Source organism: Nocardioides ferulae, assembly GCF_003660455.1.
Classification (GTDB): domain Bacteria; phylum Actinomycetota; class Actinomycetes; order Propionibacteriales; family Nocardioidaceae; genus Nocardioides; species Nocardioides ferulae.
Map to the genome: position 1 here is coordinate 1 of NZ_QZVR01000019.1, position 110439 is coordinate 110439.

The following is a 110439-nucleotide window of genomic DNA, read 5'->3' on the forward strand; positions in this document are numbered from 1 at the left end:
AGGAAGAGCTGGCGGGAGGCCTCGAGGATGGCGTTGCGGGTCCGGAGCGCGCGCTCGCCAAGGACCTCCTCGTCCGTTCCGAACGGGGTCTGCTTCACATCCAGTTGCAGGGACAACGCTGGTCTCCTCAGTCTCACGGCCCCGAGGAGCCCGGCCGCCAATGACCCTACTTGACACAAGCGTCGAACGGGAGCCACTTGGGGGATCGAATCGCCAAAACCACATGATGGAAACCTGGGTTGACGCTTTCGTCAACTACTCTCTAAGATGGCTACAGATATCACCGTCAGAGGAGGCAGGTCGTCACATGGAGCAGTTCACCGAGGTCCCGATCTTCGACGCGGACTCGCATATGTACGAGACGCCGGATGCGTTGACCAAGTACCTGCCCGAGAAGTACAGGTCCGCGGTCCAGTTCGTGCAGGTCGGCCGTCAGACGCGGATCTCCATCCTCGGCCAGATCCGCGACTACATCCCGAACCCCACCTTCGACCGCGTCGCTGCCCCGGGGGCGTGGGAGAAGTTCTTCGCCGCCGAGAACCACGAGGGACGCACCCTCAGCGAGATGGCGCGCGAGCAGATCATGGAGTCGATCCCATCGTTCCGTGAGCCCGGCCCGCGGCTGGAGGCTCTCGATCGTCAGGGCGTCGACGCGGCGATGATCTATCCGACGCTGGCGAACCTCGTCGAGCACTCCGCGTCGGCGGACCCGGAGCTCTGTGCGGCGATGATCCACGCGCTCAACCAGTGGATGCTGAAGACCTGGGGCTTCACCCACGAGAACCGACTGTTCATGACCCCGGTGATCAACCTCGGCATCCTCGAGGAGGCGATGAAGGAGCTGGAGTTCGTCGTCGCGAACGGCGCGAAGGTCATCCTGATCAAGCCCGCCCCGGTGCGGAACTGGAAGGGATGGCGGTCTCCTGCGCTCCCCGAGTTCGATCCCTTCTGGCGCGAGGTCGAGTCGCTGGGCCTGCCCGTGGTGCTCCACGCCAGCCAGCCCCCGCTCGACTCCTACATCAACATGTGGGAGCCGCCGGAGACCAAGGTGTTCACGGAGATGAGCTCGTTCCGCTGGATCGCGCTGGGGCACCGTGAGATCACGGACATGATCACCAGCCTGATCTGCCACGGGACGCTGACGCGGTTCCCGGGCCTGCGGATCGCGAGTGTGGAGAACGGGTCGGCCTGGCTGCACCCCCTGTTCCACGACTACGAGGACTTCTACAAGAAGATGCCGCAGGCGTTCCCCGAGCACCCGATCGACGTGTTCCGGCGCAACATCTGGATCAGCCCCTTCTGGGAGGGCTCCGTGGCCGACGTCGTCGAGACGGTCGGATGGGACCGCGTCATGTTTGGCTCGGACTTCCCGCATCCCGAGGGCCTGCCGGAGCCCAAGGGCTTCTGGAAGTACGCCGAGGGCATGGACCGCAAGCGCACCTACGACTTCATGGGCGACAACGCGCGGCGCTTCCTCGGCCTCCAGGTCCGCAATCCCGATGAGCAGCTCCTCCCTGCCTGAGGGCGGGCAGGGGACCCCGGACCGCCTGCAGCTCCTGGAGGACAAGCTTGACCTCCAGGAGCTGTGCGTCCGGTACGGCAGGCTCCTCGACGCAGGCCGGCTGGAGGAATGGGCGTCCCTCTTCACCGAGGACGGCGTCCTCGACCTCGGTCCGTTCGGGCGGCCCGAGGGTCGCGCCGCCCTGGTCGCGACGATGCGGACGATCCTCGCCGCTGCTCCCGCGACGACCCACGTGATCGGTGCCCCCACGGTCCGCGTGGACGTCGATGAGGCGACGGGGGAGTGCAACTGGGTCGCGCTCCAACCCGGTTCCGAGGGCCCCGTGGTCGCGAGGGCCGGTCGGCACCGCGACCGCTACCGGCGTACTGCCGACGGCTGGCGGATCGTCGAGCGCCGCGGGTTCCAGGACCTGCCGCTCGCCGGCGGCTAGCGCCATCGGTCGAGGCACCACAAGCAACGGGCGGGGGAGTACGGCGGCGCCGTACTCCACCGCCCGTGGTCATGTCCGGTGCTAGGAGATCCTCAGAAGCCGAGGTCGCGGCCGATGATCTCCTTCATGATCTGCGTCGTCCCGCCGAGGATGGTCGAGATGCGCACGTCTTGGTAGTCCCTGGCCACGGGGTACTCGAGCATGTAGCCGTAGCCGCCGTGCAGCTGCAGGCACTGGTCGACGACCTTCTTGTGCAGCTCCGTGCACCACCACTTCGCCTTGGAGGCGTCGACGGCACTGAAGGTGCCGTCCAGGACCCGGCTGATGCAGTTGTCGATGTAGACCTGCGCGATGTCCAGCTCAGTGGCCATTTCCGCCAGCGTGAAGCGGTTGGCCTGGAAGGAGCCGATCGATTGCCCGAAGGCCTGGCGGTCCTTCGCGTACTGCACTGTCTGCTCGAAGGTACGACGCGCGCCCGCAATGCCGCTGATCGCGATCGACAGCCGCTCCGAGGGGAGGTTCTCCATGAGGTGCATGAACCCGCGGCCCTCGGTCCCGAGCAGGTTCCCCGCTGGCACCCGGCAGTCGGCGAAGTACAGCTCAGCAGTGTCCTGCGTCTTCAGCCCGATCTTGTCGAGCTTGCGCCCGCGCTCGAAGCCAGGCGCGCCGTCCTCGACGACGATGAGGCTGAAGCCCTTGTGGCCGGCCTCCGGGTCGGTGCGGCACACGACGACGACGGCGTCGGAGAGGATGCCGTTGGAGATGAAGGTCTTCTGGCCGTTGATCACCCAGTCGTCGCCGTCGCGGCGGGCGGACGTGCGGATCCCGGCCAGGTCCGACCCGGCGCCGGGCTCGCTCATCGCGATCGCGAAGGTCATGTCGCCGCTCGCGAGCGGCACCAGCCAGCGCTGCTTCTGCTCCTCGGTCGTGAGCCGAAGGAGGTACGGCGCGAGGATGTCGTTGATCAGCGTCAGTGCGAGGCCGTTGGCCACGCCGCCGGCGATGGCGAGCTCCTCGGCCACGATCGCGTTGTAGCGGAAGTCGTCGATCCCCAGGCCGCCGTACTCCTCGGGCACGGAGAAGCCGAGCACGCCCGCCGAAGCCGCGGCCTTGTAGACCTGCTTGTCCATAATGCCCGCCTGCTCCCAGGCCTCGGCGTTGGGCAGGACCTCGCGCGCGAGGAACTCCCGGACCAGGGCGCGAAACTCATGGTGCTCCGCACCGAAGACTGGTCGATTCGTCAGATCGGGCATGGGAGGTCCTTCCGTAGACGGCTAGTTGACGAAACTGTAAACTGTGCGATCCAATGCATCAACTTGCGCAGCTGAGTGCAACCCGCGGGTCGTCGGAAGCGAAGGATTGAACAAAGTGTCAACTGAGGTTGAAACCAAGGCCGGCACCCCGGTCCTCGTCGAGCGCCGCGACGGCGTTCTGGTGATCACGCTGAACCGGCCCGAGGCCCGGAACGCGCTCGACGGCGCTCTGGCGCAGGGGCTCGCGGCAGCGCTGGACCTGCTCGAGTCCGACGACGAGCTGCGCGTGGGCGTGCTGACGGGTGCCGGTGGGACCTTCTGCTCCGGCATGGACCTCAAGGCGTTCCTCCGCGGCGAGACGCCCGTCGTCGGGGACCGCGGACTCGGCGGACTGACGATGGCGCCGCCACGTAAGCCGCTCATCGCCGCCGTGGAGGGCCACGCAGTGGCGGGAGGGTTCGAGCTCGTCCTGGCCTGCGACATGGTCGTCGCCGCGGAGGACGCTCGACTCGGCGTGCCGGAGGTGAAGCGTGCGTTGGTGCCCGGTGGGGGCGGTGCACTCCTCCTCGGGCAGCGGATCCCGCGCGCCATCGCTCTGGAGCTCCTCCTCACCGGCGACCCGATCACTGCCGGCCGGGCTGCGGAGCTCGGGCTGGTCAACCGGGTCACGGCGTCCGGCGGTGCGCTCGACGGAGCTCTCGAGCTCGCCGGCGTGATCGCGGCCAACGGACCGCTCGCTGTTGCGGTCACCAAGGAGATCGCCGTGGCGGCCGCTGACTGGAGCTGGGCAGAGGGCTGGCGCCTCCAGGACGAGCTGATGATGCCGGTCTTCGAGTCCGAAGACGCTCGCGAGGGCGCCGCGGCCTTCGCCGAGAAGCGCGAGCCGGTCTGGCGCGGTCGGTAAACCCAACACACTCGAAGCTAGGAGACAGACATGGAACTGCGTCCGGGACTGGCGCTGGACAGCGCCGTAGACCAGGTCAGCGTCATCGTGACCAAGGCGCCCGCTGGCGACGTCGACCTCAGGTGCGGCGGCAAGCCGCTGGTGCCCAAGGGCACCGGCGGAGCGTCGGGGGAGGCGGACGCCGCCCACGCGATGGGCACCCTCATCGGCAAGCGGTACGTCGACGAGACGGGAGCGCTCGAGGTCCTCTGCACGAAGCCTGGCGGCAGCTCGCTCTCGCTGGGAGACGCGCCCCTGACCGTCGCCAGCGCCAAAGCGCTGCCTTCGTCGGACTGATCGGGAGTCAGCGTCATGCATCTGACCATGCTCCTGGACATGGCCGCCGACGGCTTCGGCGATCGCGTCGTCCTCGGCCCGACCAAGCCGGGCATCACCGGCGAAGGCCTGCGGCGTCGCTCACTCAGCGGTGCGGACATCGTCCGATCGCACGACGCGGACGCCGTCGTCTATCTGGCGGTCAACGGCGCGGCGTTCCCGATCGCGCTCTTCGCTGCGGCGTGCGCCGGTGTTCCGCTCGTCCCGCTCAACTACAGGTTGGGTCGCGAGCAGCTCGCCGGCATGTTGCGCCGCCACCCGGGTGCCCTCGTGCTGACCGAGGACGGTGGTCACCCCGTGGTGGACGAGCTGGGTATGCCCTCGATGAGCACGGCCGAATGGCTCTCTGCGACAGGTCTGCGCACGCCCGAGCCGGCCGCCACCCCGGACGATGCCGTGCCCGCTGTCGTCATCTACACGAGCGGCACGACGTCGGAGCCCAAGGGCGTGTTGCTCCGTCACGCGAACCTCGTCTCCTATGTTCTTGGCTCGGTGGAGTACGCGAGCGCGGCGGAGACCGATGCTGCGCTGGTCAGCGTGCCGCCGTACCACATCGCCGCCGTGGCGAACGCGATCACGAGCCTCTATGCAGGCAGGCGCGTGGTCACGCTGGAGCAGTTCGACGCGAGCCAGTGGATCGAGACGGTGCGTCGCGAGCAGATCACCAACGCGCTCGTGGTGCCGACGATGCTGGCCCGCATCCTCGACGCGCCAGGTGACCTCTCCGTCCCGACGCTCCGCTCCCTCGCCTACGGAGGGGCACCCATGCCGGCACGCGTGGTGCGCAAGGCCCTCGAGACCTGGCCGCAGCTGGACCTCGTCAACGCCTATGGCCTGACGGAGACCAGCTCCACCATCACCGTCCTCACGCCGGAGGACCACCGGACCGCGGTGGCGAGCGAGGACCCCTTCGCGCGCCTGCGGCTGGGATCCGTCGGCCGTGCCCTGCCCGGCGTGGAGATCGAGATCCGCGACGAGCTCGGGCAGCCGGTCCCGGCAGGCTTCAGGGGCCGGATCCATGTCCGCGGCGACCAGGTCTCCGCCGAGTACGCCGGCATCGGTCGGCTGGTCGACGACGACGGGTGGTTCGACACCCGCGACGAGGGCTTCCTCGACGAGGAGGGCTATCTCTTCATCGGTGGGCGCACGGACGACACCATCATCCGCGGCGGCGAGAACATTGCTCCGGCGGAGATCGAGACCGTGCTCCTGCGACACCCCGACGTCGCCGACGTCGCCGTCGTCGGCGTCCCCGACGAGGAGTGGGGCCAGCGGCTGGTGGCGGCGGTCGTGCCTCGTGCAGGAGAGGAGCTCGACGTCGAGGACGTCCGCTCGTTCGCGCGAGGCATCCTGCGCGGCAGCAAGACGCCCGAGGAGATCGTTGCCTGGTCCGAGTTGCCTCGCACCGAGACCGGAAAGCTCCTTCGACGCGAGGTCGTCCGTGGCTTCGAAGCCGGGGCGCCCCTTCCGGCGTGATCCACCTCGTCCCACGCACCGATCATCCACGTCACCAGAGAACGGACCACTGTGCAGCTAACGAACGTCTCGGCCATCGTCACGGGCGCAGCCTCGGGCCTGGGCCAGGCAACGGCCAGAACGCTCAGTGACCGGGGTGCACGGGTGATCGGGGTGGACCTCGACGTCTCCGACGCTCCGGCCATCGACAACGTCACCTACGTCCGCGCCGATGTCACGCAGGAAGACGACGTTCGGAACGCCGTTGCGGTCGCGGCCGAGAGTGGACCGCTCCGCGTCGTCGTCAACTGCGCCGGGATCGGTCCGTCGGAGCGGGTCGTGGGGCGCAAGGGCGTGCACGACCTGGCGCTGTACCGCCGGGTCGTCATGATCAACCTGGTCGGCACCTTCACGGTCATGGCCATCTCCGCCGAGGAGATCGCCCGCACCGAACCCCTCGAGGACGGCCAGCGCGGAGTGATCGTCAACACCGCCTCCATCGCCGCGTACGAGGGCCAGGTGGGTCAGGTCGCCTACGCGTCGTCCAAGGGTGGCGTGGTCGGGATGAACCTCCCGGCGGCGCGCGATCTGGCGCAGTACGGCGTCCGCGTCAACACCATCGCGCCCGGCATCGTCGAGACGCCGATGCTGGCCACGGTGAGCGCGGAGTTCCGGGCGAACCTCGCGTCGGGCGTCCCCTTCCCGCAGCGTCTGGCTCGCCCCTCGGAGTACGCCGACCTGGTCGCCTTCATCGTCGAGCACGACTACCTCAATGGTGAGGTCATCCGGATGGATGGCGCGCTGCGTATGGCCCCCCGCTGACATGCCTGCGAATCGCGTCATGCCCGACGACGTGGCGGCCGACCTGATCGCACTGGTCCGCTCGATCGCAGCTGAGGAGCTGCGCCCGCGCGCAGAGGCTGCCGAGAGGGACGAGACCTTCCCCCGGGAGGCGTTCGCCATCCTCGGGCACAGCGGCGTCCTGGGTCTCCCGTATCCCGAGGAGTACGGAGGCGGGGGCCAGCCCTACGAGGTCTACCTCCAGGTGGTGGAGGAGATCGCCCACGCCTGGGCCAGTGTCGGCGTGGGCACGAGCGTCCACGTCCTCAGCTGCTTCGGGCTGGCGACAGCAGGGACCGATGTGCAGCGGAAGGAGTGGCTGCCGGCGATGATCGGCGGTGAGCTGCTCGGCGCCTACTGCCTCTCCGAGCCCCAGGCAGGATCGGATCCGGCCGCGATGACGACCCGAGCAGAGCGCGTGGGGGACGAGTACGTCCTCCGCGGCGCCAAGGCGTGGACCACGCACGGCGGGCATGCCGACTTCTACAAGGTCATGGCCCGTACGTCGGGCGACCGCAACGGCATCTCCTGCTTCTTGGTGCCCGCGGATACCCCTGGCCTCAGCGCCGATCCGCCGGAACGGAAGATGGGGCTCACCGGCTCGGCCACGGCCACCATGCGCTTCGACGGCGTCCGGGTGCCGGTCGAGCGCCGGCTCGGGGACGAGGGGGACGGCCTCAAGATCGCTCTCGCCGGCCTGGACGCCGGCAGACTGGGGATCGCGGCCGTGGCGACGGGGCTGGCGCAGGCCGCGCTCGACGCAGCCACGGCTTACGCCCTGGAGCGCGAGACCTTCGGCAAGCGGATCATCGACCACCAGGGCCTGGGCTTCCTCCTGGCCGACATGGCGGCAGCGGTGGAGTCCGCACGTGCCACCTATCTGAGTGCTGCGCGACGCAAGGACGCCGGACTTTCCTACACACGCGAGGCCTCGGTGGCCAAGCTCATCGCGACCGACAACGCGATGAAGGTGACCACCGACGCGGTCCAGGTGCTGGGCGGCTACGGCTACACGCGGGACTTCCCGGTCGAGCGCTACATGCGCGAGGCCAAGGTCATGCAGATCTTCGAGGGCACCAACCAGATCCAGCGGCTGGTGATCAGCCGGCAGCTGGCCACCGCCAACCACGGCTCGGTCAGTCACCTGGCGTGATGATGTCCCACGACGAACGAACGCCAGCGGGCCCAGCGCCCGCGCCGCCCCCTCCCGGACCGGACGCAGCTGCCCCGGACGACGAGAGCTGGGTCGATGCGTGGGCGGAGAATTACGCCGCCGGCCTGTCCTCGCAGCCCGTCGACATTCCTCTTCATGGCTAAGGTCCAGCGTCCGGCCTGGCGTCGGTCATGAAGTCCGCTGCGAACCTGCGCAGCGTCTCCTCGGCGGCCACAGGGTCGTCGCCGATCACGTTGACCATGAGCCAGGTCGCGCCGAGGTCCGCGATGCGCCCGATGGCGTCGCGAATCCGCTCGACCTCCCACGGACGTCGTACGTCGAGAAGCGGGATCGCGCCCGTGACGACGATGTCGAAGGGGTTCGCAGCCCCGACGCGCGCCCGGGCCTCGCGGACACGGTCGACCCTGGCGGCGAGCGCAGTGAGGTCGGGGATGGGGCTCGTCCGGATGGTTCGGGTCATCGCATCCGTCGTCAGGACCCCGATCCAGCCGTCTGCGCGGGCAGCGCGCGCGGTGCCCCACGGACTGTTGCCGTGCACCCAGACCGGCGGGTGTGGCGCCTGCGTCGGCGGTGGCTGCACGATGTTCCCGGGCGCGGTCCATCCGAGGCCGTCACCCTCGGTCGTGTCACGCCAGACGGTGGGCAGGAGGTCGAGCAGCTCGTCGAGTGCTGCTCGACGTCGATTGAAGTCGGCACCCGCGGCGCGGAACTCTCCGCGTAGGTAGCCCGTGCCGACACCGAGGGTGAGCCGGCCCGCGCTGAGGTGGTCGAGGGTGCTGATCTGGTGCGCGGTGAAGAAGGGGTTGCGGTAGCCCGCGACGAGCACCCAGGTCAGGAGTCGGATCCGCGTGGTCACCGCCGCACAGAAGGCGAGTGAGGAGAACGGATCCGCCGACCCTTCGCCTCCGTGGTGCGCCCACTTCACGGACGGCACCGGATGGTCGGTGAACCCGATGGCGTCGTACCCGAGCTCCTCCGCAGCGCGGGCGAACGAGGTCATCGCCTCGGGCGTCAGGATCGCCGGTGACCAGTTCGGGTCGGCGATGGCGTGCTGGACGCCGATCTTCATGGCGGTGGTCCTCCCGTGCGGGATCGAAGGGGGTGCGTGGTCAGTAGATGTTGGAGGTCCCGCCACCGTCGACGTGGAGGTTGAGCCCGTTGAGGAAGTCGGCACGGGGGCTCGCGAGCCAGGCGACGGCGTACGCAACGTCCTCGACTGTCCCGATCCGTGCGACCGTCTGGCCGGTGCCCTTGAGGATGTAGTCGGCGGCCTTCTGGATGTCGGTGCCCCACCCTCGTCGCTCGGCGAAGCCCCGCAGGAACTCGTCGAGGCCGGGAGTCCGGATCATTCCGGGGGACACGCTGTTCACCGTCACCCCGGTGCCGGTGAGCGCCTTGGACAGGCCGAGCGACATGTTCAGCAGCGCGGCCTTGGCGGGTCCGTAGTCGGGCTGGGCCGAGGTAGGGAGCGTCGCGGCGGCGGTCGAGATCTGGATGACGCGGCCCCAGGCACGCTCCCTCATCGGCGGCACCAGGCGGTGCACGAGGCGTCCCGCGGCCGTCACGTTGCGCTCGTAGCTCTTGAGCCACTCGTCGATCGGAACGGCGAACCAGGACTTGTCGTCGAGCTCGGACGCTCCGCCAGCGTTGTTGACGAGAATGTCGATGCCGCCGAACGCCGCGCACGCGGCGTCGGCGACGGCCTGTGCGCCCTCATCGGTCGCGAGGTCGCCCGTGGCAACGGCGGCGCTCCCGCCGGAGTCGACGATCGCGGCGGCCACCTTCTCGGCTCGGTCGACGTCGCGCCCGTGGACGACAACAGCTGCGCCCTCGGCTGCGAGGGAGCGGGCGATCCCGCTCCCGATGCCCGAGCTGCTCCCGGTGACGAGGGCGCGCTTTCCTGCAAGCTGGAGATCCACAATTTGACGATATCGTCAACTGGCTTCGTGGGCTAGTGCCTGGCCTCGCGTCGGCCTCGTGAGGCCCGGTGGTTCAGGAAGGCCGCCGCGAGCTCTCCGGTCAGGGCGGCCCACTGCTGGCGGGCGGCCGTGCCGTTGCGCTGCTCGGCCAGCTCGATCAGGTGGCGGTGCGCGTCCATCAGCGAGCTCCGCGGCCCGTCGTGGTCAGGGTCGAGCAGCATCTCCAGGTAGGGCCCGACGACCATCCGGTCCAGGACCTCGGTCAGGACCTCGAGGGCGACGGAACCACTGAGCTCGGCGACCAGGCCCTGGAACCCGACGGCGGCGCGGGCGAAGCCGGGGAGGTCGCCTGTGTGCCGCATGCGCTCCTCCCGCGCCGCTGCTGAGCGGAGCCGCCTGATCCCGTCGTCATCGATCGAGTCGACCATGCTCTCGACGACGAGCGGTTGGGTCGCCCGGCGTGCCACGGCGTAGTCGTGGATGTCGACCCCGCGTGGGCCCAGCAGCAGGATCAGGTAGCGCGCCGCCTGTTGCGCCGTGGGCCGGGTGACCTCGACGCCGCCGCGTGCTCCCCGGATCACCTTGAGCAGGCCCTCGCTCTCGAGGAGCCGGATCGCGGATCGCATCGTCACCCGGCTGACGCCGCTGCTCGTGTGGAGGTCGGTCGGGAGGCGGGTCCCCGGCGCGAGGTCGCCGTCCACGATCGAGGCGCGCAGCTCGTCGGCGATGGCGGCCGCCTCGCCCGAGGCGCCGGCGACGCTGGGGCCGTCAACCGAGCCTCGCCGCACCAGGTCCACGACGGTGGCACCGGCCAGCGTTTCGTCGTACGGCGTACCGCAGCGGGCCAGGTGGTCGCGGAACGCGCGATCTGCACCGTCGACGTCCCCGGCGTCGAGATTGCTCAGCAGCGCCTGCAGATCGGCCTGCGCGTCGCCACCGGTCCGGTGGTGGGCGGAGCGCACGGGGGAGCCGACGCGGAGCTCCTGCTGCCGCAGGATGGACGAGGTGAGATCGGCGGCGAGCGTCAAGGTCCGGTTGCCGCAGACCGCGACGAAGGTCTCGTGCAGGCACGTCGGCTCCGTCGCTGCGTCGGGCTCGGTCCCCGAGGGGGGCAGGGCCTGCTGGGTGACCTCCGCGACCCGTGCCCGGCGCGACTCCGGCGCCTGCTCGGCGAGGGTCCGGACGGCGGCGAGATCGATCAGGTCGCGGGCGGCCCGCACGTCGGCGAGGGTGGCGCCGCGCGACGCGAGGAGCAGGCTCAGGTGCTGTGCCGCGATGTCGATCGACGGCGCCTTCACGCGTGCCTTCCGGGTGCCTGCGGTCAGTTCGAGGAGGTGCTCCGCGGCGAGGACGCGCAGTGCCTCGCGGAGGGTCGGCCGGGAGATCCCGTAGCGCGCCATCAGGGTCGTGCCGGCGTCGAGCTCGGCATCGTCCTCGAGGAGCCCCGCGGCGATGAGCCGCCGCAGGTCGTCGGCGACCAGGTCCGCCGCCGTCGGCAGGGCGACCAGGGCTGCGCCGAAGTCCCGCCCGGGCCGTTGGTCCACAGGCCTACTCCTACACGGTGGCTGACTCGTCCTCGTCGATCGGAAGCCCAAGATACGCCGAGCGGACTCGCGGGTCGGCGGAGACGTCGCCGGGTGCGCCTTCGAAGATCACGCGTCCCGACTCGAGCACCACGACGCGGTCCGAGGTGTTCAGCACGAGGTCCACGTCGTGCTCGATCAGGAGTACGGCGATCCTCCACTCGTCCGCGAGCCGCCGGATGAGGTGACCGAGCTCCGCCGACTCGTGCTCGTCGAGACCCGCGCAGGGCTCGTCGAGCAGCAGGACGGCCGGACGGGTCGCCACTGCACGGGCGATGGCGACGAGTCGCTGCTGACCGTAGGAGAGCTCGCGCGGGCGGCGGTCGAGCGTCTCGGCGAGCTCGAGCTCGTCCACCGCCGCTGCGGCCGTGCCGGTGAGCCGACTGCGGCCCGGCCACACCAGGTCGGTCAGGTAGGCCAGCAGGTCCCGGCGATCCGATGCCGCCATCAGGTTCTCGCTCACGGTGAGGTCGTCGAAGAGCTCGAGCGCCTGGAAGGTCCGCCCGAGACCGGCGCGGGAGCGCTTGGTGGCCGACCAGCTGGTGATGTCGGTGCCCCCGAGGCAGACGGTGCCCGAGGACGGCTGCGCATAGCCGGTCACCACGTCGACCAGCGAGGTCTTGCCCGCGCCGTTGGGGCCGAGGAGGCCGACGACGGTGCCCGGCTGGACGTCGAGGGAGACGTCCTCGAGCGCGACGACGCCACCGAAGCGGAGGGTGACGCCGGAGACCGACAGCGGCAGGCGCTCCGTCGTACCCACGTCGTTCGACGGGCGCGAAGCGTCGGCAGCGGGCCGACGCCGGAGGCGCAGGGGTGCGAAGACGCGCTTCGGCGGGATCCGGCGCGCGGCCTCGTCCATGACCGCGGCCATGCCGTTCTGGTGGGCGATGAGCAGGACGATCAGGACGACGCCACTGATCAGGGGGAGGTAGTCCTCCAGGCTCGGGAACAGCGCATCGGTAACGAGCACTCCGACGCCGCCCGCAGCCAGTCCGCAACCGACGATCGGGCCCATCACCCAGCCGACACCGCCGATGACCGCGATCATCAGGACGTCGATGGAGGAGAACGGTCCGAACAGCTGGTTGTAGGGGATCGTCTGGTAGGCGAAGCCGTAGAGCACACCGCCGAGGCCGGCGATCGCGGAGGCCAGGGTGAAGGCGTAGAGCTTCGCGCCCAGGACGCTGATCCCGATCGAGGCGGCGGCGCGCTCGTTGACGCGTACGGCGAGAAGGCGGCGCCCGGCGCGGCCGCGGCGGAGGTTGGCCACGATCAGGCACACGATCACCAGCGCGACCAGGCACACGGTCGCGTAGTTGTGCTTGCCGAAGAGGGGGTCGATCTCGAGCCCGAAGAGCTTCTGCGGCGGGATGCGCGTCTGTTCCGTTCCTCCGGTCAGCTCGGTGCTGCTGAACACGATCGCGTAGACGGCGAAGCCCAGGCCGAAGGTGACGACGGTGAGGTTCACCCCTCGCGTCCGCAGCGCAGGTAGCCCGAGCACACAACCGGCGGCCGCGGCGACGGCGACGCCGGCGAGGAGGGCCGGGAGGAAGGACCACTCGTTCGCCGCGACGAGCCGGCCCGCGGCGAAGGCGCCGATCCCGGCGAGGCCCATCTGCGCCAGGCTGAGCTGGCCCGCGAAGCCGGTCAGGACCACGACCGAGACGGCCACGATCGCGAAGCAGAGGGACACGATGATCGGCTGCAGGCGCTCCTGGCGCACCAGGAAGCCGAGGTCCTGCGTGCTCTGGAGGTAGGCGATCCCGATCGCGGCCAGGCCGAGGACGACGACCGGCCGGACCCGGCCGGTGCCGACGGTCGGCAGCCGGTCCGCGACGGTGCCGCGAACGGGAAGGCCGCGGCCGCGGACGACGAGGATGAGCACGATGGCGAGGAACGGGATCGCCTCGGCCAGGCCGGTGACGTTGATGTACTGCGTCGCCTCGCTCTGGGCGATCGCGATGAGCCAGCCTGCCAGGAGCGCCACGGTGAAGGAGCGGAACTGCGCCAGCAGGGCGCACGCCAGCGCCCCGACGACCAGGAGCGACAGGGAGGACTGGTTGAAGTAGCCGCCGGTCGTGGAGAAGACGAGGCTGCCCGCCAGCCCGGCGAGGGCCCCACCCAGGGACCAGGTGGCGACCGCGAGGAGCTGGGGGGACCAGCCGAGCGAGCTCGCTGCGCGGGGGTTCTCCGCAGCAGCGGAGAGGGCCAGGCCCCACCGCCCCCGTGAGGCGAGGACGAGGGCGGCGATGACGACGAGGGCGATGCCCGAGAGGTAGAGGTTCTGCTGCCCGACGACGATGTCGCCGAGCTCGGCCGAGTCGCTCGGCAGCAGCGGCTCGGTGCGCTGATGCTCGGCGCCGTACCGCAGGTCGACCACCGCGTTGATGGTGGCCAGCACGCCGAGTGTCGCGATCACGCGGGTGATCGGGCTCGCCGACCGCAGCGGCACCATGACGAGCAGGTGGACGGCCGCGCCGAGGAGGGCACCGAGGAGCACCACGAGGACGAGCACCAGCAGCGTGGGCAGGCCCTGCCGGTCCCGCAGGTCGACGAACAGGTAGGCCGCGAGCACCGCGAAGTGCCCGTGCGCCAGGTTGATCGTTCCGGAGCCGCGGTAGATCAGGACGAGGCCGGCGGCGAGCAGGGCGTAGATGGACCCGATCCCGAGGCCGAGCAGGGCGAACTGGAAGACGTCGGTCATCGGGACTGCTCCAGGTAGAGGTCAGCGATCAGCGAAGGGTTGGCGCGGAGCTCGGCCGCCGTTCCCGCGTAGGCGATCCGTCCGCGCCGCATCAGGTAGACGCGGTCGGCGATCTCCAGCGCGAGGTGGACGTGCTGCTCGACGAGGAGTACGGCGAGGCCGTCGTCGGCCGCCTGCCGGACCGCGGCCAGGAGCCGCTTGACGACGAGCGGTGCCAGGCCGAGCGAGAGCTCGTCGGCCAGGAGGATCCGCGGCCTGCCAGCGAGGATTCGGCCGAGCGCGAGCATCTGCTGCTGTCCGCCCGAGAGCAGGCCGGCCTGGCGGTCCATGTGCTCTGACAGCTCGGGGAAGTGGGCCAACGCGTCGGCCGGCTTGCCGCGCCCGAGGACGAGGTTTTCCCGCACTGTCAGGTGCCCGAAGATGCAGCGGTCCTCCGTGAGGAGAGCCAGGCCCTCGCGGGCCCGGCGGTGTAGGGGAGCGGTGGTCGCTCGGCCGTCGATCCGGACGGTGCCTGACGCCGCGTCCTTCGCTCCGGCGAGGGCGAGCAGTGTCGACGTCTTGCCGGCACCGTTCGCGCCGAGGAGTGCGACGACCTCGCCGGATCCGACCTCCAGGCTGACGCCCGAGACCGCGGCGTTGCCCGCGCCATACGTGATGACCAGGTCGTCGGCGACCAGGGCTGGGTGCTCTGCACGCGGCTCGGGCGCGGTCTGGACATGCAGGACGTCAGCCATCGTTCGCCTCCTCAGGCGTTGGTCGGTCGGGCTCTGGGGGTCGATTGGGGGGGCGTGCGACGGGGTCCCGGAAGGCGGAGACCCCGTCGCAGTCCGGGTGTCAGCCGCCGGCGCCGGCGCGGATCGCCTCGCCCAGGTCGATCGGCTCGCCCTGCTGGACGAGCTTCCCGTCGGTCGCAGCGAAGTTCACAGCCTCGGTGTTGAAGAGGCGTGCGAGGTCAGGCATGGGCAGCGGCTCGGTGAAGTTGAGCGTGGGGGTCAGCCCGCCGGTCTCGACCGCCGCTGATCCGTCGAGTGCCTCCTTCAGCGTTGCGGCGGTGACGTCTCCGTCGATCGACGACGCCACTGCGTCGAAGACCAGCATCGAGACCCACGAGTTCTGCAGGACGGCGCCGCTCATGTCCAGGTCGGAGGGGATGACCGCGACGGCGTCCGCCCACGCCGGGTCGTCGATGTGCGGGTAGTAGCCGCTGACGACGGAGCCCTCGAGAGTCTCCGGGAACTCGCCGACGACGGTGTTGTCAAACACCGCCGCGGTGGTGAGCAGTCGCGTACGCACCTTGAGCTGGTCCATCGCCGAGGCCAGCGGGGCGTACATGCTGGTCGGCAGCGCCACGAGTGCGCAGTCCGAGCCCTTGAGGCTCTGGGCGACACTGGTGAAGTCGACCGTCGTCTGGGCGACCTTCACCGGCTCGTTGAACTCTTTGCCGGCCTGCTGCATCGCCGCATCCGCGAAGCTGACGATGCTGGCCGCCGAGGCCGTGTCCTGCAGTACGGGAGTGGTCACGTCGCAGGTCTGGGCTGCGGTACCGCCCAGCGCACCGAACGCAAGCGGGCCGGACCAGACGGGGTAGGAGAACTCGCTCGTCAGGGAGTCGGCGCTGTTGGCCAAGGTGCCGATCCACGGGATCGACGCCTGGTCGAGGATCTTGATGACGTCGCCCTCGAAGCCCGAGAACCCGCCGACGACGGCGGTGACCTGCTCGTCCACCGCCTGGGCGGCGCAGTTGGTGGCCTCGTTGGCGTCGTACTTGTCGTTGCAGACGATGAGCTCCACGTCCATGCCGCCGAGGCCGCCGGACTCGTTGAGCTGGTCGATGTAGGCCTGGATCACCTTCGCGGTCTCGAAGTTCGTCGACTGCGTGCCGGTCGGAGCGATCGACATGATCCGGATCGTGTCGCCGCCGGCGCCGCCTCCGCTGTCGTCTCCGCCGCAGCCTGTGGCGGTGGCCGCCAACAGCAGCGCCGCACCTGTGGCGGCGTACTTCCTGGTGTGCTTCACGTTCTCTACCTCCGGGGTCGGGTGTCGACGGAGCGTAGGAGCGTCGAGTGACCGCTGTCACTAGTAGTGAAAAAGATTTTCACTATCTTTTGACGCAGGTGTCAATCGTGCGCGGGAGATCGCGGTGATTGTTGACGTTCACGGGCTCGTTCCCGTTGGCAGTTGACGAAGGCGTCAAGTCGTGGTCCGATGAGCAGAGCCGCCCATGTTGCTGTGGTCGCTGGGCACGGTGCGCGAATCGTGGCGCTTTCGTCAGAAGGGACGTGAATGGAACCCGTGATGGGCACCGAGGGCGGGCTCTCGGTCTGTCTCGACCTGCCGGTGCGCGCGTTCGCCCGGTGGGAGGACTGGCTCGACGGCCACGCCATCTCCGAGCTGGGCGCCGCCCTGGACTCCAGCGGGATCGGCGCGGTCAGTGTGAGCGATCATCCTGTGCCGCCGGACTCGTGGCTCGGCGTCGGGGGCCACCAGTCAATGGATCCGTTCGCCTTCCTCTCGCACCTGGCTGCTTGCAGCTCGCGGGTCCGGTTGCTCACCAACCTGATCGTTGCCGGATATCGGAGCCCCTTTGTGACGGCCAAGGCAGCAGCGACCGTCGACGTCCTCAGCCAGGGCCGGCTCATCCTCGGCATGGGCGCGGGCTACGTCGCGGACGAGTTCGGTGCGGTGGGTGCGGACTTCGGTCGCCGGGGGAGGGAGTTCGACGCCGCCATTGGTGGCATCCGTGCCTCTTGGACAGGCGAGTCCTTCGCCCCCTCCGCCGGAGGACCGACCCACACCGTGCTCCCGCGGCCGCGGCAGGTGCCCGGCCCTCCGATCTGGATCGGGGGCAATTCGGCGGCAGCCCGACGGAGGGCCGCTCGGCTCGGTGACGGCTGGATCCCCTTCCTCCAGAGCCCCGAGCAGGCCGCTGTCACGGGCACCGACGCGTTGCAGTCGCTTGACGAGGTTGCCGACCGCGTGGGCCACCTCAACGAGATGGCCCGGGAGGCCGGCAGAACCGCTCCACTGGACGTCTGCCTGTCCGCGACTCGTGGAGACACCGCCGACGCGTTCGCCGACTACGTCACGGCCTCGGGACCGGAGTGCGTCGAGGCCGGCGTGACCTGGCTCCTCTGGCAGCCGTACGCGAAGACGTTCAAGTCCCTGATCGACCAGGTCTACGTGCTCGGACAATCGCTGGGCGTGACGAGCGACCGGCGATGAACCGACGACTCCAACCCCTCGACGACCCCACACTGGGACTGGGGGAGGGCTCGGCGCCGGGGATCCCGGCTGTCGACACGTGGGTGGGGGACTTCGGTAGTTCGGAGATTGACGACGGCTACGACGAGCTGATGCGCGCCGTACGGCGCTTCCTCGACCACGTAGCCGCTGCCAAGCCTGAGGCGGGAACGATCCAGGCACTGACTTCGGACCTGGATGCGTGGTCGGACCGGCTCGGCAGGGATGCCGTTCCCGAGCGTGAGCAGTACTTCTCCCGGCGCTTCGATCTGCCCAACCGCGGCCAGTCACTCGTGCCGACGTTCCGACCCCTGGAGGCTGACCGGGACCACGTCGTCGGCGTGACGCGCTTCGGGCGTTACTACCTCGGCGGCAACGGCGCAGCGCACGGCGGGGCGATCCCGTTGTTGTTCGACGAGGTCTTGGGATGGCTGGCGGGCACGGGTGGGCGGGCGCCCTGCCGTACTGCCTACCTCCACGTCGACTTCCGATCGGTCACGCCCATCGGCCGTGACTTGCGGGTCGAGGCGCACTTCGTCAAGGAGGAGGGGCGCAAGCGCATCTTGCGCGGGCTGCTTCTCGACGGTGAGCGCGTCTGCGCTGAGGCAGACGGACTATTCGTCGAGCTGCTGCCCGGCCAACCCTGACCGAGCTCAGCCGTGTCGCAACCGGAAACGACGTTCCCGCAGGACCAGTGAGGAATTCATGGCAAGTACCGAGACTCCGACGGATGTGGTGAGTGATCTGCCCGCAGAGGCGCAGGATGACCGACCGCCCCTCGACGACCTGTGGCGACTCGTCGCCTGGCGAGCGGCACGGACCCCAGACGCCTTGTTCATCCTCGACGACTACGGGCGCAGCCCGACGTTTGGTGAGTTCGCCCGGGACGCCGAAGAAGTCGCCGCGGGATTGACGAGCCTCGGCGTCTCGCAGGGATCACGGGTCATGTGGCAGTTGCCGACGACGCTTGAGGCAGCAGATGCACGGGCGCCGCTATCGCCAACTGACAGTCCGTGAGCTCGGCCCACCTCGCTAGCCGCGCCGCACTAGAGCTGGCCGGCCTGAAAAGCGCCGACCTGCCCACCCTGGCTTGTGCTGATGATGTCGACCCGACCCGCGCGAACGTGGTCAAGTTCGAGTCCTGACATCTCCGTAGAGGATCGGCTTACGGAACAGAAGGCTGGATGGCCGGGGGGCCGCGCCTCAGTTCCGCGCCATGCCACGTAAGGTGAGAGTGAGCAACTGGAGCTCGCTCAACTGAACACTGGCTGGTGCACCCCTGGGGTGCACGCCCCCGAGGTAACGGGAGGAAACCGGAGGCAACGGGAGCCGGGTTTTACGCTCACGACCGATGGTTGACGCGGGATCGAGCGTGGTGGTCCTACGGTTCAACTCCCCCCTCGCGCACGTGTGACAAGGCCCCGGGTCATCGGATCCGGGGCCTTCGTCCATTTCCGGGCCCGCCTCGCGGACGAGGTCTCACAGCGGCCGGTCACGGTCCTCTCGAGCCGAGTGCCGTCTGCGCGGACGGCGGTGGCGCGACAGCCCAGCGTCCGGGGGTGATCCCGGCCAAGGCCCTGAACTCGCGTGTGAGGTGGCTCTGATCGGCGTAGCCGGTGCTGGCGGCGACATCGGCGATGGCTCGACCGGTGCCGATGGCGCGTGCTGCATGCTCGAAGCGGAGCATGCGGGCGGTGGCCTTGGGCGGCAGACCGATCTCGGCCACGAATCGTGCCGCCGCGGCTCTCGCGCTCAGGCTCGTGCCTGTGAGCACCTCGTCGATGCGAGTCGTGCCGTGGCTGCCTGCCAGGCTGCGCCACATGCCCTGGACCGTGGCGTCGACATCGCTGGATGAATCGGCCAGGGCGAGCAGGGCCCGGTCCACGAGAGCCAGTCGGGCTGACCACGTGCTCGTTTCCGCCAAGCGGCTCGAGAGGCGGGCCAGTGATGGGGCGACGTCGCCCAACGAACACACCCGGTTGGCGAGCTCGCGCCCGGGAACTCCGAGAATCCTGGTGGCGCCGAGTGGGGTCAGATAGACCTGCACGCTCCCCTGCTCACCACGGAAGCGCGTGCGCGTCGGCCCGGGCCGAAGGCCGGCGGCGAAGGAGCCGTGGAGTCCGGTGCCGATGCCGCCGAGGGTCTCGGTGACGTGCTGATGGTCGCCCCACGAGATCACCACCGGCACCAGGGTGCTCGCCGGAAGGGTGCGGGTGACGCCGTGCACGGCCTGCTCGGCGTTGCCACAGCGCCCTGCGACCAGTCCGGCCAGTCGCGGTGGGATGGGGGCACGTGCGAACTCGATCCACCCAGACGCCGTAGGCGTCCGGACGACCGACGGGGCGAGCATCCGCTCAGTATGACCCGCCCGGGTCCCAGGCGGTTTGCCGATTTGTTCAAGCCGACACTCGACGGTGTGCAGGAGGGTGCTGCAACCGGCCCGGGAAGCACCGGGTTGCTGGAGCAGGTACACGAGGAGTCGCAAGTGCGCAGACTGGTCGCCATTGAGTTCGTCACGCTCGACGGCGTGATGCAGGGCCTGGGATCACCCGACGAGGACCGTGACGGAGGTTTCGAGCACGGTGGGTGGGGCGCACCGTACATGGACGAGACCCAGATGCAGTCGGCCGGAGAAGGGTTGGCTCAGACCACGGCCTACCTGTTCGGTCGCAGGACCTACCAGAAGATGCTCGCGTTCTGGCCCCACCAGCCGGACAGCAACCCCATGGCGGCGCACCTCAATGCGACGCCGAAGTACGTCGTCACGCGCACGCTCGACCAGTTCTCGTGGGCCGGAGCCCGACGGCTCGGCGACGACCTCGGCAGTGGCGTACGTGCGCTCAAGGACGAAGGCGAGGGCGTCATCGCCATCCTGGGCAGCGGCATCGTGGTCCACGAGTTGATGCAGCAGCGCCTCATCGACGAGTACCGGATCTTCCTGCACCCGCTGCTACTCGGCACCGGCAAACGACTGTTCCGCGACTTACCACAACCACAGCGGTTGCAGCTCGCCGGTGCCACACCCACCTCGACCGGGGTGGTGATGCTCGAATACCGAGTCGACGGCTGAACCTCCTCCTGCCGCCCGTCGCCACGAGCCTCTTCGCGAGCGCACCGAGCCGGCACTTCTCGCCCTCGACCAACCGGGCCGGGCGGCAAGCCCTGACTGCTCCTCACGCTCGCGCATCGTCGCGGTCGTCAACGAACCGCCGATCTCCCTCAGGAAGGACCCTTCTGTGCCGCCGTTCTCCATCGCTCTACCCATCGCGGACCGGCTTCGCGCGTTTGCCTTCTATGGCGCTATGGGCTTCGACCGACCAGGGGAGCCGCAGGCAGACGGCGTCCCCGAGCCGTTGCACGTGGCGATTCGCGATGGCGTCCGACTCACCCTCGTGCCTACCGGAGGCTTCGACTGGGTGCTCGGCGACCACCGGACGCCAGCCGACAGCTCGTCGGCGAGCGAGTGCATCCTCAACCTGGAGGTCGCGACCAGCTCGGAGGTCGACGGCTGGCTCGAGCGAGCCCTCCAGGCCGGAGGGATGGTTCACGCGGAAGCCGAGCGGCGACCGTGGGGATACACGGGGATGTTCGCCGACCCGGACGGACATCTCTGGCAGGTGCAGGCACCCTGACCTGCTCCATGACCGCACCGGACGCCGACCTGTCGGCGACCACGGCGGCCCCCGGCCTTGGCGGCCTCCCGGGACGCGGCGCGCGTCTCCGGTCGAGGGAGACGGGTGCCTGCGCGTGCCGGTTGCCGAGCAGCCCGTCCGCTTCCGGCCGGTCGGGCTCGCGGTGTCACCGGTCCCTCCTGCGTTCTGCACGGTCTCCGGGTGACACCGACCCTCTTACGGCGAGGACCATGAGCGACCTGGTCGGCCCCAGCCCGGCGCTGTCACGAGCACGCCTCCTCACCGTGGTCTGGCTCGTGTCAGCGGTGCTCAGCGTGGTGCTCCTGCCGCTGGTGGGCGTGGCCCGTGAGCCATCCGTGCTGTTCAGGACCACCGGACTGGCCGGCGTGGGTCTTCTGTTCTCCACCCAGCTGTTGGTCATGTGGTCGGCGGTGACGCCCTGGGCATCGGTCAGCACGCATCACCGTGCCCAGACTCTGTTCGTCCTCGCAGCGATCCTCAGCGTCCCTTCGGTCGCGCCGGTGGCCGTGGAGGAGTGGGCCACCTGGGCATGGCTGGGCGCCAGCGTGCTCGGTACCGCCCCCCTGCTCTGGCGATGGCCGACCGTGGCCATGGTCGCTGTGGCCACGACCTCGACGAGCCTGGCGGTGGCGCTGGTGTTCGACGGCGACGTGCTGACCTACGGCGCCGTCACCCTTGGCATCGGCGCTGGGCTCGCGACGATCAACTGGGCACCGTTCTGGATGTGGGAGCTGCTGGTCAGAGCCGACGCGACCCGCCAGGCCGGAGCCCGCGCGGCCGCGGCGCTCGAACGCAACCGATTCGGACGCGACGTGCACGACGTCCTGGGACATGCTCTGACCGTGATCGCACTCAAGGCCGAGCTGGCTGCCCGCACCGCTGCCTCCGACCCGGTGTCGTCTGCCCGAGAGTCCGAGGAAGTGCGAGCTCTTGCCGAGACGACGTTGGGCAGGCTGCGCAGCTCGCTGGCCCTCGGCCGTGAGGTCGACCTCCGGGCCGAGCTGGCTGCGATGGAGCGGGTCCTCGCTGCGGCCGCCGTGCGATGTGACCTGGCCGTGCAACCGATCGAAGTATCACCACAGGTCGCAGGCGCCCTGTCGATGCTGCTCAAGGAGGCGACCACCAACGTGCTGCGCCACAGCGATGCACAGTGGTGTCGGGTGGAGTTGGGGCAGGAGGCGGACCGGGTGCAGCTCTCGGTGACCAACGATCGCCCGCTCACGACCCGGGCGGCGACCGGCTCCGGGCTCGTCGGGCTACGTGCACGCTTGGGTGCTGTCGGCGGAGATCTCTCCGTCCATCACGATGACGGCTCGTTCCGGATCAGCGCCACCGTCCCGGCCGGTCATGGCTGAGCAGGTTCGGGTCCTGATCGCCGACGACGAGGGCACCATCAGGGCCGCTCTCGCCGCGCTGCTGGAGCTGGAGGCCGACCTCGACGTCATCGCCCAGGCTGCGAACGGGCGTGAGGCGGTCGAGCTGGCTCGCCGACACCGGCCCGACGTGGCCGTTCTCGACCTGGAGATGCCCGACCTCGACGGGATCGCAGTCGTGGCCGAGCTGCACCGAGCAGCTCCTGGCTGTGTGACGGTGGTGCTCAGCGGACGCGGGCGACCCGCGCACCTGCGAGAAGCGCTCGAGGCAGGCGCGCAGGCCTTCGTGGCCAAGGGAGCGCCGGCCGGAACCCTGGCCGACGTCATCCGCGGCGCCCAGCGCGGCGAGCGGTACGTCGACCCGACGCTCGCCGCCGAGGCGCTCACCGCCCCGGCCAACCCGCTCACCGAGCGTGAGCTCGAGGTGCTCCGGCTCGCTGCGCTGGACCTGCCCACGGCCGTCATCGCACGGCGTACGCACCTCGCGACAGGCACCGTGCGCAACTACGTCGCCGCCGCGACGGCCAAGCTCGGCGCCGAGTCCAAAGGGCAGGCCGTCGCCATCGCGCGGGCGCAAGGTTGGATCAGGTGAGTGCGAGGACCAGCGCGGCGGCCCCGAGCGGGACGTCGAGCAGGAAGCAGCACTCGGCCATCGATCTCGAGACGACGTCGTTGCGACGCCAGTGCCGGTAGTCCCACACCGCGTGGCTTGCCAGCACGAGGCCGGCCAGGGCGAGACCCACTCGAGGTGAGATGAACATGGCGAGCACGGCGAGGCCACCGAAGCCGAGCATGGCCAGGCTCTGTTCGGACAGCACTCGCGCCCCGGCCGGTCGACCCAGCCCGACCAGCACGAGGAGGACTGCATAGCCCGTCAGGCCCGCCCACCAGGGGAGCCCCGCCATCTCGGTGAGTACCACCACCAGGCTGCTGGTGATGACGCCGACCCAGGCGATCCAGGGCCGGCCCAGTGCCGCGGCGGCGAGATAGCAGGACGCCGCGGCGGCGACGGTGATAGCGGTGCCTTCGGTGCTGGTTCCGGCGACGACCTGGGAGGTGGCCACGGCCAGTCCGAGCATGGCCGGCCAGAGCCTCCACAGCGGGAGGCGTACGCATTCAGCGGCGGAACCGGGATGGGTGGGTGTGTGGGTCAGCATGCATCGAGGCTGCGGCCGTTCGACGCACGTTCCTCCCATGGGATCGCCACTCATCGACCGTGCGTTCTGTCAACGGCGGACGAGAGCTGACCCCGACGGCATCGCCACCGAGCCGGTGACGTTCCCGCCCGACGACGCGAGTGGCTCGGCGAGCGCAGCCAGCGCCAGCGAGGCCTTCTACGGCGCGGCCGAGCCGGTCGCCCACCGCGTCGACCCACGCGAGGTCGGCGTGCCCCGCATCGGCCAGCACGGGTCCGGGGCGCCGGCCGGGGCGGTCAGACTCCCGACCGGTTCGGCGCCCCGCGACTGACGGCCCGAGCGGCGGAGCGGCTCGCGACGACCGCCGGGACGACGCCGAGGAGCGCGACGCCGGCGAACCCGCCGAGCAGGTACTGCGCGGAGCTGACGATCGACGGCTCGCCCACCCTGACCAGCACGCCGGCGAGGGCGGAGCTGAAGGCACTCGCGATCAGGAACACCGTGTTGATGCCGGCGGAGGCCTTGGCCGCCTCCTCGGGATCGGCCACGCTGCCGAAGGCGGCGACGGCGAGGTGCGGGAACGCCAGCCCGATACCCGCCCCGGCGATGAAGAGCGTGAGGAACCACAGCGCCGCCACTGCGGTCGCCGGGCCTTCCTGCTGCAGCAGCGCCGTGACTCCGAGCCCGGCCGCCAGGAGCCCCGGCCCGGCGACGGTCACGGTCCGGACGGTGGTAGCCGTGCGTGCGTTGGCGCTGACGACCTGGGTGACCGACCAGCCGAAGGACAGGGCCGCGCCGAGGAAGCCCGCGACCAGCGGCGTCATGCCGCCCAACTCCTGGCCGAAGAACGGGATGAAGGCCTCGGTTCCGATGCCGAAGGCCAGCACGCCGACCGCGACGTAGATCCACTTCAGCGGAGCAGACCGCCGGAAGGTCACCGACGGCAGGACCGCCGCCGCCGTCCGGCGTTCGTGGTGGACGAACCAGCCGCCGAGCGCGACCCCGGACAGCAGCAGGAGGACCGTCCACCCTCCGACAGGGACGATGCTGGCGACGCTGAAGCCTGCGACGGCCGCCGTCATCAGGGCGAGGGAGCCCCGCGGCACCGGGCTGCTCGACGGGCCGCGCTCGGTCCGCGGCAGCGCACGGTGGGCCACGAGCATCATCAGGACCGTCAGGCCGGCGAGGAGGCCGAAGGCCGTGCGCCAGGCGCCGAGCTCGCCGAACAGGCCGCGTCGTCCGTCAGTGGTGCACGTGGGCGCGCTGGCCGTCCCGGTCGAAGACCATGATCAGTTCCGCCGGCTCCTCCAGTGCCGTGATCGCGTGCGGCACCATCGTCGCGAACTCGGCGGCCTCGCCGGCGGCGACGTCGATCTGCCGCTCGCCCAGCCACAAGCGCACGCGCCCCTCGAGCACGAGGAACCAGTCGTGGCCCGCGTGCACGCGTTGCTCGGGCCGGGAGGTGGAGGGTTCGAAGCGCATCTTCATCGCGACCGTGCGCCCGTCGGGACGGCTCAGCGGCCACGTCGTCCGGCCGCCGTCGTGGTGCGCCACCGGGCGGATGACGACGTCGTCGTCGTCGGGCACCTCCAACAGCACGTCGAGGCTGACCTGGAGGGCGGCCGCGAGCGGCACCAGCACGTCGAGGCCCAGCGTGCGCTTGCCGGTCTCGATGCGGCTGATCGTCGAGGCGCTCAGGTGCGTGCGCTCGGCCAGCTCCTCGAGCGAGTAGCCCAGGGTGGTCCGCAGGCTGCGCAGGCGCGTGCGCGCCAGCGACTCGACATCGGCGATCTCGCTCATAGGCCCATCCTCGCACCTCTTGCGAATCCCGCAAGACCCTTTGCGGGAACAGGTCGAGCCCTTACCGTCGAGAGCATGAGCGAACACAGCCCCCACAGCCACCGCCCGGCCCCGCACGCCGGGCACCACGAACCCTCCGGCGAGGCGGGACCGCCTTCGGTGGAGCGCGTCTGCGACGTCGCCGTGATCGGCGGCTCGGCCGCCGGTCTGGCCGGCGCCTTGCAGCTGGCCCGCCAGCGGCGCAGCGTCGTCGTCGTCGACGACGGCACCCCGCGCAACGCCCCGGCCGCCCACATGCACGGCTACCTCGGGCACGAGGGCGTGGCCCCCGGCGACCTGCGCGCCGCCGGGCGCGAGGAGGTCCGCAGCCACGGCGGCGAGGTGCTGTCAGGGCGGGTCCTGGGCGTTCGCCGTGGCGAGGACAACCGGTTCCGGCTCGACCTCACCGGCGGCCACGCGCTGCTGGCCCGGAGGGTGCTCGTCGCGATCGGCCTCGAAGACGAGCTCCCCGACATCGACGGCCTGGCCGAGCAGTGGGGACGCGGCGCCGTGCACTGCCCGTTCTGCCACGGCTTCGAGGTGCGCGACCAGCGGCTGGTGCAGATCGTGACCCACCCCCTCGGTCTCCACCCCACCCCCCTCTTCCGCCACCTCACCGACCGGCTCACCCTGGTGCTGCACGACGAGACCGGCCTCGACGAGGACGCCGTCGCCGCCCTCGCCGCCTCGGGTGTCGGTGTGGAGCGCAGCCGGGTCGGCCGGGTGGTCGCCGGCCCCGACGGTCAGGTCACCGGCGTCGAGCTCGCGGACGGCCGGCTCCTCGAGGCGGACGCCGTCGTGGTCGGGTCGCGCTTCCGGGCCCGGGTCGAGGTCCTGGCCGGCCTCGGGCTCACCGCCACCCCGCACCCGACCGGCGCCGGCGACGTCCTCGCCGTCGACCCGCGCGGGGAGACCGCCGTCCCCGGCGTGTATGCGGCCGGCAACGTCACCGACCCCTCCCTCCAGGTGCTGCCCGCGGCCGCCCAGGGCAGTCAGGTGGGCGCGATGGTCGCCTTCAGCCTCGCCGAGGAGGACCTGCACGCCGCCGCCCGCACCCGTGGCGAGCAGGCCGACTGGGACCACCGCTACGGCGGTGCGGAGCCGACGTGGAGCCGGAACCCCAACGGCACCTTCGTCCGCGAGGTGGCCGACCTCCCACCGGGGAGGGCGCTCGACATCGGGGCCGGTGAGGGTGCCGACGCGCTGTGGCTGGCCGAACAGGGGTGGCGGGTCACCGCCAACGACATCTCCGGGAACGCGCTGGCCAGGGTGGACGCCGAGGCCGAGCGGCGCGGACTGCACATCGACCTCGTCCGCAGCGACGTGGCCGCCCTGGACCCCTTCGGTGCCGAGCCGTTCGACCTGGTCTCGCTGCAGTACGGCTCGTTCAAGCGCTCACCCGACCAACGGGGCCTGCGCAACCTGCTCGCCGCGGTCGCCCCGGGCGGCACGCTGCTGGTGGTCCACCACGACCTCTCGTCGCTGCGCGAGCCCGTGGACGTCGCCACCCAGACCCGGATGTACGACCCCGAGGCGTTCGTCGGGATCGACGAGGTCGCCGCCGCCCTCGCCGCCGACCCCGAGACCTGGCAGGTCGAGATCCACGAGACCCGGCCCCGGCCGGCAGGGGCCGCCAGCACCCACCACGTCGACGACGTCGTACTGCGCGCGACCCGGCGCAGGGCGTGACGTCCGTCGGCGTACCAGCCACCCGACGGCCGGCGTCCCCGGGCGGCTGGTAGGAACGAGGCATGAGGACACGCAGCATCGGCAACGACACCGTCGGCCGCACCGAGGTCGGTGCCATCGGGCTCGGCCTGATGACCTTCGACCAGACCGGCACCCAGCCCCGCGAGCAGCTGCTCGACACGATCCGGGCGGCGCTCGACGCGGGGGTGACGCTCTTCGACACCGCCGACGCCTACGGGCCCGGCGAGGAGAAGGGGGCCGCCGCCCAGGGTGAGAACGAGCTGCTCATCGCCTCGCTGCTCGACGAGCTCGGCGTCCGCGACCGGGTGCTCCTGGCCACCAAGGGCGGCCACGTGCGCACCGAGGGCGGCGGCTGGGGCACCGACAGCAGTGCGGGCCACCTCAAGCAGGCCGTCGACGACAGCCTGCGCCGGCTCGGCGTCGAGCAGATCGCGCTGTGGCAGCACCACCGGCCGAGCAGCAAGACCCCCTACGACGAGGTGATCGCGACGATGGCCGAGATCGCCGCCTCCGGCAAGGTGCGCATGCTCGGCCTCTCCAACGCCAACCCCGAGCAGATCCGGGCCGCGCATGCGGTGCTGGGAGACTCGCTGGTGAGCGTGCAGAACCAGTACTCGCCGGCCTTCCGCTCCAGCCGCCCCGAGATCGACGTGTGCGCAGAGCTCGGGCTGGCCTTCCTGCCGTGGAGCCCGCTCGGCGGGCTCGGCGACGCCAAGTCGCTGGCCGACAAGCACCCGGCGTTCGCCGAGATCGCCGAGGCCCGCGGGGTCAGCGCGCAGCAGGTCGCGCTCGCGTGGGAGCTGGCCCAGTCTCCCGTCGTGATCCCGATCCCCGGCGCCAAGCGGCCCCAGTCGATCCGCGACTCCGCGGCCGCCGCGGAGCTGGAGCTCACCGACGAGGAGCTGCGCGCTCTCGACGCCTGACCCCCGCGGCAGCGGCTCAGGTCTCGGCGCGGACCGCCTGCTCCACCTCGGCCACCTCGTCGGGAGCGAGCAGACCGAGCTCGGCCGCGTGCCGGGCGACCGCGGCGGAGTCGGCGGCCAGCACGAACGGGACCTCGTGGTCCCAGGCGTCGGTGACCGCCTCGACGCGGCCGTCGCCCGGGTCGAGGCGGACCTCGCGGATGTAGACCGCCAGCACCCGCCCCGGGTGCCGGCGCACGACGTCGGCGTAGATCTCGGGGTCGTGCTCGCCCGAGTCGCCCACGAGCACGAACGGGAGCTCGGGGTGGAGGGCGAGGATCTCCTCGATCCGCTGCCGCTTGTGCTGGTGCGTGCCGCTGCGGCCGTCGCCGACCAGGTCGCGCAGCAGCAGCGGCCCGGCCGGGAAGCCCCGGTGCTCGAGGAAGCCCAGCAGGAACTCGTGCAGGTTCCACGGGCTCGACGAGACGTAGAAGAACGGGTTGCCCGCACTGCCCTCCAGGTGGCGGTAGAGCTCGGCGGCCCCCGCGAACGGGGTGCGGGTCAGCGCGGATCCGGTGAACGTCTGCAGGAGCATCGACCAGGTGCGCTGCACCCCGGTCTGCAGGACCGTGTCGTCGACGTCGGAGATCACGCCGTACGCCGCGCCGGCCGCCGGCACCCGCACCAGCGCCTCGGCGGTGGCGCCCGGGTCGCCTGGGTGCACCCCGCGGTGAGGCTCGGCCAGTGTGACGCGCGCGGTGGTCCAGGGCGCGACGAGCGCCACGGGCTCCGCCGCGGAGCCGACCTCGACGTCGAAGTAGCCCTCGCCGTCGGTGGTGGTGGCGACCCGCACGCCACCGACCTCGACGTGGAGCGGCACCCCCGGCAGCTCGACGGTGAGGAAGCCGCTCACGGTGCGCCCGGCCGCGGCCCAGGCGCTCTCGCCGGCCGTCACCGGCGATGGCTCGCGGTTGTCGAGGACCCGACCGCGCACCAGCGCCCGCCCGGCCGAGCCGTGGCCGAGATAGGCGACGACGCGCAGGTGCTCGGCCGGCCGGTCGATCCGGCGGCGCAGCCGGGCCGCGTCGAGGGCGTGCTCGAGCCGAGCCACCGCCCGCTTGCCGCGTCCGCTCATCGGAAGGCCGGCTTCTCCTTGGCCAGGAACGCGCGCACGCCCTCGGCGAAGTCGGGCCCGGTGTAGACCTCGCGCAGCCGCGCCTCGTCGTCGCGCGGGGACGCCTCGGCCACACGGGCCCGGTCGAGCAGCTGCGCCTTGGTGGTGCGCAGCGTGACTCCCGACGCGACGCGCAGCCCGTCGAGCACCGAGGCGACCTCGGTGTCCAGGTCGGCGGTGACCGCCAGCAACGCGCCGACCGAGTAGGCGCGGTCGGCGTCGACCAGCCGGGAGGTCAGCAGCATCTCGCGGGTGAGCGACTCGCCGAACACCGCGGCACAGCGATAGACGATCGAGGCCGAGAGCGCGTTGCCCAGCGTGCGGGCGATCGGGTAGCCGAAGCGCGACCCCGGCGTCGCGATCCGCAGGTCGCAGTGGGTGGCCACCGCCAGGCCGCCGCCCACGCAGACCCCGTCGACGGCCGCGATCGTGACCTGGGGCAGCGCGAACAGCGCCTCCAGCAGCTCGCGGATCCAGTTCTCGTAGCCGACCGCGTCGGTGTCGACGAAGTCGGAGATCTCGTTGCCGGCGGCGAACGCCTTGCCGCCCGCGCCGCGCAGCACCAGCGCCCGGACCCCCTCGTCGTGCTGCAGGTCCGCGCACAGCTCGCGCAGCTCGGCGTACATCGCCCGGGTGAAGGCGTTGCGCCGCTCGGGTCGGTTGAAGGTCACCTCGACGACCCCGTCGCCCCGGGTGACGATCAGGTCCTGGCTCAGCTCCTCGCTCACGAGGAGGCAGCGTACGGCGTACCGGGACGTCGCTGGTGAAAGGCCGGGGGGGCGTCCGGACGGTGGGAGGATGGCCCACGACACCGCAGCCCACCGCGTTCACCGGGAGGCAGACCATGGTGGCCAGAGCCGCCGACCCGACCACACCGCGGCCGGAGCGCCGCCGCTCGCCGCTGCACGGGCTGTTCCCGCCCCAGCACGGCGCCTGGGCGTTCCTGGCGCTGCCGCTGGTCCTCGGCGGCAGCCGGGCCGGCGCCTCGTGGCTGCTGATGCCGCTCGCTGTGGCCTGGGTCGCGGCGTATCCGTTCTCGTGGGCAGCCACGGGGCTGCTCTCTGCCAAGAGGACGCAGCGGTTCGTGCGGCCGGCGGTGGTGTGGGGCGCGCTCGTGCTGCCGCTGGCGTTGCTGCTCGTGCTGCTGCGCCCCTGGCTGGTGTGGGTGGGCCTGGCCTACGCGGCGCTCTTCGCGGTGAACGTCCGCTACGCGCGGCGCCACGACGAGCGGGCGCTGGCCAACGACCTGGTGCTGATCGCGGAGGCCTGCCTGATGGTGCCGCTGGTGGTGGCCGTGGTCGGCGGCGAACAGACGTGGACGCCGCCGTGGGACGCCGTCGACAGCGCTCCGGTGGTGGCCCTGACCGCGGTCTGTGCGATGACCCTGCTGGGCTCCACCCTGCACGTGAAGTCGCTGATCCGGGAGCGCCGCAACCCCCGGTTCACCCGGCTGTCGCAGGCCTTCTCGGTGCTCTGCGTGCCGGGCGCGGCGGTCGCGGTCCTGGCCGGTGAGGGTGAGCTTGTCGGCTCGGCCGGTGCCGGCGCGGTGCTGCTCGCCGTGGTCTTCGCCGCGGTCGCGGCGCGGACGTTCCTGATGCCGGGCCGCACCTGGCGTCCCGGCCGGATCGGGATGATCGAGCTGGCCTGCTTCGTGGCGGTCGCGGTCGCCGCGCTCGCGGCCCTCGGCTGACCTTCGCCCGACACGCCGGCTGTAACGCGGTGTCCAGGTAGGTGGTGCGGTGTCCGGACACCGCGGTAGATACCCGGACACCGCGTTACATGCGTCCAGCGGGGCGAAGCGACGGCGGTCAGGACGCCCCGGGGATACTGGCAGCCATGTCCTCCCACGCCCCGATGCCTGCCGCCGAGCGGCTGGCGGAGCCGATGCGGTCGCGCTGGAGCCCCAGCGTCTTCGACGCCCGGCACCGGCTGACCGCCGACCAGCTCGGCGACGTGATCGAGGCGGCGCGCTGGGCGCCGAGCTGGGGCAACATCCAGCCCTGGGCGTTCCTGGTGCTGGAGCGCGACGGCGCCGGCCACGACGTGCTCCTCGACCACCTCAGCCGGGGCAACCGGTCGTGGGTGCCGCAGGCCTCCGCGGTCGTGCTGGCCGCGGCCAAGGTCGCGGCGGACCCCGACGACGCCACCGACAAGGGGGTCAAGGGTGAGGCCGAGTCCTGCTACGACCTCGGCCAGGCCGCCGCCCACCTCACCCTGCAGGCCACCGCGCTCGGCCTGGCCGTGCACCAGTTCGGCGGCTTCGACAAGGACGCCGTGGCGACCGCCCTCGGCGTGCCGAGCCACTACCGGCTGCTGACCGGCATCGCGCTCGGCCGGCACGGCGACCCCGACCGGGCCGACGACGACACCGCCGCGCGCGAGCAGCGTGAACGCCGCCGCCGACCGGCCGAGACCTTCGTCCACGCCGGCGCCTGGGGAAGGGCCTGGAGCCCGGCGACGACCGGGAGCACTCGATGAGGGGCACCCGCACCGCGTCGCTGCTCGTGCTCGCGGTGCTGGCCGCGTTGCTGGTCAACCTGCCGCTGGTGCACAGCGCCTGGCGCGACTGGACCGTCGAGCGCAACGGGGTCGACGTCACCGCCCGCGCCGAGGGCCTCGGCGTCGCCGACGACGGCGAGGAGCCGACGTACCGCGTGCAGTTCACGCTCACCGACGACGAGACCGCCGGGGGATCGGTCTGGCCGGTCGTCGTCGACGAGTCGACCTACGACGAGGTCCAGCGCACCGGCACCGTGCGGGTGCGGGTGGTCGAGGACGAGCCGGGCCTGCACACCGTCGACGGGGAGGTACGCGGCCGCGGGATGCTCGTGCTGACCGTGGTGGCCGACCTCGTGCTGCTGCTGATGGTCGTGCTGGCCTGGCGGCACCGCGGCCGGCTGCGCCCCCAGCTGCGGCTGCTCGCCACCGAGGACGTCCGCCGTTGCCCGCCGGGTGCCGAGCTGGAGCGCCTCGAGGGCGAGCGCTACGTGGTCTCCGGCGACGTGCTCGAGATCGAGGACGACGCATTGCTGCTCGATCTGGGGGACCGCACCGTCAAGGTGCTGCTCGACGGGCACCACAACCCGGTGGGCTACCAGCAGCCGGCCCGCGTCACCGGGGTCCTGATCGGGTAGGTCTCGGCAGGGCTCGGCCGCCGGAGCCTCAGGCAGCGACCTCCTGCGCGAGCGCCACAGGCTCGGCCGCGCGGACCCGCAGCGGAGCGGCCTGGGCCACCCGACGGGCGCGGCCCGGGGCCGCGTAGACCAGCACGGCGACCATGGCGGCCGGAACCACCAGCACGAACACGGTCAACGCCACCACCAAGGCGGTTGCGAAAGCCATCGGGAACTTCCTCTCGTAGGTCGAGAGAAGGGTTCTCACTTCGGGCCCTCCGCAAACGTGTCGCTTCTCGCACCGGGTCGCAGCGGGAGAAGCGCCGACCGCCCGGCCACCGGTGGGACCGGGGCCGGGCGGTCGGGTCGACAGCGCGGGTCAGGCGCGGGCGGGGGCGTCCTCGCCGGCGGTCTCGGGCCGGGCCTCCCACTCGTCGACGTCGTCGATCGGCTCGAGGTTCTCCTCGTCGGCGAGCGAGCGCTGGCCCGGTCGCAGGTGCGGCCGGTCGAGCTGCTCACCCTCCACGTCGACGTTCGGCATCAGCTTGTCGAGCCAGCGCGGGATCCACCAGGCCTTCTCGCCGAGCAGGTACATCAGCGCGGGGATCAGTGCCATCCGCACGACGAACGCGTCGAAGAGGACGGCGACCGCCAGCGCGAAGCCCATCGACTTGATGATCGGCTCGTCGATCAGCATGAAGGCGGCGAAGACCGAGATCATGATCACCGCGGCGGCGGCGACCACGCGGGCGCTGTTGCGGAATCCGTCGACCACCGCGTCGCGGGTGGACATGCCGTGCACGTGCGCCTCGCGCATCCGGGTCACGAGGAACACCTGGTAGTCCATCGCCAGGCCGAACACCAGACCGATCAGGAAGATCGGCATGAAGCTGACGATCGGCTGACCCTCCATGATCCCGAACGCGCCCTCCTGGAAGACCGCGACGGTGGCGCCCAGCGTGGCCAGCACCGACAGCACGAACCCGAGGGTCGCGGTCAGCGGCACCAGCAGGGATCGGAAGACCAGCGTCAGCAGGATGAACGCCAGGCCCACGACGACCAGCAGATAGATCGGCAGCGCGTCGGCGAGCCGCTCCGACACGTCGACGGTGATCGCGGTGAGGCCGGTGACGCCGATCGTCGTGCCGGTCTCGGCCTCGGTCGCCGCCTCGCTGTCGCGCAGGTCGGCGAGCAGGTCCTCGGTGGCGGTGTCGTCGGCACCGGTCTCGGGGGTGATCATCACCTGGGCGCCGGTGGCCGGCTCGGTGACGTTGCCGTCCTTGTCCGTGACCGCGTTGGACATCACGACCTGGGCGTTCTCGACGCCCTCCTGCGACGCGGCCCACTGGGCCACCGCGCCGAACGCGGCGCCGCGCTCCTCGGGGTCGTCGATCTCGCGGGCGTCGACGACCACCAGCATCCGCGCGTCGCGACCCGGGCCGAACGCCTCGGCGATCACGTCGGACGCCTTGCGCTGGGTGGTGTCGGAGGACGCCGTGGAGTCGGTGGGGAACGCCAGGTGCAGGTCCTTGAGCGGGATGGCGAGCGACCCGAGGACGACGACCACGAGCAGCACCACCGCGATCGGGGCGCGGCCCACGAGACGGGCCCAGCGGACGCCGTTGTTGACGATGTGGCCGTCCGCCTCGCGCTTGGGCGCGTAGTGGCGCACCCGGCCGCCGAAGGCCTTGGACTTCAAGATGCCCAGGCCGGCCGGCAGCAGGGTGAGCGCCACCAGCACCGCGATGAACACGGTGGCCGCGGCGGCCAGACCCATCGTGGTCAGGAACGGGATGCGCACGACCGAGAGCGCGGCCAGCGCGATGAGCACGGTGAGGCCGGCGAAGACCACCGCGGAGCCGGCGGTGCCGACCGCGATGCCGACCGCCTCCTCGCGGTCGTCGGTGTGGTGCAGCTCGGTTCGGTAGCGCGCCAGGATGAACAGCGCGTAGTCGATGCCGACCGCCAGGCCGATCATCGTGGCCAGCATGGGGGTCGTGGAGCCGATGTCGGTGAACGCGGTCATCGCGGTGATGCCGGTGATGCCGAGGCCCACGCCGACCATGGCGGTGACGACGGGGCCGCCCGCGGCGACCAAGGAGCCGAAGGTGAGCACCAGGATCACCAGGGCGACGGCGATGCCGATCAGCTCGGCCTTGCCGTCCAGCTCGGTCATGCCGGTCACGCCGCTGCCGTTGGCCTCGACGGTGAAGTCGGAGGTGCGGTGCTCGTCGAGGGTGTCGTGCAGCGCCTCGACGGTGGAGGGCTCGAGGTCGGCGAAGGACTCGACGTCGAAGTCGAAGGTGATCAGGCCGACCCGGCCGCCTTCGGCGAGCGGGGAGAGGGCCTGGGCGTTGGCCTCGGCCTGCTCATGGGTGGCACCGGACGCCGTCTGGGCGGCGACGATCTGCTCGGTCTGCGCGGCCGCGGCCTCGACCGGGTCTGCGGGCAGCGGGTTCGTCGGGTCAGAGCCGTCGGGCATCTGGGGGAGCGCCGCCAGATCCTCGACCAGGGCGTCGACGCGGTCGGCGTACTCCGGGTCGTCCAGCGTGCTGCCCTCGGGTGCGGCCACGACGACGTTGACCGTGGCCTGGTCGAAGGCGTCCACACTGCCCGGGAACAGCTCGGACTGCAGGTCCGCGGCCTCCTCGGACGGGATGCCGGGGATCGAGAAGGCGTCGGTCATCGGCTTGGACATGGTGGCCGCGACGCCGCCGACGGCGACGAACGCGAGCACCCACGCCGCGAGGAACAGCGGCCACCGCCGGTAGGCGGCCTTGCCGAGTCGGTAGAGCAGGGTGGCCATGGGGTCTCCTGGCTGGGGGATCGGTGAGGGTGGGAGGGAAGGGTGGTGTGGCGGCCCTGGCGGTCAGCCGAGCAGCCGTCGTGCGGCGTGCAGGGTGTCGGCGTAGAGCTCCGCGAAGCTGCGGCCCGGCGGCTCGGCCAGGTAGCGCTCGAGCACGTTGTCGTAGAGCGCGACCAGCATCCGCAGGAGCAGTCGGGCGTCGTTCTCGGAGATGTCGGCCGTCGACCGGGTGCGCAGCAGCGCCGCGAACTCGTCGGTGCTCGCCTCGAACCGCTGGTGGGCGGCCACGAGCAGGCGGGGGGTGCCCTTGAGGAGCCGGCGGCCCAGCTCGAGGGACTCACGGTCCTCGGCGTCGACCTGCAGCACGCACTGGATCACGACGCCGATGTCCTCGAGGAGGTCGCCGGTTGGCCCCCCCGCCTGGAAGGTGGCGAGCAGGTCGTCGGGGACCTGCGGTGGCTCCCCCAGCACGGCGTCGATCTTGCCCGGGAAGTAGTTGAACAGGGTCCGCCGGGAGACATCGGCCGCCGCGGCGAGCTCGTCCATCGTCCAGCCGTCGAGGCCGTGGGCGTCGGTGAGCCGGCGAGCCTCGGCGCTGATCCGGAATGAGGTCTCGTGGCGGCGCCTCTCCCGGAGGGATGCACTTTGACTCACATAGTGCAGTGTTGCACTCAGGATCAAGCAGTGCAAAGAACTGGGGGGTGGTGGTGCTCACATCCGGTGCGGTAGAACGCGGCGGGAGGCCGCCGCACCGGCGGCCCTCTCGGGAGGAGCACCAAGCCATGGCCATGTCGAACCCGTCCGGTCCGTCCCCGTCGTCGAACCGCCGCAGCGCCGGCAGCGGACAACCCGGCAGGGGCCGTCCGCCGGGAGCGCGCGGGACCGACCCCAAGCAGGCGGCGCTCTGGGTGGTCGTCGCCCTCGTCGGGGCGACCTGCTGGAGCGTGCTCGCCCTCGCCAGGGGCGAGGAGATCTCGGTGTTGTGGATCCTGTTCGCCGCGCTGTGCTCCTACGCGATCGCCTACCGCTTCTACTCCAAGTTCATCGCCTACCGGGTCCTCGGCGTGGACGACACCCGGGCCACCCCGGCCGAGCGGTTGCGCAACGGTCACGACTTCGAGCCGACCGATAAGCGGGTGCTGTTCGGACACCACTTCGCCGCCGTCGCCGGCGCCGGCCCACTGGTCGGCCCGGTGCTCGCGGCGCAGATGGGCTACCTGCCCGGCACCATCTGGATCGTCGTCGGTGTGATCCTCGCCGGCGCCGTCCAGGACATGGTGGTGCTCTTCTTCTCGCTGCGCCGCGACGGCCGCTCACTGGGGCAGATGGTGCGCGACGAGATCGGCGTCGTCGGGGGCTACGCCGCGATGATCGGGGTCTTCTCGATCATGATCATCCTGCTGGCCGTGCTGGCGCTGGTCGTGGTCAACGCCCTCGCCGAGTCCCCATGGGGCGTGTTCTCGATCGGGCTGACCATCCCGATCGCCCTGTTCATGGGCTGGTACCTCCGCTACCTGCGGCCCGGCCGCGTGCTCGAGGTCACGGGCATCGGCGTGGCCCTGCTGCTGCTGTCGATCGCCGGCGGCTCCTACGTCGAGGAGATGGGCATCGAGTCCGCCCTCACGCTCAGCCCGGAGACCTTGACCTTCCTGCTGATCGGCTACGGCTTCTTCGCCTCGGTGCTCCCGGTGTGGATGCTGCTCACCCCACGTGACTACCTGTCGACGTTCATGAAGGTCGGTGTCATCGTGCTGCTGGCGGTGGGGCTGCTGCTCGCGGCCCCGACCCTGTCGGCGCCGGCCGTCTCCGACTTCGCCACCTCCGGCACCGGCCCTGTCTTCGCCGGCAAGCTGTTCCCGTTCGTGTTCATCACGATCGCCTGCGGTGCCCTCTCCGGCTTCCACGCGCTGATCTCGTCGGGCACCACGCCCAAGATGATCGAGAAGGAGAGCCACATCCGCGCCATCGGCTACGGCGGGATGCTGATGGAGTCGTTCGTCGCGATCTCGGCGCTGATGGCCGCCTGCGTGATCGATCAGGGCCTCTACTTCGCGATGAACTCGCCGGCCGGCGCCACCGGCGGGACCCCCGAGGCCGCGGCGGAGTTCGTCCGCACGCTGGGCTTCACGATCAGTCCCGCTGACCTCACCGCCGCCGCGGCCTCGATCGAGGAGAGCTCGCTGATCTCCCGCACCGGCGGCGCGCCCACCCTCGCGTTCGGGATGTCGCTGATCTTCACCGAGGCGTTCGGCGGCGGTCTGGCCGCCTTCTGGTACCACTTCGCGATCATGTTCGAGGCGCTGTTCATCCTCACCGCCGTCGACGCCGGCACCCGGGTGGGCAGGTTCATGCTCCAAGACAGCGTCGGCAACGTGTGGCGGCGCTACGGCGACACCTCCTGGAAGCCGGCCTCGTGGTCGGCCAGCGCCGTGGTGGTGGGCCTGTGGGGCGGCATGCTGTACGTCGGCGTCACCGACCCGCTCGGCGGGATCAACCAGCTCTTCCCGCTGTTCGGCATCGCCAACCAGCTGCTCGCCGCGATCGCGCTGACCCTGTGCACCACGCTGCTGGTCAAGCACGGCAAGGCGCGGTGGGCCTGGGTGCCCGGCATCGGCCTGGCCTGGGACCTCGTCGTCACCCTCACCGCCAGCTGGCAGAAGGTGTTCAGCGACGACCCCAAGATCGGCTACTTCCAGCAGGCCCAGGTCTTCCGCGACGCCCGCGACGCCGGCGAGGTGCTCGCCCCCGCGACCGACGCCGCCCAGATGGACCAGGTGATCACCAACTCCATGCTCAACGGCACCCTCCAGGCGACCTTCGCGATCCTCGTCGTCCTCGTGGTGCTCAACGCCGCGTGGGTGTGCGTGCGCACGCTGCGCAACGGCGGCACGGCGCCCACCACCGAGGTGCCCAAGGTCGAGTCGCAGCTGGTGCTCACCGGCGGCCGGTCGTGAGCGGGCCCGAGCCGGGAGGACGGCTCCTCGGCGGCGTGCACGGGTACCTGCGCTGGTACCTGCGCGAGATCTCCGGGGCGGGCCGCTACCAGCGCTACCTCGACTCCTGCCGCGCCGAGGGCCGCACCCCGCTGTCGCGGGCGGCGTACGAGCGGGCCCGCGTGGACCACCGCGAGCGGCACCCCCAGGGGCGCTGCTGCTGAAACGCAGGTTGCGCAAACGCAGCCTGGCTGCAACGGCGGTCTTACACCGGCGCAACACGGCCCGCCCAGCATGTCCGCATGCGCCCGCAACTCCGCTCCCTCCGGCCCGCCGCGGCCGCCCTCCTGCTCGCCCTGGGCACCGCCCTCACCGCCTGCACCTCCACCGGCGGCGACACCGCTGAGGAGCCCGCCGGTGCGGGCGGCGGCACCGTCAAGATCGGCACCCTGCGCGGCCAGCCGCACTTCTACGCGCCCTACCTGTACGCCGACCACGCCGAGGAGGCCGGCGCCGGCGACCTCGAGTTCGAGGTGGTCGCCCTGGAGACCGCGCCGGCCCTCAACGACGCCCTGGCCAGCGGCACCGTCGACTTCGTCGTCGGCAGCATCACCGCGACCGTCGCGGGCGCCGCGACCGGACGCGACGTGCGCATCGTCGCCGCGGCCGCCGACGGCGGCAGCGGCATCATCGGCGGCCCGGGCATCGACTCCGTCGCCGACCTGGCCGGCCGCAAGGTCGGCTACCTGGAGTCCAGCTCCCAGCTGGTGGCGCTGCGGCTGATCCTCGAGCGCGAGGGGGTCGACGTCGACGACCTGGACCTGGTGTCGCTCTCGGCGCCGGAGTTCTTCAACGCCTTCGACACCGGGCAGATCGACGCGTTCGCCGCCCCCGAGATCGGGGTCTCGCTGGCCAAGGCGGCCGGTGGGCACGAGATCGCCGACCCGTACTCCACCGAGATCGGGCGCCTCAACATCGCCCTGCTGACCACGGCCACGACCATCGAGGACGACCCCGAGCTGGTGCAGGCCGTCGTCGACACCCATGCCGCGGCCACCGACTACATGGCCGGGCACATCGACGAGTGGCTGCCCGAGATGGTCGCCGAGTACGGCGGCGACGAGGCCGTCTTCGAGACGGCCCTGGAGAACTTCTGGCTGCGCGCCGACCTCTCGCCGACCTACGAGGAGCAGATCGGCAACCTCGCCGCCCAGATGGCCCGGCTGGGCATGATCGACCAGGCCCCGCCGCTGACCGACCTGGTCGACACCGGCTTCGCCTCCCGCGACGAGCCGACCGGGTCCTGACGTGGCGGGCGAGACAGAGGCCGCTCCCTGGGTGGAGCGCGGGCTGCGAGCCGCCCTGGGCACCGGCGTGCTCGGCCTGATCGTGCTGCTGTGGGACCTGGGCGTCCGGGGCCAGTGGGTGCTCGTCTTCGACATCAAGATGGGCTACCTGCCGCCGCCCCTCGACGTCGCGCGGCTCACCTGGGACTTCGCCTTCGGCGGCGTCTACGACGACGCGTTCAGCGGCACCCTGTGGGAGCACCTGTGGGCCAGCACCCGCCGCGTGCTCGGGGGCTTCGCGCTCGCGACCGCGCTCGGCGTACCCCTGGGCGTGCTGATGGGGCGGTTCCGCTGGGTGCACGCCGCGCTCGACCCGGCGGTCAACCTGTTCCGTCCGGTCCCGGCGACCGCGTGGGTGCCGCTGGTGCTGCTCATCATCGGCTTCGGCGGCCAGGCGACGATCTTCCTGATCACGCTCTCGGCGTTCTTCCCGATCCTGCTCAACACGGTCGCGGCGGTGCGCGAGGTGCCGCCGCGGCTGGTCGAGGCGGCCCGGATGCTCGGCACCCGTCCGGCCGGCGTCCTGCTGGGCGTGGTGGTGCCCGCCGCGACCTCGGGCATCGTCAGCGGCCTGCGGATCGGGCTCGGCCTGGCCTGGGTGATCCTGGTGCTCGGGGAGGCCAACGGCATCGACACCGGCCTGGGCAGCATGATCACGCTGGCCCGCGAGCAGGTGCGCACCGACCGGGTCGTGGTCGGGATGATCGTCATCGGGATGGCCGGATTCCTCTCCGACCGGGCGCTGGTGCACGGGCTGCGGCTGCTGTTCGGCCGGCGACCGCTGGTGAGGGAGGCGTGAGCGCCCCTCGGCCCGGGGCGGCCACACCCCCCGCGACCGGGCCCGCCCCGTCGTTGTCGCGGCTGACCCGGCACGCGGACGCCGGGCGGGTGCTGCTCGAGGGGGTGACGAAGCGGTACGCCGCTCGCGGCGCCGCCGGCGTGGACGCGGTGGCCGGCGTCGACTTGGAGGTGGCGGCCGGCGAGTTCGTCGCGGTGGTGGGCGCCAGCGGCTGCGGCAAGAGCACGCTGCTGCGGATCCTCGCCGGGTTCGAGCCCGCGACCCGCGGCCGCGTCGAGGTGGGCGGCCGGCCGGTGACCCGGCCCGGGCCCGACCGCGGTGTGGTCTTCCAGGACTACGGGCTGTTCCCGTGGCTGACCGTGGCCGAGAACGTCCGGTTCGGGCTGCGCCAGCGCCGGCTGCCGCGCGGGCAGCGGCACCGGATCGCCGAGGAGTTCATCGAGGTGGTGGGTCTGACCCGCTTCGCCGATCGGTTCCCCGGCGAGCTGTCGGGCGGGATGCAGCAGCGGGTGGCGATCGCGCGGGTGCTGGCCAACGACCCGGCCGTGCTGCTGATGGACGAGCCGTTCGGTGCGCTGGACGCCCTCACCCGCACCACCATGCAGCACGAGCTGCGCCGGCTGCACCGCGAGACCGGCACGACCGTGCTGCTGGTGACGCACTCGATCGAGGAGGCGGTCTACCTCGCCGACCGGGTGGTGGTGATGTCCGGTGGCGCGGCGCACGGCGTACCCGGTGGCATCGCCGAGATCGTGCCGGTGACGCTCGGTGAGCACCGCGACGTCAACGCCGCGGACTTCAACGAGCTGGAGCGGCGGCTGTCCGAGCTCGTGCACGCCGGACACCGCCCCGAGTGACGAGGCAGCACCGGCGGGCCGGCGCAGACGGGTGATCCGCTGTCTCCCAGCGGCAGCGAGTCGCACCGCTGCGTGGTCGGTCGCTCATCGGGGCGGCCACGCGATCTTCGGGCGGTGTCGTCCCACACGCGTCACACTGGGCGTACGAAACTCCCGCTGGGAGACCAAGTTTCGCCTCCCAGCGGGAGATTCACCGCCTGAGCGGTGGTTCTCCCGCCGGGCGCGGCCGGCCTCACCGCACCCCGGCTCCCTCCGGGTCGGCGCCGCGGGGGCGGGAGAGGCGGCCGGGCCACCAGAAGCGGTCGCCGAGGAGCAGGGCGAGGGCGGGCACGAGCACGGTGCGCACGACCAGGGTGTCGAGGAGCACGCCGATGCAGACGATGACGCCGAGCTGGGCGAGCACGACCAAGGGCAGCACGCCGAGCACCAGGAACACCGCGGCGAGCAGGATGCCGGCGCTGGTGATGACGCCGCCGGTGGCCGACAGGCCGCGCAGCATGCCGGTGCGGGTGCCGTGGGCGGCGCTCTCCTCCCGGGCGCGGGTGACCAGGAAGATGTTGTAGTCGACGCCGAGGGCGACCAGGAACAGGAACGCCATCAGCGGCGCACCGGAGTCGAGCGCCTCGAAGCCGAGGGGCCCCGTGAAGATCCACCACGACACCCCCAGGCTCGCGGCGTAGGTGGCGAGCACGGTCAGCACCAGGAGCACCGGGGCGACCACCGCGCGGAGCAGGAGCAGCAGCGCGCCCAGCACCAGCGCCAGGATCAGCGGCAGGATCACCGTCCGGTCGCGGGAAGCGGCGTCGGCCTCGTCGAGCGCCTCGGCCTCGGTGCCGGTGACATGGGTGTCGTCGAAGTCCGACAGCGCGTCGCGCAGCCCGCCGATCGTGTCCTGCGCGCTCGAGGAGCCCGGCTCGGCGTCGATCACCGCGTCGATCTGGGCGACCCCCTCGCCCTCGTTGCTGATCCGGGCCGACGTGACGCCGTCGACGTCCTTCACGACGCCGAGGACCTGCTGGGCGTCGGCGGCGGTGATGATCTGCGTGGGGTCGGAGAAGCCGACGGGGAAGGACTTCTCGAGGCGCTGCGAGGCGGTGATCGCCTCCGGCTCGTCGAGGAACTGGTCGTCGGTGTCGAGGCCGGTGTCGATGCGGAACACGCCGATCGCGAGCACGGCCAGCGCGACCAGGGTGCCGGCGACGAACGCTCCCGGGCGCTTGGCCACCCAGCCGCCGACCCGGTGCCAGAGCGTGTCGGAGTCGACCAGGGCGGTCTCGCCGACGTGCGGCACCCGCGGCCAGAAGACCCACCGGCCGAAGAGCACCAGCGCCGCCGGCAGCACGAGCAGCACGAACGCCGCCGCGACCACGATGCCGATCGCCGAGGCGACGCCCAGCCCGCGAGTGGACGGGGTGAGCGAGAGCAGTAGCGTCAGGACGCCGAGCACCACGGTGGTCGCGCTGGCGAGGACGGCCTCGGCGGTACGCCGCAGCGCGGTCGCCATCGCGAGGTGCCGCGACTCGGTGGTGCGCAGCTCGTCGCGGTAGCGCGAGATCAGCAGCAGCGCGTAGTCGGTGCCCGCGCCGAAGACCAGCACCGACAGGATGCCGACCGTCGACTCGTCCCAGGCGACGTCGAGCAGCGCCATCACCTGGGTGGCGGCGACCGCGGCGAAGCGGTCGGCGATGCCGACGACGGTGAGCGGCACGATCCACAGCACGGGGGAGCGGTAGGTCAGCACCAGCAGCAGCGCGACCACCGACGCCGTGACCAGCAGCAGGGTCAGGTCGGCGCCCTGGAAGACCTCGGCGAGGTCCGCCTGGATCGCGGCCGGTCCGGTGACCTGCCCGGTCACGCCGTCCGGGACCGCGTCGTCGACCCGGTCGCGCAGCTCGGTCACCGCGTCGGCCGTCGCGCTGGAGGTGCTGGCGTCGACCGGCACGATCGCGATCGCGGCGGTGCCGTCCTCTGCCGGGGTCAGCAGCGGCGGCCCGCCCGCGGCCTCACCCGACGGCGACCCCGAGCCCTGACCCGTGTCCTGACCGGCCGAGCCCGAGCCACCGGTCGTCGAGCCGGACTCGTCGCCCGCGGCCACGGCGCCGACGTCCCCGGCGACCTGCTCCAGCTCGCCCAGGGCCTCCTCGGAGAGCTCGCCCTCGTCGGCGGTGAAGAGCACGACGGCGACCTGGCTGTCGCTCTCGGGGAGCCGCTCGCGCAGCTCGGTGCCCTGGGTGCTGTCCAGGCCGGCCGGCAGCTGGTCGGTGCTGAGCCGGTCGCGTTCGCCCTCCCCGAGGGCGCCCATGGCGAGCACGGCGAGCACCAGCGGGATCAGCGCGAAGAGCCAGGCGGTACGCCGACCGGTCACCGCGCCGACCAGCCGACCGGGTCGCTCGTGGTGCGGGCCGGGGGCCGGCGGGGTCTCCTGGGTCGGGCTCATGGCGCTCGCCTCCCGTGGACGGTAGAATTCGCTAGGTAGCCTAGTCACTAAGCAGGTGAAACAAAATGCCCACCTCTCCGGTCCCCCGGGGCTCACCCACCATGCGGGCGCTGCGCGCGGTGGTCGAGACCGGTGCCCGCGCCCGCCAGGCCGTCGCGCGGCGCGCCGGCCTGGGCGAGAGCGAGATGCGCCTGCTCGACCGCCTCGGCCCGGGAGCGGCGCCCGGGCCCGCCGAGCTCGCGCGGGCGCTGGAGCTCACCACCCCCGCGGTGACCGGCGTCGTCGACCGGCTGGCCGCTCGTGGTCACGTCGAGCGGCGGGCGCACCCCGCCGACCGCCGACGGGTCGAGGTGCACCTGACCGACTCGGGGCGCGCGGAGGTGCTCGGCCACCTCGCCCCGATGCTGGAGGCGATGCGCCGGCTCGAGGACGACTTCGACGAGGCCGAGCTCGCCGTGGTGGAGCGCTACCTGCGCGGCGCCGTGGCGGCCTTCGAGGAGCTGGCCGGCGATCAGCCCTCGCAGGCGTAGAGCGCGGCGCCCACGACGCCGGCCTTGTTGCGCAGCGACGCCGGCACGATCTCGGTGTCGAGGTCGAGCAGGGGCAGGAACTCGTCGCTGCGCTTGCTCACGCCTCCCCCGACCACGAACAGGTCGGGGGAGAACAGCTTCTCCAGCGTGCGGTAGTAGGTCGTCAGCCGCTCGGCCCACGCCGCCATCGAGAGGTCCTCGCGCTCGCGGGCGCTGTTGGCCGCCCACGTCTCGGCGTCCCGGCCGCCGATCTCGAGGTGGCCGAGCTCGGCGTTCGGCACCAGCACCCCGTCGAACACCAGTGCCGCGCCGATCCCGGTGCCGAGCGTGGTGACGATGACGAGTCCCTCCCGGCCGCGGGCGGCGCCGTAGCGGACCTCGGCCAGGCCGGCCGCGTCGGCGTCGTTGACCACGTGCACCTCCCGACCGGTGGCCTCGGTGATCAGCCGATCCGCGTCGGTGCCCACCCAGGAGCCGTCGATGTTCGCGGCCGAATGGACGACGCCGTGCCGGACGATGCCGGGCACCGTCACCCCGACCGGGCCGGTCGCGTCGGGGAAGTGCGCGAGGAGCTCGCTGAAGACCGCGGCGACGGCCTCCGGGGTGGCCGGCTGGGGGGTGCGGACGCGCACCCGCTCCTGCGCGAAGTCGCCCAGCTCGAGGTCGACCGGGGCGCCCTTGATCCCGGTGCCGCCGAAGTCGATGCCGAGCGGGTGCGCGGACGGGCTCAGGCGGTGAGAAGGCCGGTGCGTCGACGGGGTCGGCTGGGTCGTCATCCCCTCAGGGTTCCCAACCTCGGCGCGTCCCACAACTTCGAGGGCCGTCAGGCCCCGACCTGGCCCGGAGTCGGGTCGAGCCGCACCTGGGTCGGACCTGAGCCGGAGCTGGGCCGGATCGGGGTCGAGCCTGAGCCGCCGCCGCGCTGGACGGCGTACGCATGGCCGGCCTTGAGCCTCTGTTGAGCCAGGGGCGCTGGCTTGAGCAACCCCTGAGCCGCCGGAGAGCTGCCTCGTCCTGAGCAACCACGTGAGGGGAGTCTTGAGGGGCTCCTTGAGTCGTCGACCCGAGGTCGACCCCATGCCCGGCCCGTCGCCGGACCGGTCGTCCGAGACGCCGGGAGAACTTGACATCTGTCAGACCCTTGTCAATCTCGGTTTACAAACCTTACAGTCCTGTAAACCACGCCGAGCCGGTGCCCAAGAGACCGGTCGGCACGGCCGACGACAGGAAGGTTCGAGGGCATGGGGTCCGAACCGAGCAAGACCACCGAGCGTCCCGGCGGCGAGAGCATCCCGAACAGCACGGTGCCCGCTGGGTCCACGAGTGAGTGGAAGGACAAGAAGCGCTACCTGTGGCTGATCGGCCTGGTCGTGCCCTCGCTGGCGTTCATCGCCTACGCCGCCTGGGCGGTGACCGGCTGGGGCGGCTTCTTCTGGATCGGGCCGTTCGTGATCCTCGTGGTGGTGCCCGCGATCGACCTCACGATCGGGCTGGACCGCTCCAACCCGCCCGACGACGTCATCGAGGCGCTGGAGCAGGACCGCTACTACCGGTGGATCACCTACCTCTTCCTGCCGATCCAGTACGCCGGGTTCGTCGGCGCCTTCTGGCTGATCGCCCAGGGCGACCCGCTCGGCCACGGTGACCTGGGCGTCTGGGACAAGCTCGGCCTGGCCATCTCGATCGGCTGCATCGGCGGCATCGGCATCAACACCGCCCACGAGCTCGGCCACAAGAAGGAGAGCCACGAGCGCTGGCTGTCGAAGATCGCGCTGGCCCAGAGCTTCTACGGCCACTTCTACATCGAGCACAACCGCGGCCACCACGTGCGGGTCGCGACGCCGGAGGACCCCGCGAGCAGCCGGATCGGCGAGAGCTTCTACGCGTTCTGGCCCCGCACCGTCACCGGCTCGCTCAAGAGCGCCTGGAACCTCGAGAAGCGACGCTACGCACGGCGCAAGCAGCACCCCTTCCGGCTCGGCAACGACGTGCTCAACGCGTGGCTGATGTCGGCCGTGCTCTGGGGCGGGCTGGTCGCGTGGCTCGGCATCGGGATCCTGCCGTTCCTGCTCGTGCAGGCGGTGGTCGGGTTTTCGCTGCTCGAGGTGGTCAACTACATGGAGCACTACGGGATGCTGCGCCAGCGCGTCGGCGCCGGAGAGAGGCAGCGCTACGAACGCGTCGACCCCTCCCACTCGTGGAACTCGAACAACATCGCGACCAACGTGCTGCTCTACCACCTGCAGCGGCACAGCGACCACCACGCCAACCCCACCCGCCGCTACCAGACGCTGCGCGACTTCGAGGAGTCGCCGGTGCTGCCCACCGGCTACGCCGGGATGATCGTGCTGGCGCTGTTCCCGCCGCTGTGGCGCCGGGTGATGGACCCACGCGTGGCGGCCCACTTCGACGGCGACCTGCGACGCGCGAACATCCAGCCCCGCAAGCGCGACAAGGTGCTGGGCGCCTTCCCGCCGCCGGCAGACCCGGTGGGGACCGCCGCCGCGATGGACACGACCCCGGGCGCGGTGCCGGAGGTGCTCGCCGCACGGTGCCCCAACTGCGACTACGTCTACGACGTCGAGGCCGGGGACGAGCACGAGGGGTTCGCCGCCGGCACCGCCTGGGCCGAGATCCCCGCCGACTGGTGCTGCCCCGACTGTGGGGTGCGCGAGAAGGTCGACTTCGTGCCGCTGGACCGAGCGGACTCGTCGCGATGAGCGCCCGCATCGTCGTCGACCGCGACCGCTGCGAGGGGCTGGGCATGTGCGAGGCCATGGCGCCGGACTACTTCGAGCTCGACGACGACGAGCAGATGTCGGTGCTGCGCGAGGCCCCCTCGCCCGAGCACGGGGGGCGGGTGGCCGCGGCGGTGGCCTCCTGTCCGGTGCAGGCGCTCAGCCTGGCGGGCTGACCCCGGGGGTGCGGCCGACGCCCACCGTCGGGGTGAGATTTTACCCCGTCGGGCTGGGATGCCCTCGGGAGGATGCCGATCTGAGGGGCATGACGACTCGTGTGCTGCGCCGTGCCTCCTGGCAGCTGCGCCACCGACTGGTGGCCCTGGGTGCCGGGAGCGTCGTGATCACCGCATCCATCCTGGTGTGGGTCGGTGCCTGGCAGACCAACCAGTTCACCGCCGAGGCCGACCACCGCGTCGATGACCTCGTCGCCTCCGACATCGAGCATGTGACCGCAGGCGTGTCGAGCCTGGTCGGTGCGGTGGGGTCGTCGGTCCAGGCCTCCCAGGACCGCAGCGTCCAGGTCGCCAACGCCGCCATCGCCAGCACCGGCGGGGTGCGGCAGGACCCGACCGGCTCCGTCGCCTGGCGCGCCGTGGACCAGGTCAGCGGGGAGGCGAGGTCCATCCGGCTGCCGCGGCTGTCGAACGCAGGCACCTGGCTGGGCCAGAACACCGACCCGAAGCGCCCGACCCCGGTCGTGGACGAGCTGAGCCGGATGCTCGGGGCGAGCGTGACGATCTTCCAGCGGATGAACCCCCGCGGCGACCTGCTCCGGGTCGCGACCACCGTGCGCACTGCGGAAGGGGAGCGTGCGATCGGCACCTACATCCCGGCCGAGAACGCGGACGGGAGCGCCAACGCGGTGGCCGCCGCGATCGCGGACGGCGCGTCGTACCGGGGCATCGCCTTGGTCGTCGACACCTGGAACGTCACTGCCTACGACCCGCTGCGTGACGACGCCGGCCGGGTGATCGGTGCCGTCTTCGTCGGTGTCCCGATGGACGCGGCGATCGCTCCGCTGGCCGAGGCGCTGGCCGAGACCACCGTCGGCGAGCACGGCACGGTCTCGCTGGTCAGCACCGGGGACGCCGACTTCGGCCGGGTCCTCGCCTCGAGCCAGGAGAGCCGCATCGGTGAGGTGCTCGGCGACCGGGACGCCGAGGGCAGCCCCTGGGTCGAGGAGGTGCTCACTCGCGCCAAGGAGCTCGGCGTCGGCGAGCTGTCCGCGCAGACCTACCGGCTGCCCGGCGCCGGCGACGCACCGGTCGCCGACACCTCGGTGCACAGTGCCTTCTACCCCGAGTACGGGTGGGCCGTCGTGGTCGAGGCCTACGGCCCCGACTTCGCCGCCGCGGCGGAGGCGCTGGCCGAGGGCCGCTCCGCCATGCTGCGCGACTTCATCGTGGCCGCGGTGCTCCTGGTGCTGGTCGGTGCCCTGGTCGCGTGGCTCGTCGCCCGGCGGATGTCGTCGCGGATGGCGACGCTCACGGCCGCGATGACCTCGCTCGCCGACCGCGACCTCACGGTGCGCGTCGACGACGCCGGTGGCGACGAGATCGGCACGATGAGCCGCGAGCTGAACCGGGCCGTCGACCAGCTGCACGACCTGGTGGCCGAGATCGGCGGCGAGGCCGGGCGCGTGGACGAGGCCACCCGCCGGCTCGGCGGGGTCGGCCAGGACCTGCGCGGCTCCGCGGACGCCGCGACCCGGCTCTCCAGCCAGGCCGCCGGGTCGGCCGCCGAGATCACCGAGAACGTGCAGACGCTCAGCGTCGGCTCGGAGGAGATGAGCGCCTCGATCGCCGAGATCTCCAGCAACGCCCACGAGGCGGCCGACGTGGCCCGGCAGAGCGTGGCGCTGACCGCGGACGTCGAAGGCGTGATGCGCACGCTGAGCTCGTCGTCGGTGCGGATCGCCGAGGTCGTCGACGTGATCACCGCGATCGCCGCCCAGACCAACCTGCTGGCCCTGAACGCGACCATCGAGGCGGCCCGCGCCGGCGAGGCGGGCAAGGGGTTCGCGGTGGTGGCCGGCGAGGTCAAGGAGCTCGCCCGGCAGACCGCCCAGGCCACCGAGGAGGTCGCCGCCCGGGTGGGCGAGATCAAGGGCGACACCGACAGCGCCGTGCAGGCGATCGCCGCGGTCACCGGCACCATCGGCCGCGTCGACGACTACCAGACCGCGATCGCGGCGGCGGTCGAGGAGCAGACCGCGACGACCAACGAGATGTCGCGCAACGTCTCCGCGGCCGCAACTGGCACCGGGCAGATCTCCGGGGCGCTGCGCGAGGTCGAGGAGACCATGGAGCGCACCCGCAGCGCGGTCGAGGAGTCGGCCCAGGCCACCGAGGAGCTCGGGCGCACCGTCTCCCGGCTGACCGACCTGTCCCGATCGTTCCGGGTCTAGCACAGAACTGCGACCGAGGTGTTGTCGCCGACCCGTCACCGATTCCCGCGGACACGCCGTGTCAGCGTGAAGAAGTGACGGGTCGGCTCAGCCGTCGGCCTTGGCCAGCAGCACCCGACGCTGCGGCTCGTTGCGGGCCAGGCTCGCCGCGAGGAGGTACGCCGTGCGGGCCTCCTCGCGCCGACCGAGCCGGCCCAACAGCTCGGCGCGCACGCTCGGCAACAGGTGCGACTCCGGCAGCGCGCCGGACGCGGCGAGCTCCTCGACCAGCTCCAGCCCGGCGGCCGGGCCGTCCAGCATGGACACCGCCACGGCACGGTTCAGCTCGACCACGGGGTTCGGCGCCACCCGTCCCAGCGCGTCGTAGAGAGTGACGATCTGGGCCCAGTCGGTCTCCGCCACGCTCGGGGCGACCGCGTGGCACCGGGCGATCGCCGCCTGCAGGGCGTAGGGCCCGCGGCCCCGACCCACCCCGTCGGCGCGATCGAGCGCGGCGCGGCCGCGCTCGATCTGGGCGCGGTCCCACCTGCTGCGGTCCTGGTCGGCCAGGAGCACCGGCGTGCCGTCGGGGCCGACCCGCGCCCGGAACCGGCTGGCCTGCAGCTCCATCAGCGCCAGCAGGGCGTGCACCTCCGGCTCGCGCGGCAGCAGCCCGGCCAGCACCCGCCCCAGCCGGAGCGCCTCGTCGGCGAGCTCGGTGCGGATCCAGCGGTCGCCGGACGTCGCGGCGTACCCCTCGGTGAAGACCAGGTAGACCACGCCCAGGACCGAGCCGAGACGCGGCGCCCACTCGTGCGGCTCCGGGGTCTCGAACGGCACCCGCGCCGCGGACAGGGTGCGCTTGGCCCGCACGATGCGCTGCTGCACGGTGCCGACCGGGAGCAGGAACAGCCGGGCGATCTCCTCCGAGCCGAGCCCGCCCACGACTCGGAGGGTGAGCGCCACCCGGGCCTCCCTGGAGAGCACCGGGCGGCAGGCGGTGAACACGAGCCGCAGGACGTCGTCGTCGATCGGCTCCCACTCCTCGATCCGTCCCTCGGCGGCCTCGCGGTCGAGGTCCAGGGCGAGCAGCCGGTGGCGGGCGTCGAGTCGCTCCCGGCGTCGCCACCGGTCGATCGCCCGGCGCTTGGCCACCGCCGTCAACCACGCGCCCGGGTTGCCGGGCACCCCCTTCTGAGGCCATCGGGCGAGCGCCTCGACCACCGCCTCCTGGGCGAGCTCCTCGGCCAGGTCCAGGTCGCCGACGTAGCGGGTGAGCGTGGCGACGATCCGGGCGCCCTCGATGCGCCACAGGGCGTCGACCCGGGCCCGCAGGGCGGGCGCCGCATCGTCAGGTGCCTGCCGGGCACTCATGACCTGCTCGTCCTCGTGCGCGCGGCTCAGACGGTGCCCAGCTCCTCGCGCCAGCTCTTCTCCTTCACGACGTACTCGTTGTCGGCGTAGTCGGCGAAGTCCTCGTCGCCGGCGACCCGGCGCACCTCGAGCTTCGAGCCGGGACCGAGCGGCGCGCGCGACGCCCACTCGGCAGCCTCCTCGCGGGAGGAGACCTGGATCAACCAGAAGCCGTTGAACAGCTCGTGCACCTCCCCGTAGGGACCGTCGGTGACGACCGGCGTCTCCGCGTCGAAGTCGACGACGAAGCCCTCCGCGGGGTCGGTCAGGCCCTCGCCGCCGAGGAGCACACCCGCCTTCATCATCGACTCGTTGTAGGCGCCCATCTGGTTGATGATCTCCTCGAAGTCCATCTCGGCCGAGGCCTCGAGGGCCGCCGCGGTGGCACGCATGATCAGCATGTACTTCATCGCCTGTCTCCTCTGGTCGGTGAGCCGGTCGGCTCGCTGGTCGGGAGGGCCGGATCGGCCTTCCAACTATGGCGTCGAACGGGCGGCGGCGACATCGACAACCGGATCGGAGAATTCTCGCGACACTAGACTCTGGCCCGTGCCTGCCGCCCGCTCCGCTGCCCCGTCGCCGGCCGTGCCCTCCGCGCGATCCACGCGGGAGCGCATCGTCGACGCGGCGGTCCGGATGACCACCGAGCAGGGGTGGGCCCAGGTCACCATGGCCCGGGTCGCCGACGAGGCCCGGGTGAGCCGGCAGACCGTCTACAACGAGATGGGCACCAAGCCCGGCCTGGCCGCCGCCATGGTCGGCGCCGAGCTGCAGCAGTTCCTCGCCGTCGTCTCCGACGCCTTCGACCGGCACCCGGCCGACCTGGTCGCGGCGATCCGCGACGCTACCCGGGCGGTGCTCGAGCACGCCCAGGGCAACTCGCTGCTGCACGCGGTCGTCTCGGCCACTCACGGCGCCGACACCGAGCTGCTGCCGCTGCTGACCACCAACGCCGGGTCGCTGCTCGAGACCGCGAAGGCCGTGGTCCGCGAGCGGCTCGACGGGTACGACGTGGGGCTGGGCGGGGCGGAGCTGGACGCCGCGATCGACATGGTCGTGCGGGTGGTGCTCAGCCACGTCATGCAGCCCTCCGGTGCGCCGGCCGACACCGCCGCCGACGTGGCTTGGGTGGCCGAACGGGTGCTGCGCTCGCCGCGGTGAGGCCCGCGGCGTCGATGCCGCGACCACGATCCGGTGACGACGCCCCGCCGGGTCGCAGGTCTCCGTACCCTGGCGGTGAGGAGGGCACATGGGGAGCTCACGTCGGTGGGGCGCGGCGGCACTGGCCGCCGCCCTGATGCTGCCCTCGGCCTGTGCGACCTCCGACGGGGAGGCCGAGGCCGACCCGCCCGCCTCCACTCCCGCGTCCGGGTCGCCCGGCGGCGGCAACGGGGCGGGTGAGGGCGCCACCGCGCGCCCCGCCGCCGACCCCGCCCACGCGGTGGAGCCGCCCGGCCCCCGCGAGGGGTCGATCGCGCCGGCCGACATCCTGGTCACCGCCGGCGAGACGATCAGCGACGGCACGGTCGAGGCGATCCGTGGGCTCGAGGGGGTCCTCGACGTCGAGGTGCTCTCGATCGCGCAGGTGACCATCGAGAACGAGGCCATCCAGGTGGCCGCCGTCGACCCGGCCACCTACCGCAACTTCACGCCGTACCCCACACCCGACGCGCAGGACGTCTGGGATCGGGTCGCGGGAGGTGAGCTGGCGCTGCGCCCGGCGCTCGAGAAGAAGCTGCCGCTGGACGATGCCGACTTCCTGCGGCTCGGTGTGGCCGAGGACGCCAGCGAGATCCACGTCGGTGCCTGGGCCCAGCAGGCGGTCGACGTCGACGCGGTGGTCAACCGCCGCTGGGGAGACACCCTCGGCATGACGCCCGGCAACGCGCTGCTCGTGCGCACCGGCGCCACCGTCGCGCCGCAGCCGCTGCGCAAGCCGATCCAGCGGCTCGTCGCCGGGGAGGCGTCGGTGCAGATGGTCGATGTGATGGCGCGTGAGGGCCTCGACCCCGACGCCCGGCAGATCGCGGTCACCGTCGGCTCGGTCGCCGAGGCGGTCGGGGTCTTCCGCTACACGGTGATCGGCGGCGGCCGGATCGCCCCCGACCCCGCCTGGGTGCGGGCCCACATCGCCACTGAGGAGGTGCCGATCCTCGGCACGGTCACCTGCAACAAGGCGCTCTTCCCGCAACTGCGCGCGGCGCTCACCGAGGTGGTCAGTCGCGGGCTCGCCGACGAGATCCACCCCGACGAGTACGCCGGGTGCTACTACCCGCGGTTCATCGCCGGCAGCACCACGCTGTCGAACCACTCGTTCGGGTTGGCGCTCGACCTCAACGTGCCCGGCAACGGTCGCGGCACCGTCGGCGAGATCGACCGCGACGTGGTGGCGATCTTCAAGTCGTGGGGCTTCGCGTGGGGCGGCGACTGGCGCTGGACCGACCCGATGCACTTCGAGATGGACCGGATCGTCGAGCCCTCCGGGCCGTGAGACCGACGGGGTTCTCGCCGACCCGTCACAGATTCCCGCCTTTCGGCGGCGTGTCGAGGAACGATCGACGGCTCGGTGGTGGGGCGCCGCGCACCAACGGCACTGGGCGCCGCAACCACGGCCCCAGTCGGTAGCCTCCCGACCCATGCGCGCAGTCCAGGTCCTCACGCCCACCGGCCCCGCCGACGTCGCCGTCCGCGAGGTCCCCGACCCCACCCCCGGCCCGGACGACGTGCTCGTCGAGGTGCACCGGGTCGGTGTCTCCTTCCCCGACCTGCTGCTCAGCCGCGGCGAGTACCAGCTCAAGCCCGAGCCACCGTTCACCCTCGGCGTCGACTTCGCCGGCGTCGTGGTCAGCGGCCCCGGCTTCGAGCCCGGCCAGCGGGTGGCCGGCGTCAACGCCTACGGCGGCGCCGCCGAGCTGGTCGCCAACCCGGCGCCGTTCACGTTCGCGCTGCCCGACGGCGTCTCCTTCGATGAGGGCGCCGCGCTGCCGATGAACTACCTCACCGCCCAGTTCGCGCTGCGCCAGCGCGGCGACCTGCGCGAGGGCGAGACCGTGCTCGTGCACGGGGCCGCCGGAGGTGTCGGCACCGCCTCCATCCAGGTCGCCAAGGGCTACGGCGCTCGCACCATCGCGGTGGTCTCGACCGAGGAGAAGGCCGCGGTCGCCAAGGCCGCCGGCGCCGACGAGGCGGTGCTGCTCGACGGCTTCCGCGACGCCGTGCAGCAGCTCACCGGCGGCGCCGGGGTCGACGTCGTCGTCGACGTGGTCGGCGGCGATGCCTTCACCGACTCGCTGCGGCTGCTCGCTCCGCTGGGGCGGCTGCTCGTGGTCGGCTTCGCCGCCGGCCAGGGCATCCCCCAGGTCAAGGTCAACCGGCTGCTGCTCAACAACGTCGACGTCCGCGGCGTCGGCTGGGGCGCCTTCACCATGCTCCGCCCCGACGTGATGCAGCAGCAGTGGGCCGAGCTGGTGCCGATGATGGCCTCGGGCGTGGTCAAGCCACCGATCGGGTCGACGTACGACCTCGAGGAGTTCGGCACCGCCCTGACCGACATGGACGCCCGGCGCACGCTCGGCAAGTCGGTGGTCCGGGTCCGCTGACGGTGCGCTGACCCGATCGGTCGGGAGGACGGCGCCACCGACACCACCGCGTCGTCACCCCGCCGGTTATCGTCGTCCCCGTGACGATCCTCGAGGACGCCCGACCGGGCATGAACCCCGACATCCGCCCGCAGGACGACCTGTTCGGCCACGTCAACGGCCGCTGGCTCGACGAGACCGAGATCCCCTCGGACCGCTCCAGCTGGGGGCCGTTCGTGCAGCTGGCCGACGTCGCCGAGCAGCAGGTGCACGCGATCGTCGAGGAGCTGGCCGCGGCCGAGCGCGACACCCTCGACGACGACTCGCGCAAGATCGCCGACCTCTACGCCTCGTTCATGGACACCGAGGCGATCGCCGCCCGCGGTCTCGCCCCTGCCCGGCCGCTGATCGACGCGGTCGCCGGCCTGCGCGACGTCCGCGACCTGGCCGCGTTCCTCGGCGAGTTCGAGCGGATCGGCGGGCACGGTCTCTTCGGCTCCTACGTCGACACCGACGACCGCAACTCCGACCGCTACCTGTTCCACCTCGTCCAGGGTGGTCTGGGCCTGCCCGACGAGTCCTACTACCGCGACGACAAGTTCGCCGAGGTGCGGGAGAAGTACGTCGCCTACCTGGAGCGCCTGCTGTCGCTGGCCGACGTGCCCGACGCGGCCGACCAGGCGCGCACCGTGCTCGACGTCGACACCCGGCTGGCCCAGGGCCACTGGGAGCGCGCCGAGACCCGCGACGTGCAGAAGACCTACAACCTCACCACGCTGGCCGAGCTGAAGGCGCTCTGCCCGGCCTTCGACTGGGACGCCTACGTGACCAACCTCGGCGGCAGCGACGAGACGCTGGCCGAGAGCTGCGTGCGGCAGCCGTCCTACCTGGCCCACCTCTCCACGGTGCTCGACGAGGTGCCGCTCGAGCACTGGCAGGCCTGGCTGCTCACCCACGTGCTGCGCGCGGTCGCGGCGTACCTGCCCGACGAGTTCGTCGAGACCAACTTCGACTTCTACGGCCGCACCCTCAACGGCACCCCCGAGCTGCGCGCCCGCTGGAAGCGCGGGGTGGCGTTCGTCGAGGGCGCGATCGGCGAGGCGCTCGGCAAGGAGTACGTCGCGCGCCACTTCCCGCCGACGTCCAAGGCGCTGATGGACGACCTGGTCGCCAACCTGCTCGCCGCCTACCGCCAGTCGATCTCGCAGCTGGACTGGATGACCGAGGCGACCAAGCAGCGGGCCTACGAGAAGCTCGACACGTTCCGTCCGAAGATCGGCTACCCCGAGAAGTTCCGCGACTACTCCGCGTTGCAGGTGCGGCCCGACGACCTGCTCGGCAACGTCGCGGCGGCGGCCGCGTTCGAGACCGACCGCGAGCTGGGCAAGCTCGGCGGGCCCGTCGACCGCGACGAGTGGTTCATGCTGCCGCAGACCGTGAACGCCTACTACAACCCCGGCACCAACGAGATCTGCTTCCCCGCCGGCATCCTGCAGAAGCCGTTCTTCAGCCCCGACGCGCACCCGGCCGAGAACTACGGCGGCATCGGCGCGGTGATCGGCCACGAGATCGGGCACGGCTTCGACGACCAGGGCGCGCAGTACGACGGCCTCGGCAACCTCAACGACTGGTGGACCGCCGACGACAAGGCCGCCTTCGAGGTGAAGAGCAAGACCCTGATCGAGCAGTACGACGGCTTCGAGCCGCGGGCGCTGCCCGGCGAGCGGGTCAACGGCGCGCTGACCGTCGGCGAGAACATCGGCGACCTCGGTGGTCTCACCATCGCCCACAAGGCCTACCTGATCAGCGAGGGCGGCTCGGCCGACGAGGAGTCGCGGCGCAAGCTCTTCCTCAACTGGGCGTTCGTGTGGCGCACCAAGCGCCGCCGCGAGCAGGAGCAGCAGTACCTCACCATCGACCCGCACAGCCCGCCGGAGTTCCGCGCCAACATCGTGCGCAACCTCGACGAGTTCCACGAGGTGTTCGGCACCGCCCCGGGCGACGGCCTCTGGCTCGACCCCGAGCAGCGGGTGCGCATCTGGTGAGCGGGGGCCACCCCGAGCACGGCCAGCCCGACTTCGACGTCCGCTTCGAGTGGGGGCTGACCGGCGCCCTCGCCTGCGCCGCGCCGGTCACCGTCGTGGTCGACGTGCTCTCGTTCACCACCACGCTGTCGGTGGCGCTCGACCGGGGCATCGAGGTGTTCCCGTTCCGCTGGGGCGACGTGCGCGCCACCACCTATGCCGAGACCCGCGACGCGACGCTGGCGGTCGGCCGACGGCAGGCCGCGCCGGGCCAGGTCAGCCTGTCGCCGGTGACCGTGCGCGCCGCCGAGGGGGTACGCCGCCTGGTGCTGCCGAGCCCGAACGGCTCGGCGATCTGCTTCGGGCTCGCCGAGACCGGCACCGAGGTGTACGCCGCCTCCCTGCGCAACGCGCGCGCCGTGGCGGCGGCGCTGGCGCCGCGGTTGGGGGCCGGTGACGACGTGACGGTGGTGGCGGCGGGCGAGCGTTGGCCGGACGGCTCGCTGCGCCCCGCCGTGGAGGACCTGTGGGGCGCCGGTGCGGTGCTCGCCGGGTTGGCGGACCTCGGGGTGGGCCGGCCGAGCCCGGAGGCGCGCGTCGCCGAGGCGGCGTACCGCGCGGTGGCGGCGGACCTCCCGGCGGCACTGCACGGCTGCGCGAGCGGTCGCGAGCTGGTCGCGGGCGGCTTCGCGGCCGACGTCGACGTGGCCGCCGAGGTGGACTCCTCGAGCGTCGTCCCGCTGCTGTGCGGCGAGGCCTTCCTGCCGGCCTGAGCCGTCCCTGGCCGGGTGGCCGACCCGTCGATCGTCCCCGACACGCCGCGCAATCGCGGGAATCGGTGACGGGCCGGCGACGGGGAGGGGGTTCTCCACAGGCTGGGGCCGGCCGGTTTCGCCGCCCGCCCGGCTCGGGCAGAGTCGCAACACGCGACCGGGCCCGTCCTCGGGCCGAGCAACCAGGGGGCAGCATGAGCATGAGCAGGATCGAGGCCGTGCTCGCCACGATCGGCGAGCAGGCGGCCCGGGCCGAGGAGCGACTGGCCGCGGCCGAGCGGTTCGCCGGTGCGACCGAGCGGCTGCGGGTTCCGGGGCGGTCGGCGGACGACGCGGTGCAGGTCACCGTCGACGGGGTCGGCCAGCTGGTCGACGTCGACTTCCGCGGCCGACTGGAGGCCAGCACGCCGGGGTCGCTGCGCCGGTCGGTGCTCCAGGCGCACAGGCGGGCCAGGCAGGCCCTGACGGCCGAGGTGAGCCGGCTCGCCCGGGACGCCTACGGCTCCGACTCCCCGAGCGCCGAGACGATCACCGCCGCCTACGCCCGGGCCCACGGCGGCGCCGGTGGCTCGTGGGGGGAGGAGTCGTGAGCGAGCTGGTCGTCGACGCCGAGCGGATGCACACTCACGCGACGGAGGTCCGGGGGCTGGGCGGGCGCGCCGACGCGGCCGCCGACACGGCGCGACAGGTCGCCTTCGAGCCCGACACGTTCGGCGCGATCGGGGCACGCCTGGTGCACCCGTTCCTGGTGCCGCTCGAGCTGGCCGGCGTGCTGGCCGCCCGCGCCTCGTCCGCGTCGTACGACGCGACCGCGGCCGCGCTCGACGCGGTCGCGGACGGGTTCGAGCTGGTCGACCAGGGCACCTCCGCCCGGTTCGGTCAGTTGCTCGGGAGCCTGCTGTGAGCGGCGTGGTGGCGCTCGGCTCGGCGCCGGAGGCCGGCAACGGCCTCGCGGTCGTCGACGGCGGGGTCGACGCCGCCGACGCCCTGGCCCGCGGCGACTGGGTCGAGGCCGGGGTCGACGGCCTGCGAGCCGGGCTCGACCTGGCCGGCGCCGTGCTCGACCCGATCGGCACGATCGGGTCCAGCGTCGCCGGGTGGCTGATCGAGCACCTCGGTCCGGTCCAGGGCTGGCTCGACGATCTGTGCGGCAACCCCGCGACGATCGCCGCAGCCAGTGCCACCTGGCACGCCGTCGCCGAGCAGCTCACCGACGTCGGCGCCGACTACCAGGCCTCGGTGCGCCGCGACTTCGCCGGGCAGCTGGGGCTGACCGCGGTCAACTACCAGCAGTACTCCGCCCTGCACGCGCACGCCACCGCCCGACTGGCCGCGATCACAGCCGGGACCGGGGCCGGGGTGGCCGCCGCGGGTGCCCTGCTGGCCGGGGTGCGCGACTTCATCTCCGGGCTGCTCGCCGACGCGGTCGGCCAGGTGGTGAAGCTGGTGGCCGAGTCGGCGGCGACCCTGGGGGTGGCGGCGCCCCACGCCTTCGCCACGGCCGCGGCGAAGTGCCGTGAGGTGGTCGCCGAGGCGCGCCGCCTGGTCGAGAGCCTGGCCCGGTCGCTGGACCGGATGGCCGAGCTGTTGCGCCGGGTCGACGAGGCGCTCGAAGCCGGGGCCACCCTGCTCACCCGGGTCTCGTCCCGCTCGGAGCTGCTCGGCGGCCACGCCCGCAGCCAGGCGCTCGACCTGGTCGTCGCGATCGCCGACCGGGCCGGTCAGATCGACGACACGACGCCGTACGCCGTCGTCTGATCGGGGCTGAGGGAAGACGGGTTGGGGTGACATGTGTCCGGCCAGCCTCCAGAGCGGGAGGCCCTGGCAACGCGGGCCAGCCGGCGACGCGCGGGACAGACCCGACTCCCCCGCCGCCGGGACGGTGCAGGGCTGTGGATGGCCACCGCGGATGGTCGCCGCCGGCTGGTAGACAGGCGGCGTGACAGCCACCCCAGCCACGACCCCGGCCACCGGCGATGCTCCCGACGTGCGCGAGCGCGCCGAGGCCCACCTGCGAGCCCTGGTCGGTCCGCGGGAGGGGGTGCCCGAGGCCCGGCTGCGCGAGGACCAGTGGACCGCGATCGAGGCGCTGGCGGTGCACCGGCGCCGGGCGCTCGTGGTGCAGCGAACCGGCTGGGGCAAGTCGGCGGTCTACTTCGTGGCGACGCTGCTGCTGCGCGAGGAGGGTGCCGGGCCCACCGTCATCGTGTCGCCGCTGCTGGCGCTGATGCGCAACCAGATCGCCGCGGCCGAGCGGGCCGGCATCCGCGCGGTGACGATCAACTCCACCAACGTCGACGACTGGGAGCCGATCCACGAGTCGATCCAGGCCGGCGAGGTCGACGTGCTGCTGGTCAGCCCCGAGAGGCTGAACAACCCCGGCTTCCGCGACGCCGTGCTGCCCCGGCTCGCGGCCACCTGCGGGCTGCTGGTGGTCGATGAGGCGCACTGCATCTCCGACTGGGGCCACGACTTCCGGCCCGACTACCGCCGCATCCGCACGCTGCTGGGCGACCTCCCCGACGGCATCCCGGTGCTGGCCACCACCGCCACCGCCAACGCGCGGGTCACCGCCGACGTCGCCGAGCAGCTGGGGGTCTCGGCCGGCTCGACCACCGCAACCGGTTCGACCAGCGCCGAGCACGCTCCCGCCGCCGGCGAGGGCGTGCTGGTGCTGCGCGGCTCCCTCGACCGCGAGTCGCTGCGGCTGGGCGTGGTCCGGCTGCGCACCCCCGAGCAACGCCTGGCCTGGCTCGCCGACCACCTGGCCGAGCAGCCCGGCTCCGGCATCGTCTACTGCCTCACCGTGGCCGCCACCCAGGAGATCGCCGACTACCTGCGCTCGCGCGGCCACGCCGTCGCCGCCTACTCCGGCCAGACCGAGACCACCGAGCGGCACGCGCTGGAGCAGGACCTCATCGCCGGCCGCGCGAAGGCGCTGATCGCCACCAGCGCGCTGGGCATGGGCTTCGACGCCAGCCTCGGCTTCGTGGTCAACATGGGCGCCCCCTCCTCGCCGGTGGCCTACTACCAGCAGGTCGGCCGCGCCGGACGTGGCAGCGACCTTCCGCCCGAGGGCGCGAGCGTGGTGCTGCTGCCCGCGCCCGAGGACCGCGACATCTGGGCCTACTTCGGCTCGCTCGCCTTCCCCCGCGAGGACGTCGTGCGCCGGGTGCTGCAGGTGCTCACCGACGAGGGGCGCCCGTTGAGCACCGCGGCGTTGGAGACCTACGTCGAGCTCAACCGCAACCGGCTCGAGACCATGCTCAAGGTGCTCGACGTGGACGGCGCGGTGCAACGGGTCCGCGGTGGCTGGCAGGCGACCGGCCGCGAATGGGCCTACGACGAGGAGCGCTACCGCCGGGTCGCCGAGGCGCGGGCGCGCGAGCAGCAGGCGATGCTCGACTACCTGGCCACCGACCAGTGCCGCATGCGGTTCCTGCGCGAGCAGCTCGACGATCCCGAGGCGGTCGACTGCGGGCGGTGTGACAACTGCGGCGGCCTGGCCCTGTCGGCGGAGGTGTCGGCGGGTTCGGTCGAGGAGGCCGGAGCGCGGCTGGCCCGCCCGGGGGTGCCGGTCGAGCCGCGCAAGATGTGGCCCACGGCGCTGACCAACCTCGGGCTCGACCTCAAGGGCAAGGTCGGCGACGTCGCCGAGGAGGGGCGGGCCGTGGCCCGGCTGACCGACCTGGGCCACGGGCAGGCGCTGCGCGAGCTGTTCCGGCCCGGCACCCCCGACGGCCAGGTGCCGGTGCCGCTGGTCAAGGCGGTGATCGGCGTGCTCGACGACTGGCGGCCGCGGGTCGACGGCATCGTCGTGGTCGAGTCCGCGTCGCGGCCCGCGCTGGTGGCCGACCTCGCCGACGGGCTCTCGCGCTACCTGCGGGTCCCGGTCGTGGGCCGCTGGGCGATCGCCGACCCCGGCGTCGTCCCGGGCCAGGGGGCGGTGAACTCCGCCCAGCGGGTCGCCGCGGTGACCCGGCGCTACCGCCTCGCCGGCAAGGTTCCCGCCGGCGGCTCGCTGCTGTTGGTCGACGACCTCGTGGTCACCGGCTGGACCCTCACCGTCGCCGCCCGGGCGCTGCGCCAGGCCGGTGCCGGGGCGGTGCTGCCGCTCACGCTGGCCGTCCAGTCCTGACGCCGCCGGCGGCAGCCCACCCCCAGGGGTGGAAGTGCCGGCCCACGCGGGGGAAGGCTCAGCACTCGGGCGTCGGCGCCGATGAGCGGCACCGGGGGGGTGTGACATCCGTCTTCACTCCGAGAGGAACCACCATGCGCCGGTCTCCGACCCGCTCCATCCTCATCACCACCACTGCCGCGGCCCTGCTGCTCTCCGGCTCCGCCGCCTTCGCGGGCGTCGGCCAGGTCGTCGACCCGGTCGCTGACGCCCCGGCCGAGGGCGACCTGACCCTGGTCACCGTCGACAACGGCGTCGACCTGCTGCAGGTCAAGGCCAAGGTGGCCCGGCTCACCGTCGGGCGCACCCACCTGGTCGCCACGCTGACCCCGGTCACCGCCACCGACCCGGCCACGGACCCGGTCGACGAGCCGGAGACCGACCCCGTCGAGGACCCGACGGACCCGGCCGCGGAGCCGGTCGACGCGCCGGAGACCGACCCCATTGACGCGCCGGAGGTCGACGCCCCGGCGGCGTACGTCGTCCGCTCGGTCGTCCTCCCCGCCACGAGCAAGGGGAAGGGCAAGCCGGCCAAGCCGGGGAAGATCGGCGCCGTGCTCGAGTCGGTCGACGCGGCCGGCGAGGTCACCGCGGTCGTCTGCAAGAACGTCAAGGCCACGCTGGCGAAGGGCCGCAACGGCCAGTCGCAGCTGCGGGTGCCTCAGGTCTGCCTCGGCGGGCTCGCCGGCACGATGAGCGTCGTGGTCACCACCGTCGACGCCGATGGTGAGGTCGTCGACGAGGCCGACCCGGTCGAGGTCACCCTCGACTAGTCTCCGAGGAGAGCTCCAAGCGCCGACGGCCCGGCACCACCATCGTGGTGCCGGGCCGTCGTCATGCCTGCCGGCCTGCGTCAGTGACCCACCAGCACGGTCGGGTCCACGCTCTTCTCGCTCTTGCGGCGGGGCAGGAAGAACGCCGGCACCAGCACCAGGGCCACGAGCACCGTCGCCAGCGTGAACGTGCCGCTGAAGACGCCGGCCAGGTCGTCGAGGGTCTGCTGGACCAGGCCCGGCACGGCCTCCGGCGGGATCCCGGACTGCTGGAGGAACCCGGCCAGCTCCTCCTCGTCCTCGGCGACCGAGGCCAGCGCCAGCCCGGTGGGGTCGACGTCGTCCTTGAGCCCGTTGGTGAGCAGCACGGTGAACACCGCCGTGCCGATCGACGCGGCGACCTGCTGCACGATGTTCATCAGCGTCGAGCCGCGGGCGATCGTGTGCTCGCGCAGCGTGGCCAGCGCGGCCGACATGATCGGCATCATCGTGCCGCCCATGCCCAGCCCCATCACGAACAGCGCGCCGAGCAGGTACCAGTACGACGTGGTGGCGTCGAGCTGCGAGAACAGGCCCATGCCGATCGCCACCACCGAGACGCCGGTGAGCACCACCTTGCCGGGACCGATCCGGTCGGCGAGCACACCGGCCACGGGCATCGTCATCATCGCGCCCAGGCCCTGGGGGGCGAGCACGAGCCCGGCGCCGAGGGCGTCCTCGCCACGGACCTGCTGGAAGTAGAGCGGGAACAGCACGCTGGCGCCGAAGAAGGCGATCGCGAAGAACGACATCGCGAGCACCGCCGCGGTGAGGTTGCGGTTCTCGAACAGCCGGACGTCGACCAGCGGGTGCAGGTTCTTGCGGTTCAGCGCCCACGGCACGAACGCGGCCACCAGCACCAGGCCGGCGATGGCCGGAGCCAGCACCTCGGTGTCGGCGATGGTGCCGGTCTCGGGGACCATCGAGACGCCGTAGAGGAACGCCGCGAGGCCCGGCGAGAGCAGCAGCATGCCCAGCCAGTCGAAGGTCTCCGACGGCTCGACGTGGTCGGGGGGCAGCACCTTCGCGGCATAGACCAGCGCGCCCGCGCCGATCGGCAGGTTGATCAGGAAGATCCAGTGCCAGCTGGCGTAGTCGATGAGCGCGCCGCCGACGATCGGGCCGAAGATCGGCCCCAGCAGCATCGGGATGCCGAGCACGGCCATCACCCGGCCGACCCGCTCGGGGCCCGCGGCGCGGGTCAGGATCGTCATGCCGAGCGGCATCAGCATGCCGCCGCCCAGGCCCTGGACCACCCGGAAGGCGACCAGCATCGGCAGGCTCGTGGCCACGGCGCACAGCACCGACCCGAGCGTGAACAGCAGCACGGCCAGCAGGTAGAGGCGCTTGGTGCCGAACCGGTCGGCCGCCCAGCCGGTGAGCGGGATGACCGTGGCCAGTGCCAGCGTGTAGCCGGTCATCGTCCAGGCCACCTGTGCGGAGGTGGCGTCGAACTCCCGCTGGAAGGTCTGCAGCGCCACCGAGACCACCGTGATGTCGAGGATCGACATGATCGCGCCCAGCACGACGACTCCGGCGATGACGAGCGTGCGGCGGTCCAGGCCCATGCCCGGGTCGGGCAGGTGGTGTGGATGGTGGGAGTCGGTGTCCGGCGAGGTCGGGCCGGCAGGGGGATCCATGGTCACCGGACGAGGCTAGGGAAGCCTCACCTTCGGCACCAACCGACTTTGGTCGCCGGCGAGGGTGGCGTTCGTCACCACCGGGAGCGCAAGTCGGCTGCGGCTCGGTGGTCGCGGCGACGTATGACGTCCCGAGGCGGCCGCGGCGGCCGCGGCGGACACGAGCGGCTCAGCCGGCCGGCGGCTCGCGGAAGCGGCTCGGGGTGGTGCCGTGCCAGCGCCGGAACGCCCGGGTGAACGCGGTCTCGTCGGAGTAGCCGAGCCGGGTGGCGATGTCGGTGACCCGGAGCCCCTGCTGCAGCCAGCGGGCGGTGAGCTCCTGCAGGGCCCGCTCGCGCACCGCGCGGAAGGTCAGTCCCTGCTCGGCGAGCAGCCGGTTGAGGTGACGGGTGCTCACCGCCAGGTGCTCGGCCACCCGGTCGCGACCCCAGTCGGGATGCTCGCCGATCAGCCGCCGCACCCGCACAGCGATGCCCTGGTCGTCGAGGCCGGCCAGGGTGCGGTCGGCCAGCTCGCGCAGGTGGTCGCGGAGCGCTCCGTTGGCCTGGGCCAACGGCAGCTCGAGCTGGTCGGGAGTGAAGCCGAGGCTGGTGTGCGTGGCGGAGAAGTGCGTGGCGCAGCCGAGGACGTCGCCGTAGTCGGCGACCGGCGCCAGCGGAGGATGGGTGAACCACACCCCGGCGGGACGGAACCGCTCACCGGTGGCCCACCGGGCCAGGTGCAGCAGCGTGGCGAGGGCGGCCTCGCTGCGCTCCACCGGCCGCACCACGAACCGGTGGGTGAACTGCACGTGCGCCAGCGCGCCGTCGTGGCGCAGGGTGAACGACCCGCCCTCGCCGATCACCGGCGCGTAGGCGGAGAGCTCGTCGAACGCCTCGCCGAGCGTCTCGCAGGTCACCAACAGCATCCCGACGCTGTCGAGGTGGCCCACCTGCACCCGGGCACCGAGCCGCAACCCGGCGAGCGGGTCCGGCGACGCGCTGCAGAACGCCTCCCACAGCTCGTCCTGCTGGGTCAGCGGGATCCGGTCGGCCGCCCGGATGCGCGCGACCAGCTCGGCGGGCAGGGCGATGCCGCCGGCCTCCGCCGCCTGGAGCAGGGCGAGCGCGTAGTGCACGGTCACCCCCGGTCCCGGCTGCGCGTCCATGGCCCGGATTGTCCCCTGTCCCGTCTCGTTCGGCTGATCCCGAGCGGACCAGCGGTGCCTAGTGTGTCCCGGGTCACTGTCGCAGTAGGTAAAGGGAGCACCTCACATGTCATCGCACAGGTACGCCGTCATCGGTGCCGGACCCATGGGGCTGGCCTGTGCCCGCAACCTGCAGCGCGCCGGGATCGACTTCGTCGGCTTCGACCTGCACACCGACGTCGGCGGGCTGTGGGACATCGACAACCCGCACAGCACGATGTACGAGTCCGCGCACCTGATCTCCTCCAAGCGGATGACCGAGTTCGCCGAGTTCCCGATGCGCGACGAGGTGGCGGCCTATCCCAGCCACCGCGAGGTGCGCGACTACCTGCGCGACTACGCCGACCACTTCGACCTGCGCCGCCACTACGAGCTCGGCACCCGCGTGCTCGAGGCGACCCCGGTCGACGGCGGCGGCTGGCAGCTGGTCACCGAGCGCGACGGCGTCCGCGAGACCCGCACCTTCGCCGGCCTGCTGGTCGCCAACGGCACCCTGCACACGCCGTACACCCCGCAGCTGCCCGGCGAGTTCGCCGGCGAGCTGCTGCACTCCTCGGACTACCGCAGCGCCGAGGTCTTCGAGGGCAAGCGGGTGCTGGTCGTCGGCTGCGGCAACTCCGGTGCCGACATCGCCGTCGACGCGGTGCACCACGCCGCGTCGGTCGATCTGAGCGTGCGGCGCGGCTACCACTTCCTGCCGAAGTTCGTCGCCGGGCGGCCGGTCGACACCCTCGGCGGCAAGGTCGGGCTGCCCCGGGCGGTCAAGCAGCGCGTGGACGGCGCGCTGATCCGGGCGCTGGTCGGCAAGCCGTCCGACTACGGGCTGCCGGACCCCGCCTACCGGCTCTACGAGTCCCACCCGGTGGTGAACTCGCTGGTGCTGCACCACCTCGGCCACGGCGACATCACCGCGCGGCGCGACCTGGCCGCGGTCGAGGGCCACACGGTGCGCTTCGCCGACGGAGAGTCGGCCGACTACGACCTGGTGCTGCTGGCCACCGGCTACCAGCTCGACTGGCCGTTCCTGGACCGCTCGCTGCTCAACTGGCCCGACGACGCCCAGGCGCCGCAGCTCTACCTCAACGCCTTCCACCCCGAGCGCGACGACCTGTTCGTGATGGGCATGGTCGAGGCGACCGGGCTGGGCTGGGAGGGCCGCAACCAGCAGGCGAGGCTGGTGGCCGGCTACCTGCGGCACAAGCTCGCCGGCACCGAGGCCGCCGCCCAGTTCGACCGGGTACGCCGCGAGCGCGCCGCCGAGCGCGTCGACGGCGGCTACCGCTACCTGCGGCTGGCCCGGATGGCCTACTACGTCAACAAGGACGCCTACCTGGCGGCGCTGCGCGGCCACCTGGCCCGGCTCGACCCGGACGCCGCGCCGGCGCTGCTCCCGCGCCGCGACGACCCGACCCCGGTGCCGGCGTCAGCATCGGAGGTCTCGGGATGAACGTCGACATGGAGCTCCCCGACCTCACGATCCTCAACGTCCTGCTGGCGTTCATGATGTTCGGGGTCTCGCTGACCCTGCGGCCCTCCGACTTCCGGCGCATCCTCAAGGCGCCGGTCGCGCCGGCGGCGGGTCTGGTGGCCCAGTTCCTGCTGTTGCCCGCCGGCACCTGCCTGGTGACCTGGTGGCTCCCGATCGACCCCGAGCTCGCGCTGGGCATGATGCTGGTCGCCGCCTGCCCGGGCGGCAGCTTCTCCAACATCCTCACCTGGCTGGCGCGCGGCAACGTCGCGGTGTCGGTGAGCATGACCGCGGTCTCGAGCCTGGCCGCGACCGTGCTCACCCCGCTGAACTTCGCGCTCTACGGCACGCTCAACCCCCGCACCCGCGACCTGATGACCGACATCGCCGTCGACCGCGGCGACCTGCTGCTGCTGGTGCTGCTGGTGCTGGCGGTCCCGATGGTGGTCGGCATGCTCGCCGGCACCCGCTTCCCGCGGTTCGCCCGGCGCAGCGAGAAGACCCTGCGGATCGTCTCGATGCTGGTCTTCCTGCTGTTCGTCGCGGTCGCGTTCGGCAACAACATGGGGCTCTTCCTCGACCAGTTCCACACGTTCTTCTGGCTGGTCGTCGGCCACAATGTGATCGCGCTCAGCCTGGGCTACCTGGCCGGCCGGGCGATGCGGGTGCCGGTCAGCGACCGGCGCGCGATCACCCTCGAGGTGGGCATCCAGAACTCCGGGCTCGGCCTGGTCATCGGCTTCACGTTCTTCCCCGACCTCGGCGGCATCCTGCTGATCGCCGCGTTCTGGGGCGTGTGGCACCTCGTCTCGGGGCTGACCGTCGCCCAGTTCTGGTCGCGCCGGCCGCTGCCCGCCGACGACCCCGCGCACCCCGACCGGCTGAAGGTGAAGTACGCATGACCGCCCCCGACCACCACGGGCCCACCCCCGGCCGGGCACCCAAGCGGGTCCTGGTCACCGGTGCCGCCGGCTACCTGGGCCGCCAGCTGTGCGAGCGTCTCGCGGCCTCCCCGGCGTACCACGTGCTCGGCGTCGACGTGCGCGGGCCCGAGGACGTCGAGGGCCCGCTCGGCTTCGAGCTGCGCCGCCTCGACGTGCGCGACCCGGCCCTCGCCGACGTGGCCGCCGGGCACCGCACCACCCACGTCGTCCACCTCGCCTCTGTGCTGCAGGCCTCGCGCGACCGGGCCCGCGACCACGACATCGACGTGGGCGGCACCCGCAACGTGCTCGAGGCGTGCCTGGCCGCCGGGGTCGGGCACCTCACCGTGACCAGCTCCGGCGCGGCGTACGGCTACCACCCCGACAACCCGGCGTGGATCGACGAGGCCGACCCGCTGCGCGGCAACCCCGAGTTCGCCTACAGCGACCACAAGCGGCTCGTCGAGGAGCTGCTCGCCCGCTACCGCACCGAGCACCCCGAGCTGCGGCAGCTGGTGCTGCGCCCCGGCACGGTGCTCGGCGACACCACCGAGAACCAGATCACCGGCCTGTTCACCGGACGCCGGGTGCTGGCGCTGCGCGGCAGCGACTCGCCGTTCGTGCTGATCTGGGACGCCGACGTGCTCGCGATCCTCGAGCAGGGGGTGCGCACCGACGCGACCGGCATCTTCAACCTGGCCGGCGACGGCGCGCTGACGATGGCCGAGATCGCCGACCTGCTCGGCAAGCCGCTACTGCGGCTGCCGGTGTGGCTGGTCCGGGCCGGCCTGCAGGTGCAGCGCTGGCGCGGGCGGCCGGTCGGTCCCGAGCAGGTCGCGTTCCTGCGCTACCGCCCGGTGCTGTCGAACCGGCGGTTGAAGGAGGAGTTCGGCTACGTCCCGCAGCGCACCACCGCCGAGGTGCTGCGCGGGTTCGCGGTCGCCCGCGGCATGCTGGCCCCGGCGGACGCCGAGCCGGAGCGGGAGCGCGCGTGAACGTCGTCCTGGTCACCGGCGCCGCCTCCGGGCTGGGCTGGGCGATGGCCCGGCACTGGTACGCCGCGGGCCACCGGCTGGTGCTCGCCGACGTGGACGCCGACGGGCTGCGCCGGCGCGAGAGCGAGCTCGCCGATCCCGAGCGGGTGGCGACGGTCGTCGCCGACGTGACCGACGCCGGCGACGTCGCCCGGATGGTGGAGCAGACGCGGCTCCGGTTCGGCCGGCTGGACGTGCTGGTCAACAACGCCGGCATCACGCACCGCTCCGCGGCCCACCGCACCGACCCCGAGGTGTTCCGCAAGGTGATGGCCGTCGACTGGCAGGGCCCGGTCGAGCTGACCCTCGCCGCGCTGCCGCTGCTGCGGGAGAGCCGCGGGGCGGTGGTCTGCATCGGGTCGATGGCCGGCTGGATGCCGGTGCCCGGCCGCGCGGCGTACTGCGCCGCGAAGAGCGCGCTCGCGCAGTTCTTCGAGGTGCTGCGCCTCGAGCTGGAGCCCGAGGTGCGGGTGCTGATGGTCTATCCGAGCTTCCTGGACACCCCGATCGAGGCGCACGCGCTCGGCGAGGACGGCCGCCCGACCGTCCGGCCGCGGTCGACGGTGGGCCGGCTGCGCACCGCCGAGCAGACCGCCGCGCTGATCGACCGGGCGCTGCGCGAGGAGAGGCCGCGGCTGTTCCCCGACCGGGGCACCGTCGCGGCGAGCCTGCTGTGGCGGCTGCTGCCGTCGACCTACCAGCGGATCGTGCGGCGCCGCTTCGCCGCGGACCTGGCATGAGCGACCCGTGGCTGTGGGTCGCCGGCTTCGTGCTGGTCGCCTACACCGTCGAGGCGGTCACCGGGTTCGGCAGCATCGTGATCGCGGTGTCGCTGGGCGCGCTGGTGCTGCCGGTGGCCGACCTGCTGCCGGTGCTGGTGCCGCTGAACGTGCTGATGACCTCGTTCCTGGTGACCCGGCACCGGCGGCACGTGGACCGGCCCACGCTGGTGCGCCGGATCCTGCCGCTGATGCTCGCCGGGATGCTGGTCGGCTACCTCGCCGCCCCGCACCTGCCGGCCGGTTCGCTGCGGATGGTGCTGGGGGCGCTGGTGCTGTGGTTCGCGCTGCGCGAGCTGGGCCGCTGGCTGCGCCGGGTGGAGCCGCGCCGGCACGGTCCGTGGCTGACCCGGTCGCTGATCGTCGGCGCGGGGGTCTCGCACGGCCTGGTCGCCTCGGGCGGGCCGCTGCTGGTCGCCGGGCTGGCCGGCACCACGCTCGGCAAGGCCGCGCTGCGGGCGACCCTGCTGACTGTGTGGCTGCTGCTGAACACCACGCTGACCGTGCTGTTCGCGCTCGCCGGCAGCCTGCTGCCGGCGCTGCCGCGGGTGTTGGCGCTGACCCCGGTGCTGGTCGTCGGACTGGTCGCCGGCGAGGTGCTGCACCGCCGCCTCGACGAGCAGGTCTTCCGCCGGGTCGTGCACCTGCTGCTCGCCGGCACCGGGGTCGCCCTGCTCGTCGGCGGCTGAGCACTCCGGCAGGCGATGGCTGCCCCCGCGCCTCCGGCGCCCACCCGTCAGCGGTCGAGCACGCCCTCGACGGCCGAGACCAGCGCCGGGTCCCCCGGCTCGACGCCGGGGCTGAAGCGCGCCACCACGTCGCCGTCGGCGGAGATCAGGAACTTCTCGAAGTTCCAGGTCACGTCGCCGGCCTCGCCCTTCTCGTTCGGCGTCTCGACCAGTCCCGCGTAGACCGGGTGCCGCCCGTCGCCGTTGACCTCGATCTTCTCGGTCATCGGGAAGGTCACGCCGTACGTCGCGCTGCAGAACTCGGCGATCTCGTCGGCGCTGCCGGGCTCCTGCCCCATGAACTGGTTGCACGGCAGGCCGACGACGGTGAACCCGCGCCCGGCGTAGGTCTCGTGCAGCCGCTCCAGCCCGGCGTACTGCGGGGTCAGCCCGCACTTGCTCGCGACGTTGACCAGCAGGGCCGGCGCGCCGCCGGTCACCTCGCCCAGGGTCGCGGGGGAGCCGTCGAGCCGGGCGATCGGGAGGTCCAGGATGCTCATGGCGGCGAGCCTACGGCCCCCGAGGCGAGCCCGACCGGCCGTGCCCGCTGTCCGTGCCCCTGTCCGTGCCGGGGGCTACCGTCGGCTGCGGCCCCCGCCGTCCCCGACCCGAGCCGAGGTGCGTTGAGCTTCGTCCCCGTCACCGGACCCGCCGCGTTCCGTGCCGCCGACCCGCCCCGGGAGGGGGTCGTCGAGTTCAGCGACGAGCGGCGCACGGTCGAGCTGCCGATGCGGGCGGCGCTGCCGGTGCTCACCCGCGCCCACCGGCGCGACGACCTCCACCCGAGCGTGGGGCTGCTCTCCGGTGCCGCGCTGCTGGCGCTGCGGCTGGTGGCGGCCGGCCACCTGCGGCCGGCCGAGGGCGATGCGCAGACGCCCGGGTGGCGGGTGGCTCCGCTGGGTGAGGAGGACGCCGAGCGAGTGCGGCTGCTGGCCCGGGCCCGCGGCGAGGACCCCGAGGCCGCCGAGCGTGTGGTGCGCCAGCTGCTCGACGCGGTGGCCGACACCATGCCGCGCACCGCCCCGGTGTCGACCGCCCCGGCCCGCACCGCGTCCCCCTCCGCAACGCCTCCCTCCGGCCGGGCTCCCGGGGCACGGCGCCCCGGTGGCGACTTCGAGCGTCGCCTGCAGGCCCGGCTCGCGCACCGGCTCCGACCCCGGGAGGACGACCGTCCGCAGCTGGTCACGATCTCGCTGCGGGTCGAGGCCGACGAGGAGGAGCTGGTCGCCGGCGCGGTCCGGCTGGTGCTCCAGGTGCACGACGAGCGCAACCCGCTGCACGTCTGCGACGCCGCGCTGCTCTGGACGGCTCCCGACGACCCGGGCGATGCTCCCGACGGCTCGAGCCACGGCTTCGGCGACCGGGCCCGCACCCACGCGGTGATCGCGCTGCGCGGGGCGGCCGAGGCGTGGCCGGTGCTCGACCGGTTCCTCGAGCTGCGGGTGCCCGACCAGCTCACCCTCGACACCGACGAGCTGGTCAGCCTCCTCGAGCACGGTGTGGCCGCGCTCGCCGCCCGCGGCGTCGACGTGCTGTGGCCGCGCAGCCTGGGGCGTGACCTCACCGCCCGCACGGTCCTCGACATGGCCGATCGCCCCTCTCGCTCCCGCGACGACGCGCGCGGCCCGCGGGAGGAGCCGCTCCAGGACGGCCTGCTCCGCACCGACGCGCTGTTCTCGTTCCGATGGCAGCTGGCCGTGCACGGCGAGCCGCTGAACGAGGAGGAGATGGACCAGCTGGCCGCGGCGGCCAGCCCGATCCTCAAGCTGCGCGGCGGCTGGACCGTGGTCGACCCTGCCACCGCCCGCAAGGCCCGCAGGCGCCTGGTCCGCACCGTCAGGCCGGTCGAGGCGGTGGCCGCCGCGCTCACCGGTGTGGTCAGGGTCGATCCCGCGACCGAGGGCGAGGACGGCGCCGCCGAGGTGGTCGTCGGCGCCTCGTTGCGCCGGCTGCACCAACGGCTCCTCGATGCGCCCACCCGCGATCCGATCGCGCCCCCGGCCGGCCTGCGCGCCGAGCTGCGCCACTACCAACAGCAGGGGCTGACGTGGCTGGCCGAGATGACCTCGCTCGGGCTGGGTGTGTGCCTGGCCGACGACATGGGGCTGGGCAAGACCGTCACGCTGATCGCGCTCCACCTGCACCGTGCCGAGCACGCGCGGGCGGCCGGCCGCGAACCGGGACCCACCCTGGTGGTGTGCCCGGCGAGCCTGCTCGGCAACTGGGAGGCCGAGGTCCGGCGCTTCGCACCCGGCGTCCCGGTCCGTCGCTTCCACGGCGGTGCCCGCACCCTCGACGGGCTCACCGAGGGGTTCGTGCTCACCACCTACGGCACCCTGCGCAGCTCGCTGGCCGCCGGCCAGCAGGGCGTCGAGCGAGCGGAGCCGCTGGACGCGGCGCTCCCCCTCGAGCAGCTCGACTCGGTCCCGACCGGGCTGCGCGACGTCCCATGGGACCTCGTCGTCGCCGACGAGGCCCAGCACGTCAAGAACCCCCGCTCGGCGGTCGCCCGGGCGCTGCGCACGGTGCCGAGCCGGGCCCGGGTCGCGCTCACCGGCACCCCCGTCGAGAACGAGCTCACCGAGCTGTGGGCGATCCTCGACTGGGCCACGCCCGGCCTGCTCGGCAGCCGCAACGCCTTCCGCAAGGCCTGGGCCGCGCCGATCGAGTCCGGTGCCGACCCGCGGGTGGCCCGGCAGTTCGCCGACCTGGTGCGGCCGTTCCTGCTCCGCCGCCGCAAGTCCGACCCCGGCATCGCCCCCGAGCTGCCACCGAAGACCGAGACCGACCACCTGCTGCGACTCACCCGCGAGCAGGTCGTGCTCTACGAGGCGTTCGTGCGCGACACCATGGCCCGCATCGAGCGCGCCGACGAGACGACCCGGCGTGGCCTGGTGCTGTCGCTGCTCACCGGGCTGAAGCAGATCTGCAACCACCCCGCGCACTTCCTCAAGCAGTCCTCGGGCCGGCTGGCCGGGCGGTCGCAGAAGCTCGACCTGCTCGACGAGCTCCTCGGCACGGTGCTGGCCGAGGACGGCGCGGTGCTGCTGTTCACCCAGTACGTCGCCATGGGCCGGCTGCTCGAGAGCTACCTGTCCTCCGCCGGGGTGCCCCATCAGTTCCTGCACGGCGGCACCCCGGTGCGCGAGCGCGAGTCGATGGTCGCGGCCTTCCAGGCCGGCGCGGTGCCGGTGTTCCTGCTGTCGCTGAAGGCCGGCGGCACCGGCCTCAACCTCACCCGCGCCGACCACGTCGTGCACCTCGACCGCTGGTGGAACCCCGCCGTGGAGGACCAGGCCACCGACCGGGCCTACCGGATCGGGCAGACCAAGCCGGTGCAGGTGCACCGGATGGTCGTGCAGGGCACGATCGAGGAGCGGGTCGGGCTGCTGCTGGAGCGCAAGCGGTCGCTGGCCGACAGCGTGCTCGCCCGGGGCGAGACCGCGCTCACCGAGCTCGACGACGCCGAGCTGTTCGACCTGGTCAGCTACCGGCCGGAGCGCTGAGGTGGAGGCGGTGCCCGGGCCGGCGGGCTCCGACGTGGCCCTGACGCTGCCCCGAGCCGCCGGTCGGCGCAGTCGGGGCCCGATGGCGTGGTGGGCCAAGGCGTGGGCGCGCGCCGTCGAGGAGGCGGCGTACGGCGAGCGCGAGCTGCGCGGGGCGCGGTCGCTGGCCCGCGCGGGGCTGGTCGGCCGCATCACGCTGGGCCGCGGCTCGTTCGTGGCGGCGGTCCAGGCCTCCGAGCGCGACCCCGACGAGCTGTGCACGGTCGCGGGCGCGGTGCCGGTGTTCGACGCCGCCGAGGTGTCGGCCCTGGTCGAGACCGTGGCGGCCGAGTCCGGACGGCTGGCCGCGCTGCTCGCGGGCGATCTGCCCCACTCGCTGGTGGAGCACGCCGAGGAGGCCGGGGTCGAGCTGCTGCCCTACGGCGGCGAGCTGACCACCGAGTGCACCTGCACCAGCTGGGTCGACCCCTGCGTGCACGGCCTGGCGGTGCTCACGGCGCTGGGCTGGCTGGTCGAGGCCGACCCGTTCGTGCTGCTGCACCTGCGCGGACTGCCCCGCGAGGAGCTGCTCGCCCGGCTGCACGCGCGAGTGCAGGACCCCGACGGCGACCCGGGCGGCGACGAGGTCGAGCCCGGCTCCGGTGAGGCCGCCGAGCCGGAGCTGGTCACCGACCTCGAGACCGCCCTCGACGCCGCGCTGAGGGCACGGCGGGTGCTGCAGATCCTGCAGGGCGACGACCCCGACCAACCGCTCGACCACCTGCTCTGAGACCGATCGTCACCGCTTCCCGCCCTCTTCGGTCCTGTCGATACCCGGGTCGAGGAACGATCGAGCGGGCTCAGCGGCTGCCGACGGCGAGCACGGCCTCGGTGTCGAGCCGCAGCAGGCCGTCCTCGAGGAGCGGCTGCACCAGCCGGTCGTACGCCGCCCGCATCCGCGCGCGGACCGGTGCCGGCTGGCTGGTGACGGTGACGCCGATGCCACCGACACCGGCCGCGGCGCCGTTCCACAGCGCGTCGGGGTCGGTGCGGTGGGTCCAGCGCAGCGGCCGGGCTTCGACGTCGCGGAGCCCCGCGTCGGTGAGCAGTGCGGCGAGCCCGTCGACGGTGCGCGGGAAGTCGAGCTCCTCGGGGAGGCGCGTGGAGGGAGGAGGCACCGCCCCGCTCTCGTCGATGACCGCTGCCCACAGCCGGGACTGGACGTTGTGCCCGGACGGCCAGATCGTCACCGCCACCCTTCCGCCGGGGGCGGACACCCGCGCCAGCTCGGCCGCCGCCCGGCGCGGGTCGGGCACGTGGTTGAGCACGAAGTTGGCGGTCACGACGTCGAAGCCGGCCGCGGACGAGCCGTCGGGGAACGGGAGCTCGGGCAGGGCGGCGTGGTGCAGTTCGACACCGGGGGCGCGTCGCGCCGCGATGCGCAGCATGCCGGCGTCTGCGTCCACGGCGGTCACCATCGCGCCGGCGGTTCGGGCGAGGGCGGCGAGATCGCCGGGGCCGGTGCCCACATCGAGCAGTCGCGGGGTGGCCGCCGGTCGGTTCGCGCCGAGGCCGGCGGCGGCGAGGAGCTCCGGGAACGTGCCGGCGCACAGCGGCGCGAACGTCTCGGCGTACGCCTCGGCCACGGCGTCCCAGCCCACCGATTCCCGCCGACCCGTCACTGATTCACCCGAATCTGCGGCGTGTCGAGGAACGATCGACGGGTCGTCAGCACGCGAGGCCGACCGCAGCCGTCGCCATCGACCGCAGCAGGTCGCGCATGGCGACGTCGGGGAGCAACCCGCTGTGCGGCGTGGAGTTGATCAGGCCGAACGCCGCGTGGGCCATCGCTCGCGCCCGGTCCAGCTCGCCCGCGCGCCCCGAGGAGCCGGCGAGCCCGGCTTCCCGCAGCTGCTCGGCCCAGAGGTCGACGTAGGCGCGCTGCAGGTCGCGGACCTGCTCGCGGGCGTCGTCGGGCAGTGACTCCCAGTCGCGGTCCTGGACCACGATCAGCGCGCGGTGCCGCAGGGCGAAGTCGACGTGCCAGTCGACGAGCGAGTCGAGGGCAGCCTCCGGTCCGGGGGCGGCCGCCACCCGCGTGCTGCCCTCTGCGAGCAGCCGCTCGCTGATCGAGACGAGCATCTCGGCCAGCACGGCGTCCTTGGACGCGAAGTGCTTGTAGATCGCGGGGCCCGACATGCCGCAAGCCGCGCCGAGCTCGGCCACCGACACTCCGTGGAACCCACGGGCGGCGAACAGCTCGGCCGCCGTCGCCAGGATCTGTTCGCGCCGCCCGGTGGCCGGAGTGCTCGTGGTGGCCGCGTCGACCACCTGGTCCGCCCGTCCGCTCACGCGCCCAGGTTAGCGGTCGTTCACCTCGAGGGTGGCGGTGCTCTCGCTGCCGACCCGTCGATCGTTCCGCGACACGCCGCGGAAACGCGGGAATCAGTGACGGGTCGGCGTCAGGAGGCGAGGAAGGAGCGGATCCGGTCGTGGTAGCCGGGCGGCTCGAGGAGGAACGAGTCGTGGCCCCACGGGGAGCGCAGCTCGGTGAAGTCGACCGACAGCCCGAGCCGGCGCAGCTCGGCGACCAGGTGCACCGACTGGCGGGTGTCGAAGCGCCAGTCGCTGTCGAAGGAGGTGACCTGGAACCGGGTGGAGGACGCCGAGAGCCGGCCGCCGGTCGCCGGGTCGGCGAACGGCTCGAAGTAGTCCAGCAGCCGGGTGAGGTAGAGGTAGGACAACGCGTCGAAGCGCTCCACGAACGACGACCCCTGGTGCTGCAGGTAGTGCTCGACGCTGTAGTCCGGCTCCAGCCGCATCGCGTCACCGGTGGTGTCGCGCTCGTGGCCGAACTTCGCGGCCAGCGCCTGGTCGGAGACGTAGGTGATGTGCGCGAGCATCCGGGCCACCTTGAGACCCGTGCGGGGGATGGTGCCGTGCTCGAGGTAGCGCCCGTCGTGGAACTCCGGGTCGCTGCGGATCGCCTCCCGCGCCACGGTCGAGAACGCGATGTTCTCCGTCGACAGTTGCGCCGAGGCGGCCACGATCACCGCCCGCTCGATCTGCTCGGGCTCGTCGATGACCCACTGCAGCACCTGCATGCCGCCCAGCGACCCGCCCACCGCGGCGTACAACCGCTCGATGCCGAGGTGCCGGAGCAGCCGGCGGTGCACCGTCACCAGGTCCTGCATGTGCAGCAACGGGAAGTCCAGGCCGTAGGGCCGCCCGGTCGCCGGGTTCGGGGAGGACGGCCCGGTGGTGCCGGCGCAGCCGCCGAGCAGGTTCGCCGAGACCACGAAGAACCGTCTCGTGTCGAGCGGCTTGCCCGGCCCGATCAGGTTGTCCCACCAGCCGCGCCGCTTGGCGCCCAGGTGCATGCCGGCGGCGTGCGCGTCGCCGGTCAGGGCGTGGCAGACGAACACCGCGTTGTCGCGGGCGGCGTTCAGCTCGCCGTAGGTCTCGTAGGCGACCTCGACGTGGTCGAGCCGCCCGCCGGCGCGCAGCAGCAGCGGGTCCTCCGCGGTCGCGAGGAGGACCCGCTGCAGCTCGACATAGCCCAGCGAGCTCACGCCGGTACGCCGCGGGGGCGCGCTGGCCGGTTCACGTGCGGCTCACTTGCTGGCGGCGAGGGCCTGCTCGAGGTCGGCGATGACGTCGTCGACGTGCTCGATGCCGATCGAGAGCCGGACCATCTCCTCGGGCACGCCGGCCGCCTCGAGCTCGTCGGGGGTGAGCTGGCTGTGGGTGGTGGTCGCGTTGTGGATCGCCAGCGACTTCGCGTCGCCGATGTTCGCCAGGTGGCTGAACAGCTCAAGCGACTCGATGAACCGCTTCCCGCCGTCGCGGCCCGACTTCAGCCCGAAGCTGACCAGACCGCCGTAGCCCCGGCCGGTGAGCGTGCGGTCGGCGACCTCGCGGAAGCGGCTGTCCTCGAGGCCGGGGTAGCTGACCCAGGAGACCGCGTCGTGCGCCTGCAGGAACTCTGCGACCGCCAGGGCGTTGGCCGAGTGGCGCTCCATGCGCAGGTGCAGCGTCTCCAGGCCCTGGAGGAACAGCCAGGAGTTCATCGGGGTGGTGGCGCCGCCGGTGTTGCGCAGCAGCACGGTGCGGGCGCGGATGATGTAGGCGAGGTTGCCGACCGCCTCGGTCCACACCACGCCGTGGTAGGCGGCGTCGGGCTGGGTGAGCCCCGGGAACCGCTCGGCGTGGGCGGCCCAGTCGAAGTTGCCCGAGTCGACGATCACGCCGCCGATCGAGGTGCCGTGGCCGCCGATGTACTTGGTGGCGGCGTGCACGACGACGTCCGCGCCGTGCTCGAAGGGCCGGCACAGGTACGGCGAGGGGGCGGTGTTGTCGATGATCAGCGGCAGGCCGACGGCGTGGGCGGCGTCGGCCCAGGCGCGGATGTCGATGACGTTGATGCTGGGGTTGCCGATGGTCTCGCCGAAGACCAGCTTGGTCTTGTCGTCGACGGCCGCGGCGAGCTCCTCGGGCTTCTCGGGGTCGACGAAGCGCACCTCGATGCCGAACTGGGGCAGCGTGTGGGCGAACAGCGCGTAGGTGCCGCCGTAGAGCGTGGAGAGCGCCACGATGTTGTCGCCGGCGTAGGTCAGGTTCAGCACCGCGTAGGTGGTCGCCATCGAGCCGGAGGCGGTGGCCAGCGCTCCGACGCCGCCCTCGAGCTGGGTCATCCGCTGCTCGAAGACGTCCTGGGTCGGGTTCATGATCCGGGTGTAGATGTTGCCCGGCTCGGCGAGCGCGAACAGGTTCGCGGCGTGCTCGGTGTCGTTGAAGACGTAGGACGTCGTCTGGTAGATCGGCACGGCCCGCGCGTTGGTGGTCGGGTCGGCCTGCTCCTGGCCGGCGTGCACCGCGAGGGTCTCGGGGCGGTAGGTCATGGGGTCCTCCGTGGGTGAGCGGAGCCCTCAGCCTGCCGGTGAGTGGGCGACCGTCTCGGTTCTGTCTCGCTCAGCGAGACGCATGTTCATATCGTGAGATGGACGGGACTGCCGGCCTGCCGGGAGCGGTCGACATCCACTATCGATGGACGCCGTGGTTAACGATCGCTAACCTGGGCTCGTGTCCCAGGCCAGCACAGCACCGCCCGACCTCCGCTCGCTCGTCGACCAGCTGCGCGAACGGCTCGAGGTCGCCCGGCTCGGCGGGTCCGAGTCCGCCCGCCGCAAGCACACCGAGCGCGGCAAGCTGCTCGCCCGCGACCGGGTCGACCGGCTGCTCGACCCCGGCAGCCCGTTCCTCGAGCTGAGTCCGCTCGCGGCGTACGGCATGTACGGCAGCGGCGCCGAGGCGGAGGAGTACGCCGTGCCGAGCGCCGGCATCGTCACCGGCATCGGCTCGGTCTCCGGACGCCAGTGCCTGGTGATCGCCAACGACGCCACGGTCAAGGGCGGCACCTACTACCCGATGACCGTCAAGAAGCACCTGCGGGCGCAGGCCGTCGCGGCGGAGAACCGGCTGCCCTGCCTCTACCTGGTCGACTCCGGCGGCGCCTTCCTGCCCCGCCAGGACGAGGTGTTTCCTGACCGCGAGCACTTCGGGCGGATCTTCTTCAACCAGGCCCAGATGTCGGCCCGCGGCATCCCGCAGATCGCCAGCGTGATGGGCTCCTGCACCGCCGGCGGCGCCTACGTGCCCGCGATGTCCGACGAGACCGTGATCGTCAAGGAGCAGGGCACGATCTTCCTCGGCGGTCCGCCGCTGGTGAAGGCCGCCACCGGCGAGGTGGTCACCGCCGAGGAGCTCGGCGGCGGCGAGGTGCACGCCCGCACCTCCGGGGTGGTCGACCATCTCGCCGACGACGACGCCCACGCCCTCGCGATCGTGCGCAGCATCGTCGACACCTTCGAGCGGCCGGCGCCGTCCTCGCTCGAGGTGCACCCCTCCGAGGAGCCGCACGAGGACCCCGCCACGCTCTACGACGTGGTGCCCGCCGACACCCGCACCCCCTACGACGTGCGCGAGGTGATCCGCCGCGTCGTCGACGGCAGCCGGCTGCACGAGTTCAAGAAGCTCTACGGCGAGACGCTCGTGTGCGGCTTCGCCCGCATCCACGGCTACCCGGTGGGCATCATCGCCAACAACGGCATCCTGTTCAGCGAGTCCGCGCTCAAGGGCGCTCACTTCGTCGAGCTGTGCAACCAGCGCGGCGTGCCGCTGGTCTTCCTGCAGAACATCTCGGGGTTCATGGTCGGCCGCGAGTACGAGAACCGCGGCATCGCCCGCGACGGCGCCAAGCTGGTCACCGCGGTGTCCTGCTCGGTGGTGCCGAAGCTGACCGTGGTCATCGGCGGCTCGTTCGGAGCCGGCAACTACGGCATGTGCGGGCGCGCCTACGACCCGCGCTTCCTGTGGATGTGGCCCAACGCGCGGATCTCGGTGATGGGTGGCGAGCAGGCCGCCTCGGTGCTCGCGACCGTGCGCCGCGACGGCATCGAGGGTCGCGGCGAGAGCTGGTCGGCCGACGAGGAGGAGGCGTTCAAGGCGCCGATCCGCGCCCAGTACGACGAGCAGGGCTCGGCCTACTACTCCACCGCCCGGCTCTGGGACGACGGGATCATCGACCCCGCCGAGACCCGTCGCGTGCTCGGCATGGGCCTCGCGGTCGCCGCGCAGGCGCCGATCCCCGAGCCCTCCTACGGCATCTTCCGCATGTGAGGCGGCATCCCATGACCACCCTCCACACCGTCCTGATCGCCAACCGCGGCGAGATCGCCCTGCGGGTGATGCGCACCTGCCGCCGGATGGGGCTGCGCACCGTCGCGGTCTACACCGACCTCGACGCCGACGCCCCACACGTCCGCGCCGCCGACGACGCGGTGCGGGTGCCGTCCTACCTCGACGTCGACGCGGTCGTCGCCGCCGCGGTCGACAGCGGCGCCGACGCGGTGCACCCCGGCTACGGCTTCCTCTCCGAGCGGGCGCCCTTCGCGCGGGCGCTGGCCGAGGCGGGCGTCGCCCTCGTCGGGCCCACTGCCGAGGTGATCGACCTGATGGGGCGCAAGGACGCCGCCCGCGAGGTCGCGGTCGCCGCCGGCGTGCCGGTCGTGCCGTCGTACTCCCTCGACGACGACCCGGCGACCTACGCCTACCCAGTCCTGGTCAAGGCCGCCGCCGGGGGCGGCGGCAAGGGCATGCGCGTGGTGCGCTCGGCCGCCGAGCTGCCCGAGGCGGTGGCCGCCGCCCGGCGCGAGGCCGCCACCGCGTTCGGCGACGACACCCTGCTCGTGGAGGTCTACGTCGAGCGCGGCCGGCACATCGAGGTGCAGGTGCTCGGCGACACCCACGGCAACGTCGTCCACCTCTTCGAGCGCGACTGCTCGCCGCAGCGCCGGCACCAGAAGGTGCTGGAGGAGGCGCCCGGCCCCACCGTCGACGCCGATCTCCGGTCGCGGCTGACCACGGCCGCGGTCGACCTCGCCCGCCACGTCGGCTACGTCGGGGCCGGCACCGTGGAGTTCCTCGTCGACGCCGACACCGGCGCGGCGTACTTCCTGGAGATGAACACCCGGCTCCAGGTCGAGCACCCGGTCACCGAGGCGGTCACCGGGGTCGACCTGGTCGAGCTGCAGCTGCGGGTGGCCGCGGGCGAGCCGCTGCCGCTCACCCAGGACGACCTCACGCTGACCGGGCACGCGATCGAGGCCCGGGTGTACGCCGAGGACGCCTACGGCGGCTTCCTGCCGCAGGCCGGCACGGCCGTGCTGGTGCGGTGGCCCGACCCGGGCCTGGCCCGGGTCGACCACGCGCTGGCCGACGGCCAGGTGGTCAGCACCTCCTACGACCCGATGCTGGGCAAGGTGGTCGTGCACGGGCCGGACCGCGAGTCGGCGCGCCGCGGCCTGGTCGCCGCCCTCGACGAGACCGCGATCCTGGGGCTGACGACCAACACCGGCTTCCTGCGCGAGCTGGTGGCCGGCCCCGAGTTCGCCGCCGCGACCATCGACACCGCCTGGCTGGACCGGGCCACCTTCACCGCCCCCGACCCCGCCACCGCCCGCACCATCGCCGCCTGGACCGACGTCGCCGTGCGCACGATGACCAGCGAGGTGCCCTCGCCGTTCCGGCCCGACGGCTGGCGGCTCGGCGCCGACCCGGCGCCCGTGCTGGTCGAGCTGGACGACGTGACGCTGAGCGTCGACCGGGCCCGCGGGCTGGTCGGCGGCCCCGACGACACCGTCGAGGTCCGCGAGTTCCGCTGCGACCACCACGTGGTGGTGCTCGGCGTCGGCGGCCGGCGCCACCAGGCCGTGGTCAACGCCGATCGGCACACCGTCGAGGTCGTCCACCACGGACACCGGCACGTGTTCACCCGCCCCGACGTGTTCGCCGACGACGCGGTCGCCGCGGGCGACGGCACCCTGGTCGCACCGATGCCGGGCACCCTGCTGGAGGTGCGGGTCGCCGAGGGCGCCCGGGTCGGGCACGGCGAGGTCCTCGGGGTGCTGGAGGCGATGAAGATGGAGGTCGCGCTGACCGCTCCCTTCGCCGGCACCGTGTCCGCCGTCGGCGCCGCCGCGGGCGCGCAGGTGGCGCTCGGGGCGATGCTGTTCCAGGTCGACCCTGCCGAGACCCAGGAGGATTGAGATGACCGGCATGCGCGCCCCGATGGTGGTGCCGGCGCACCCGACGCCGATCGCCCCGCTGCCGAGAGCGGTGACGATCTACGAGGTCGGCCCCCGCGACGGGCTGCAGAACGAGTCCGCCCAGGTGCCCACCGAGGTCAAGGCCGAGTTCGTGCGCCGGCTCCTCGACGCGGGGTTGCCGGTCGTCGAGGCGACCAGCTTCGTGTCGCCGAAGTGGGTGCCCCAGCTCGCCGACGCCGAGCAGCTGCTGCGAGCGCTGGGCCCCACCGCCGTGCAGCTGCCGGTGCTGGTGCCGAACGAGCGCGGCCTGGACCGGGCGCTGGAGCTGGGCTGCCGCCGGATCGCGATCTTCGCCTCCGCCACCGACACCTTCGCCCGCAAGAACCTCAACCGCGACCTGGAGGGCCAGTTCGCGATGTTCGAGCCGACCATGGCCCGCGCCCTCGACGCCGGCGTCGACGTCCGCGCCTACGTCTCGATGTGCTTCGGCGACCCGTGGGAGGGCGCGGTGCCGCTCGAGCAGGTCGTCGCCGTGGGTCACCGGCTGCTCGACCTGGGCGCCTCCCAGCTCAGCCTCGGCGACACCATCGGGGTGGGCACCCCCGGTCACGTGACCGCGCTGGTCGGCGCTTTCGAGGCCGCCGGGGTGGCCACCGACCGGCTCGCGATGCACTTCCACGACACCTACGGGCAGGCACTGGCCAACGCCTACGCCGCGCTCCAGAGCGGCATCACGACGTACGACGCCAGCGCCGGCGGGCTGGGCGGCTGCCCCTACGCCCACAGCGCGACCGGCAACCTGGCCACCGAGGACCTGCTCTGGATGCTGCAGGGGCTCGGCATCGAGACCGGCGTCGATCTCGAGCAGGTGGCGGCCACCAGCGTCTGGATGGCCAAGCAGCTCGGCCGGCCGAGCCCGTCGGCCGTCGTGCGCGCCTTCGGCGGCGGGTCCTGACCCGCCCCGCGGCCGGCCGGTCCCGGGCGGCGGTCGTCCCGGACGGTCCGGCAGAATCGACGCCATGAGCCGGGTCGTCTATCTGCACGTCGGTGCTCCCAAGACCGGCACCACCTACCTGCAGGACCGGCTGACCCGCAACGCCCGCACCCTGGCGCGCCACGGCGTCCACGTGCCCACGGGCTCACCGCTCGTGACGCCGGCGCTTTTCCAGTTCCGGGCGGCGCTCGATCTGCTCGGCCAGGACTGGGGCGGCGCGCCCGGCCACGCGCGCGGCGCCTGGGACACCCTGGTGCGCAAGGTGTCCCGCATGGACGGCACCGTGGTGGTGAGCCACGAGATCCTGGCGCCCGCGCCCCCCGAGCGGGCGGCCCGGGCGGTGCGCGAGCTCGGCGACGGCGCCGAGGTGCACCTGGTCTACTCCGCACGCGACCTGGCCCGCCAGCTGCCGGCGGCCTGGCAGGAGAGCATCAAGCAGGGCCGCAAGTGGCGCTACCGCCGCTTCCTGCGGCTGTCTCAGGAGGGCCGCACCTGGTTCTCCCGCGCCTTCGACCTGCCGAAGGTGCTCGAGACCTGGGGTGCGGACCTGCCGCCCGAGCGGATCCACCTGGTGACCGTGCCGGCCCCCGGCAGCGCGCCCCGCGACGAGCTGTGGCTGCGGTTCTGCACCGCCCTGGGCATCGACCCCGCCTGGGCGCCGCGGGACAGCGACCAGGCCAACCGCTCGCTCGGCACCGCCGAGACCCAGCTGATCCGGCGGCTGAACCGCCGCCTGGACCGCGCCACCCGGCGCGAGGCCAGCTTCGACGAGCTGATCCGCGGCATGCTCGCCCAGGACGAGCTGGTGCGGCGCAACTCCCCGGCGGTGCGGATGCCACCCGCACTGCACCCGTGGGCGGCCGAGCAGGCCGAGCGCTGGATCGGCTGGGTGCGCGACTCCGGCGTGCACGTCGTGGGCGACCTCGACGACCTGCGCCCGGTGCCGCAGCCCGACGGCGAGCCGTGGCGCGACCCCGACAAGGTGCGCGCCAAGCGCCAGCTCGGGGCCGCGGTCGACGCGCTCGCGGCGATGACCACGGAGGCGGCCCGCCGCCGCGACCCCGACGACCGGCTGCTGGCCCGGGCACGAGAGGCCACCGGCCGGTGGCGTGAGCGCTGAGGTGACTCCCCGCGCCTGGGGCTGGGTGGCCCACCTCCGCGACGGCGGCAGCACGCCGTGGCGGTCGTGGGCGGGTGAGGCGGAGCCGCAGGGCTCCTACCTTCCGGGCGCCCAGCAGCTCGAGCTGCTGCGCCGCCTGAACGCCGAGGCACCCGTCTCGCCGGCGCTGGCCGCCCGCGTGCTCGCGGCCTCCGCGCCCGGCCGCGGCCGCCCGGAGCTGCTCCTCGAGGGGGCCGCGGCGCCCTCGCCGCACGGACTGCCCCCCGTCGACCCCGCCCGGCTGCCCGACGACGAGCTGGTCCGGGTGGCGGCCGGGCTGCTCGCCGAGGACCTCAGCGCCGCGACGGTGCCCTCGCCCCCGCGGGCCACGCGCCGCCCCTGGCAGCGGCCGTACCGCCTGGTCGGCGACCCCTGGCTGGCCGACCCGATCCGAGAGGGCCTGGTCGCTGCCGCCCGCCCCCCCGGCGGTCCCCGGGCCACGGTGCTGATCGCCGGCACCGACCTGGCCACGATGCTCACCCACGCCTGGGCGCTGCGCTGCTTCGGTCCCGGAGCGCCGCCCTGGGCGGAGTGGCTCGACGAGGCCCTCCGGCCCGGCCGGCTGCCGGCCAGCGTCGACCTGGTGCGCTCGGCCCGGCACTGGTCCGAACGGGTCGGCCCGCGCCGGCTGACCGTCGTGCTCGACCCCACCGCGGTGCCCCGGCTCGCGGGCGCGCCCCGGCGCCGCGCTCGCGCGATCACCGACCGGGTCCCCGCCGTCCCGGCCGACGCCGCCGAGCTCGCCCGCCGGGTCGGGCCGGTGCTCGGCGTGCTCGTCGCGCCCGAGCGGCGCGAGCTGCTGCTGCGCCGGGTGCTGCTGCCCCGGCTGGCCGGCGCCGGCCCCACGCTCACCGTGCCCCCCGACCGGCTGCGCCGGGTACGCCGCCGGGCCGCCCGGGTGCGCGACGCCCTGCTCGAGGGCCGATACGCTGTGCACGGCGATCCGAGCGCGCTGCTGCCGCGCTCGGCGGCCGGGCCCACCGGGCCGACGGGGCCAGCCACGACGGAGCCCGACGGAGCCGCCGTGCTGTCCCTGGCGCTGCGACTGCTGCGCGAGCCCGGGCCGGCCGGTGAGGGCCCGCGCGACCGGCGTGGCGCCCCCGACACGGAGGGAGCGACGTGAGCGAGCGGGTTCTCCTGCACGTCGGCACGCCGAAGACCGGCACGTCGTACCTCCAAGACGTGCTGTTCCGCAATCGCGACCGGCTGCTCGACGCCGGCCTGTGCTACCCCGCGAAGCGGTTCGACGACCACTTCCTGGCCGCGCTCGACCTGCAGCGGCTCACCTGGGGCGGCCTCGAGGCCGAGGCGGTCGGCGCCTGGGACCGGCTCGCCGGCCAGGTCCGCCGCCACCACGGCACCGCGATCGTGAGCCACGAGGTGTTCGCCGCCGCCTCGCGCTCGCAGGCCGACCGGGCCCTGACCTCGCTGGGCCACCGCAACGGCACCGAGGTGCACCTGGTGCTGTCGGTGCGCGACCTGGTGCGCCAGATCCCGGCCGAGTGGCAGGAGAACGTCAAGCACCGCAGCCCGATCGGCTACGCCCAGTTCCTCCAGCAGATCCAGGACCCGGAGCGGTCCTCGCGCATCGGGTCGTGGTTCTGGAGCGTGCAGGAGGTGCCCGACATCCTCGACCGGTGGGCCTTCGACCTGCCACCCGAGCGGGTGCACCTGGTGACGGTGCCCCCCGCCGGCGGCGCCCCCGAGGTGCTCTGGAAGCGCTTCAGCGCCGCGTTCGGCCTCGACGGTGTCGACCTCGACCTGCACGGCGAGCGGTCGAACCCGTCGATGGGGGTGCCCGAGACGGCGCTCATGCGGCGGATCAACGCCGCGGTCAACGACGTCGTGCCGCCGGCCGACTACCGCCCGCTGGTGCGGGAGCTGCTCGCCCACCAGACGCTCTCCCAGCGCACCCGCTCGCCGCGGCTGGCGCTGCCGGCCGAGGTGCAGGCGTGGGTGCGGGAGCGGGAGGAGGCCTGGGTCGCGACGCTGCGCGAGCGTGGCTACGACGTGGTCGGCGACCTCGACGACCTCGTGGGCGCCGCCCCCACGAGCCCGTGGACCGACCCCGACCACCCGTCGGAGAAGCAGGTCGCGGCAGCGGCCGTCGACGCGATCAAGGCGCTGACCGTCGAGGCCGCCCGGCTGCGGCACTCCGAGGAGCAGCTGCACCGTGAGCTCGCCGAGACCCGGGCCGCCCTGGAGCGCTCCTACCTGCGCCCGTCCTACCGGCTGCGCGAGAAGCTGGTGCGCCGGCTCGAGACCGGTGCCGCCGGGCAGCGGCTGATGCGGCTCTACCGTCGGGTGCGGGGCAGGAGCTCGCGGTCGGCGTAGCGGCCGACCTTCCATGTCGTCCAGCCGTCGGCTCCGGCGCCGACCAGGCCGCCGACCACCGGGACCCGCCGGCCGACCGTGACCGCGAGCCGCTTGCCCGCCACCCGCGAGATCAGGTCGGAGGCGACCTCGTGCGAGATCACGCGGTCGATCGCGGGGTCGTGCGCGGGGGCCGTGGCGAGCGCCATCGGAGGTGCGGGCAGCTTGCGCTTCTTGACCAGCGAGTTCACGGCGTCCTCGCCCAGGACGCACACCAGGACCGCGTTGCGCACCCGCGGGTCCTCGAGGTCGTAGCCGCGCAGGTGGGCGATGCCGGCGATCATCCGGCACTGCAGCAGCGCCACGCCGGTGATGTTGGTCGGGATCGTCACCGCCGCGGTCACCAGGCCGCCGAGGTTCGTGACGAAGCCCTGCGCCCCGGCGTAGCGCACGTGGTTCTCGATCAGCTCGTGGATCGCCTTGTCGACGTCGCCGTGCTGCTCCGCGAGCTGCTTGTCCGCGGCCTTCGCCGCCGGCGGCAGCGGGCCGACGCCGTGGATGGCGCGGTGCAGCGCCTCGCGCACGAACGAGGTCGTCAAGCTGGGCGCCAGATGCGGCACGTGCGGCGCCAGGCGCTTGCCGATGCTGCCCTTCACGCTCATGAGCGCATCCTACGGAGCCGGGTGAATCGCCGTCGTGCCTCCCGTGTGCTCCTCTGTGCGCACGTGCGCGGCTTCGCACCTGCGTCGGCGCGATCGGGGTGCTGCGCGCCTCTGGTCTCGACCCGCTCCGTCGCGACCTCGTCCCTCGGTCGCGGTCGCTTGCTCGACCACCGACGTGAGGTCCGCTGGCGCGCCCCTCACCGACCACCGACAACCGATCCGCTGCCGCGTCTCGGTTACCTTCGGCGGGTGCCCGTCGAACCACCACCGTCCGCGTGGGCCTTCGGCGACCCGCACGGGTTCGACGCCGACGACGACCTGGTCGCGATCGGTGCCGACCTCGAGCCCGGCACCCTGCTGGCCGCCTACCGCCGTGGCCTGTTCCCGATGCCGTCGGGCTCCCGCCGCGACCCGATGTTCTGGTTCTGCCCGGTACGCCGCGGGGTGCTGCCGTTGGCCGGGCTGCGGGTGACCCGGTCGCTGCGGCGCTCGGTCCGTGACATGGAGATCCGGGTGAACACCTCGTTCGCCGAGGTGGTGGCCGCCTGCGCCGACCCCGCGCGGCCGCACGGCTGGATCGACCGCGACATCCGCGCGGCGTACCAGCGGCTGCACGACCTGGGGTGGGCGCACTCCGTGGAGGCGTGGCGCGACGGGCGGCTGGTCGGCGGGCTCTACGGGGTCGCGATCGGCGGCCTGTTCGCGGGCGAGTCGATGTTCCACCGGGAGCGCGACGCGTCGAAGGTGGCGCTGGTCGGGCTCGTCGAGCTGATGCGCGACGAGCACGCGCACCGGCGGGTGCTCGACGTGCAGTGGAGCACCCCGCACCTGGCCAGCCTCGGGGTGGTCGAGATCAGTCGCGACGACTACCTCCGGCGACTCTCGCGGGCCACGCCGCTGCCGTTGCCGGTAGCGTTCGCGGCCTCGGGCGGAGCACAGGGTCCGGGGCACCTGGGGGAAGACCCCGCGACGACGTGAAGAGGACGAATCGATGAAGCTTGCAGCACCGCGCAGGACCCGCACCCTGGCCGCGGCGGGAGCCCTGCTCCTGCTGGGATCGGTGACGGCCTGCGGCGACGACGCCGGGGACGCGCCCGAGAGCGCCTCGAAGGAGGACTTCTGTGGCGCGGTGGCCGGAGTGTTCAGCCCCGACGTCGAGGAGGACATGAACACCGAGGACCAGATCAAGGCACTCAAGGACGCGGTCGAGAACCTCGCGGACGTCGGCACCCCCGAAGGCATCGCCGACGACGCCCGCAACGGCTTCGAGCTCCTGGTCGAGATCACCGCCGAGGCCGAGGACGACATGTCCGAGGACGAGCTCGACAAGCTCGGCGAGGAGCTCAGCTCCGACGACGAGAAGGACCTCGAGGCGTTCATCAACTACTCGATGGAGACCTGCCCCGACGACATCGGCGCGGGCTTCGCGCCGCCGGAGATGCCCGAGGACCTCGAGAGCGAGCTGGGCGAGCTCGGGGAGCTCGAGAGCGAGGGCACGGCCGAGTGACCCGGCGCTGACGCGGCTCGTGAGGCGGCGGTGGCCGGTGCGGCTACCGCCGCCGGCGGGTCGGAGCCAGGGATCAGGTGGATCCAGCGGTCAGACGACCGCCGGGGTGGCCCCGCTCTCGCTGACCATGGGGCGGCCGGCCGCCTCCCACCCGAGCATGCCGCCGTCGAGGTTCACCGCGTCCAACCCCTGCTGGTTGAGGTAGGCGACGGCCTGGGCCGAGCGGCCGCCGATCTTGCAGACGACCAGGACCTGGCCGTCGGGCACCTCGGCGAGCCGCTGCGGCAGCTCCATCAGCGGGATGTGCACGGCGCCGTCGATGTGCGCGTGGGCCCACTCGAGGTCCTCCCGGACGTCGAGGATGCTGACGTGCGGTGGGAGCGGCTCGGGCACGCCGTCGATCGTGACGGTCGGCACGGGATACATCGGGCTCCTCGTCGGGGGTTCGGGGGCTGCCGGAGGACACGGAGAATCCCGCCATTATCGGTGACGGGGCGCTCCGGCGGCAGAGTCGGGAGTCCCGATCTCGAGGAGAGTCGGTGCTCCGACCGGCTGCGGTGCCGACCGAGATGGTCGGACGCGTGAGCGCCGCTACTTGAGCAGTTTGGAGAGCCGGCGGTCGGCCAGCGGCTTGCCGCCGGTCTGGCAGGTGGGGCAGTACTGCAGGCTCGAGTCGGCGAAGGACACCTCGCGCACGGTGTCTCCGCAGACGGGGCACGGCTGGCCGGTGCGGCCGTGCACGGCCAGGTGTGACTTCTTCTCGCCCTTCAGCTCGCTGGCGGCGAGCCCGCGCGAGCGGGCCACGGCGTCTCCCAGCACGTCGCGGATCGCGGCGTAGAGCGTCCCCAGCTCCTCGTCGGTCAGGCTGCCGGCGGGCTTGAACGGCGACATCCGGGCGGCGTGCAGCAACTCGTCGGAGTAGGCGTTGCCGATGCCGGCGATCGTGCCCTGGTGGCGGAGCACGCCCTTGATCTGCTTGCGGCCCTCGCGGGTGAGGATCTCGCGGAGCGTCTCGACGGTGAAGTCGTCGGTGAGCGGGTCGGGCCCCAGGCTGGCGATGCCGGGCACGTCGTGGGGGTCGTGCACGAGATACATCGCCAGGCTCTTGCGGGTGCCGGCCTCGGTGATGTCGAGCCCGGACCCGTCGTCGAGGACCACCCGGACCGCCAGCGTGGACTTGGTGCTGGGCTTCGGCGGCAGCGTCGGAACCTCGTCGCGCCAGCGCACCCAGCCGGCGCGGGCCAGGTGCAGCACGAGGTGGGCGGCGGAGGTGTGGACGTCGAGGAACTTGCCGTGCCGGGTGACGTCGTCGACCAGCGCTCCCTCGAGCGCCGTCAGCGGCGGGTCGAAGGTCTTCAGCGCGCTGATCGCGGCCACGTGGACCTTGACGATCGCGCGCCCGTCGAGCCGGCCCCGCAGGTCGAGGGCCAGGGCTTCCACCTCGGGCAGCTCGGGCACGACGGTCAGTGTAGGAGGCTCCGAGCCGGGGCACATCCGTCGACCGAGCTGAAGCCGACCCGGCCGCGACCGCCGATCCGGTGACAGATGCCCGGGCCGGGCGCATGATGGATCCATGCCGACCGCGCGGCCGCTGCCCGAGACGGGGTCGATCTTCCTCGACGCCCGTGGCACCGACCGTGCCCTGAGGGTCTCCTGGCACCACGAGTCGGGCCTGGTCGTGCTGTCGCTGTGGCGCGACAACGTCTGCGCCGGCTCCTTCCGGCTGGCCGTCGACGACGTGCCGGAGTTCATCGACGTGCTCCGCACCGGCCTGGACCGGGCGTACGCCGAGGCCCTCACCCACCGCCGGCTGGCGCACGGGGCCTGACGCCGCGACGAGCGGGCAGTGTGGCGTTCACCGTGCCGTTCTTGGGCCGGTTCCTGCGGTCCCGGTGAGGCGGTGGTGAGACGCTGGAGGGGTGGCGGTGGCAGCCGACGATGAGCCGATGAGCCGATGAGCCGATGAGCCGATGAGCAAGGACGCCAGGAGCGGCCGGGACTCCGGCGTCGACCGGTCGCGCCGTGTGGGCCGGCAGCGGCCGGGTACCCCCTCGCGGATGACCCCCGAGCGAGCGTCCGCGCAGGCCGGGCCCCACGACGGGCCGCGGCCGCAGGTGGTCGCCCACCGCGGTGCCAGCCACGACGAGGCCGAGCACACGCTCGCGGCGTACGTCGCCGCCCTCGACGAGGGTGCCGAGGCGCTCGAGTGCGATGTGCGGCTCACCGCCGACGGGCACCTGGTCTGCGTGCACGACCGCGACCTGCGCCGGGTCGCCAGCTCCCGTGGCGTGGTGTCCACGATGGAGCTGGCCGAGCTGGCCGAGCTCGACGTGGCCTCCTGGAAGCACCCGTGGGCAGACCTCGACGACGAGGCGCCCGACCGAGACGAGACCCTCGACCGGGTGCTCACCCTGCGCAAGCTGTGCGAGACCGTCGCCGACTACGACCGGCCGGTCCAGATCGCGATCGAGACCAAGCACCCGACCCGCTACGGCGGCCTGGTCGAGAAGCGGCTGGTCGAGACGTTGCGCGACTTCGGGTGGGACCGGGCCGGCTCCCCGGCGAGGGTGATGAGCTTCTCCTACAGCGCGCTGCAGCGGGTCGAGCGGCTCGCGCCGGGGCTGCCGCTGGTGATGCTGATCGAGCACGCCCCGCTCTGGCCGATGCTGCGCCGGGTGATCGGCCCCGACTGGCTCGTGGGGCCCGGGATCGAGGAGCTTCGCGAGCATCCGAGGCTGGGCCGCAAGATCGTCGAGTCGGGTCACGAGATGCACGTGTGGGTGGTCAACACCGCCGCCGACCTCGAGCTGTGCCTCGACCTCGGGGTCACCGCGGTGATCAGCGACCGCCCCGCGCACATCCGTCGCCTCCTCGACCGGCGCCGATGAGCGTTCGGTAGGTTCGCGGCATGGCGAAGCGCTCCCGCACCAAGGCTCGTGACCTGACCGACGGCACCACCGGCACTCCCGGCGAGGTCGGCCCGCGGCAGCCCTGCCCGTGCGGCTCGGGCAAGCGCTACAAGGCCTGCCACGGCGCTCCGGGCGGGGCACCGGCCGCGTTCGTGGCCCGCCCGTTCCAGGGGATGCCGTCGGAGTGCGACGTGGTCGCGCTGCGCGAGCTGGTGCCGGCCGCGACGGCCCCGCTCACGCTCTCCGACGCCGCTCCCGACCCGTCCCGGGTGGTCCGGCTGTGCACGCTGCTGCCGATGGCCGCCCCGGCGATGGTCCGCGACAGCGGCGAGATCTGGCTGGGCCTGCAGGTGCAGCACAACTTCGGCGACCCGGCCCGCGACCTCGGCGCCGTGCTGCTCAAGGCGTTCGACTCCGAGCCGGGCATCGTCGGGCTCACCGACCCGCCCGGCGAGGGGCCCCGGCTGCAGGACCTCCTGACCGGTGACCGGCTCGAGGTGAGCGTGCACGAGGGGTTCGACTACTGGCTCTCCGACGTCGAGGACACCACCGGCATGGAGGGTGCGCTCGAGCAGGCCAACGCCGCCGCGACGCCGACCGCGCGGCTGACCTCGGTCGAGGCGGCGTACTGGACCGACGTCGGCACCAAGGAGCACCTGCGCTGGGTGATGCCCGAGCCCGAGGACCAGCTGCTCGACGCGCTGGCGCGGGTGCACGCGGCCGGTCAGGACGTCATCGTCGAGGGCGCCCGGCTGGTCGGCATGTTCCGGGCCCACGGGCTGCTGGCGCCGGTGTGGGACCTGCCGCTCGGCACCGGCCCGGAGGCGCTCGAGGAGCCGGCCGAGCGGTTCGCCGCCGACCTGGCGGCCGCGCTGGCGGACGACTCGCCGCTGACCGCCGAGCAGCGTTCGGCCCGCAACGGCCTGGCCAACCGCCAAGTCACGATCCGCTGACGCGACCCGTCACCCCACGGCCCCGGCGCCGCGTCGTCAGGCCGGACGCAGCACCCAGGCCGGCAGCTTCGCATAGCCCTTGACCGAGGTGCGCCGCAGCCGCCGGAAGCGGTACGTCGCTGCGGCCTCGGGCGCGGCGTCGGGTCCGGCGGGCTCACCGGCGGCCTCCGGCACCAGGCTCGCCCCGGGCTCGGCGGTGCCGGTCGGCTCGCCCGGCACGTCGTCGAAGGTGAGCCCCGAGAGCACCTCGTAGGCGCCCTGGTCGACGAGCACGGCGCCCGGCCGGGCCAGCGAGGTCAGCCGGGACGCGACGTTGACCACCGGCCCGAAGACGTCGCCCAGCCGGGCGAGCACCTCGCCGTAGGCGAGCCCGGCGCGGACGGCGGGGAAGGGGTCGTCGTCGTCCTGCCCGCGGGCGGTGAGCTGCAGTGCCGCCTCGGCGGCACCGACCGGGTCCTCGGCCACGAAGAGCACCTCGTCGCCGATGGTCTTGATGATCCGGCCCCCGGCCTCCACGACCACCAGCGTCGCCTCGCTCTCGAAGCGTTCGAGCCAGGCGACCAGCTCGGCCTCGGAGAGGCTCTTGCTGCGCGAGGTGTAGCCGACGATGTCGACGAAGCAGACCGCCAGCGGCACCCCGAGCGACCCGGCCGCGGTCGGCCCGACGGTGAGCAGCCGGCTGGCGGCGGAGGCGAGGTGGCGCCGCCAGGCGTAGGCCTGCAGCGCCTCGAGCCGGGGCAGCACCTCGCCGGCGAGGGAGGTGACGCCCGCGGCGGCGTCGACCTCGGCGTCGAGAGCGAGGTCGAGGGCCAGGTCGGCGAGGAGCCGGGTCTGCCACTCGGCGAGCCGGGCGAACGAGCGGCCCCAGGTGCGCACCAGCGCGGCCTGCGAGTCGGGACCGATCACGCCGAGCCGGATCAGGTCGCGGGCCAGCCGCAGGGCCTGCACGTCGGACTCGGTGAACGCGCGGTCGTCGTCCGCGGCGTGGGGGAAGCCGAGCAGCCGCCACAGCTGCTCGGCCTGCTGGATCGGGACGCCCGCCAGCGCGGCCACCTCGCCCCGGGTCAGGTGTGGGCGCGACCCGAGCAGCGTCTCCTCGACCGCCTCCAGGGCGCCCGCGAGCTCCGGCTGGGAGTCGCGCGCGCCGGTCACCGCAGCGCTCAGGCTCGGTCGGACTCGGTGCCGGGGTCGGCGGCCGGCGCGACCCGGTCGCGGACGACCGCCTCGAGCGCCTCGTGGAACTTCGGCATCTCGACATTGAGGCGCCGCAGCGTGTCGGAGGTGAAGTGGATCAGCTCCAGCGGCGTGAGCGCCACGATCGAGGCGGTGCGCAGGGTGTGGTTCATGATCGCGGCCTCGCCGACGATGTCACCGGGGCCCAGCTGCGCGATCTCCTGGCCGTGCTGGCGGACCGAGACGGTCCCGTCGAGGATCACGTAGGCCTTGTCGGCCGGCGTCTGCTCCGAGATCGGAGCCCAGCCCTGCGGCAGGTGGACCCGGGTGCCGGAGGCGCTGATCCGCGCCACCTCCTCGGGAGTGAACGCGTCGAAGAACGAGACCGCCATGCCGTGTGCCTTCCTTGCTGGTTCGGTGTTGCGGAAGAGGACGCCGGACCCGCCTATCGTGGCGCATCCGGGGGCCCGGTGTCGCCGACCCAACGATCCAGTGGTCGCGCAGGTACGCCGGTCGGGTCAGCCGGGCAGCGGGTCGCGGGCGATGGGGCAGCTCATGCAGCGCGGGCCGCCGCGACCGGAGCCCAGCTCGGACCCGGCGATCCGGACCACCTCGATGCCGGCCTCCTCCAGGCGCCGGTTGGTCTCGATGTTGCGCTCGTAGGCCACGGCGACCCGGGGCGCGAGCGCCAGGGTGTTGTTGCCGTCGTCCCACTGCTCCCGCTCCGCGGTGACCGGGTCCAGGCCGGTGTCGATCTGGTGCAGCGTGTCGATGCCCATCGCCTTCGCCGCGGCGACCAGGAACGGCTCGGCCTCGGCGACCCGCAGCGTGAGGCGGTCCCCGTCCGGATCGGCGGCCACGGCCGCGTCGGGGCCGTCTGCCGGGGTGACGGCGTAGGCCTGGAGCGCGTCGGCGACGTTGGGGTACATCACGATCTTGTCGGCGTCGACCATCGTGCACACGGTGTCGAGGTGCATGGTCGCCCGCTGCTGGGCGATCGGCACCGCCAGCACCGTGTGGGCCAGCCCGGCGGCGAACACCTCCCGGGCCAGCTGCTCGGCGCCGGCCGGCGTGGTCCGCTCGCCGACGCCCACGGCCACCACGCCGGGGGCCAGCAGCAGCACGTCGCCGCCCTCGACGTGCTCGTGGCGCCATCCGTGTAGGGCGGCGACGCCGGCGAACCGGGGGTGGTGGGTGTAGATCAGCTCGGTCAGCTGGGTCTCGCGCGTCCGGGCCGGCATCGCCAGCGAGGTGATCGCGACCCGGTCGCGGAACCAGACGCTGGAGTCGCGGGTGAACAGCAGGTTCGGCAGCGGGTCGACGACGAAGTCGTCGCTGGCCAGCAGCGAGGTGACCAGCCCGAAGCCGCCGCGGACCTCGTCGTTGCGGATGCCGGCGGTCAGGTGCCCGGTGAGCTCCTCGGGAGAGGCGTCGGCGAGGAACCCGGTGAGGTGGCCGCGCAGCGTCGTCCCGAGGTGCAGGCCGGCGAGCGCGGTGCGGATCGCCTCGTCCCGAGCGGCGGGGGCGGCGAGCGCCTCGGTGAGCAGACCGGTCAGGTGGAGCACCTCGACGCCCCGGGCGCGCAGCGCCTCGGCAAACGCGTCGTGCTCGTCCTGGGCGCGCGCCACCCAGGGGATCCCGTCGAACAGCAGCCGGTCGTTGTTGCGCGGGGTGAGGCGCTGCAGCTCGGGGCCGGGCCGGTGCAGCAGCACCGTGCGCAGCCGCCCCACCTCGCTGTCCACGCCGAGGGAACGGTCGTCGGCCGGAGCAGAGCTGCTGTCGGTGGTCATCCACCGAGCCTAGGAGCCCGGTGGATCAGCGGACCAGCTCGACGACCGTCAGCGCCGCGAGCAGCAGGCACACCGCCGACCCGGCGTAGTGCAGCACGTGCAGCTTGAGCCACCTCAGCAGCGCGCGCCCGACCAGGACCGCGAGGCCGCTGACCGTGAGCAGCGCGGCCAGGGCGCCGGCCCACACGCTCACCGGCTCGCCGTACTTGGCGACCAGCGAGATCGTCAGCAGCTGCGACAGGTCGCCCCACTCGGCGGCGAAGAGCACCAGGAACGAGGCCAGCACGGCGCGCCAGCCGCTCGCGTCGGTGGCCTTCGCCGCGATTTCGTCCTCCTGCTCGGCCGCCTCCTGCGCGGCCTCGTGGTGGCCGCGGCCCTCCCGGAAGAGCAGCACCGCACCGAACAGGAACAGCAGCGCGGCGGCGCCCTTGACCACCTCGTCGGGCAGGAACGAGACCACCTGCCCCAGGGCCACCGCCAAGGTGACCTGGAGCGCGAAGGCGAGCCCGACGCCCAGCCAGACCAGCACGGGGCGGTACTTCGTCGACAGGACCAGCGTCGCCAGGAACGTCTTGTCGGGCAGCTCGACGAGGAAGATGGCGCCGAAGGTCAGCGCGATGACGGCGAGATCCACGGCTCAGACGCTACGACTGCGCTCGCGGAACGCATCGGCCGGGTAGACGCCCAGCACCTTCACCTCGGTGGTGAAGAACTGCAGCTCCTCCAGGGCCCGCTTCACCCCGACGTGGTCGGGGTGGCCGTCCACCTCGGCCAGGAACTGGGTGGCCGCGAACTCGCCGCCGACCATGTAGCTCTCGAGCTTGGTCATGTTGACGCCGTTGGTGGCGAACCCGCCCAGCGCCTTGTAGAGCGCGGCCGGCAGGTTGCGCACGTTGAAGATGAAGCTGGTGACGACCGGGCCGTTGTCGGCCGCGGCGTGCACCAGGTCGCGGGAGAGCACCACGAACCGGGTGGTGTTGTGCTCCTCGTCCTCGACGTCCTCGGCCAGCACCTCCAGCCCGTAGGTCTCGGCGGCCAGCGGCGGCGAGATCGCCGCGACGCCGGGGTCGCCGCCCTCGGCGACCTCGCGAGCCGCGCCGGCGGTGTCGCCGGAGATCACCGCGGTGAGGCCGTGCTCGCGGATCACCCGCCGGCACTGGCCCAGGGCGTGCACGTGGCTGCGTACGGTGTGGACGCCGTCGAGCGAGGCGCCCGGCAGCCCCATCAGGTGGAACCGGATGCGCAGGAAGTGCTCGGCGATGATGTAGAGACCCGAGCTGGGCAGGAAGTGGTGGATGTCGGCCACCCGGCCGGCGATCGAGTTGTCGATCGGGATCATCGCCAGGTCGGCCTCGCCGGTCTCGACCGCGGCGAAGACGTCCTCGAACGACGCGCACGGCAGGGTCTCCCAGTCGGGGTAGTGCTGCATGCACACCATGTGGGAGTTGCTGCCGGGCTCGCCCTGATAGGCGATGCGTCGCGAGGCGTTCACGCCTGGAGTTTAGTGTCGGGGGCGTGCTGGTCCTCGCCGTGCTCGCTCTCGTGGTCGCCCTGCTCGCCCTGCTGCTGGCGGTGGTCGGCCTGCGCCGGCAGGGCGCCGCCCGTCGCCGCCCGGGTGCCGAGTCGCTCCCCGAGGACGTGCCGGGTCTGCGCCAGGAGGTCGCCGCGCTGCGCCGGGAGGCGCGCGACGCCCTGCGTCACCTCGCGGTCGTCCGGTACGACGCGTTCGGCGACATGGGCGGGCACCTGTCCTGGTCCCTGGCGCTGCTCGACGACGCCGGCAACGGGGTGGTGCTGACGTCGATCTCCGGGCGCAGCGAGGCGCGCACCTACGCCAAGAGCGTCGCCGGGTGGACCAGCGAGCAGCAGCTCTCGCCGGAGGAGTCCGAGGCCATCGCCGCGGCCCGTCCTTGACGGTGGTCGCTCAGCGCGGCACCCGGACCAGCACCCGACCGTGCAGGCACTCCATGTGCAGCTCGCGGCCGAGGCCGATCGAGTCGCCGTCGAGCTGACGGGGGGTGTCGATGTTGGCCCGGATCGACACGGTGGCGCCGGTCATCCGGTTGATCAGGTCGTCGGTGTGCGGACGCTTGAGCAGCACCCGCCAGGCCAGCGGGATCCAGGCCAGGAAGTTGCGCGGGTGCAGCACGACCACGTCGAGCTGGCCGTCGTCGATGGCGGCGTCGGGCAGCAGCGGCATGCCCGCCTGGAGGAACCCGACGTTGCCGACGACCACGGTGCGGGCGCGGTGCTTGGTGAACTCGCCGCCGTCGACGGAGATCTCGACCTTCACGGCCGGGAACATCAGCGACTTCAGCCCGGACACCACGTAGGCGACCCAGCCGACGCGCTTCTTGAGGTCCTCGTTGACGCCCTCCATGATCGCGGCGTCGAAGCCCATGCCGGCCATCACCATGAAGTGGGTGTCCTCGATGCCGTCGCCGCCGACGGAGACCAGGTCGATGGCCTGGTCCTGGCCGTGCAGCGCGTTGTCGATCGCCGAGCGGATGTAGAGCGGGATCGCCAGGTTGCGGGCCAGGAGGTTGCCGGTGCCGGCGGGGATGATCCCGACCGGGATGCCCGTGCCGGCCAACTCGGCGCACACCTCGCGCACCGTGCCGTCGCCGCCGCAGACCATCACCAGCTCCGCGCCGTCGGCGGCCGCGGCGGCCGCCATGCCCGTGCCGGGGTCCTCGACGGTCGTGAAGTGCCAGCTCGGCTCCGCCCAGCCGGCTTCCGCGGCCATCGAGTCGACGAGGTGGCGGAACTGGCCGACGTCCTCCACCTTGATCGGGTTCAGCACCATCGCCAGCCGGCGCCTGGGCCCGTAGACCTCGGGCAGCGGCTCGGCCCGCGACGCGGTGGTGACCGGCAGCGGGTTGTAGAGCGCCAGGCCGAGGAAGACGACGCCGACCCCGAGCAGCAGACCACCGACGACGTCGCTGGGGTAGTGGCGGCCCAGCAGCACCCGGTCCAGGCAGACGACGAGCATCACCAGGGCAACGCCGGCGTAGGCGAGCCGGCGCACCGACCGGCGGCGCACCAGCATCAGCACCAGCAGCATCACCACTCCGCCGAGGGCGGCGACCGAGGAGGCGTGACCGGAGGGGAACGAGTTGGAGCTCAGCACGAAGTCGGGGTGCTGCCAGTCGGGCCGCTCCCGCCCGATCCAGAGCTTCAGGCCCGTGGTGGCCAGGCCGGTGGCGCTGACCACGAGGACGGCGAACACCCCGGCGCGGCGGTAGCCCTTGACCCACATGGTGATGCCGAGGAGCGCGGTCATCACGGTCATGCCGATGGTGCCGAAGACCACCTCGACCCACCGCAGCGGGTGCCAGAGCCAGCCGGCGTCGGTGGCCCAGCGCTGCGCGGGGTCGCCGCGGTCGTCGAGCTCGGCCACCGAGGCCCAACCCTGGGTGGTGGCCATCGCGAGCAGCGCCAGGGAGATCAAGCAGAGGGCGGCGACGCCCAGCGGGGCGAGGCGTGGGCGGTCGAGCACGCGGCTCCTCTCGGGTACGGCGGCCGCGGGGCTGGCCGGCAGTGCGCGCTCCCGGCGGGCGGCCTGGTCAGTATGCCGCGCCGCGGGCGGTGTGGCCGTATCCGCGGCGCGGTGGCCGCCCTCTCCGCGGCCGCTCTCGCGGCCTATCTGCGGTGCGGGCGCGAGGTGGCGGCCGATAGCCTGGGCCCATGATCGACCCCAAGCTGCTGCGCGACGAGCCCGACCGGGTGCGCGCCGCCCAGGCCAAGCGCGGGCTCTCCGCCGACGTCGTCGACCGGGCCGTCGCCGCGGACGCCGCCCGACGCGCCGCGATCGGCCGCTTCGAGGCGCTCCGCGCGGAGCAGAAGCAGCTCGGCAAGCAGGTCGCGAAGGCGCAGGGGGAGGAGAAGCAGCAGCTGCTGGCCCGCACCAAGGAGCTCGCGGCCGGCGTCAAGGCGGCCGAGGCCGAGCAGGCGGAGGCCGAGCAGCAGTGGCAGGCCGAGCTGCTGGCGATCCCCAACCTGGCCGCCGACGAGGCCCCGGCCGGTGGCGAGGACGACTACACGGTCATCGAGCACGTCGGCGAGCCGGCGCAGTTCGACTTCGAGCCACGCGACCACGTCGAGCTGGGCCGCATCCTCGGCGCGATCGACCTCGAGCGCGGCGCCAAGGTGTCCGGCTCCCGGTTCTACTTCCTCACCGGCGTGGGCGCCGAGCTCGAGCTGGCGCTGGTCAACCTCGCGATGGCCCAGGCCCGTGAGACCGGCTTCACGCAGGTCATCGCTCCGTCGATGGTGCGGCCGCGGGCGATGGAGGGCACCGGCTTCCTCGGCCAGGCCGCCGACGACGTCTACCGCATCGAGGGCCAGGAGATGTACCTCGTCGGCACCTCCGAGGTGCCGATGGCGGCCTACCACTCCGACGAGATCCTCGACGCCGAGAGCCTGCCGCTGCGTTACGCGGCGTTCAGCCCGTGCTTCCGCAAGGAGGCCGGCTCGCACGGCAAGGACACCCGCGGCATCTTCCGGGTGCACTGGTTCGACAAGGTCGAGATGTTCGTCTACACGACGCTCGAGGAGTCCTTCGCCGAGCACCAGCGGCTGCTGGGCCTCGAGAAGCGGTTCCTCGACAAGCTCGAGCTGTCCTACCGGGTGATCGACACCGCCGCGGGCGACCTCGGCCTCTCGGCGCAGCGCAAGTTCGACTGCGAGGCGTGGATCCCCACCCAGGGGCGCTACCGCGAGCTGACCTCAACCTCGAACTGCACCGAGTTCCAGAGCCGCCGGCTCGACATCCGGGGCCGGTTCCCCGACGGCACCAAGCCGCTGGCCACCCTCAACGGCACCCTCTGCGCGATCCCCCGGGCGATCGTGGCGATCCTCGAGACCCACCAGCAGGCCGACGGGTCGGTGCGGGTGCCCGAGGCGCTGCGGCCCTACCTGGGCGGGCGCGAGGTCCTGGAGCCGGTGACGCGACCGTGACCGACCCACGACCGGCACCGGAGCGTCTCCCCGCCCCGGACGACGACTGGCGCCCGCGCCTGGTGGCGCTCGACATCGACGGCACCCTGCTGAAGTGGGTCGAGGGCGCCGGCATGACCCACGAGGAGATCTCACCGCGGGTCTACGACGCGGTGCACCGCGCGCTCGCCGCCGGCGCCCACGTGGTGCTGGCCAGCGGCCGCTCGCCGCACGGCATGACCACGGTGGCCGACCTGCTCGACCTGCACGGTGGGGCGGGCGACCGGCTGTGGGTGGTCTCCAGCAACGGTGCCGTCGTCTCGCGCTACCCACCCCTCGAGGTCGTGCACGAGGAGACCTTCGACGCCCGGCCCGCGGTGCACGCGATCCTCCGGCGGCACCCCGCCGCGCTGGTCGCGGTCGAGGAGCGCGGCGTCGGCTACCGGGTCAACGCCCCGTTCCCCGACGGGGAGCTGTCCGGGGACATGATCCTCACCGAGATCGACGAGCTGGTGGCCGGTCCGGTCAGCCGTGTGATCATCCGCGACCCCGCCTCGACCGCCGACGAGTTCGTCGAGATGGCCCGCGACCTCGGCCTGCACGGCACCAACTACGTCGTCGGCTGGACCGCCTGGCTCGACCTGGCCCCGGTCGGCGTCGACAAGGCCTCGGGGCTGGCCTACGTCGCGGAGCGGCTCGGCCTGACCCGCGACGACGTGCTGGCGATGGGCGACGGGCGCAACGACATCGAGATGCTCACCTGGGCGCGGCGCGGCGTGGCGATGGGGCAGGCGATCCAGCCGGTGCTCGACGTCGCCGACGCGGTCACCGCCAGCGTCTACGAGGACGGCGTCGCCGACGAGCTGGACCGCTGGTTCCCACCGGCCGACGCGACCGACCTGGACGACGCCGGGCCTGTGCGGGACGCCGGGTGAGCGGCGGACCCCCGCCGATGGTGGCCACCGAGCGGCTGCGGCTGCCGCTGTGGACCGCCGCCGACGTGGCCGCGATCCTGGGCGGCGAGCACCATCCGCACTGGCACCGCGACTACCCGCGCCCCGACGACCGTGACGTGGCGACTCTGTGGCACGACGGGGACCCCTGGGGCCCACGGCACATCGTCCGCGGCAGCACCGCCCTGGGCTCGATCGGGTTCTTCGGGCCGCCCGAGCCCGCCGACGACGGCGTGCCGGAGGCCGAGGTCGGCTACGGGCTGGTCCGCGAGGCCTGGGGCTGGGGCTTCGCGACCGAGGCGCTGCGGGCGCTGCTCGCCGAGACCGACCGGCTCGGCGTGCGGGTGCGCGCCTCGGTGCAGCCCGAGAACGCTGCGAGCCTGAAGGTGCTGGCCAAGTGCGGCTTCACCGGCCTGCGCGGCTCCGACGAGGACGGCAACCTGGTGATGGCCCGTCCGCTCCCCAGCCCCGAGACGGGCGCATGACCGCGGCGGCCGGACCAGCCGACGGCGCCGGGCTGCCCCGGCTGGTCGCGACCGACCTCGACGGCACCCTGGTCCGCTCCGACGGCACCGTCTCCGACTACACCCGCGACGTGCTCCTCGAGGTCGAGCGGCGGGGGGTGCCGGTCGTGTTCGTCACCGGCCGGCCGCTGCGCTGGGCGGCCGACGTCTTCGACTACGTCGGCGAGCACGGCCTGGCGATCGTCTCCAACGGCGCGCTGGTGTGGGACGTCGCGGCCGACGCCGCCCGGCTGACCCGCCCGATCCCCGCGGAGCTGGTGCTCGAGGTCTGCCGCGAGCTGCGCGAGGCCGTGCCCGGCACGGCGTACGCCGTCGAGGGCGACCACGGCATCGCCCTCGAACCGCAGTTCCGGGAGCGCTACCAGGTGCCAGACGGGGCTCGCCGGGGACCACTGGAAGAGCTGGTGGCCGAGCCCGTGCTCAAGCTCCTGGCCCGGCACGAGGAGCTGTCGCCGCAGGAGTTCTGGGACCTCGCCGAGGAGATCCTGCTCGGTCGGCTGGTGATCACCTGGTCGTCGTCGACGACGCTGCTGGAGATCAGCGGCCCCGGGGTCACCAAGGCGACCACGCTGGAGCTGCTCTGCCGCGACCTGGGCGTCGCGGCCGGCGAGGTGCTGGCCTTCGGCGACATGCCCAACGACCTGCCGATGCTCAGCTGGGCCGGCACCGCCTACGCGATGGCCGATGCCCACCCGACGGTCACCGCCGCGGCCAGCCACATCGCTCCCGGACACGACGACGACGGTGTCGCGAAGGTCCTGGCTGAGGTGTTCGGCCTGTGATCTGGTGGGATGGTCTGCTGTGATGCCCCCTGTGCTTCCGCTCGCCGCACGTCTGCTCGCCGCCCTCGTCCTGCTCGCCGGGGCCCTCGTGATCGGCCCCGCCCCCGCGGCGTACGCCTGCAGCTGCAAGTCGGCGACCGTCGCCCAGCACGCCGAGGACGCCGACGCGGTCTTCCAAGGGGTGATCGTGGAGCGGCCGGAGCGGGTGCCCGGTGAGCGCCGGCTGGTCTACCGGGTGGAGGTCGACCGGGTCTACCAGGGCACCGTCGACGACACCGTCGAGGTGAGCACCGCTGCGGACTCCTCGGTGTGCGGTCTGCCGGATCTGCCGCTCGACCGGGACGTGCTGTTCTTCGCAGACGGCTCCGCGAGCTCGTGGCGGGTCAACAGCTGCGGGGGCACCGCCGTCGCCACGGGCGCGCTCGTCGCGCGGGTGGAGTCGAAGCTCGGAGAGTGGCAGCCCGAGCCCACGCCCGCCCCGGACCACGCGACGCTCACGCCTGTCGCCGACGGCGACCCCGAGACGTTCACCCGGGTCGCCGCTCCGGGGCTGGCGATGGTGATCGCCGGCCTGCTCGGTCTGTTGCTGGTACGCCGCCTGGGCGGCCGCTGACCGCGGCTACCGGTGGGTCGAGCCGCCGGTGGTCGAGTCTGCCGAGACCCCGCTCAGAGGTACATGCCGCCGGACTCGCCGGGTCGTGGCGCGCCCTGGCCCGGCTCGGGCCCCGGCTGACCGGGCTGCTGGCCGAGCATCCCCTGGGGCAGGCCGCGGCGCATCTGCTCGATCTGGGCGCGCGCGGCCATCTGCTGGGCGTAGATCGCGGTCTGGATGCCGTGGAAGAGCCCCTCGAGCCAGCCCACCAGCTGAGCCTGGGCGATGCGCAGCTCGCCGTCGGAGGGGGTGCCCTCGTCGGTGAACGGCAGCGTGAGGCGGTCTAGCTCCTCGACCAGCTCGGGGGCCAGGCCCTCCTCGAGCTCCTTGATCGAGGCACGGTGGATGTCGCGCAGCCGGTTGCGGCTGGCCTCGTCCAGAGGCGCGGCCTTCACCTCCTCGAGCAGCTGACGGATCATGCTGCCGATGCGCATGACCTTCGCCGGCTGCTCGACCAGGTCGGTGATGGCGCGCTCGTCGTCGGAGCCCCCGTCGCCGTCGTCGTCTGAGGAGACCCGGAGGGCGGATGCGGGCACCGAGCCCATCGGCTGGCCGTCGGGGCCGATGATGACGACCTGCTGCTCCTGCTCGTCCGGCTTCTCGCTCATGGATCCAAACCTATCCATGCCTTGGTGACCTCGGGCCGGCGCACGCCACGGATGGTCAGACGGTGAGCACGATCTTGCCGATGTGGCCGCTGTCGGCCATCAGCCGGTGTGCGTCGGCGACCTGCTCCAGCGGCATCGTGCCGTGCACGACCGGCCGCACCCGCCCCTCGGCGACCAGCGGCCAGACGTGCTCGACGACCGAGGCGCAGATGGCCGCCTTCTCGCCGACCGGTCGCGCCCGCAGTGAGGTCGCGATGACCGCTCCGCGCTTGGCCAGCAGCCGGGCGATGTCGAGCTCGCCCTTGGTGCCGCCCTGCATGCCGATGATCACCAGCCGGCCCTCGGTGGCGAGCGCCTCGACGTTGCGGGGGAGGTACTTCGCGCCCATGTTGTCGAGGATCACGTCGGCGCCGCGCCCGTCGGTGGCCGCCGCCACCTCCGCGACGAAGTCCTGCTCGCGGTAGTCGATGGTCACCTCCGCGCCCAGCGCGGCGCATGCCTCGAGCTTCTCGGCGGAACCCGCGGTGGTGATCACCCGTGACCCGAGGGCCGCCGCGAGCTGGATCGCGAGCGTGCCGATCCCGCCGGCGCCACCGTGCACCAGCAGGGTCTCGCCGGGCTGGAGGGCGGCGACCATGAAGACGTTGGACCAGACCGTGCAGGCGACCTCGGGCAGCGCCGCCGCGGTGACCAGGTCGACGCCGGCGGGCACCGGCATCAGCTGGCCCGCAGGCACCGCGACCTGTGAGGCGTAGCCGCCGCCCGCGAGCAGCGCGCAGACCTGGTCGCCGACCGACCAGCCGGTGACGCCCTCGCCGAGCGCGGCGATGGTGCCGCTGCACTCCAGCCCGATCACCTCCGAGGCCCCGGGCGGGGGTGGGTAGAACCCCTGACGCTGCAGCAGGTCGGCCCGGTTCACCGCGGTGGCGGCGGTGTCGACGAGCACCTCGCCGGGGCCAGGTTGCAGGTCGGGGACCTCGGCGACGGACAGGATCTCGGGACCGCCGGTCCCGTCGGCGATGACGGCGCGCATGCCGGTCACCTTAGGGCGTGGCTCCCAGGCCACCCCGGGCGATGGTCAGTCGTCGAACCGGTCTCCGGTGTGGTCGACACCGCTGTCGTCGGGGACCTCGTCGTCCACGTCGATGGGGTCGGGCGCGTTCGCGGGGCGGTCCCACTGCTCGGCGAGCGCCTGCGCGCGCGCTGCCAAGGCCTCGACGGTCTCCGGGTCGGCGTCACGCGCGCCGGCGGCGTAGCCGAGGAGGTAGGCGGTCACCGGTGCGGCCGGACGCTCGACGTTCTCCGCGGCGGCCTTGGTGAGGTCGCTCAGGAGCCCCTCGTCCACTTCGGTGTCGATGTCGAGGACGTCGCTCAGCTCGTCGATCCAGTCGTGCAGGTTCACGAGGCCAGACTCGCACAACCACCGCCCGGCCCGGCAACCGATCCCGCCCTCGGCTTGATGAGACGACGCTCACCCACGCTCGCTCACTGGAGGTCGCGCAGATCCGTCCAGGTGTCGACGTCGCGGTGCTCCCGGCCGGCCGCGGCGACCTCGGCGAGGTCCAGCCCGGCGAGCAGCCGGTGCAGCGGCATCCCGTGCTGGCCCTCGCGGTCGGGCCGCACCGCGTCCAGCCGACCCCGGTCGACGACCAACGCGAGCTGGCGCCTCCCGTCGGGCGCCACCAGCACCGCCCCGTCGTGGCCGGGCGTGGCCTCGTGCAGCCGCCGGAACGTCGCCGCCGTGAGGAACGGCATGTCGACCGCGAGCACCGCGACGGTGACCGGCCGCCGCAGCAGCGCGTCGACGCCGGTCAACAGCCCGGCCACCGGGCCACCGTGGCGGGGGTCCTCACGAGTGAACGTGACCGGGCGGTCTGTGGGCACCGGGTCGCCGACCACGACCACCTCCACCGCGTCGATCACCGCGTCGAGGGCGTGCGCGAGCAGGGTGCGCCCGGCCAGCTCGATCGCGGCCTTGTCGACGCCGTCCAGGCGCGCAGCCGTGCCACCGGCCAACACCACGGCGGCGTACCCCGTGGCACCGGGAGAGAGTTCCACCGGCTCAGTCTCGCACCGCGGCCGCGGTGCGTGGGCAGGGCACGGCACACTGGGCCCATGACCGGGCCCACGACCACGACGCAGGCGTCCTCGCGCCCGGCCGGCTCCGCTCTCCGGGTGGCCGCGGTCCAGGCGGCGTCCGGGCTGGACCCGGCCGAGAACCGGGCCCGGCTGGCCGACCTCTGCCCCGACGCGACCGACCTCGTCGTGCTCCCCGAGGCGTTCGCCCGCGACTTCGGCGAGGCGGGCTCCGACGTGAGCGGCCACGCCGAGCCGTTGGGCGGGCCGTTCGACGCCGAGCTCGAGGCGGTGGCCACGGCCCGCGACACCACGGTGGTGGCCGGCATGTTCGAGACCGGCGCCGACCCGGCCCGGCCGTTCAACACGCTGCTGGTGCGCGGCGCCGCCCGCGCGGCGTACCGCAAGGTGCACCTCTACGACTCCTTCGGCTACCGCGAGTCCAACCGGCTGACCGCGGGTGACCCCGACCCGGTCGTGGTGGAGGTCGGGGGCTTCGCGGTCGGGCTGATGACCTGCTACGACCTGCGGTTCCCCGAGCTGGCGCGGGCACTGGTCGATCGGGGAGCCGAGGTGCTGGTGGTCCCGGCGGCCTGGGTCGCCGGTCCGCGCAAGGTCGACCACTGGCGCACGCTGGTGCGGGCCCGGGCGATCGAGAACACGGTCTTCGTGGTGGCGGCTGGCCAGCCGGGGCCGCGCTACACCGGCCATTCCATGGTCGTCGACCCGCTCGGCGACGTGCTCGCGGAGGCCGGCGACGGGCCGGCCACCGTGACCGCGACGTTGACCCGCGAGGCGCTGGTCACGGCCCGGCGCACCAACCCTTCGCTGGCCAACCGGCGACTGTAACCTTCAGCGTCGTGCCTCGCTCCCGTCCCCGACGCCGCGCCGAGAAGCCGCCGCCGGTGTGGCGGCGCTGGCGGGACCGGTCGACGGCGCGGGCCGAGGCGTTCGCCGGCTCCCGCGCGGCCGTGGTCGTGTGGTCGGTCGTCGTCGCCCTCGGCACGGCGGCACTGGTGGCCCGGATGGTGCCGGTCGGGCCCGAGCTGCTCGGCGGCGCGGGCGCGGTCACGGTGGCGACGGCCTACACGGTCGCGCTCGCCGCACGGGGCGGTGGCCGACCGGTGGTGTTCGGCGCGCTCGCGCTCACGCTCGGCGTCGCGGTGCTGGTCGTGGATCGCGACGCGCTGCGCTCCGGCGCGGCCGTGCTCACCTGCTCGGTCAGCGCCGTGCTGGCGGTGATGGTCACGGTGCCGGCGGTGCGGTTCTGGCAGGCCGCCCGCGAGTGCACGGTGGCGGTGCTGGTCGCGGCGGTCGGGGCGCTCGCCACGGTCGGGTTCGAGCCCGCGCTCACCCTGGCCCGCTTCGAGCACGTCACCCTCGCGCTGTCGCTCGGCTGGGCGCTGGTCACCGTCCACCAGCTCGGCGCCGGGCTGCACGGCCTCGGTCGCCGCGGCCTGATCGCGGTGGTCGTCGGCAGCCTCGCGCTGGCGGTGATCGTCGCCTACGCCGAGCTGCTGCGCCGCTACGGCACCCCCGGGCTCACCGGTCGTCTCTTCGACGGTGTGGTCTGGAGCCGGGAGAACCTGGGGGCGTTCCCCCGCCCGATCGAGGCCCTGGTGGGGGTCCCCGCGTTGGCGTGGGGCTGCCATATGCGGGCCCGGCGCCGGCAGGGCTGGTGGGTGTGCGCGTTCGGGGTGGCGGCGGCGACCCCGGTGGCCAACGCGTTGGTCAACCCCGGCATCACCCGGGTCGAGGCGGCACTCTCGGTCGGCTACGGGCTGGTCGTCGGTCTGTTCATCGGCTACCTGCTGATCCGGCTCGACCTGGCGGTGTCCGGGTCGCGTGGCCGCCGCTCGCGCCGGGCCGAGGAGGCCGCGGCCGTCCGGCCCGAGCCACCCCGGCACCACGCACTGGCCTGAGAGCACCCACCGCGCCGGCCGTTCGGCGTACCTCGCGGTAACGGCTAGGTTCGCATCCATGGCACGCGCGCAGCACACCGAGATGGTCGCGGAGATGGTCGCGAACGTGCTGGTGGTGACGGTCGCGCCCGGCGACCGGGTCGAGGTGGGCGACACGGTGGCGCTGCTGGAGTCGATGAAGATGGAGATCCCGGTGATCGCCGAGGCGGCCGGCACGGTCAGCGCGGTCAAGGTCGCCGCCGGCGACGTCGTGCAGGAGGGCGACGTGCTGGTGCAGCTGGAGCCCACCCGGATGTGAGCCACTGGCAGAGGGGGCGGGATTCGAACCCGCGGTAGGTCTCCCTACGACCGCTTTCAAGGCGGTTCCGATAGGCCACTCCGGCACCCCTCCGTGGGACCGGGCGGCGAGGCCCGGCTCCACGCAGGGGAGTCTAAGCCGACCGCCTACTCGGAGCCGCCCAGCTCGAGCTCGATCTCGTCGTAGGCGAGGTCGCGCACCCGCTGGGCGTGGTGCACCAGGTCGAAGCTGAGGCGGAGCACCTCGTGGCGCAGCTGCCGCGGATCGCCCTCGTCGACCAGTACGCCGGCCAGGGTCCGAACCCGGGCCAGCAGTGCGGCTCGCTGGCGCAGGACGCTGCCGCCACGGGCCGCCAGCCAGGTGCCCGCGGCAGGGTCGGCCTCGCGGGCCAACAGCTCGTGGACGGCGCCGAGCCGGCGGCGCACCTCCCACCGCCACTGGCCGGACTCGGCGGCGCCGGTCGCGGGCCGGTCGAGCAGCTCGGCGAGCGCCGCGATCTGGGAGGGGGCCCCGGGGAGCAGGTCCGCGAGGAGCGCGCGGGCGGGTGCGGGCAGTGTGTCCGGATCGGGGACCGATCCCGTGCAGCCGCTGGCCTGGAACGTCATGTCAGTGGTCATGGCGACCTCCTGGGCTGGGCACGGCGCGCGCCGGTTCTCCCGAGTGTGACCCCCGGAACGGCTCGCGGCAAGGGTGGGTGACCTGGCCGACAGGGCGGTCTTGTTCAATCTGGGGTATGCCCGCTGTCCCCGACTCCACCTCAGGGCCCGATGCTCACCCCACCGACTATCGGATGGCACCGCCGGTGGCCGCGCGCTTCGTCGGTGCCGCGCTGCTGCTGCTCGCGGTCGTGATGTTCGCGGCCACCGCGGTGGTCGCCGCCGCCGACCTCAACGGCGACCTGCTGGTCGTCGTCCTGGTGCTGGGCGTGGCCGGCGTGCTCACCCTGGGCTGGTACCTGCGCTCGCGCGCGTACGTCGTCCGGTTCAGCGACGAGGGCTATCGGGTCCGGTTCGTGCGTGGCGCCGGCGTGCGCGAGGCGTCCTGGCGGCAGGTGCAGGAGGTGGTCACGGCCTCGCCGAACGGGATCCCGTGCGTGGTGTTGAGACTCGGCGACGACGGCGCCACGACCGTCCCCGTCGAGGCGCTCGCCGTGGATCGCGAGCAGTTCGTGCGGGAGCTGCGCGAGCGCCTGCGCAGGGGCAGCGGATCGCGCCCGCTGTGAGTCGCCGACCGGTCTCCGGGGTGCCTGATTGGTCGTGGCCCGGTCCGGCCTTGTAGCCTTGCTGCGCTGTCGAGGAGGCGTCGCCTAGTCCGGTCTATGGCGCCCGCCTGCTAAGCGGGTTTGGGGCTAAAACCCCATCGAGGGTTCAAATCCCTCCGCCTCCGCCAGCCACCGGCCCCCATCCGCACGGATGGGGGCCGGTGCCGTTCCCGGCCCCGGCGCGGCCATGTCAGCGACTGGACTGCAGGAATGTGCAATGCAATTTCATGAGGCAGCCGTTCCCCCACGCGATCTCGGCAGGTGCTTGAAACTCATGTCAACAGGGCCCGCCCGCGGCCCGCAGGACTTCGAAGGTAGAGGACTATGAACATCGCACGGAAGGTTGCTATCGCACTCCTCGCTGGGACCATGAGCCTCGGCCTTCTCGGGATTTCCGCACCTGCCCACGCCGACACCACGTGGGGCTACCGCATCGTCAACGGCGGGAAGTGACCGCCTGACGCCACCTGCTTCGAGACGAGGGCCCGACTCCCCCACTTGTCCGGTCCAGTGCCCATCCCCCGGCCCGTCTCGAACACACGAGGGCAGTGACCTGAGGGTCGCTGCCCTCGTGCTGTGTCCGGGTCACGCGTCGTCGTCGTGGGTGTCCTCGTTGCCGGACAGCCCCCGCTGGCCGATGGTGTAGCCGAGCTGGAATCGGGTCTCGGCCTCGAACTCCTCCTTCAGGTCGGCGACATAGCCGGCGTAGGTGCGGGGGCTGACCCCGAGCCGCTTGGCGGAGACCGGATCGGGGTGGCCCTCGATCAGCATCCGCAGCGTCATCGCGCGCTGCTCGGCGGCGATGTCCTTCATCAGGGAGATCTCGCGGCTGGTGAACGGCCGTGCGCGCTCCCAGCTGCGCTCGAAGACGTCGACCAGGTAGGCGACCACCGACGGCTCGCGGATCGCCAGGGCGACGCTGAGGTCCTCGCCGCTGGGGATCACCGCGACCCGCCGGTCGAAGACGATCATCCGGTTGAAGAACTCGTCGAGCGTGCGCACCTCTCCGCCGCGCGCCGTCACCTCGGCGACGTACTGTCGGGTGGCGCTGCTGCGGCGGGCGCTGTGCTGGTAGAGCGTGCGGATCTTCGCGCCGCGCTCGAGCAGCGCGGTGTCGCGGAGGATGCCCGTGGGCAGTAGTCGCAGGTCGCGCCCGGTCTGCGGCTGCGCAGTGAGGGCCTCCTCTTGGCATTCCGCTGTCAGTG

109 protein-coding genes and 2 tRNA genes (1 of these 111 only partly in view) are annotated in these 110439 nt (G+C 72.7%); 68 read left to right on the forward strand and 43 right to left on the reverse strand.

What is annotated here, in order from left to right; genetic code table 11:
• Positions 1 to 307 precede the first annotated feature (307 nt).
• Complete coding sequence (locus tag D6B71_RS17325; RefSeq protein ID WP_121257392.1) at positions 308 to 1522, forward strand: amidohydrolase family protein; 1215 nt, start codon at positions 308 to 310, stop codon at positions 1520 to 1522.
• Complete coding sequence (locus tag D6B71_RS17330) at positions 1500 to 1952, forward strand: nuclear transport factor 2 family protein (protein WP_121257394.1); 453 nt, start codon at positions 1500 to 1502, stop codon at positions 1950 to 1952. Before D6B71_RS17325 ends, D6B71_RS17330 begins: the two co-directional genes overlap by 23 nt.
• 92 nt (positions 1953 to 2044) lie before the next feature.
• On the opposite strand, the gene D6B71_RS17335 is transcribed toward D6B71_RS17330, so the two are convergent.
• Positions 2045 to 3205 (reverse strand): acyl-CoA dehydrogenase family protein, encoded by a 1161-nt coding sequence (locus D6B71_RS17335; protein ID WP_121257396.1) that lies wholly within the window; start codon positions 3203 to 3205, stop codon positions 2045 to 2047.
• Between the two features lie 115 nt (positions 3206 to 3320).
• Between D6B71_RS17335 and D6B71_RS17340 the strand changes: the two genes are divergently transcribed.
• The 5 genes from D6B71_RS17340 to D6B71_RS17360 are packed head-to-tail and all read left to right on the forward strand — an operon-like array spanning position 3321 to position 7932.
• On the forward strand, positions 3321 to 4109 hold the full coding sequence (locus D6B71_RS17340) for a crotonase/enoyl-CoA hydratase family protein (protein ID WP_121257398.1): 789 nt from the start codon (positions 3321 to 3323) through the stop codon (positions 4107 to 4109).
• A gap of 30 nt (positions 4110 to 4139) precedes the next feature.
• Positions 4140 to 4445, forward strand: a complete 306-nt coding sequence (locus D6B71_RS17345) for a hypothetical protein (RefSeq protein ID WP_121257400.1) — start codon at positions 4140 to 4142, stop codon at positions 4443 to 4445.
• A 15-nt stretch (positions 4446 to 4460) separates the two neighbouring features.
• Positions 4461 to 5960: a class I adenylate-forming enzyme family protein gene (locus D6B71_RS17350; protein WP_121257402.1), complete on the forward strand. Its 1500-nt coding sequence runs from the start codon at positions 4461 to 4463 to the stop codon at positions 5958 to 5960.
• 51 nt (positions 5961 to 6011) lie between these two features.
• Positions 6012 to 6761: an SDR family NAD(P)-dependent oxidoreductase gene (locus tag D6B71_RS17355; RefSeq protein ID WP_121257404.1), complete on the forward strand. Its 750-nt coding sequence runs from the start codon at positions 6012 to 6014 to the stop codon at positions 6759 to 6761.
• Between the two features lies 1 nt (position 6762).
• Positions 6763 to 7932, forward strand: a complete 1170-nt coding sequence (locus tag D6B71_RS17360) for an acyl-CoA dehydrogenase family protein (RefSeq protein WP_121257406.1) — start codon at positions 6763 to 6765, stop codon at positions 7930 to 7932.
• A gap of 160 nt (positions 7933 to 8092) precedes the next feature.
• Here D6B71_RS17360 and D6B71_RS17365 read toward each other — a convergent pair whose 3' ends face one another.
• The 6 genes from D6B71_RS17365 to D6B71_RS17390 all read right to left on the reverse strand — a co-directional run bounded on the left by D6B71_RS17365 (position 8093) and on the right by D6B71_RS17390 (position 16175).
• On the reverse strand, positions 8093 to 9022 hold the full coding sequence (locus tag D6B71_RS17365; RefSeq protein ID WP_121257407.1) for a TIGR03619 family F420-dependent LLM class oxidoreductase: 930 nt from the start codon (positions 9020 to 9022) through the stop codon (positions 8093 to 8095).
• Positions 9023 to 9062: 40 nt separating this feature from the next.
• Complete coding sequence (locus D6B71_RS17370; RefSeq protein ID WP_121257409.1) at positions 9063 to 9872, reverse strand: SDR family NAD(P)-dependent oxidoreductase; 810 nt, start codon at positions 9870 to 9872, stop codon at positions 9063 to 9065.
• 32 nt (positions 9873 to 9904) lie between these two features.
• A complete protein-coding gene (locus D6B71_RS17375) occupies positions 9905 to 11416 on the reverse strand; it encodes a FadR/GntR family transcriptional regulator (RefSeq protein WP_126688303.1) in 1512 nt (503 codons plus the stop codon).
• 10 nt (positions 11417 to 11426) lie between these two features.
• Positions 11427 to 14159 carry a branched-chain amino acid ABC transporter permease/ATP-binding protein gene (locus tag D6B71_RS17380; RefSeq protein ID WP_121257413.1) on the reverse strand — a complete coding sequence of 911 codons (2733 nt, stop codon included), beginning with the start codon at positions 14157 to 14159 and terminating at the stop codon, positions 11427 to 11429.
• Positions 14156 to 14893 carry an ABC transporter ATP-binding protein gene (locus tag D6B71_RS17385; RefSeq protein WP_121257415.1) on the reverse strand — a complete coding sequence of 246 codons (738 nt, stop codon included), beginning with the start codon at positions 14891 to 14893 and terminating at the stop codon, positions 14156 to 14158. The genes D6B71_RS17380 and D6B71_RS17385 overlap by 4 nt, the downstream gene beginning before the upstream one ends.
• A gap of 100 nt (positions 14894 to 14993) precedes the next feature.
• The gene (locus D6B71_RS17390) at positions 14994 to 16175 is read right to left on the reverse strand and encodes an ABC transporter substrate-binding protein (RefSeq protein ID WP_121257417.1); all 1182 of its coding nucleotides are present in this window, start codon (positions 16173 to 16175) and stop codon (positions 14994 to 14996) included.
• A 267-nt stretch (positions 16176 to 16442) separates the two neighbouring features.
• Between D6B71_RS17390 and D6B71_RS17395 the strand changes: the two genes are divergently transcribed.
• The 3 genes from D6B71_RS17395 to D6B71_RS17405 are packed head-to-tail and all read left to right on the forward strand — an operon-like array spanning position 16443 to position 18416.
• A complete protein-coding gene (locus D6B71_RS17395) occupies positions 16443 to 17381 on the forward strand; it encodes a TIGR03619 family F420-dependent LLM class oxidoreductase (protein ID WP_121257419.1) in 939 nt (312 codons plus the stop codon).
• Positions 17378 to 18046: a hotdog domain-containing protein gene (locus D6B71_RS17400; protein WP_240641519.1), complete on the forward strand. Its 669-nt coding sequence runs from the start codon at positions 17378 to 17380 to the stop codon at positions 18044 to 18046. Before D6B71_RS17395 ends, D6B71_RS17400 begins: the two co-directional genes overlap by 4 nt.
• 58 nt (positions 18047 to 18104) lie before the next feature.
• Entirely contained in the window at positions 18105 to 18416 is a 312-nt protein-coding gene (locus D6B71_RS17405; RefSeq protein WP_164519723.1) for an AMP-binding protein, read from the forward strand.
• A 475-nt stretch (positions 18417 to 18891) separates the two neighbouring features.
• Here D6B71_RS17405 and D6B71_RS17410 read toward each other — a convergent pair whose 3' ends face one another.
• Positions 18892 to 19626: an AraC family transcriptional regulator gene (locus D6B71_RS17410; RefSeq protein WP_164519724.1), complete on the reverse strand. Its 735-nt coding sequence runs from the start codon at positions 19624 to 19626 to the stop codon at positions 18892 to 18894.
• A gap of 258 nt (positions 19627 to 19884) precedes the next feature.
• Between D6B71_RS17410 and D6B71_RS17415 the strand changes: the two genes are divergently transcribed.
• The 4 genes from D6B71_RS17415 to D6B71_RS17430 all read left to right on the forward strand — a co-directional run bounded on the left by D6B71_RS17415 (position 19885) and on the right by D6B71_RS17430 (position 23017).
• Complete coding sequence (locus tag D6B71_RS17415) at positions 19885 to 20469, forward strand: dihydrofolate reductase family protein (protein ID WP_121257587.1); 585 nt, start codon at positions 19885 to 19887, stop codon at positions 20467 to 20469.
• Between the two features lie 166 nt (positions 20470 to 20635).
• Positions 20636 to 21031: a VOC family protein gene (locus D6B71_RS17420; protein ID WP_164519725.1), complete on the forward strand. Its 396-nt coding sequence runs from the start codon at positions 20636 to 20638 to the stop codon at positions 21029 to 21031.
• Positions 21032 to 21261: 230 nt separating this feature from the next.
• Positions 21262 to 22407 (forward strand): sensor histidine kinase, encoded by a 1146-nt coding sequence (locus D6B71_RS17425; protein ID WP_164519726.1) that lies wholly within the window; start codon positions 21262 to 21264, stop codon positions 22405 to 22407.
• Complete coding sequence (locus D6B71_RS17430) at positions 22400 to 23017, forward strand: response regulator transcription factor (RefSeq protein ID WP_206051831.1); 618 nt, start codon at positions 22400 to 22402, stop codon at positions 23015 to 23017. Before D6B71_RS17425 ends, D6B71_RS17430 begins: the two co-directional genes overlap by 8 nt.
• Here D6B71_RS17430 and D6B71_RS17435 read toward each other — a convergent pair.
• A complete protein-coding gene (locus D6B71_RS17435) occupies positions 23010 to 23582 on the reverse strand; it encodes a hypothetical protein (protein ID WP_206051832.1) in 573 nt (190 codons plus the stop codon). The genes D6B71_RS17430 and D6B71_RS17435 overlap by 8 nt on opposite strands.
• Positions 23583 to 23619: 37 nt before the next feature.
• Between D6B71_RS17435 and D6B71_RS17440 the strand changes: the two genes are divergently transcribed.
• Complete coding sequence (locus D6B71_RS17440; RefSeq protein ID WP_121257429.1) at positions 23620 to 23892, forward strand: hypothetical protein; 273 nt, start codon at positions 23620 to 23622, stop codon at positions 23890 to 23892.
• Here D6B71_RS17440 and D6B71_RS17445 read toward each other — a convergent pair.
• Both D6B71_RS17445 and D6B71_RS17450 read right to left on the reverse strand, forming a co-directional pair.
• Positions 23858 to 24724 (reverse strand): MFS transporter, encoded by an 867-nt coding sequence (locus tag D6B71_RS17445; RefSeq protein ID WP_126688304.1) that lies wholly within the window; start codon positions 24722 to 24724, stop codon positions 23858 to 23860. The genes D6B71_RS17440 and D6B71_RS17445 overlap by 35 nt on opposite strands.
• Before the next feature lie 79 nt (positions 24725 to 24803).
• Positions 24804 to 25361 (reverse strand): helix-turn-helix domain-containing protein, encoded by a 558-nt coding sequence (locus D6B71_RS17450; RefSeq protein ID WP_121257433.1) that lies wholly within the window; start codon positions 25359 to 25361, stop codon positions 24804 to 24806.
• A gap of 75 nt (positions 25362 to 25436) precedes the next feature.
• On the opposite strand from D6B71_RS17450, the gene D6B71_RS17455 reads away from it, so the two are divergent.
• A complete protein-coding gene (locus D6B71_RS17455; RefSeq protein ID WP_121257435.1) occupies positions 25437 to 27089 on the forward strand; it encodes a bifunctional NAD(P)/FAD-dependent oxidoreductase/class I SAM-dependent methyltransferase in 1653 nt (550 codons plus the stop codon).
• A gap of 62 nt (positions 27090 to 27151) precedes the next feature.
• Positions 27152 to 28033 carry an aldo/keto reductase gene (locus tag D6B71_RS17460; RefSeq protein WP_121257437.1) on the forward strand — a complete coding sequence of 294 codons (882 nt, stop codon included), beginning with the start codon at positions 27152 to 27154 and terminating at the stop codon, positions 28031 to 28033.
• 16 nt (positions 28034 to 28049) lie between these two features.
• Here the strand turns inward: D6B71_RS17460 and D6B71_RS17465 are convergent, their stop codons facing one another.
• Positions 28050 to 29147, reverse strand: coding sequence for an App1 family protein (locus tag D6B71_RS17465; RefSeq protein ID WP_121257439.1), 1098 nt, complete (start codon positions 29145 to 29147; stop codon positions 28050 to 28052).
• Positions 29144 to 29914 (reverse strand): enoyl-CoA hydratase-related protein, encoded by a 771-nt coding sequence (locus tag D6B71_RS17470; RefSeq protein ID WP_240641520.1) that lies wholly within the window; start codon positions 29912 to 29914, stop codon positions 29144 to 29146. Before D6B71_RS17470 ends, D6B71_RS17465 begins: the two co-directional genes overlap by 4 nt.
• Positions 29915 to 30030: 116 nt before the next feature.
• Here D6B71_RS17470 and D6B71_RS17475 point away from each other — a divergent pair, with 116 nt between their 5' ends.
• The 3 genes from D6B71_RS17475 to D6B71_RS17485 all read left to right on the forward strand — a co-directional run bounded on the left by D6B71_RS17475 (position 30031) and on the right by D6B71_RS17485 (position 32320).
• Complete coding sequence (locus tag D6B71_RS17475) at positions 30031 to 30876, forward strand: YwiC-like family protein (RefSeq protein WP_121257441.1); 846 nt, start codon at positions 30031 to 30033, stop codon at positions 30874 to 30876.
• Positions 30877 to 31022: 146 nt separating this feature from the next.
• Complete coding sequence (locus D6B71_RS17480; protein WP_121257443.1) at positions 31023 to 31664, forward strand: nitroreductase family protein; 642 nt, start codon at positions 31023 to 31025, stop codon at positions 31662 to 31664.
• Positions 31661 to 32320: a hypothetical protein gene (locus D6B71_RS17485; RefSeq protein WP_121257445.1), complete on the forward strand. Its 660-nt coding sequence runs from the start codon at positions 31661 to 31663 to the stop codon at positions 32318 to 32320. Before D6B71_RS17480 ends, D6B71_RS17485 begins: the two co-directional genes overlap by 4 nt.
• A gap of 28 nt (positions 32321 to 32348) precedes the next feature.
• On the opposite strand, the gene D6B71_RS17490 is transcribed toward D6B71_RS17485, so the two are convergent.
• From D6B71_RS17490 to D6B71_RS17500, 3 genes are all read right to left on the reverse strand, one after another.
• On the reverse strand, positions 32349 to 32528 hold the full coding sequence (locus D6B71_RS17490) for a hypothetical protein (RefSeq protein WP_126688305.1): 180 nt from the start codon (positions 32526 to 32528) through the stop codon (positions 32349 to 32351).
• A 150-nt stretch (positions 32529 to 32678) separates the two neighbouring features.
• Entirely contained in the window at positions 32679 to 35105 is a 2427-nt protein-coding gene (locus tag D6B71_RS17495; RefSeq protein WP_121257449.1) for an MMPL family transporter, read from the reverse strand.
• A gap of 63 nt (positions 35106 to 35168) precedes the next feature.
• Positions 35169 to 35759 (reverse strand): TetR family transcriptional regulator, encoded by a 591-nt coding sequence (locus D6B71_RS17500; RefSeq protein ID WP_164519727.1) that lies wholly within the window; start codon positions 35757 to 35759, stop codon positions 35169 to 35171.
• A gap of 128 nt (positions 35760 to 35887) precedes the next feature.
• On the opposite strand from D6B71_RS17500, the gene D6B71_RS17505 reads away from it, so the two are divergent.
• The 5 genes from D6B71_RS17505 (at position 35888) to D6B71_RS17525 (ending at position 41040) form a co-directional block, all read left to right on the forward strand.
• Entirely contained in the window at positions 35888 to 38059 is a 2172-nt protein-coding gene (locus tag D6B71_RS17505) for a carbon starvation CstA family protein (RefSeq protein ID WP_276311013.1), read from the forward strand.
• On the forward strand, positions 38056 to 38262 hold the full coding sequence (locus D6B71_RS17510; protein WP_206051833.1) for a YbdD/YjiX family protein: 207 nt from the start codon (positions 38056 to 38058) through the stop codon (positions 38260 to 38262). Before D6B71_RS17505 ends, D6B71_RS17510 begins: the two co-directional genes overlap by 4 nt.
• Before the next feature lie 78 nt (positions 38263 to 38340).
• Positions 38341 to 39345, forward strand: a complete 1005-nt coding sequence (locus tag D6B71_RS17515; protein WP_121257453.1) for an ABC transporter substrate-binding protein — start codon at positions 38341 to 38343, stop codon at positions 39343 to 39345.
• A gap of 1 nt (position 39346) precedes the next feature.
• Positions 39347 to 40183, forward strand: a complete 837-nt coding sequence (locus D6B71_RS17520; protein WP_206051834.1) for an ABC transporter permease — start codon at positions 39347 to 39349, stop codon at positions 40181 to 40183.
• Entirely contained in the window at positions 40180 to 41040 is an 861-nt protein-coding gene (locus tag D6B71_RS17525) for an ABC transporter ATP-binding protein (RefSeq protein ID WP_206051835.1), read from the forward strand. The genes D6B71_RS17520 and D6B71_RS17525 overlap by 4 nt, the downstream gene beginning before the upstream one ends.
• A 232-nt stretch (positions 41041 to 41272) precedes the next feature.
• On the opposite strand, the gene D6B71_RS17530 is transcribed toward D6B71_RS17525, so the two are convergent.
• Positions 41273 to 43477, reverse strand: a complete 2205-nt coding sequence (locus tag D6B71_RS17530; RefSeq protein WP_121257457.1) for an MMPL family transporter — start codon at positions 43475 to 43477, stop codon at positions 41273 to 41275.
• 65 nt (positions 43478 to 43542) lie between these two features.
• Between D6B71_RS17530 and D6B71_RS17535 the strand changes: the two genes are divergently transcribed.
• Positions 43543 to 44007, forward strand: coding sequence for a MarR family winged helix-turn-helix transcriptional regulator (locus D6B71_RS17535; protein ID WP_121257459.1), 465 nt, complete (start codon positions 43543 to 43545; stop codon positions 44005 to 44007).
• On the opposite strand, the gene ppgK is transcribed toward D6B71_RS17535, so the two are convergent.
• On the reverse strand, positions 43989 to 44783 hold the full coding sequence (gene ppgK / locus D6B71_RS17540; RefSeq protein WP_121257461.1) for a polyphosphate--glucose phosphotransferase: 795 nt from the start codon (positions 44781 to 44783) through the stop codon (positions 43989 to 43991). The two genes, D6B71_RS17535 and ppgK, sit on opposite strands and share 19 nt — an antisense overlap.
• Positions 44784 to 45248: 465 nt before the next feature.
• On the opposite strand from ppgK, the gene D6B71_RS17545 reads away from it, so the two are divergent.
• The 3 genes from D6B71_RS17545 (at position 45249) to D6B71_RS17555 (ending at position 49155) form a co-directional block, all read left to right on the forward strand.
• The gene (locus D6B71_RS17545; protein WP_121257463.1) at positions 45249 to 46727 is read left to right on the forward strand and encodes a fatty acid desaturase; all 1479 of its coding nucleotides are present in this window, start codon (positions 45249 to 45251) and stop codon (positions 46725 to 46727) included.
• Complete coding sequence (locus D6B71_RS17550; protein ID WP_121257465.1) at positions 46724 to 46921, forward strand: ferredoxin; 198 nt, start codon at positions 46724 to 46726, stop codon at positions 46919 to 46921. Before D6B71_RS17545 ends, D6B71_RS17550 begins: the two co-directional genes overlap by 4 nt.
• Positions 46922 to 47010: 89 nt before the next feature.
• Positions 47011 to 49155 (forward strand): methyl-accepting chemotaxis protein, encoded by a 2145-nt coding sequence (locus tag D6B71_RS17555; RefSeq protein ID WP_121257467.1) that lies wholly within the window; start codon positions 47011 to 47013, stop codon positions 49153 to 49155.
• Positions 49156 to 49242: 87 nt separating this feature from the next.
• On the opposite strand, the gene D6B71_RS17560 is transcribed toward D6B71_RS17555, so the two are convergent.
• Both D6B71_RS17560 and D6B71_RS17565 read right to left on the reverse strand, forming a co-directional pair.
• On the reverse strand, positions 49243 to 50508 hold the full coding sequence (locus D6B71_RS17560; RefSeq protein WP_121257469.1) for an RNA polymerase sigma factor: 1266 nt from the start codon (positions 50506 to 50508) through the stop codon (positions 49243 to 49245).
• Between the two features lie 26 nt (positions 50509 to 50534).
• Complete coding sequence (locus D6B71_RS17565) at positions 50535 to 50957, reverse strand: YciI family protein (RefSeq protein WP_121257471.1); 423 nt, start codon at positions 50955 to 50957, stop codon at positions 50535 to 50537.
• A 139-nt stretch (positions 50958 to 51096) separates the two neighbouring features.
• On the opposite strand from D6B71_RS17565, the gene D6B71_RS17570 reads away from it, so the two are divergent.
• The 10 genes from D6B71_RS17570 (at position 51097) to D6B71_RS17615 (ending at position 61872) form a co-directional block, all read left to right on the forward strand.
• On the forward strand, positions 51097 to 51708 hold the full coding sequence (locus D6B71_RS17570; protein ID WP_240641521.1) for a TetR/AcrR family transcriptional regulator: 612 nt from the start codon (positions 51097 to 51099) through the stop codon (positions 51706 to 51708).
• Positions 51709 to 51796: 88 nt separating this feature from the next.
• A complete protein-coding gene (locus D6B71_RS17575; protein ID WP_121257475.1) occupies positions 51797 to 53038 on the forward strand; it encodes a M15 family metallopeptidase in 1242 nt (413 codons plus the stop codon).
• Between the two features lie 145 nt (positions 53039 to 53183).
• Entirely contained in the window at positions 53184 to 54146 is a 963-nt protein-coding gene (locus tag D6B71_RS17580; protein ID WP_121257477.1) for an NADPH:quinone oxidoreductase family protein, read from the forward strand.
• An 80-nt stretch (positions 54147 to 54226) separates the two neighbouring features.
• Entirely contained in the window at positions 54227 to 56170 is a 1944-nt protein-coding gene (locus D6B71_RS17585; protein ID WP_121257479.1) for a M13 family metallopeptidase, read from the forward strand.
• Positions 56167 to 56922: a 2-phosphosulfolactate phosphatase gene (locus tag D6B71_RS17590; RefSeq protein WP_121257481.1), complete on the forward strand. Its 756-nt coding sequence runs from the start codon at positions 56167 to 56169 to the stop codon at positions 56920 to 56922. The genes D6B71_RS17585 and D6B71_RS17590 overlap by 4 nt, the downstream gene beginning before the upstream one ends.
• Before the next feature lie 200 nt (positions 56923 to 57122).
• Positions 57123 to 57512 (forward strand): YbaB/EbfC family nucleoid-associated protein, encoded by a 390-nt coding sequence (locus D6B71_RS17595; protein ID WP_121257483.1) that lies wholly within the window; start codon positions 57123 to 57125, stop codon positions 57510 to 57512.
• Positions 57509 to 57826, forward strand: a complete 318-nt coding sequence (locus D6B71_RS17600; protein WP_121257485.1) for a hypothetical protein — start codon at positions 57509 to 57511, stop codon at positions 57824 to 57826. The genes D6B71_RS17595 and D6B71_RS17600 overlap by 4 nt, the downstream gene beginning before the upstream one ends.
• Positions 57823 to 58680, forward strand: coding sequence for a hypothetical protein (locus tag D6B71_RS17605; RefSeq protein WP_121257487.1), 858 nt, complete (start codon positions 57823 to 57825; stop codon positions 58678 to 58680). Before D6B71_RS17600 ends, D6B71_RS17605 begins: the two co-directional genes overlap by 4 nt.
• A gap of 181 nt (positions 58681 to 58861) precedes the next feature.
• Complete coding sequence (locus D6B71_RS17610; RefSeq protein WP_121257489.1) at positions 58862 to 61060, forward strand: RecQ family ATP-dependent DNA helicase; 2199 nt, start codon at positions 58862 to 58864, stop codon at positions 61058 to 61060.
• A gap of 134 nt (positions 61061 to 61194) precedes the next feature.
• Positions 61195 to 61872 (forward strand): hypothetical protein, encoded by a 678-nt coding sequence (locus tag D6B71_RS17615; protein ID WP_121257491.1) that lies wholly within the window; start codon positions 61195 to 61197, stop codon positions 61870 to 61872.
• Between the two features lie 80 nt (positions 61873 to 61952).
• Here the strand turns inward: D6B71_RS17615 and D6B71_RS17620 are convergent, their stop codons facing one another.
• Positions 61953 to 63551 (reverse strand): DHA2 family efflux MFS transporter permease subunit, encoded by a 1599-nt coding sequence (locus D6B71_RS17620; protein WP_206051838.1) that lies wholly within the window; start codon positions 63549 to 63551, stop codon positions 61953 to 61955.
• A 169-nt stretch (positions 63552 to 63720) separates the two neighbouring features.
• Complete coding sequence (locus D6B71_RS17625; RefSeq protein WP_121257493.1) at positions 63721 to 64698, reverse strand: AraC family transcriptional regulator; 978 nt, start codon at positions 64696 to 64698, stop codon at positions 63721 to 63723.
• 106 nt (positions 64699 to 64804) lie between these two features.
• Between D6B71_RS17625 and D6B71_RS17630 the strand changes: the two genes are divergently transcribed.
• The 5 genes from D6B71_RS17630 to D6B71_RS17650 are packed head-to-tail and all read left to right on the forward strand — an operon-like array spanning position 64805 to position 69630.
• The gene (locus tag D6B71_RS17630; RefSeq protein WP_121257495.1) at positions 64805 to 66184 is read left to right on the forward strand and encodes a flavin-containing monooxygenase; all 1380 of its coding nucleotides are present in this window, start codon (positions 64805 to 64807) and stop codon (positions 66182 to 66184) included.
• Positions 66181 to 67107 (forward strand): bile acid:sodium symporter family protein, encoded by a 927-nt coding sequence (locus tag D6B71_RS17635; protein ID WP_121257497.1) that lies wholly within the window; start codon positions 66181 to 66183, stop codon positions 67105 to 67107. Before D6B71_RS17630 ends, D6B71_RS17635 begins: the two co-directional genes overlap by 4 nt.
• The gene (locus D6B71_RS17640; RefSeq protein WP_121257499.1) at positions 67104 to 68123 is read left to right on the forward strand and encodes an SDR family oxidoreductase; all 1020 of its coding nucleotides are present in this window, start codon (positions 67104 to 67106) and stop codon (positions 68121 to 68123) included. The genes D6B71_RS17635 and D6B71_RS17640 overlap by 4 nt, the downstream gene beginning before the upstream one ends.
• Positions 68120 to 68902 carry an SDR family oxidoreductase gene (locus tag D6B71_RS17645; protein WP_121257501.1) on the forward strand — a complete coding sequence of 261 codons (783 nt, stop codon included), beginning with the start codon at positions 68120 to 68122 and terminating at the stop codon, positions 68900 to 68902. Before D6B71_RS17640 ends, D6B71_RS17645 begins: the two co-directional genes overlap by 4 nt.
• On the forward strand, positions 68899 to 69630 hold the full coding sequence (locus tag D6B71_RS17650) for a sulfite exporter TauE/SafE family protein (RefSeq protein ID WP_121257503.1): 732 nt from the start codon (positions 68899 to 68901) through the stop codon (positions 69628 to 69630). Before D6B71_RS17645 ends, D6B71_RS17650 begins: the two co-directional genes overlap by 4 nt.
• 47 nt (positions 69631 to 69677) lie before the next feature.
• Here D6B71_RS17650 and D6B71_RS17655 read toward each other — a convergent pair whose 3' ends face one another.
• Entirely contained in the window at positions 69678 to 70169 is a 492-nt protein-coding gene (locus tag D6B71_RS17655; RefSeq protein ID WP_121257505.1) for a glutathione peroxidase, read from the reverse strand.
• Between the two features lie 123 nt (positions 70170 to 70292).
• On the opposite strand from D6B71_RS17655, the gene D6B71_RS17660 reads away from it, so the two are divergent.
• Positions 70293 to 73175, forward strand: coding sequence for a DEAD/DEAH box helicase (locus tag D6B71_RS17660; RefSeq protein WP_206051836.1), 2883 nt, complete (start codon positions 70293 to 70295; stop codon positions 73173 to 73175).
• Between the two features lie 10 nt (positions 73176 to 73185).
• Positions 73186 to 73944, forward strand: a complete 759-nt coding sequence (locus D6B71_RS17665; protein WP_240641522.1) for an SWIM zinc finger family protein — start codon at positions 73186 to 73188, stop codon at positions 73942 to 73944.
• A gap of 70 nt (positions 73945 to 74014) precedes the next feature.
• Here the strand turns inward: D6B71_RS17665 and D6B71_RS17670 are convergent, their stop codons facing one another.
• The 4 genes from D6B71_RS17670 to D6B71_RS17685 all read right to left on the reverse strand — a co-directional run bounded on the left by D6B71_RS17670 (position 74015) and on the right by D6B71_RS17685 (position 78055).
• Positions 74015 to 74815 carry a class I SAM-dependent methyltransferase gene (locus D6B71_RS17670; RefSeq protein WP_164519728.1) on the reverse strand — a complete coding sequence of 267 codons (801 nt, stop codon included), beginning with the start codon at positions 74813 to 74815 and terminating at the stop codon, positions 74015 to 74017.
• Positions 74816 to 74882: 67 nt separating this feature from the next.
• Positions 74883 to 75506 (reverse strand): TetR/AcrR family transcriptional regulator, encoded by a 624-nt coding sequence (locus D6B71_RS17675; RefSeq protein ID WP_240641523.1) that lies wholly within the window; start codon positions 75504 to 75506, stop codon positions 74883 to 74885.
• A gap of 110 nt (positions 75507 to 75616) precedes the next feature.
• Positions 75617 to 76726: a homoserine O-acetyltransferase MetX gene (gene metX, locus D6B71_RS17680; protein ID WP_121257509.1), complete on the reverse strand. Its 1110-nt coding sequence runs from the start codon at positions 76724 to 76726 to the stop codon at positions 75617 to 75619.
• A 42-nt stretch (positions 76727 to 76768) separates the two neighbouring features.
• Complete coding sequence (locus D6B71_RS17685) at positions 76769 to 78055, reverse strand: O-acetylhomoserine aminocarboxypropyltransferase/cysteine synthase family protein (RefSeq protein WP_121257511.1); 1287 nt, start codon at positions 78053 to 78055, stop codon at positions 76769 to 76771.
• Between the two features lie 181 nt (positions 78056 to 78236).
• On the opposite strand from D6B71_RS17685, the gene D6B71_RS17690 reads away from it, so the two are divergent.
• The 6 genes from D6B71_RS17690 (at position 78237) to D6B71_RS17715 (ending at position 86247) form a co-directional block, all read left to right on the forward strand.
• The gene (locus tag D6B71_RS17690) at positions 78237 to 79832 is read left to right on the forward strand and encodes a carboxyl transferase domain-containing protein (protein WP_121257513.1); all 1596 of its coding nucleotides are present in this window, start codon (positions 78237 to 78239) and stop codon (positions 79830 to 79832) included.
• A gap of 11 nt (positions 79833 to 79843) precedes the next feature.
• Positions 79844 to 81760, forward strand: coding sequence for an acetyl/propionyl/methylcrotonyl-CoA carboxylase subunit alpha (locus tag D6B71_RS17695; protein ID WP_121257515.1), 1917 nt, complete (start codon positions 79844 to 79846; stop codon positions 81758 to 81760).
• A 1-nt stretch (position 81761) separates the two neighbouring features.
• Positions 81762 to 82715 carry a hydroxymethylglutaryl-CoA lyase gene (locus D6B71_RS17700; RefSeq protein WP_121257517.1) on the forward strand — a complete coding sequence of 318 codons (954 nt, stop codon included), beginning with the start codon at positions 81762 to 81764 and terminating at the stop codon, positions 82713 to 82715.
• A gap of 64 nt (positions 82716 to 82779) precedes the next feature.
• The gene (locus tag D6B71_RS17705; protein WP_121257519.1) at positions 82780 to 83874 is read left to right on the forward strand and encodes a hypothetical protein; all 1095 of its coding nucleotides are present in this window, start codon (positions 82780 to 82782) and stop codon (positions 83872 to 83874) included.
• Complete coding sequence (locus D6B71_RS17710) at positions 83864 to 85036, forward strand: hypothetical protein (RefSeq protein WP_126688307.1); 1173 nt, start codon at positions 83864 to 83866, stop codon at positions 85034 to 85036. Before D6B71_RS17705 ends, D6B71_RS17710 begins: the two co-directional genes overlap by 11 nt.
• Positions 85033 to 86247 (forward strand): serine/threonine-protein kinase, encoded by a 1215-nt coding sequence (locus tag D6B71_RS17715; RefSeq protein WP_121257523.1) that lies wholly within the window; start codon positions 85033 to 85035, stop codon positions 86245 to 86247. Before D6B71_RS17710 ends, D6B71_RS17715 begins: the two co-directional genes overlap by 4 nt.
• Here D6B71_RS17715 and D6B71_RS17720 read toward each other — a convergent pair.
• On the reverse strand, positions 86208 to 86888 hold the full coding sequence (locus D6B71_RS17720) for an EcsC family protein (RefSeq protein WP_121257525.1): 681 nt from the start codon (positions 86886 to 86888) through the stop codon (positions 86208 to 86210). The two genes, D6B71_RS17715 and D6B71_RS17720, sit on opposite strands and share 40 nt — an antisense overlap.
• A gap of 249 nt (positions 86889 to 87137) precedes the next feature.
• Here D6B71_RS17720 and aat point away from each other — a divergent pair, with 249 nt between their 5' ends.
• Both aat and D6B71_RS17730 read left to right on the forward strand, forming a co-directional pair.
• On the forward strand, positions 87138 to 87866 hold the full coding sequence (aat, locus tag D6B71_RS17725) for a leucyl/phenylalanyl-tRNA--protein transferase (protein WP_240641524.1): 729 nt from the start codon (positions 87138 to 87140) through the stop codon (positions 87864 to 87866).
• 13 nt (positions 87867 to 87879) lie between these two features.
• The gene (locus tag D6B71_RS17730; protein WP_121257527.1) at positions 87880 to 88395 is read left to right on the forward strand and encodes a hypothetical protein; all 516 of its coding nucleotides are present in this window, start codon (positions 87880 to 87882) and stop codon (positions 88393 to 88395) included.
• Between the two features lie 90 nt (positions 88396 to 88485).
• Here the strand turns inward: D6B71_RS17730 and D6B71_RS17735 are convergent, their stop codons facing one another.
• The gene (locus D6B71_RS17735) at positions 88486 to 88821 is read right to left on the reverse strand and encodes a rhodanese-like domain-containing protein (RefSeq protein ID WP_121257529.1); all 336 of its coding nucleotides are present in this window, start codon (positions 88819 to 88821) and stop codon (positions 88486 to 88488) included.
• Between the two features lie 165 nt (positions 88822 to 88986).
• Complete coding sequence (locus tag D6B71_RS17740; RefSeq protein ID WP_121257531.1) at positions 88987 to 89853, reverse strand: Fpg/Nei family DNA glycosylase; 867 nt, start codon at positions 89851 to 89853, stop codon at positions 88987 to 88989.
• Between the two features lie 115 nt (positions 89854 to 89968).
• Here D6B71_RS17740 and D6B71_RS17745 point away from each other — a divergent pair, with 115 nt between their 5' ends.
• The 3 genes from D6B71_RS17745 to D6B71_RS17755 all read left to right on the forward strand — a co-directional run bounded on the left by D6B71_RS17745 (position 89969) and on the right by D6B71_RS17755 (position 92257).
• The gene (locus tag D6B71_RS17745) at positions 89969 to 90223 is read left to right on the forward strand and encodes a hypothetical protein (protein WP_121257533.1); all 255 of its coding nucleotides are present in this window, start codon (positions 89969 to 89971) and stop codon (positions 90221 to 90223) included.
• Positions 90224 to 90452: 229 nt separating this feature from the next.
• The gene (locus tag D6B71_RS17750; RefSeq protein ID WP_121257608.1) at positions 90453 to 91283 is read left to right on the forward strand and encodes a glycerophosphodiester phosphodiesterase; all 831 of its coding nucleotides are present in this window, start codon (positions 90453 to 90455) and stop codon (positions 91281 to 91283) included.
• 20 nt (positions 91284 to 91303) lie between these two features.
• Complete coding sequence (locus D6B71_RS17755; RefSeq protein ID WP_121257535.1) at positions 91304 to 92257, forward strand: DUF5926 family protein; 954 nt, start codon at positions 91304 to 91306, stop codon at positions 92255 to 92257.
• A gap of 36 nt (positions 92258 to 92293) precedes the next feature.
• Here the strand turns inward: D6B71_RS17755 and D6B71_RS17760 are convergent, their stop codons facing one another.
• From D6B71_RS17760 to D6B71_RS17780, 5 genes are all read right to left on the reverse strand, one after another.
• Positions 92294 to 93409, reverse strand: a complete 1116-nt coding sequence (locus D6B71_RS17760) for an adenylate/guanylate cyclase domain-containing protein (protein WP_240641525.1) — start codon at positions 93407 to 93409, stop codon at positions 92294 to 92296.
• Between the two features lie 8 nt (positions 93410 to 93417).
• Positions 93418 to 93822 (reverse strand): Crp/Fnr family transcriptional regulator, encoded by a 405-nt coding sequence (locus D6B71_RS17765; RefSeq protein WP_121257537.1) that lies wholly within the window; start codon positions 93820 to 93822, stop codon positions 93418 to 93420.
• Positions 93823 to 93948: 126 nt separating this feature from the next.
• Positions 93949 to 95220, reverse strand: coding sequence for an arginine deiminase (locus D6B71_RS17770; RefSeq protein WP_121257539.1), 1272 nt, complete (start codon positions 95218 to 95220; stop codon positions 93949 to 93951).
• 25 nt (positions 95221 to 95245) lie between these two features.
• Positions 95246 to 95854, reverse strand: coding sequence for a TMEM165/GDT1 family protein (locus tag D6B71_RS17775; protein WP_121257541.1), 609 nt, complete (start codon positions 95852 to 95854; stop codon positions 95246 to 95248).
• Positions 95855 to 95857: 3 nt separating this feature from the next.
• On the reverse strand, positions 95858 to 96712 hold the full coding sequence (locus D6B71_RS17780; protein ID WP_121257543.1) for a prephenate dehydratase: 855 nt from the start codon (positions 96710 to 96712) through the stop codon (positions 95858 to 95860).
• Between the two features lie 23 nt (positions 96713 to 96735).
• Here D6B71_RS17780 and D6B71_RS17785 point away from each other — a divergent pair, with 23 nt between their 5' ends.
• Complete coding sequence (locus tag D6B71_RS17785; RefSeq protein ID WP_240641526.1) at positions 96736 to 97134, forward strand: DUF4446 family protein; 399 nt, start codon at positions 96736 to 96738, stop codon at positions 97132 to 97134.
• Positions 97135 to 97144: 10 nt separating this feature from the next.
• Here the strand turns inward: D6B71_RS17785 and D6B71_RS17790 are convergent, their stop codons facing one another.
• Positions 97145 to 98719, reverse strand: coding sequence for a bifunctional phosphatase PAP2/diacylglycerol kinase family protein (locus tag D6B71_RS17790; protein ID WP_240641527.1), 1575 nt, complete (start codon positions 98717 to 98719; stop codon positions 97145 to 97147).
• Positions 98720 to 98907: 188 nt separating this feature from the next.
• On the opposite strand from D6B71_RS17790, the gene serS reads away from it, so the two are divergent.
• Genes serS through D6B71_RS17815 form a run of 5 tightly spaced genes read left to right on the forward strand, consistent with a single transcriptional unit; the run spans position 98908 to position 103030 of the window.
• Entirely contained in the window at positions 98908 to 100179 is a 1272-nt protein-coding gene (serS, locus tag D6B71_RS17795) for a serine--tRNA ligase (protein WP_121257547.1), read from the forward strand.
• A complete protein-coding gene (locus tag D6B71_RS17800) occupies positions 100176 to 101093 on the forward strand; it encodes an HAD family hydrolase (RefSeq protein ID WP_121257549.1) in 918 nt (305 codons plus the stop codon). Before serS ends, D6B71_RS17800 begins: the two co-directional genes overlap by 4 nt.
• Positions 101090 to 101596 (forward strand): GNAT family N-acetyltransferase, encoded by a 507-nt coding sequence (locus tag D6B71_RS17805; RefSeq protein WP_240641528.1) that lies wholly within the window; start codon positions 101090 to 101092, stop codon positions 101594 to 101596. Before D6B71_RS17800 ends, D6B71_RS17805 begins: the two co-directional genes overlap by 4 nt.
• A complete protein-coding gene (locus tag D6B71_RS17810; RefSeq protein ID WP_121257553.1) occupies positions 101593 to 102417 on the forward strand; it encodes an HAD family hydrolase in 825 nt (274 codons plus the stop codon). Before D6B71_RS17805 ends, D6B71_RS17810 begins: the two co-directional genes overlap by 4 nt.
• 22 nt (positions 102418 to 102439) lie before the next feature.
• On the forward strand, positions 102440 to 103030 hold the full coding sequence (locus D6B71_RS17815) for a hypothetical protein (protein WP_126688308.1): 591 nt from the start codon (positions 102440 to 102442) through the stop codon (positions 103028 to 103030).
• Positions 103031 to 103083: 53 nt separating this feature from the next.
• Here D6B71_RS17815 and D6B71_RS17820 read toward each other — a convergent pair whose 3' ends face one another.
• The 4 genes from D6B71_RS17820 to mobA all read right to left on the reverse strand — a co-directional run bounded on the left by D6B71_RS17820 (position 103084) and on the right by mobA (position 105735).
• Positions 103084 to 103677 (reverse strand): bacterial proteasome activator family protein, encoded by a 594-nt coding sequence (locus tag D6B71_RS17820; RefSeq protein ID WP_121257557.1) that lies wholly within the window; start codon positions 103675 to 103677, stop codon positions 103084 to 103086.
• Positions 103678 to 103732: 55 nt separating this feature from the next.
• Entirely contained in the window at positions 103733 to 104710 is a 978-nt protein-coding gene (locus tag D6B71_RS17825; RefSeq protein ID WP_121257559.1) for an NAD(P)H-quinone oxidoreductase, read from the reverse strand.
• Positions 104711 to 104755: 45 nt separating this feature from the next.
• Positions 104756 to 105079 carry a DUF6457 domain-containing protein gene (locus D6B71_RS17830; protein ID WP_121257561.1) on the reverse strand — a complete coding sequence of 108 codons (324 nt, stop codon included), beginning with the start codon at positions 105077 to 105079 and terminating at the stop codon, positions 104756 to 104758.
• 83 nt (positions 105080 to 105162) lie between these two features.
• Complete coding sequence (gene mobA, locus D6B71_RS17835) at positions 105163 to 105735, reverse strand: molybdenum cofactor guanylyltransferase (protein WP_121257563.1); 573 nt, start codon at positions 105733 to 105735, stop codon at positions 105163 to 105165.
• Positions 105736 to 105792: 57 nt separating this feature from the next.
• Between mobA and D6B71_RS17840 the strand changes: the two genes are divergently transcribed.
• From D6B71_RS17840 to D6B71_RS17850, 3 genes are read left to right on the forward strand one after another with little or no spacing between them, the layout of a single operon-like run.
• Complete coding sequence (locus D6B71_RS17840; RefSeq protein ID WP_121257565.1) at positions 105793 to 106602, forward strand: carbon-nitrogen hydrolase family protein; 810 nt, start codon at positions 105793 to 105795, stop codon at positions 106600 to 106602.
• 11 nt (positions 106603 to 106613) lie between these two features.
• Positions 106614 to 107675 (forward strand): hypothetical protein, encoded by a 1062-nt coding sequence (locus D6B71_RS17845; protein WP_121257567.1) that lies wholly within the window; start codon positions 106614 to 106616, stop codon positions 107673 to 107675.
• Between the two features lie 58 nt (positions 107676 to 107733).
• A complete protein-coding gene (locus tag D6B71_RS17850; protein WP_121257569.1) occupies positions 107734 to 107973 on the forward strand; it encodes a biotin/lipoyl-binding carrier protein in 240 nt (79 codons plus the stop codon).
• A 5-nt stretch (positions 107974 to 107978) separates the two neighbouring features.
• Here the strand turns inward: D6B71_RS17850 and D6B71_RS17855 are convergent.
• Together D6B71_RS17855 and D6B71_RS17860 are read right to left on the reverse strand one after the other, a co-directional pair.
• Positions 107979 to 108066, reverse strand: a tRNA-Ser gene (locus tag D6B71_RS17855).
• A 53-nt stretch (positions 108067 to 108119) separates the two neighbouring features.
• Complete coding sequence (locus D6B71_RS17860) at positions 108120 to 108590, reverse strand: hypothetical protein (RefSeq protein ID WP_121257571.1); 471 nt, start codon at positions 108588 to 108590, stop codon at positions 108120 to 108122.
• 116 nt (positions 108591 to 108706) lie between these two features.
• On the opposite strand from D6B71_RS17860, the gene D6B71_RS17865 reads away from it, so the two are divergent.
• Together D6B71_RS17865 and D6B71_RS17870 are read left to right on the forward strand one after the other, a co-directional pair.
• Positions 108707 to 109195: a hypothetical protein gene (locus D6B71_RS17865; RefSeq protein WP_126688309.1), complete on the forward strand. Its 489-nt coding sequence runs from the start codon at positions 108707 to 108709 to the stop codon at positions 109193 to 109195.
• Positions 109196 to 109268: 73 nt separating this feature from the next.
• Positions 109269 to 109362: transfer RNA gene (locus D6B71_RS17870), tRNA-Ser, on the forward strand.
• Positions 109363 to 109819: 457 nt separating this feature from the next.
• Here D6B71_RS17870 and D6B71_RS17875 read toward each other — a convergent pair.
• Positions 109820 to 110439, reverse strand: the 3' portion of a protein-coding gene (locus D6B71_RS17875; protein ID WP_121257614.1) for a phospholipase D-like domain-containing protein. The gene runs 391 nt beyond the window's last position; the window shows 620 of its 1011 coding nt (coding positions 392–1011); the start codon falls outside the window, past its right edge; the stop codon is at positions 109820 to 109822.

What these genes read in the sequence shown, in the direction of transcription:
- D6B71_RS17325 (WP_121257392.1), top strand. Translation starts at nt 308, where the DNA reads ATGGAGCAGTTCACCGAGGTCCCGATCTTCGACGCGGACTCGCATATG.
- D6B71_RS17330 (WP_121257394.1), top strand. Translation starts at nt 1,500, where the DNA reads ATGAGCAGCTCCTCCCTGCCTGAGGGCGGGCAGGGGACCCCGGACCGC.
- D6B71_RS17335 (WP_121257396.1), bottom strand. Translation starts at nt 3,205, where the DNA reads ATGCCCGATCTGACGAATCGACCAGTCTTCGGTGCGGAGCACCATGAG.
- D6B71_RS17345 (WP_121257400.1), top strand. Translation starts at nt 4,140, where the DNA reads ATGGAACTGCGTCCGGGACTGGCGCTGGACAGCGCCGTAGACCAGGTC.
- D6B71_RS17350 (WP_121257402.1), top strand. Translation starts at nt 4,461, where the DNA reads ATGCATCTGACCATGCTCCTGGACATGGCCGCCGACGGCTTCGGCGAT.
- D6B71_RS17360 (WP_121257406.1), top strand. Translation starts at nt 6,763, where the DNA reads ATGCCTGCGAATCGCGTCATGCCCGACGACGTGGCGGCCGACCTGATC.
- D6B71_RS17365 (WP_121257407.1), bottom strand. Translation starts at nt 9,022, where the DNA reads ATGAAGATCGGCGTCCAGCACGCCATCGCCGACCCGAACTGGTCACCG.
- D6B71_RS17380 (WP_121257413.1), bottom strand. Translation starts at nt 14,159, where the DNA reads ATGACCGACGTCTTCCAGTTCGCCCTGCTCGGCCTCGGGATCGGGTCC.
- D6B71_RS17385 (WP_121257415.1), bottom strand. Translation starts at nt 14,893, where the DNA reads ATGGCTGACGTCCTGCATGTCCAGACCGCGCCCGAGCCGCGTGCAGAG.
- D6B71_RS17395 (WP_121257419.1), top strand. Translation starts at nt 16,443, where the DNA reads ATGGAACCCGTGATGGGCACCGAGGGCGGGCTCTCGGTCTGTCTCGAC.
- D6B71_RS17400 (WP_240641519.1), top strand. Translation starts at nt 17,378, where the DNA reads ATGAACCGACGACTCCAACCCCTCGACGACCCCACACTGGGACTGGGG.
- D6B71_RS17405 (WP_164519723.1), top strand. Translation starts at nt 18,105, where the DNA reads ATGGCAAGTACCGAGACTCCGACGGATGTGGTGAGTGATCTGCCCGCA.
- D6B71_RS17425 (WP_164519726.1), top strand. Translation starts at nt 21,262, where the DNA reads ATGAGCGACCTGGTCGGCCCCAGCCCGGCGCTGTCACGAGCACGCCTC.
- D6B71_RS17430 (WP_206051831.1), top strand. Translation starts at nt 22,400, where the DNA reads ATGGCTGAGCAGGTTCGGGTCCTGATCGCCGACGACGAGGGCACCATC.
- D6B71_RS17435 (WP_206051832.1), bottom strand. Translation starts at nt 23,582, where the DNA reads ATGCTGACCCACACACCCACCCATCCCGGTTCCGCCGCTGAATGCGTA.
- D6B71_RS17440 (WP_121257429.1), top strand. Translation starts at nt 23,620, where the DNA reads ATGGGATCGCCACTCATCGACCGTGCGTTCTGTCAACGGCGGACGAGA.
- D6B71_RS17445 (WP_126688304.1), bottom strand. Translation starts at nt 24,724, where the DNA reads ATGCTCGTGGCCCACCGTGCGCTGCCGCGGACCGAGCGCGGCCCGTCG.
- D6B71_RS17450 (WP_121257433.1), bottom strand. Translation starts at nt 25,361, where the DNA reads ATGAGCGAGATCGCCGATGTCGAGTCGCTGGCGCGCACGCGCCTGCGC.
- D6B71_RS17455 (WP_121257435.1), top strand. Translation starts at nt 25,437, where the DNA reads ATGAGCGAACACAGCCCCCACAGCCACCGCCCGGCCCCGCACGCCGGG.
- D6B71_RS17460 (WP_121257437.1), top strand. Translation starts at nt 27,152, where the DNA reads ATGAGGACACGCAGCATCGGCAACGACACCGTCGGCCGCACCGAGGTC.
- D6B71_RS17465 (WP_121257439.1), bottom strand. Translation starts at nt 29,147, where the DNA reads ATGAGCGGACGCGGCAAGCGGGCGGTGGCTCGGCTCGAGCACGCCCTC.
- D6B71_RS17475 (WP_121257441.1), top strand. Translation starts at nt 30,031, where the DNA reads ATGGTGGCCAGAGCCGCCGACCCGACCACACCGCGGCCGGAGCGCCGC.
- D6B71_RS17480 (WP_121257443.1), top strand. Translation starts at nt 31,023, where the DNA reads ATGTCCTCCCACGCCCCGATGCCTGCCGCCGAGCGGCTGGCGGAGCCG.
- D6B71_RS17485 (WP_121257445.1), top strand. Translation starts at nt 31,661, where the DNA reads ATGAGGGGCACCCGCACCGCGTCGCTGCTCGTGCTCGCGGTGCTGGCC.
- D6B71_RS17490 (WP_126688305.1), bottom strand. Translation starts at nt 32,528, where the DNA reads ATGGCTTTCGCAACCGCCTTGGTGGTGGCGTTGACCGTGTTCGTGCTG.
- D6B71_RS17495 (WP_121257449.1), bottom strand. Translation starts at nt 35,105, where the DNA reads ATGGCCACCCTGCTCTACCGACTCGGCAAGGCCGCCTACCGGCGGTGG.
- D6B71_RS17505 (WP_276311013.1), top strand. Translation starts at nt 35,888, where the DNA reads ATGGCCATGTCGAACCCGTCCGGTCCGTCCCCGTCGTCGAACCGCCGC.
- D6B71_RS17515 (WP_121257453.1), top strand. Translation starts at nt 38,341, where the DNA reads ATGCGCCCGCAACTCCGCTCCCTCCGGCCCGCCGCGGCCGCCCTCCTG.
- D6B71_RS17530 (WP_121257457.1), bottom strand. Translation starts at nt 43,477, where the DNA reads ATGAGCCCGACCCAGGAGACCCCGCCGGCCCCCGGCCCGCACCACGAG.
- D6B71_RS17535 (WP_121257459.1), top strand. Translation starts at nt 43,543, where the DNA reads ATGCCCACCTCTCCGGTCCCCCGGGGCTCACCCACCATGCGGGCGCTG.
- ppgK (WP_121257461.1), bottom strand. Translation starts at nt 44,783, where the DNA reads ATGACGACCCAGCCGACCCCGTCGACGCACCGGCCTTCTCACCGCCTG.
- D6B71_RS17545 (WP_121257463.1), top strand. Translation starts at nt 45,249, where the DNA reads ATGGGGTCCGAACCGAGCAAGACCACCGAGCGTCCCGGCGGCGAGAGC.
- D6B71_RS17550 (WP_121257465.1), top strand. Translation starts at nt 46,724, where the DNA reads ATGAGCGCCCGCATCGTCGTCGACCGCGACCGCTGCGAGGGGCTGGGC.
- D6B71_RS17555 (WP_121257467.1), top strand. Translation starts at nt 47,011, where the DNA reads ATGACGACTCGTGTGCTGCGCCGTGCCTCCTGGCAGCTGCGCCACCGA.
- D6B71_RS17560 (WP_121257469.1), bottom strand. Translation starts at nt 50,508, where the DNA reads ATGAGTGCCCGGCAGGCACCTGACGATGCGGCGCCCGCCCTGCGGGCC.
- D6B71_RS17565 (WP_121257471.1), bottom strand. Translation starts at nt 50,957, where the DNA reads ATGAAGTACATGCTGATCATGCGTGCCACCGCGGCGGCCCTCGAGGCC.
- D6B71_RS17575 (WP_121257475.1), top strand. Translation starts at nt 51,797, where the DNA reads ATGGGGAGCTCACGTCGGTGGGGCGCGGCGGCACTGGCCGCCGCCCTG.
- D6B71_RS17580 (WP_121257477.1), top strand. Translation starts at nt 53,184, where the DNA reads ATGCGCGCAGTCCAGGTCCTCACGCCCACCGGCCCCGCCGACGTCGCC.
- D6B71_RS17595 (WP_121257483.1), top strand. Translation starts at nt 57,123, where the DNA reads ATGAGCAGGATCGAGGCCGTGCTCGCCACGATCGGCGAGCAGGCGGCC.
- D6B71_RS17615 (WP_121257491.1), top strand. Translation starts at nt 61,195, where the DNA reads ATGCGCCGGTCTCCGACCCGCTCCATCCTCATCACCACCACTGCCGCG.
- D6B71_RS17620 (WP_206051838.1), bottom strand. Translation starts at nt 63,551, where the DNA reads ATGGATCCCCCTGCCGGCCCGACCTCGCCGGACACCGACTCCCACCAT.
- D6B71_RS17625 (WP_121257493.1), bottom strand. Translation starts at nt 64,698, where the DNA reads ATGGACGCGCAGCCGGGACCGGGGGTGACCGTGCACTACGCGCTCGCC.
- D6B71_RS17630 (WP_121257495.1), top strand. Translation starts at nt 64,805, where the DNA reads ATGTCATCGCACAGGTACGCCGTCATCGGTGCCGGACCCATGGGGCTG.
- D6B71_RS17635 (WP_121257497.1), top strand. Translation starts at nt 66,181, where the DNA reads ATGAACGTCGACATGGAGCTCCCCGACCTCACGATCCTCAACGTCCTG.
- D6B71_RS17640 (WP_121257499.1), top strand. Translation starts at nt 67,104, where the DNA reads ATGACCGCCCCCGACCACCACGGGCCCACCCCCGGCCGGGCACCCAAG.
- D6B71_RS17650 (WP_121257503.1), top strand. Translation starts at nt 68,899, where the DNA reads ATGAGCGACCCGTGGCTGTGGGTCGCCGGCTTCGTGCTGGTCGCCTAC.
- D6B71_RS17655 (WP_121257505.1), bottom strand. Translation starts at nt 70,169, where the DNA reads ATGAGCATCCTGGACCTCCCGATCGCCCGGCTCGACGGCTCCCCCGCG.
- D6B71_RS17685 (WP_121257511.1), bottom strand. Translation starts at nt 78,055, where the DNA reads ATGACCTACCGCCCCGAGACCCTCGCGGTGCACGCCGGCCAGGAGCAG.
- D6B71_RS17695 (WP_121257515.1), top strand. Translation starts at nt 79,844, where the DNA reads ATGACCACCCTCCACACCGTCCTGATCGCCAACCGCGGCGAGATCGCC.
- D6B71_RS17700 (WP_121257517.1), top strand. Translation starts at nt 81,762, where the DNA reads ATGACCGGCATGCGCGCCCCGATGGTGGTGCCGGCGCACCCGACGCCG.
- D6B71_RS17705 (WP_121257519.1), top strand. Translation starts at nt 82,780, where the DNA reads ATGAGCCGGGTCGTCTATCTGCACGTCGGTGCTCCCAAGACCGGCACC.
- D6B71_RS17720 (WP_121257525.1), bottom strand. Translation starts at nt 86,888, where the DNA reads ATGAGCGTGAAGGGCAGCATCGGCAAGCGCCTGGCGCCGCACGTGCCG.
- D6B71_RS17730 (WP_121257527.1), top strand. Translation starts at nt 87,880, where the DNA reads ATGAAGCTTGCAGCACCGCGCAGGACCCGCACCCTGGCCGCGGCGGGA.
- D6B71_RS17735 (WP_121257529.1), bottom strand. Translation starts at nt 88,821, where the DNA reads ATGTATCCCGTGCCGACCGTCACGATCGACGGCGTGCCCGAGCCGCTC.
- D6B71_RS17745 (WP_121257533.1), top strand. Translation starts at nt 89,969, where the DNA reads ATGCCGACCGCGCGGCCGCTGCCCGAGACGGGGTCGATCTTCCTCGAC.
- D6B71_RS17750 (WP_121257608.1), top strand. Translation starts at nt 90,453, where the DNA reads ATGACCCCCGAGCGAGCGTCCGCGCAGGCCGGGCCCCACGACGGGCCG.
- D6B71_RS17755 (WP_121257535.1), top strand. Translation starts at nt 91,304, where the DNA reads ATGGCGAAGCGCTCCCGCACCAAGGCTCGTGACCTGACCGACGGCACC.
- D6B71_RS17765 (WP_121257537.1), bottom strand. Translation starts at nt 93,822, where the DNA reads ATGGCGGTCTCGTTCTTCGACGCGTTCACTCCCGAGGAGGTGGCGCGG.
- D6B71_RS17770 (WP_121257539.1), bottom strand. Translation starts at nt 95,220, where the DNA reads ATGACCACCGACAGCAGCTCTGCTCCGGCCGACGACCGTTCCCTCGGC.
- serS (WP_121257547.1), top strand. Translation starts at nt 98,908, where the DNA reads ATGATCGACCCCAAGCTGCTGCGCGACGAGCCCGACCGGGTGCGCGCC.
- D6B71_RS17810 (WP_121257553.1), top strand. Translation starts at nt 101,593, where the DNA reads ATGACCGCGGCGGCCGGACCAGCCGACGGCGCCGGGCTGCCCCGGCTG.
- D6B71_RS17815 (WP_126688308.1), top strand. Translation starts at nt 102,440, where the DNA reads ATGCCCCCTGTGCTTCCGCTCGCCGCACGTCTGCTCGCCGCCCTCGTC.
- D6B71_RS17820 (WP_121257557.1), bottom strand. Translation starts at nt 103,677, where the DNA reads ATGAGCGAGAAGCCGGACGAGCAGGAGCAGCAGGTCGTCATCATCGGC.
- D6B71_RS17825 (WP_121257559.1), bottom strand. Translation starts at nt 104,710, where the DNA reads ATGCGCGCCGTCATCGCCGACGGGACCGGCGGTCCCGAGATCCTGTCC.
- D6B71_RS17840 (WP_121257565.1), top strand. Translation starts at nt 105,793, where the DNA reads ATGACCGGGCCCACGACCACGACGCAGGCGTCCTCGCGCCCGGCCGGC.
- D6B71_RS17850 (WP_121257569.1), top strand. Translation starts at nt 107,734, where the DNA reads ATGGCACGCGCGCAGCACACCGAGATGGTCGCGGAGATGGTCGCGAAC.
- D6B71_RS17860 (WP_121257571.1), bottom strand. Translation starts at nt 108,590, where the DNA reads ATGACCACTGACATGACGTTCCAGGCCAGCGGCTGCACGGGATCGGTC.
- D6B71_RS17865 (WP_126688309.1), top strand. Translation starts at nt 108,707, where the DNA reads ATGCCCGCTGTCCCCGACTCCACCTCAGGGCCCGATGCTCACCCCACC.